Source organism: Novosphingobium ginsenosidimutans (assembly GCF_007954425.1).
Lineage (GTDB): Bacteria > Pseudomonadota > Alphaproteobacteria > Sphingomonadales > Sphingomonadaceae > Novosphingobium > Novosphingobium ginsenosidimutans.
In genome coordinates this window covers 1162048-1270700 of sequence record NZ_CP042345.1, presented here as the reverse complement: position 1 = coordinate 1270700, position 108653 = coordinate 1162048, and the positions used below count along the sequence as shown (strand labels likewise).

Genomic DNA, 108653 nt, shown 5'->3' with positions numbered 1-108653 from the left:
CAACTATTCGGCGAACGCGGGCCACTGCGGCAACTGCCTGACCTGGTGGGCGACCTGCTGCAATCACTGACCGGCAAGAGCTGGGTCAGTCCATTCGACGGTACGCCCTGGGACCTCCTGCAGGTCATTGCGCAACTGGGCGACTGGCGCCGATTGATCGCCAGCAACCGCGATCTGGGAGCGGTCTATGGAGTCGCCCGGTGGAAGCGGGTGACTGTCGATCCACTGCTGTGGGATGGAACCGGGCCGGTCCGCTACGCGCGTCGCTTGCGCTCGGATCTTGACCCAGGCGCGCGCGTCGTAGCCTGGAAATCCCGCACCGCGCCCGCCGTCCTTGCCGAGCTGGAAGCTTCAGGATCGATCGCCGAGCTAGAGGACGGCTTCATTCGCTCAGTCGGACTTGGCGCCAACTGCATTCCGCCGCTGTCCATAATTGTCGATAGATCAGGGGTTTATTTCGATCCAAACGCGCCAAGCGACCTCGAGGCCATGCTTGAATGCGACGAACTGCCCGCTAAGTGGGTTGAGCGGGCGTCGGAACTGCAAACTACACTCGTTCATGCGGGGATAAGCAAGTATGGACAAGGGGAAGTAACGAAGCCGGTTACGGTAAGTAAGCAGCGGCGCATACTTGTGACTGGGCAAGTTGAGGACGATCGATCGGTGATGAGCGGGGGGGCCAATTGCACGAACCTTGAGCTGATTGCCAAGGCGCGGGCGTTGGAGCCGGATGCCTGGATTATCTACAAGCCACACCCCGATGTCGAAGCCGGGCATCGCAAGGGCCATGTCCCGGATGCCGATGCGCTCCGCTATGCCAACGAAATCGAGCGCCGGGCACCGATCGCAGCGCTGCTCAATCAGGTTGATGCGGTCCACGTCATCACCTCGCTCACGGGGTTCGAAGCGCTCCTGCGCGGCAAGGCGGTGACTACTCATGGCCAGCCCTTCTACGCCGGCTGGGGGCTGACGCGCGATCTCGGCCCGCGCAATCCGCGCCGCACACGCCGCCGCAGCCTGGCCGAACTCGTTGCTGCCACTCTGATCGGCTACCCGCGCTGTGTTGACCCCGTTACCCGCCTGCCCTGCCCACCCGAAGTGCTGGTACAGCGGATCGCAAACGGCCAGGCCCGTGTTGCATCGCCCCTCATTCTCTTGCGGGAATGGCAGGGCAAGCTGCGCCTGTTATGGCAGCGATTGAGCGGAGGGCGGCGATGAACGCGCAATGGACTCCGCGCCGCGAATTCCTGTTCCTGCAGGGACCGCCCGGGCCGTTCTTTCGCGAACTGGGTGCTGCCTTGGCAGAGCACGGTTGCGGGGTTCACCGGATCAACCTGTCTGGCGGCGATCGCTATGACTGGCCGAAGGCGGCTACCAATTACCGCGGCCGGATGCGCAACTGGCCGATGTTCCTCGATCGCTACCTGCGCGCGCACCACATCACCGACCTGGTCCTGTTCGGCGACTGTCGCCCGATGCACCAGGCTGCGCTGCGTATGGCCCAGCTGCGCGGAGTGCACATCCACGTTTACGAAGAGGGCTATATCCGCCCGGACTGGATGACGCTGGAGCGCGACGGAGTGAACGGCCATTCGCCAATGGAGCGCGACCCGGCCGCGATTCTGGCCGAAGCGCGCAGCCTGCCGCCGATTCCGCAGTTGCCCTCCATCACCGCCGAGTTCAAGCGGCGCGCACGCGATTCCTACTGGCACTACCACCATGTCGTAACCGGCCGCCTGCTCTTCCCCTTCTACCGCACACATCGGCAGGGCTCGATCATCCTCGACGGCATCGGTTGGCTCTGGCGGTTGTCGCAACGTGAACGACGGCAACGCCAAGCGGTCGAAACGCTGGCGGCGATTGCCGGGCGCGATTTCTTCGTTTTTCCGCTGCAGCTGACCGGGGACTACCAGATCCGGCATCATTCGCCGTTCGGTTCAATGCATGTCGCGGTCGACTATGTGCTGGAGAGCTTTGCTCGGTTTGCCCCGCCGGAAACGGTGCTGCTGGTCAAGGAGCACCCGCTCGACAGCGGCTATACCAACTGGCGTGCTTTACTGATTGCCAAGGCCCGGCGGCTGGGAGTGAACGGCCGGATCTTTCATATCGATGGCGGCGAACTGGATGAGTTGTCGGCAACAGCCAAGGGCATGGTCTGCGTCAACAGCACCTCGGCCACGCTGGCGCTGGAGGCGGGGACACCGGTCGCCGTGCTGGGCGATGCGATCTACGATATCCCTGGGATCACGCACAGCGGCGGGCTGGACAGCTTCTGGGCCCACCCGACCCCGCCCGATGCTGAGCTTTATGCCGCCTTCAAACGCGTACTCCACGCCAAGTGTCTGGTGCGCGGGGGCCTCGCCAGTGCCTCGGCCACGGCGATCCTGGTGCGAAACAGCGTGGCGCGGCTGCTTGCCGATGACCAGCCGCCCAAGCGGCAGCTTGAGCCGGCGCGGATCGTCCGCGCGGTCGGCTAGGATCCGGACTTTCCCGACAATATGGTCCAGCGCGATCTTCTGCTCGATGTGACGCGGCTGGTCTGGCGCGTCTGGTCGGGGCGGTTGCCAACCGGGATTGATCGGGTGTGCCTGGCCTATCTTGAGCACTATGCGCCGCGCGCGCTGGCTGTCGTCCAGCGCCAGGAGCTGCGGCTGGTGCTCTCGGCCAGGCACAGCGCCGAACTGTTTGCCTTGCTCCGCACCGGCGGGCCCGGGTTCCGGCGGCGGCTGACCACTTTGCTGGCAGCCGCAGCGCTTTCAGGCAAGCCGCGCCAATCGACCCGTGGCTGGACCTATCTCAACATCGGCCATACCGGTCTTGACTCGCCCGGTTTAACGGCCTGGTTGCGCAAGCAGCAGTGGAAGCCGGTATATCTGGTCCATGACCTGATCCCGATCAGCCATCCCGAGTTCTGCCGCCCTGGCGAATCCAAGCGCCATCGCCAAAGGATGCGCACCGTGCTCGACTCTGCGGCCGGTGTTATCGCCAATTCGGCGGCGACCCGTGATGCGCTGCTCGAATTCGCACGCCGAGAGCGGCGCCCGGAGCCACCGTGCGAAGTCGCCTGGCTCGCCTCGCCGGACGAGGTGGACGCCGCGCCGGTACCGCCAAGCAACCGGCCGACCTTCGTGATGATCGGGACGATCGAGGGGCGCAAGAATCACCTGTTGCTGCTCCACCTATGGGAGCGCCTGGCCAAGGAGCTGGGGCCCGCCACACCCAAGCTAGTGCTGATCGGCCAGCGCGGCTGGGAAGCGGATGAGGTTTTTGCCCTGCTCGACCGCTCTCCCCGGCTGAAGGGCTATGTTCGCGAGCTGGGTCGGTGCGATGATGCAACCATGCTCGGCTGGCTCGACCAGGCCCGCGCGCTGCTGATGCCCAGCTTCATCGAAGGTTTCGGCATTCCAGTAATCGAGGCCCTGCAGCGCGGCGTTCCGGTGATCGCCACCGACCTGCCGGTGTTCCGCGAGATTGCGGGCGACATTCCGCTTTACCTCGATCCGCTCGATGGTCAGGGTTGGGAAGCGGCAATCCGCGCCTATTGCGGCGATGCGCCGGACCGGCTGCGCCAGCTGGCCGCGATGGCATCGTTCCGCACGCCCACCTGGGAAGACCACTTCGCCAAGGTCGACGGCTGGCTCGCGACGCTCTAGACAAGGCGGATGAGCGAGCCGCTGCCCTTCCAATCGATCCATCGCCACGGGCTTGTCCGCCTGGCCGCGGCAACCCCTGCGGTCTTTGTGGCTGACCCCAGCGCCAATGCCCGGGCCGTGCTGGAACTGGCCCAGCAAGCGGAGCGCGACGGGGTCGATCTGGTGGTCTTCCCCGAGCTGTGCCTTACCGCTTACGCGATCGATGACCTGCTGACCCAGCAGGCGCTGCTGGATTCGGCGCGCTCCGCACTGGCCCGTATTGTCACCGCCACCGAACGGATGCGTGCGGTTCTGGTGGTGGGGCTGCCGCTTGTCCGCAACGGGCGGCTTTACAATTGCGCGGCGGCTGTAACGCAGGGCCGCGTGCTGGGCGTCGTGCCAAAGAGCTTCCTGCCCAACTACCGCGAGTATTACGAGAAGCGCTGGTTCGCGCAGGGCGTAGGCATTACCGACGAGACGATCGAGCTTGGCGGAGTGGAAGTGCCGTTCGGTACCGACTTGCTGTTCCGTGCCGCCAATCTGCCCGACTTCACTTTCCACCTCGAGATTTGCGAGGACATGTGGGTGCCGCAGCCGCCCTCGATCCGGGGGGCGCTGGCCGGTGCGACGGTGCTTTGCAATCTGTCAGCCTCGAACATTACGGTCGGCAAGGCCGATGAGCGGACGACCCTGTGCGCCGCCCAGTCGATGCGCTGTGCCGCTGCCTATGTCTATGCCGCCGCCGGGGCGGGCGAGAGCACGACTGACCTGGCCTGGGATGGCCAGGGTTCGATCTTCGAACTGGGTGAGGAGGTGGCGCGGTCCGAACGGTTCAGCCGCCAGCCGCAACTCGCCATCGCCGATGTCGACGTGCAGCGGTTGCGGCTGGAGCGGATCCGGACCGGGTCGTTCAATGATGCCGCCGTTGCCGCCGGCCACCCGGAGCGCGAGTTCCGCCGGGTCGACTTCACTCTGCCGCTCCACGAAAAGGATGTCGGTCTGCGCCGCGCGCTGCGCCGTTTTCCCTATGTCCCGCACCGCGCCGAGCGGCTGGCGCAGGACTGCTACGAAGCCTTCAATATCCAGGTCGATGGCCTGATCCGGCGCATGGAGGCGACCAGGTCCAAGTGCCTGGTAATCGGAATTTCGGGCGGGCTCGATTCGACCCATGCGCTGATCGTAGCCGCCAAGGCCTGCGACCGACTGGGCCTGCCCCGCACGGCGATCCGCGGCTATACCATGCCCGGCTTTGCCACGAGCGAAGGGACCAAGGCCAATGCCTGGAAGCTGATGCAGGCATTGGGGATCACGGCAGACGAGATCGACATCCGGCCGGCAGCCGAACAACTCTTGAAAGACATGGACCACCCGTACGCGCGCGGGGAGAAGGTCTACGACGTAACCTTTGAGAACGTCCAGGCGGGGCTGCGGACCGATTACCTGTTCCGGCTCGCCAATCACCACCACGGTTTCGTGGTCGGCACGGGCGACCTCTCAGAGCTGGCGCTCGGCTGGTGCACCTATGGCGTGGGCGACCACATGAGTCATTATGCCGTCAATTGCGGCGTGCCCAAGACGCTGATCCAGTACCTGATCCGCTGGTCGGTTGAGAGCGAGCAGTTCGACGCGGCGACCGATGCCGTGCTCACAGCAATCCTCGATCAGGAAATCTCGCCCGAACTCGTCCCGGCCGATGCAAGCGGCGCGATCCAGAGCACCGAATCCGCCGTTGGGCCCTACGCGCTCAACGATTTCTTCCTGTTCTACACGCTGCGCCAGGCGCTGACGCCGACAAAGATCGCCTTCCTGGCCTGGCACGCCTGGCGCAAGGATGGCACCGGGCGCTGGCCATTCGGTTTCCCGGAGGAGCGCAAGGAAGACTATTCGCTGGCGGAGATCCGCCGCTGGCTGGAAAACTTCGTGCGGCGCTTCTTTGCCACCAGCCAGTTCAAGCGCAGCGCCATTCCTAACGGGCCCAAGGTTTCATCCGGCGGCAGCCTCAGCCCGCGGGGCGACTGGCGGGCGCCGAGTGACGGGCTGGCGGATGTCTGGCTGGCCGAAGTGGCGCAGGTACCGCGCAAGTAAGGCCTAGTTGCCGCCTTCCGGCTTCTTGGCGGCTTCGGCCTCTGCCTTCTGGCGCGCTTCCATCTGGTCTTCGAGCTTCTCGACGTCGGTCTGGGTCTTGGCCGCGTCCTTGTCGATCGTCGACAGACGCTTGGCGCGCTCTTCGGCAATCAGCTGGCCGAAGCGGATGCTTTCGTCGCTCTGCTTTTCGGCATAGGCGGCATCGATCAGCCTGCCCGAGCAGCCGGTCCAGCCGCCCGCTCCAACCGGCGAACAACTCATCGTCCCGGTCTTGCTGACGCGTTCGTAAGCCAGGACCTTGTTGTTCCAGGCCTCGTTCTGCGGCGAGCTCGACTGGCGCAGGATTTGCGGGATGCGGAAGCGCTCGGCCTCAGCCTTGCGAGCACAGACCGTGATCGTGTCATCGGCTGAAACCGGACACTCGTCATTGCCATAGACGATCAGCTGGTTGACCTTGGGCTCAGGCGCATCCTGGGCCAGCGCGGGAGCGGCGGCGAACAGCAGCGGGACGGCAATCAGCAGGCGGCGCATGGGTAGTCTCCTTGGCGCGATTGCCCCGATATAGGGGCCCTGTGCGCTGAATGACAGCTTAAGCGGCACAGTTCCTTGCGCGCGGTCAAGCGAACGTCAGATTCGCTCGGACAGGCGGATCGCCATGCGGCATCCCAGCCGGATCGCGCCCGACAGCAGCGGATAGGCCGGCGCCTGCTCCGCCCCGGCCGCAATTGCCACTTCCTTGTGCGCCCGCTCGTCATCGCGGAACGCGCGGATCATCTCGGCGAGTTCGGGGTCCGCGTCGCCCAGTTCCTCTAGCTGTTCGGTATAATGCCGATCGATCTCGGTCTCGATCGCAGCCGTGCAGGCCATGGCCGCCTTGGGGCCGATCAGCGCGGTCGCCGCACCAAGGGCAAAGCCGGCGACGTTCCACACCGGCTGCAAGGCCGTCGGGCGCACCCCGCGCCTTGCCAGCAAGGCATCGAACTTGGCGCGGTGGGCGGCTTCCTGTTCGGCCATATGGGCAATCTCGCCCGCATGTGGTGCGCGGTCGCCCATCACCGCCATCTGGCCCGCATAAATGCGGGTCGCGCCATACTCGCCAGCCTGGTCAACGCGGAGCATTCGTGCGGTATCGGTCACGCATTGGCTCCTTCACGGCGCAGCAGGGCGAAAATCGCCAGCGCGCCGGCAGTTGAAATCAGGAAATTGAAGCCCGCCAGCGAAATGCCGAACAGCGTCCAGGGCGCAACGTCGCAGCGCACGATTGGCGCGTCGAGAATGGCAGCGAGCGGATCGCCGCCGGTCTTGGCCACAGTGGCGCAACCGGTGATCCCTTCCCACCAGTTGTACTCGACCCCGGCATGGAACGCGCCGATCACGCCTGAGGCCAGGATCGCGATCCCGGCAAGCAGCGGCCACAGCTGCTGGCGCGGCTGCGTGAGGCCAATAGCGGCCAGGACCAGTGCGGCGAAATGCGGATAGCGCTGCCACCAGCACATTTCGCACGGGAACAGGCCAAATCCATACTGCGAGACATAGGCCCCGCCGAGCAGCACCGCTGGCACCGCCAGCGCCAGATGCCGCGCCGAAATCGTCATGGGCTTACTTCCCCTTCAGCGCCAGCGAAGCCCGGCCCCCGCGGCGCAGGGTTTCCAGCGCATAGTTGAGCTGGAAGTCGGTGATGCCTTTGGCCTTGAGTTCTTCGGCCGTCGCCTTGAAGCGCGGATCGTCCTGACGGTCGGCCTCAAGCTGCTTGTCGGCCACGCCAAGTTCGTTGACCAGGTGGCGGCGCAGGTCGCTTTCGCGCATGGTCAGCTCGGCCCGGCGGCGCGCGTCGGGATCGGACAGTTGCGGGACGCGGATATCGGGTTCAATTCCGCCTTCCTGCACCGACTTGCCCGCAGGCGTGTAATAGCGCGCAGTGGTCAGCTTGATCGCGCGGCTCTTGTCGAGTTCGAACAGCGACTGGACGCTACCTTTGCCAAAGCTGCGCTCACCCATGATCAGCGCGCGCTTCTGGTCCTGCAGCGCGCCGGCAACAATTTCCGAGGCCGAGGCTGAGCCGGCATCGATCAGCACGATCACCGGCAGGCCCTTGGCAGCATCGCCCGGGATCATCTCTTCGGCTCGGTAAAACTCATTGTCGCGCGGGTTGCGACCGCGTTGCGAGACGATATCGCCCTTGGTCAGGAACAGGTCGGACAGCGCCACGGCCTCGTCCAGCGAGCCGCCTGGATTCTGGCGGAGGTCAAGCACCAGACCGGTCAGCTTGCCGGCGGCTTGCTTCTTCAGGTCGGCAATCGCCTTGCCGACATCGACGCCGACATCGCGCGAAAACTCGTTAACCGAGATCACGCCGACGTCCTTCTCCAGCTTCCAGGTGACCGGCTCAAGATCGATCACGCCGCGAGTTACAGTAACGTCGAATGTGTCGTTGCGGCCTTCGCGGAACAGGGTCAGGCGGATCGAAGTGCCCGCCTCGCCGCGCATACGGGCAACGGCCTCGTCCAGCTCGATCCCGTAGATCAGCTTGCCGTCGAGGTGGGTGATATAGTCGCCGGCCTTGACCCCCGCCTTGTCCGCCGGGCTACCCTTCATGGGCGCGATCACGCGCACCGCGCCATCGTCCATCCCGACACTGAGACCAAGGCCCGAATAATTGCCGTCGATCATGTTGGTCAGGCGTTGGAACGAGGCGCCCTCGACGTAGCTGGAATGCGGATCGAGCCCGGCCAGCATGCCTTCGATCGCGCCGTTGATCAGTTTGTCGTCATCGACCGCCTCAACATACTGGGCCTTGACGATCTGGTAGACCGTGAACAGCCGGTTGAACTGGGCGTTCGAGCGCCCTTCAACCGCAGCAAGGCCCGCTGTCGTCGCCGGGAGCAGGGCAACGGCACTGACCAGCAGCGTCGCGCGGGCAAGGTTTGCAAGCTTCATTCCGATCACGGCCTTTCGCCATTCGTTCGCACCAATCTATCGACTGCCGCGCCTTAACGCCAGATGGCCCGAAGTCTGGCCTCGTACAATTTCGATTAACGACCAAGCTGGTCGAGCGGATTGACCGGCTGGCCATCCTTGCGAAGCTCCAGGGTGACCAAAGGTTGCCCCGGCCCGGTGATGCCCAACGGCGAGCCGCCAACAAGTCGATCACCGACTTCGACATCAAGGGTTGAAAGTCCGGTCACCAGCGAGGTCCAGCCGCCAGGATGTTCGATGATCACGATCTGGCCATAACCGCGATAGGCGCCGGCGAAGACCACGCGGCCGGCCGCCGGTGCCACGATCTGCGCGGCCGGGCGGGCAAGCAGGGTCACCCCGCGCGAGCGGGGCTGCCCCGGCCGCTCGGTCCCGAACCCGGAGACGACCTGTCCTGCGAGCGGCAAGACAAATCCGGGGATACGCGCGGATGCGCTAGCGGTTGCCAGAACTTCCGCGGCGACGACCGCCGCACCGGGCACGGCCGGTCGCAGGATCGGCCCGGGCAAGGCGGCGAGCGCGGCGCGGCGGCGGCTGGCTTCATCGAGCTGGCCAACCAATCCGTTAAGGTCGCGGGCCTGCTCGGCCAGCGCCAAGGCGCGTTCGGCTTCACGGGCAGCAAGGCCGCCAGCGGCGCGGGCTTCGAGCCGCTGGCGGCTTTCCAGTGCGGCCAGCGCCTGACGTCGTGCCGCCAGATCGCGCTGCGCCTGGCGCAGGCCAGCGGCGTTGGCGCGGGCCTGGGCCTGGAGCGCGCGGCTGCGATCGAGCTCGGCACGCAGATCGGCAGTGCGCCGTTCGACCTCGGGCAGCATCGCCTCAAGCGCGGCGCGCAGATAGACCGTATCCTGAACCGATCCGGGCCGCAGCAGGGCGAAGGCAGCAGGGCGACGGGCGAGCCGCTGTAAGGCGGCAGTTAGCTGGACCAACGGTTGCTGGCGCTCGGCAAGACGCGCGCGGAGCAGGACGCGTTCGCGCTCGATCAGGGCGGCGCGCGCTTCGTTAACGGCGATACCCGCTTCGGCCTGCTGGATCCGGGCAGCAAGGCCCGCTGCCTCGCGCGCCGTCTTTTCGACCGCTGCGTTGGCGGTGGTGGCCTGGGCTTCAAGCTCGGCCGCGCGCCGACCAGCCGCCGCTCCGGCGCTTTGCGCATTGGCAATGGCTCGGCGCAGCTGGTTGGGATCGGTCGGAGCGAGCGGCACTTGCGCAGCAGCACTGCCCAGCGCTGCGAGTGCAAGCAGAGGGGTCAGGCGCAGGAACGAAGCAGGCGACATCGCGCGCCTTATCCCGAACGGTGATAGGGATGACCAGCCAGAATACTGGTCGCGCGCCATAACTGTTCGGCCAGCATGGCACGGACCAGCAAATGCGGCCAGGTCATCGGCCCGAAGCCGAGCAGTAGATCGGCTCTGGCGCGCAGCGCGTCGCCGTGGCCATCGGCGGCACCAATCAGAAATCGGGCCTCGCGCACACCCTCGTCACGCCAGCGGCCGAGCAGGGCAGCGAATTCTTCGGAGGAAAGCTGCTCGCCACGCTCGTCGAGCAGGACTTCCCGGGCGGGAGTTAGCGGGACGGGGATCGTCCCGCCGGTGTCAGGCAGTTCGGTTTGGACGACTGGCCAGGTGATCCGCTTCAGATAGCGCGCGACAAGGTCAGCCTCGGGCGAGCGGGCAATCTTGCCGCGGGCAATCACGTGCAGCCGCATCGTAAAGGAATCAGGCCGCGCCCGAATCCCCGAAGGCCCACATCCGCTCGAGGTTGTAGAAGCTGCGTACTTCGGGCCGGAACAGGTGGATTACCACGTCGCCTGCGTCAATCAGCACCCAGTCCGCCGCTGGAAGACCTTCAATCCTGACATGGCCAAAGCCACCCTGCTTGATCCGCTCAGCCAGCTTCTGCGCCATGGCCGCAACCTGGCGGGTCGAGCGACCGCTGGCGATCACCATATGATCGGCGATCGAGCTTTTGCCCTCGAGCGGGATCGAGACGATCTCCTGCGCCTGGTCATCATCCAGCGACTGGAGCACCAGCGCATGGAGCGAGCCCGGTTCGGACTGAGGTAGCGGAGTGGGCGTTCCCGCAGCGGCGGGCGCGTTCATGGCAGGTGTCATGTAGGGGGCAAGTGCTCCTTGGGGCGGGCGGCGCACGACGGCGCGGGGACAAGGCCCAGCCCGTTCATGGCGTGTCGGGATCGACCGGATGGTGCGTGAGCGGATCCCTGACAGCCCGGCCGGCGAAACGCCGGGCCCAGTCTGGATCGGCGCGGCGAATGGCAGTCGCCGAGCGCGGATCGGGATCGAAACGCAATTGTATCAGCGCGGGTGCGCTCCATCCTGCCCGGTGTTTCAAACTGGCCGCGGACCGCCGGTATCGGCCGAGCCAGGCTGCAGCGGGGCTCGCCGCAGCAAGGCTATCATAGCCGGGCCGCGCAATAACCGCAATCGGCATGGTGCGGGCAAGCCGGCGCCAGTCGCGCCAGCGGTGCAGCTGGGCCAAGTTGTCGCTGCCCATCAGCCAGACGAAGTCGATATCCGGGTAACGCCGTCGCAATGCGCGCAGCGTATCGACCGTGTAAACGGTGCCCAGTTCGCGTTCGATCGCGGTTGGCACGATCGGGGCACGACGCGCCATGCGCAAGGCCGATCCGAGCCTCGCCGGAAGCGGGGCCATGCCCGCCCGGGGCTTCAAGGGATTGCCGGGCGAGACCAGCCACCAGACCGCATCGAGCCCAAGCGCGTCGCGCGCAAACAGGCTGATCCGCCGATGCCCGCCATGGGCCGGATTGAAGCTGCCACCCAGCAGCCCGACGCGCGGTTTCCCGCGGTTCAGGGCCGAACCTGCCCGGTGCCGCGCACCAGCCACTTGTAAGTCGTCAGCCCTTCGAGCGCGACCGGGCCGCGGGCGTGAAGCCGGCCGGTGGCGATGCCAATCTCGGCTCCCAGGCCGAACTCGCCGCCATCGGCAAACTGGCTGGAGGCGTTGTGCATGACGATGGCGCTATCGACTTCGGCGAGGAAGCGTTCTGCCACGGCCTGGTCCTCGGTCACGATCGCATCGGTGTGGTGCGAGCCGTGGCGCGCAATATGTGCCAGCGCTGCATCAAGACCATCAACGACGGCGACCGAGAGGATCGCATCGAGGTATTCGGTATCCCAATCCTGGTCCGTGGCAGGCAGGATCCGGCGGTCGAGCGCACAGGCCCGGGCATCGCCGCGCAGCTCGCAGCCCGCATCGAGCAGGGCAGCGACCAGGCCTGCCGATTCGGGGTAGCGCGCGTCGATCAGCAGTGTCTCCATCGCGCCGCAAACGCCGGTGCGCCGCAGCTTGGCATTGCGCGCGATCGCCACCGCTTTGGCCGGATCGGCGGCGGCGTGGACATAGGTGTGATTGATCCCGTCAAGGTGCGCCAGCACCGGCACCCGGGCATCGGCCTGGACCCGCGCGACCAGGCTCTTGCCTCCGCGCGGCACGATCATATCGATCACCCCGGCAGCGGTCAGCATCGACCCAACAAGGGCGCGGTCCTGGCTGGGCACCAGTTGCACGGCGTTTGCCGGCAGGCCCGCCTCGACCAGACCGGCAACCATCGCTGCGTGGATCGCGCGGTTGGAATGGACCGCCTCGCTACCCCCGCGCAGCAGCGCGGCATTGCCCGAACCCAAACACAAGGCAGCGGCATCGGCGGTTACATTGGGGCGGCTTTCGTAAATGATCCCGATCAGCCCGATCGGCACGCGCACCCGCGAAAGTACGAGGCCATTGGGTCGTTCGGTCCGGTCGATCACCTGTCCAACCGGGTCGGGCAAGCCAGCCACGGCCGCAACCGCCTCGGCGATCCCACCCAGTCGCTCCGGATCGAGCCGCAGCCGATCGAGCATGGCCGCACTGAGGCCCCGCGCCTCGCCCGCCGTCATGTCTTTGGCATTGGCCTCGAGAATGGCTGAACCGCCGGCGACCAGTGCTTTTGCCGCCGCCCGCAAGCCGGCCTTGCGACGCTCTGGACCGAGCTGTGCCAGTTGCGCCTGGGCCGCACGGCCGGCCTGCGCCAGGGCGGCAATCAGCGAATCGGGATCGCCTTCGGGAACGGGTGCGGAGAGCGACATTGTGCGGCTGCGCCTATCACTTGGTAAACGGTTCCCGCAACCCAATCGACTCGTCGCGCGAGTCTTTCGATTCGACGACAACCGTTTGCGGGAGATTCGCTTACCTTCGGCTTACCTGCTAGCGGGCCCGCATCGAAGGTCAAAAGGGCTCGGGGTCGTCTTGCAAAATCTGACCGTTGGCGGGGTAAGGGACCGCCTGCGGAGCTGGTTCCCGGATCGCGAATTTTTCATGCGATCGCAGGGGCAGGTCCGTTTCATCAGGGTTTCGGCAAAAGTGCAGATGGTGGGTGCCGCCATCCTCGCTGCTTTGCTGCTCGTCTGGCTGATCTCGATGGCCGGCATGGCCGTGTCCCAGTACCTCTCAACCCGCGACCGCCTTGCGCTGCTCGACCGCGAGGCAAAGGTGGCGACCGCCGAAAGCCGCGTCGCCGAATACCGTGATGATCTGCAGAGCGTCACCCAGGACCTGAACCGCCGCCAGGACGCGCTCGAGAAGATGACCGAGGTCCTGCCTGACGACATCAAGACCGGCGATACCGTCTCAGATTCGACTGGCGAAGCGGCGAAGACCGTCGACAAGGTCAGCGCTGCCCTGCCCGAGGCCGCTGGACTCGCCAGGATCGAAGCCCGCCAACTCGCGCTGGTCGAGCGGCTGACCCGCTTTGCCGACCGCCGTTCGGCCACCGCAGCCCAGCGGATCCGTGCGCTCGGGCTGGATCCCAATGCCATGGTCGCGCGGCTCAACGACAGATCCGCTCAGGGTGGCCCGCTGATCGAGCTATTTGGACCGGGGAAGCGCGGACTCGATCCCCGGTTCGAGCGACTCGGCCTCAGCCTGGCGCGGATGGACGCGCTTGAGCGCGGCCTCGCCGGCATTCCGCAGCACACGCCGGCCAGCCTCGAATACATTTCGTCCGGCTTCGGCTATCGCGCCGATCCATTTACCGGCGGCGCAGCCTTCCACGCCGGGCTTGATTTCAAAGGTCCGATTGGTGCCCCGATCTTTGCGGCCGCCACCGGCCGGGTCAGCTTCGTTGGCGCCCAGCAGGGCTACGGAAATGTGGTTGAAGTCGATCATGGCAATGGCCTGATGACGCGCTATGCTCACTTGTCGGCATTCAGGGCGCGGGTCGGTCAACCGGTCCAGGCAGGGCAGATCATCGGGTTGATCGGCAATACCGGCCGTTCGACTGGTCCGCATCTCCATTTCGAGGTTCGGGTCAACGACCGCGCGGTAAACCCCCGGCCATTCCTTGAGGCAGCGGCACATGTTCAGCAATAAACCAGCGGCAACAGCGCCGCGAGCAACAGGCAGTAACACCATGCGCGGATCGACCTTCTCGGTCCTTGGGGCCGATATGGCAATCAAGGGCAATGTCACGGCTTCGACCGACCTGCACATCGACGGCAAGGTTGAAGGCGATGTCACCTGCAGTTCGCTGGTCCAGGGCGAAACCGGCGAAATCGTCGGCGCGGTCAAGGCTGAGAGCGCCCGTCTGGCCGGCATCGTGCGCGGTTCGATCTCGGTCCGCGAGCTGGTGATCCTGAAGTCCGCGCGGATCCACGGCGACGTCCATTACGATGCCCTGACGATCGAGCAGGGCGCGCAGGTCGATGGCCGCTTTGCGCCGCGCGGCGTGGGTCAGCCCGAAGATAGCCCCGCTGAAGGCGTCGAAAAGCTGCTGACGCTCGCCGGCTGACCGGGCGGCTTAGGCCAGCCCGACCTCCGTCCGCAGCGCCTTGCGATCAAGTTTGCCGATCATTGTCTTCGGCAGGCTGTCGCGAACAACCACGCTATCGACCCGTTCGTGCTTGCCAAGCTGAGCGTTGAGCCAATTGGCCAGTCCCTCTCCCGTCTCGGTCACGCCATCCTGCAAGGTGACATATGCCCGCGGGGCTTCGCCGCGGTAGGGATCGGGCACGCCGATCACCAGCGCTTCCTTCACTGCCGGGTGACGCAACAGGACTGCCTCGACCTCGCTAGGGAAAACCTTGAAGCCGCCAACCGCGATCATGTCCTTGATCCGGTCGACAATCCGCAGGTAGCCGCCCGCTTCCAGCACGGCGACATCACCGGTGCGCAGCCAGCGTCCGTCGGGCCGCTCGGCAAAGGCGGCCAGCGCTGCCTCGGGCCGGCGCCAATAGCCGCGCATCACCTGCGGACCCTGGATCGCCAGCTCGCCAGGCTCTCCAGCGGGCGCATCCTGTGACGGGTCTTCCTTGTCGAGCAGACGAATGCGGGTGCCGGGAATGGGTTGGCCAATCGTCCCTGGGCGCTCCTCGCCCTCATAGGGATTGGCCGTTGCCACCCCGGCGGTCTCGGTCAGGCCATAACCTTCGATCAACCGCGCGCCGGTCATCGCTTCGAACCGCTGCTTGAGTGGCTGCGGCAAGGGCGCCCCGCCCGAGATGCAGACCCTGAGCGAGCTGAAATCGGTCTTCCCGCAATTGGGATGATCCAGCAGCGCCTGGTACATGGTCGGCACGCCGGGGATCGCCGTCGCCTTGACCCGCGCCAGGGTCTTGAGCGCCTGCCCCGCATCGAAACGCGGCAGCATCGCGATGCAGCCGCCGTGCGCCACGGTGCGATTGAGCACGCAGATATTGGCGAAGACATGGAACATCGGCAGCACGCCCACGATCATGTCGCGCTCATCCTGACGCGGGTCGATAGCCTCGACCTGGCGGGTGTTGGCGGTGATGTTCTGGTGCGTCAGCATGGCCCCTTTTGGAGTGCCGGTGGTGCCGCCGGTGTACTGCAGCAGGGCCAGGTCTTCCTCGGGATCGAGGGTAACCGGCGCAGGTGCCGCATCGACCAGCAGATCATCCCAGTGCAGCGCCTGCTCCGGCACCGGGGCAAGCGACTTGCGGGCCAGCAGCCGCATGGCCAGGCCCTTGAACCAGGGCAGCTGGCCCGCGAGCGAACCCACCACCAGCCATTCCAGCGCCGATTGCGCCATAACCGCCTCGGCCGTTGGCAGCAGGGCTGATGAATCGACCGTAACCAACAGCCGCGTGCCCGAATCCGCAACCTGCGCCGTCAACTCGGCCGCCGTATAGAGCGGCGAGAAGTTGACCACCGTCGCCCCGGCCAGCATGGCTCCGTAATAGGCCGCGACGTAGATCGGCACATTGGGCAGGAACAGCCCGACGCGGTCGCCCTTGTCGATACCAAGCTGCTGCAGCCCGGCCGCGAAGGCCCGGGCATCGCGCCACAGCTCTGCATAGGTAAAGCTGCGGCCCATGAAATCGACGAGCGGCCGGTTGGCGAACCGGGCCGCGCTGTCCGCAAACATCTGCGGCACCGACAGCGGCGGGAAGGTCGTATCCCACGGAGTCGGGTGCGCATAATGCCCCTGCCAGGGCTGAGAAGGTGACGCGGCGGCCGTGCTGACACTCATGTCAGCTTAAGTGGAGCCACAAGTCGCCCTGTGCAAGCGGCAGTCAGATCAGGACTGGGGACTCAGCCTTCGTCCGCCGCTTCTGCGGCACGCTTGGCCTCCAGCCAGGCGGCGGCTTCGGCTTCCTGCGCGGCTTCGGTAGCGGCCTTGGCCTGAGCCTCACGCTCTGCGCGCAGTTCCTCGATAAGCGCCTCGCGATCATCGCCCAGGCGCGCATCGTCACCGGCCTCATCGACCAGACCAGCCTTCTTGGCCGCCTTGGCGACAATCGCATCAAGCTCGCGCTGACTGCACAGGCCCAGAGTGACCGGGTCCTTGGGCTGGATGTTGGCAATGTTCCAATGGCTGCGATCACGGATCGCAGCGATGGTGTTGCGGGTCGTGCCGATCAGCTTGCCGATCTGCGCGTCCGAGATCTCCGGGTGCGCGCGCAGGATCCAGGCGATGCCATCGGGCTTGTCCTGGCGCTTCGACACCGGGGTGTAGCGTGGGCCCTTGGTGCGGCTGACCGTGACCGGTGCCTTCTGCATCTTCAGCGCATAATTGGGATCGGCCTGGCCCTTCTCGATCTCGGCCATGTTCAGTTCGCCGGCGCGCACCGGATCGCGCCCGGTGTACTTGGAGCTGGCGAGGTCATCGGCCATGGCCTGGACTTCAAGGATGTGCAGCCCGCAGAATTCGGCGATCTGTTCGAACGACAGCGCGGTGTTGTCGACCAGCCACGAAGCAGTGGCATGCGGCATCAGCGGGGTGGGTTGAGTCACGGGTATTCTCCGTCAGAAATAGATAGGGCCGCCCCTTGCGGAGCGGCCGTGCGCCCGGTCATCTAGGTGATCACGGCGGATTCGGCAAGGATTGAGTCAGTTCGGGTCAGACCCTCAGCACGATCTTCCCGATATGTGCCCCAGCCTCCATCCGCGCATGGGCCGCCGCGGCATCAGCCAGCGGGAAGGCCTGGTCCATGATCGGACGCAACTGCCCGCTAGCGAACAGCGGCCAAGCGTTGGCGGCGATTTCCTGCGCCAGCAGCGCCTTGAACTGGTTGGAGCGCGGGCGCAGGGTTGAGCCGGTCAGGGTGTAGCGGCGGCTCATGATCACCGCCATGTTGAGTTCGGCCTGCATTCCGCCCTGGACCGCGATGGTCACATGGCGGCCGTCTTCCTTCATGCAGCGCAGGTTGCGCGCGACATAGTCGCCGGCAACCATGTCGAGCACCAGTTCAACGCCCTGCCCGTCGGTGATCCGCTTCACTTCCTCAACAAAGTCGCTCGCCTTGTAGTCGATCGCATGATCAGCACCGATTTCCAGCGCGGCGGCGCACTTTTCCGCATCCCCGCACGTGACGATCACGGTAAGCCCGAAGGCCTTGCCCAGCATGATCGCCATGGTGCCGATCCCGCTGGTGCCGCCGTGGACCAGAATTGTCTCGCCCTCCTTGGCCCAGCCGCGTTCGAACACGTTGTGCCAGACAGTGAAGAGCGTTTCCGGCAGGGCTGCCGCCTGATCGAGCGGCATGCCAGCCGGGACCGGCAGACAGTGATCGGCCATGGCAAGGCAATATTCGGCATAGCCCCCGCCCGCGACGAGCGCGCAGACCTGCTGGCCCAGCATGGCGTCACTGACGTCAGCGCCCAGCGCAACAACCTCGCCGGCGATCTCGAGCCCGGGGATTGGCGAAGCGCCCGGCGGCGGCGGATAGAGCCCGCGGCGCTGGATCACGTCAGGCCGGTTGACCCCGGCATAGGCCACCTTGACCAGCACCTGCCCGGCGCCTGGGGTCGGCACCGGCACGGTCTGCGGCTGGAGCACCTCCGGCCCGCCTGGCGCATCAAAGCCGATGACGGTCATCGTTGCAGGCAGTGTTTCGCTAGACGTTCCGCCCATTTGCCCATTTCCTGTTGGCATCCCAGCACCGGCGCACGGCCTAGCCTTTGGCCGTGTTGACAGCAAGCGCAGGAAAGTCGATTTTGCGCCTCGGATGGACGATGACGACCGCCCCCGTGCGCGCAGCGATGCCGCCAGCCAGCTGGCGCTGGAACCGCTCGACCGCCTTTCGCAGGATGAACTGGCTGAACGGATCGCGCTGCTCGAAAGCGAAATAGCGCGGATCAAGGCGCATCGGGACAAGGTTTCAGCCCATCGGGCGGCGGCCGACGCCCTGTTCAAGCGGCCGGACTGATGATTTTCGGGGTGCCCCTTCGCAGCAGCGATGCGGCATCCCATATAGGCTCTGACCCGGTTGACCATATAGGTCCGATCAACCATCCTTGTTCACACTCTTCGGCTATCGAAGGGTCACTCCATCCGTGGGAAGGCTTCTAAATGCCAAGTTTTGCCCAGAGCCTCGAAAAGACGCTGCACAGTGCGCTCGCCAATGCGTCGGAGCGCAGCCACGAGTATGCGACTCTGGAACACCTGCTGCTCGCCCTGATCGACGATCCGGACGCAGCTCAGGTGATGCAGGCCTGCGGCGTGGAACTGGCCGAACTGGGCGAAGTGGTGCGCCAGTACCTCGACCAGGAATACCAAAGCCTCAAGACCGAAGAGAAAGGCGATCCCGCCCCTACGGCTGGCTTCCAGCGCGTCATCCAGCGCGCGATCCTGCACGTCCAGTCATCGGGCAAGGACACGGTCACCGGCGCCAACGTGCTGGTCGCGCTGTTTTCCGAGCGTGACAGCTATGCGGTCTATTTCCTGCAGCAGCAGGACATGAGCAGGCTCGATGCGGTCAGCTTCATCAGCCACGGCATCGGCAAGGGCGGCAAGCGGATCGAAGACAAGACACCCAAGGGCAGCGAGAGCGAAAGCCCGGCGCAAGAGGAAAAGGCCCAGAGCAAGGACGCCAAGAAGGAATCTGCGCTCGACCAGTTCTGCGTCAACCTCAATGACAAGGCCCTGGCGGGCAAGGTCGACCCGCTGATCGGTCGCGGCCCTGAAGTCGATCGCACGATCCAGATCCTGTGCCGCCGCTCGAAGAACAACCCGCTCTATGTCGGCGATCCCGGCGTCGGGAAAACCGCGATTGCCGAGGGCCTGGCCCGCAAGATCGTCGAGGGCGAAGTGCCCGAAGTGCTGGCCGAGGCGGTGATCTACAGCCTCGACATGGGCGCGCTGCTGGCCGGCACACGCTATCGCGGTGATTTCGAGGAACGGCTGAAGCAGGTCGTTTCCGAGCTCGAGAAGATGCCGCACGCAGTCCTTTTTATCGATGAAATTCATACAGTTATTGGTGCTGGCGCGACCAGTGGCGGGGCGATGGACGCCTCGAACCTGCTGAAGCCCGCCCTGTCCGGCGGGACGATCCGCTGCATCGGTTCGACCACCTACAAGGAATTCCGCAACCACTTCGAAAAGGACCGCGCGCTGCTCCGCCGGTTCCAGAAGATCGATGTGAACGAGCCGACGGTTGAGGATACGATCAAGATTCTGAAGGGCCTGCGCACAGCTTTCGAGGAACACCACAAGGTCAAGTACACACCCGACGCGATCAAGACCGCGGTCGAACTTTCGGCGCGCTACATCAATGACCGCAAGCTGCCCGACAAGGCGATCGACGTGATTGACGAAGTGGGCGCGATGCAGATGCTGGTGCCGCCGTCGAAGCGCAAGAAAACCATCACCGCGCGCGAGATCGAAGCGGTGATTGCCACCATGGCGCGCATTCCGCCCAAGTCTGTCTCGTCGGACGACCGTACCGCGCTTGAGCATCTTGAGCGCGACCTTAAGCGCGTGGTCTTCGGCCAGGACAAGGCAATCGAAGTGCTGAGCTCGGCCATGAAGCTCAGCCGTGCAGGCCTGCGCGATCCGGACAAGCCGATCGGCTCGTTCCTGTTCTCTGGCCCGACCGGCGTCGGCAAGACCGAGGTATCCAAGCAGCTGGCTGAAATCCTGGGCATTCCGATCCAGCGCTTTGACATGTCCGAATACATGGAACGCCACTCGGTCAGCCGCCTGATCGGCGCGCCTCCGGGCTATGTCGGCTATGACCAGGGCGGCCTGCTGACCGATGCCGTCGACCAGCAGCCCCATTGTGTCCTGCTGCTCGACGAAATCGAGAAGGCGCACCCGGACCTGTTCAACATCCTGCTCCAGGTGATGGATAATGGACGCCTGACCGACCATCACGGTAAGACGGTCGATTTCCGCAACGTGATCCTGATCATGACCACCAATGCCGGCGCCAGCGACATGGCCAAGCAGGGCATCGGCTTTGGCGATGTCTCCAAGGCGGATGCCGGCGACGAGGCGGTCAAGCGGATGTTCAGCCCGGAATTCCGTAACCGGCTCGATGCGATTGTGCCCTTCGCCTACCTTGGCACCGAAGTCATTGCGCGGGTGGTCGACAAGTTCGTGCTGCAGCTTGAGCTGCAGCTGGCTGACCAGAACGTCCACATCCAGTTCGATGGCGATGCCCGCAAGTGGCTGGGCGAGCGTGGCTATGACAAGCTTTATGGCGCGCGGCCGATGGCCCGCCTGATCCAGGAAAAGGTCAAGCAGCCGCTGGCCGAAGAATTGCTGTTCGGCAAGCTCCGCCACGGCGGCGAGGTCCACGTGACGGTCAAGGAAGATGCGCTGGCCTTTGAATTGACCCCGGCCCCGCCCAAGCTGCCCAAGGGCAAGGCGGAAAAGCCTTCGCCCAAGCGCAAGGGCAAGACCGCGCCCGAGCCGAGCAGCGACGGAACCGACTGACAGGTCTGGAACATTGCGGCGGCCATCGCCATTTCCCGGTGATGGCCGCAGCATTTTCCTGGATAAAGGCGGAACCGCAAGGGATCCGCATCGTCCCGGCGGATTGCTGGATCGATCCCGCCCGGCCCGCTGACCGGGCACTCATCACCCACGGCCATGCCGACCACGCCCGCGGCGGCCATGGCCAGACCCTGGCCACGCCCGCGACACTTGCGATCATGAACCTGCGCTACGGCGTGACCGACGGAGCAGTTCCGGTCGGATACGGCGAAGAAATCAAACTGGCGGGAGACGTGACGGCATCGTTTCACCCTGCCGGCCACGTTCTTGGATCGGCGCAGGTTCTGCTGCAACACGCGGGCGAGCGGGTAATCGTGACTGGCGACTACAAGCGCCGGGCCGATCCGACCTGCCCCCCGTTTGAGGTGGTAAAGTGCGATGTCTTCGTGACCGAGGCGACCTTTGGCCTGCCGGTCTTTCGCCACCCGCCGATTGGCGAAGAGATCGCCAAGCTGCTCAAGGCGCGGGCGGACAATCCGGAGCGCTGTGTGCTCGTCGGCGCCTATGCGCTCGGCAAGGCGCAGCGGCTGATCGCCGAACTGCGCCGCGCGGGGTATCGCGAACCGATCTATCTTCATGGCGCGCTGGAGCGGATGTGCCGGCTCTACGAAGAGCACGGGATAGACCTCGGCGAGCTGCGGCTGGTGGCCGGGATGCCCAAGGGCGCCTTGGCGGGCCAGATCGTGATCTGCCCGCCCAGTGCCTTGACCGACCGCTGGAGCCGCCGTCTGCCCGATCCAATCACGGCAATGGCCAGCGGCTGGATGCGGATACGCGCCCGCGCCCGCCAGCGCATGGCCGAATTGCCGCTGATCATCTCCGATCACGCCGACTGGGACGAGCTGACCGCCACGATCAGCGAAGTCGATCCGGCCGAAACCTGGATAACCCACGGCCGCGAGGATGCACTGCTCCGCTGGTGCACCCTGAACCAGCGCAAGGCCCGCGCGCTCGCCCTGGTCGGCTTTGAGGACGAGGATGACTGAGCGGTGGAAGAGTTTGCCGCCCTCCTCGACGCGCTGGTCTATACCCGCAGCCGCAGCACCAAGCTGGCGCTGATTGCGGCCTATCTGCGCGAGACACCGGACCCCGATCGCGGCTGGGCGCTGGCGGCTTTAACCAGCGCAATCGACTTTCCCGCGGTCAAGGCTGGGGCAGTTCGTGCGCTGATCATGGAACGGATTGATCCCGAGCTCTTCGCGTTATCGCGCGACTATGTGGGCGATACGGCGGAGACCGTCAGTCTGCTTTGGCCGGAACCGACCAGCGCTGGCATGCCGCCGCCGAGTGTCAGCGAAGCCGTCGCCGCGTTGGGTGCGATGACGCGGACGACCGTGGCAAACGAGCTGGCCGGATTGCTCGATCGTCTCGATGCCAATGGCCGCTATGCCCTCCTCAAGCTTGCAACTGGCGCGATGCGGATCGGCGTTTCGGCGCGGCTGGCCAAAGTTGCCTTCGCCGAGGCATTTGGTGTCAGCATCGACGATATTGAGGAGTACTGGCACGGCCAGGCTCCGCCCTATCTGGCGCTGTTCGACTGGGCCGCAAACGGGGCCGAACCGCCGAGCGGTGAGCACCTGCCGCTGTTCCGCCCTTTCATGCTTGCCCATCCGATTGAGGAGACCGTGCTCGACCTGGCGGACTATGCAGCCGAGTGGAAATGGGATGGGATCCGCGTGCAGGTGGTCCACGTGAACGGCGAGAGCCGGCTCTATTCTCGTTCGGGCGACGATATCTCGGCAACCTTCCCAGAGGTCACTGCAGCACTCACAATCCCCGCCGTGCTTGATGGGGAGCTGTTGGTGCGGGGCAGTCACCAAGGCGGTGAACAAGGCGGTGCCGCCAGTTTCAATGCCTTGCAGCAGCGGCTGGGGCGGAAGTCCGTGTCAAAGACGATGCTGGCAGACTACCCGGCCTTCGTGCGGCTCTACGACGTGCTGATCCGCGAGGGGGAAGATCTCCGGTCGCTCGCTTGGACCGACCGGCGTCTTGCACTTGAGGCCTTTGTTCCGCGGCTCGATCCTGATCGTTTCGACCTGAGCGCCGTCATTCCGGCGCAGTCCTTTCAGGAATTGGCCGAACTACGGGCCAAGGCGCGGGATGAGGCGATCGAAGGGGTAATGCTAAAGCGCCGCGATGCACCTTATATCGCCGGTCGGCGCACTGGGCTGTGGTACAAATGGAAGCGGGATCCGCTGCTGATCGATTGCGTGCTCATGTATGCCCAGCGCGGCAGCGGTAAGCGCAGCAGCTTTTATTCAGACTTCACTTTCGGCTGCTGGAACGGCGATCCCGACGCCGGGGCCGAGCTGCTACCTGTCGGCAAAGCCTATTTCGGTTTTACCGACGAAGAGCTGAAGTGGCTCGACCGCTATGTTCGCAACCACACCGTGGCGCGGTTCGGCCCCGTGCGCGAGACAGATAAGAGCCTGGTGTTCGAGGTCGCCTTTGATTCGGTCCATACCAGCAAGCGGCACAAGTCTGGCGTCGCCATGCGCTTTCCCCGAATCAGCCGGATTCGTAGCGACAAGCCAGCCCATGAAGCCGACCGCCTACAAAGCCTGAAGGCGCTGATCCGCGATTGACGGCGATCAAAGTGGCACGCTGGCCGAGGGGCTAGGAGCGACATGTTAGACCTCGCCCGGAGCATCAGCTATGTCCGCAACTACCCCTGCAAGTCCGGATGCCAGTCCTTTTGAACGGGTCGGCGGCCACGCCGTGATGCGGGCGATCACCGATCGGTTCTATGACTTGATGGACCAGGATCCGGCCTATGCCGAACTTCGCGCGGTCCACGCCACCGACCTGTCCGACATGCGCGCGCAACTGCCGCTCTTCCTGGCCGGCTGGGCCGGTGGTCCGCGCGACTGGTTTGAGGCGAACCCCGGCAAATGCATGATGAGCGCTCACGGCGGCATTGCGATCACCCGCGCCACGGCCGAGCAGTGGGCCGAAGCGATGAACCGCGCGATCGCGTCGGTTGAACTCTCTGACCGTGCGATCGGCGATGCCATGGCCGATGTGCTGAGCCGCATGGCCAAAGGCATGGCGCGCGACTGATCCTCGCCTTGCCGTCGCAATGCGGCTAACTTCCCGACCATGAACTCGATTGATCGCTCCCGCCGCCGCCTTGCCATCGCCGCTGCGGGTCTGGCCGGATTTGTCGATGCGGTGGGTTTCCTGTCGGCCAAAGGCTATTTCGTCTCGTTCATGTCCGGCAACACCACGCGGCTCGGGGTCGACCTGGCGGTCCACCCAGCCATGGCGATTGTTCCCGCCGGATTGATCGCCGGGTTCGTGCTGGGCGTGTTCGTGGGCGCGCTGCTGGCGGCGCGGGCTGGGGCATGGCGCAAGGTTGCGGTGCTGGGGCTGGTTGCCGGCCTGCTGGTCGGGGCGGCTTTGGCGCATGCTACTGGCGCCGGGCTGGCCATGCTGGGCTTGCTGGTCTTTGCGATGGGCGCGCTCAACAACACCTTCCAGCGCGACGGCGAAGTATCAGTAGGCCTGACCTATATGACCGGCGCCCTGGTCCGGTTTGCTCAGGGTCTGGCGGCGCGGGTCAGCGGGACCGGTGGTGAAGGCTGGGCAAACTGGCTGCTGCTTTGGCTGGGGCTGGCTGCGGGGGCCGTGGCCGGGGCCTTTGCATTGCTGGCCTGGTCTGGCCTGGCCCTGTGGCTGGCGAGCGGTTGGGCCCTGGCGCTGGTGCTGGTTGCCTGGCATCTGCGCAAAACGCCGCCGGGCCCTTGAACCCGGCACCAATGCCCCCTAAACCAGTTTTAAATCGAAACTGGAGAGTCTGAAATGCACCTTGCCAAAACGGCCCTGACCACCTTCGATCAGCTCCTCGCGACCCTTGATCACCTTCTGAACAAGGCCGCGACGAGCGAGCAGGGCGAGGCGCTGCTGCTGGCGCGGCTGGCGCCGGACATGCTGCCGCTGGCCACCCAGGTGCGCTTCACCACCCAGCAGGTCTACAACACGCTCAACCGGGCCTTTGGAGCCAGTCACGCTGGCGTCGATACCGATCACACCTCCTTCGCCGAAGCGCAGACCCATCTGGCTGAGGTTCGGGCGCTGATCGCAGCGGCGCACGAGACCGAACCGCTGGCGGAGACCGCAATGGTCGAGTTCGACCTGCCTAACGGCATGGCGTTTGCCCTGACGGTATCGGATTATGTCCGCGACTGGTCGCTGCCGCAGTTCCATTTCCACCTGATGACGGCTTACGCGATCCTGCGGCACGCCGGCCTGCCGATCGGCAAGGCGGATTACATGGGCTACATGATGCAGCACCTGAAATCACCGCCGGAGGGCTGATTTCCTAGGGCGAAACGATCTGGACCTGCTTGTCGCGGCCAGTTGCGCCGCGCAACAAGCGAAGTCTTGACGTCGCAATTCCGAGTGCTCTGGCCAGGAGATCGAGGACTGCGGCATTGGCCTTTCCGTCCTCGGGCTTAGCCCGGACTTTCACGAGCAGGCGCCCTGCTTCGATCGCAACCGTCTCGATCCTTGCGCCGGGCGTGACCCGCAAGGTCAGCCGTCCCTCCCCGTCGGCCAGGGCCAGGATCGCGGCGGGCGAAGGCAGGTCAGCCTTCGGTCTGGCCATTCAGCGCCGCGGCGTGGTGCTTGGCGTTCTCGGCATAGTGCTTCACGCCCATTTGCAGGCCGGCCAGCATCCGGTCGTCAAGATCGCGCATGAAAGTGGCGGGACGGCCGCTCCATAGCTGGCGCGAGGGGATCCGCTTGTTGGGCGCGAGCAGCGCACCGGCGGCCAGCATCCCGTCCTGTTCGATCACGCAGCCGTTCATCGTCTGAGCAGCAAAGCCAACAAAACCGCGATCCTCGATCACCGTGCCGTGGATCATCGCCATGTGGCCGATCAGCACGTCATCGCCAATCAGGGTGGGATAGCCTTCAGGCCGGCCCGGCATGGGTCCGTCGCAGTGGATGACGGTGCCGTCCTGGACATTGGTACGCGCGCCGATGACGATGCGGGTAACATCGCCGCGCAGCACGCAATTGTACCACACGCTGGCATCAGGCCCGATCTCGACATCGCCGATAATCCGGCAGCCGGGGGCAACAAAGGCGCTATCGTGAATCCGCGGCCGTTTGCCATGGATCTCGAGGATGGTGATATCGGATCGGGTCATGTCAGTCTTGTCCCAGCATGTTATTCCAGCGCACCTGCGGCAGGATCGAGGCGTGGTCATCGGTCCAGGCCCGCGCCGCCGGCGGCCCGAGCGGACGCCAGGCGCGCGACGGATCGACTTTGCGCAGGTCCGCAATCCGGCTCGGGTCGCGGGCAATCGCCACCCAGGTCGATGGTGTGAAGTAATTGCCGATTTCCTGTGATGGGTCATCATCGCGCAGCACGGCGTGAAGGCCGCGCTTGGCCGCATTGGCCGCCAGCACCGGTTCCAGATCGATATAGCGGTTTGAAATGTGGATCAGCAGGATGCCCTGCGGGCTCAAGGCATCAAGATAGACCCCCATCGCTTCGTCAGTCATGAGGTGCAGCGGAATTGCATCGGATGAGAAGGCATCAACCGCCAGCATGTCCAGTCCGCCCTTTGGCACCCGCGCAAGTTCCAGTCGCGCATCGCCGAGCACGACCTGGGCATCGGGGGCGCAATCGCGAATATAGGTGAAGGTGCCGTTGCGCGAGAGCTGGAGGACGGCCGGGTCAATCTCGAAGAAGCGCCAGGTCTGGCCCGGGCGACGATAGCAGGCGAGCGTGCCGGTGCCGAGACCAACCACGCCCAGCCGCGCACGTGGCCCGAACAGCCGATCGGCATTGGCAAAGGCGATTCCTGCACCCGAGCCGGGGCCATAATAGGTCAGCGGCAGACGGCTGAGCTTGGGATCAAGCGACTGCTTGCCATGCAAGGTGGTGCCGTGCGCCAGGGTCCGCATCCGCTGCGCCGGGAACTCACGCACGGTGTAGACCCCGAAGTAGCTGCGCGTGCGCAGGCCTTCGCGCGAGGCATCGATTGTATCCCAGCCGCCTTGCGCATACATCAGCGCCACCAGCAGCACGGCCAGCATCCAGCGCCACGACGCTATCAGGCAGCCGAGCAGGCCAACGCCCAGCGTCAGCAGGTACTGCCCCTTTTCGAGATCGCCCTCGGTGGTAGTCGCCTGATAGATGAACCAGCACATCGCCAGTCCCACCGACAGAACTGCGGCAGCCGTGACCTGAGCGAGTTGCGGATCGACCTCTTTGAGCTTGCGCCAGTCAAACAGGCTTGAAGTTGGCAGCAGCACCGCGGCGGCGAGGACGAGCAGCGGATGCTCCCAGACCCAGTCGAACAGCAGCGGTGCGAACAGCGCGGTGAACATTCCGCCCAACGCGCCGCCGGCCGACATGACCAGGTAGAACAGCGTCAGCTGCGACGCATCAGGGCGTGCATCATAGAGCCGGGAATGCAAGGCAACGCAGACTATGAACAGCAGGAACACGCTGCCAATCACCGGGACCAGCGTTGCCGCATGGCTCGAGGCCGCGGCAAAGCCGCCGGCGACCAATACGAACAGCGGCGCGACCTGGGTAAAGACCCGCGCCAGCAGCCGGTTGTCGGCAAAGGCCACGCTGAAACTGAGCAGATAGAGCCCGAGCGGGATCACCCAGAGCAGCGGCATGGCGAAAAGGTCGGTGGTCAGGTGTGTCGTGGTCGATAACATCAACCCAGAAGGCACCGCAGCAAGCACCAGCCACAGCCCGATCTTGTTCCAGCCGACTGTCACCGCCGAGCCGTCTTCTGCCTGCGGCATTGCCGCGTCAGCGGTCTTGGCCCGGCTCCAGGCACAGATGCCAACCAGCACTACCAGCAGGGCATAGCCCAGGCTCCAGCCAATGCTTTGCTCGGAAGCTGATAGCAGCGGTTCGGCCAGCAAAGGATAGGCGATCAGACCGCCGAAGCTGCCAAGATTAGACGCAGCGTAGAGCGCCCAGGGCTCAGCGGATGAAGGATGGGCGGCATACCAGCGCTGCATCAGCGGGGCCTGGGCCGAAACCAGGAAGAATACCGGCCCAATCGTCAGCGCCAGCAGGGCTGGCACCCACAGGATCTCCATACCCGAAGTCGGTGGCGGCAGATCAGCCAACGTAATCGGCAGCGTCAGACCGGCTACCGCCAGCAAGGCCAGATGAATCCGCCCCTGCCGCTTGAGCGGCAGCTGCGAGAGCCGATGCGCATAGAAATAGCCGGCCAGCAGCAAGGCCTGATAGACCAGCATGGCGCTGTTCCAGACATTCGGCGCACCGCCCAGCCGCGGCAAGGCAAGGCGGGCAACCAAGGGCTGGACCAGGAACAGCAGGAAACTGCCGGTCAGGATCGTCAGCACAAAGAGGGCGCGCTGGGCCCCAGCCAGGCGCGCGGTCATGCGGGGCTCCAATCGCGGCGCGGCAGTTCATAGGTGACATGGGGCGACAGCGGATCATCTGCCGCCAGCCGCGGATGGTCAAAGTCCAGATCTGGACGGTACTGCATCCCCAGCCGCTCCATCACGGCACGGCTGCGCCGGTTGCCTACTGTGGTTATTGCCCAGACCGACGGATCGTCGTGGTGGACCAAGAACCAGTCTATGGCCGCCCGCGCCGCTTCGGTGACGTAGCCCTGCCCCCAGGCCGCGCGCGCAATTCGCCAGCCGAACTCTGCCTTGCCTTCGACCGGGCCGGCCGAGCCGCGAATCACCCCGCACCACCCAATCAACTGATCTGTTTGGCGCAAGACAAGCGCCCAGAAGCAGTGGCCGTGCTCCGCCTCGATCCCGCGCATCCGCTCGATCAGCGCGGCAACCTCGTCACGCGACATGACCGGACCCAATGTGGCCATCACCTCGGGATCGCTGCAAATGGCGTGAAACGGAGCAAGATCTTCATCGCGCCACGAACGCATCAACAGGCGCGGCGTCTCCAGCCGAAACTCAGCCATTCAGCAGCCGCGCGGCGTGTGCGGCATGGTAGGTCAGCACCCCGGAACACCCGGCCCGCTTGAAGGCGGTCAGCGTTTCCAGCACCAGCGCATCACGCTCGCCCGCGCCAGCCGCGACCGCCGCCTCGATCATCGCATATTCGCCGCTCACCTGGTATGCAAATACCGGGACGCCGAAAGTTTCCTTCACTTTCAGTATGATGTCGAGGTACGGCAGCCCGGGCTTGACCATCACGCTGTCGGCACCCTCCAACAGGTCCAGCTCCACCTCGCGCAGCGCTTCGTCGCTGTTGGCCGGGTCCATCTGATAGGTCTTCTTGTCACCCTTCAGCAGGCCGCGGCTGCCGACCGCGTCGCGGAACGGGCCATAGAAGGCCGAGGCATATTTTGCCGCATAAGACATGATCTGGACGTTGGCGTGCCCCGCGTCTTCCAGGGCATCGCGGATCGCGCCGATCCGGCCGTCCATCATGTCGCTGGGGGCGATCACGTCCGCCCCGGCAGCGGCCTGGTTGAGGCTCTGGCCGATAAGCACCTCGACGGTCGCGTCGTTCAGCACATAGCCCGCTTGATCGACCAGACCGTCCTGGCCGTGGCTGGTATAGGGATCCAGCGCCACATCGGTGAGCACGCCAATGCTCTCCCCGCAGGCATCCTTGATCGCGCGGATTGCGCGGCACATCAGGTTGTCGGGATTGAGCGCCTCGCGCCCGTCCTCGCTGCGCAATTCGGGCTGGGTATTGGGAAACAGCGCCAGGCAGGGAATACCCAGCGCCGCCGCCTCTTTCGCCCGCTGCGCGATCAGGTCAACCGACCAGCGCGACACGCCGGGCAGCGAGCCGATCGGCTCTTCAACCCCGCTGCCGCCCGTTACGAACAGCGGCCAGATCAGGTCGGCCGGGGTCAGCACCGTCTGGCGGTGAAGCGCGCGGCTCCAAGCGCTGGCGCGCGTCCGGCGCAGGCGGGTGGCGGGGTAGGAACCAGTCATTTGCGGGGTTCTAGGTTACTGGCCCGGGGCCAGCAAGCCCCGGCGATCAGAGCTGCGGCAGCGCCGGCGCTGGGGTGGCGGCCGGCCCAAGGGCAGCGCCCGGGACAACGGCCTTGAGCGCGGCCATCCTGGCCTTGAACGCCGCCAGTTCCTTGGCGTCGACCTGGTTCGAGACGGTGAAGCGCACCGACATCGGGTTGACCTTCGCACCGTTGCGGTAGAGCTCGTAATGGAGATGCGGCCCGGTCGAAAGGCCGGTCGAGCCGACATAGCCAATCACCTGCCCCGCGCGGACCCGGCTGCCAGGCGAGACTGCAATCCGGCTCATGTGCGAATAGCCCGTTCCCCAGCCGCCACCATGGTCAAGCTTGACGTGGTTGCCATGGCCGCCGCCCCAGCCCGCAAAAGTGACCGTGGCATCGCCGACCGCATAGATCGGGGCGCCCATCGGTGCGCCGAAATCGACGCCCGCATGCATCCGGGTATAGCCCAGGATCGGATGGCGGCGGGCACCGAAGTCAGAGGTGATCCGGCCAACCACCGGCATGATCAGGCCCGAACGCTGCGCACCCATGCCCGATGCTTCGAAGAACTGGCCGTCCCCGCCCCACCGCAGCAGTTGCGCCTTGGGCCTGCCATTGCGCTCGACCCCGGCAAACAGCAGCTCACCGACGCGAGTTTCACCGGTCGCGGCGCGCTTGAAGCCGACGATGATGTCAAAAGTGTCGCCGGGTTCGATCGCGGTATCGAGGCTGAGGTGCTGGTCCAGCACCTGGAGATACTGCTGGATCGCCTCGATCGGCGCGCCAGCCGCCCGGGCCGAGCGATAGAGGCCCGCGCCGATGGTCCCGCGGATCCGCAGCGGCATCGCGTTGACGGCGATCGCCTGCGGCCGGAGCACAAAGTCGCTCCCGCTGCGCACCACCCCCAGCTTGAGGTCAAACCGCGCGCGGAAAGACACTGCTTCGAGCGGACGTGGCAGGCCGGGGCCAGAGCGCTTGCCGAGCGTAATGTCGATCTGCGTGCCAGGGGTCAGCCCGCCCTGCTCGATCGAGCCTGCTACCAGGTTGCTGACCCGGGTGGCATCGCCGGCACCAACCCCGGCGCGCTCGAGCAGGTGATCGAAGCTGTCGCCTTGCGTGAAAGTGGCAGTGAGCTGGACAATCGGACGTTCGGGTACATTGGCAACGGGACTGACCCGCTCGGTCAGGCCCATCTTACGCCCCGATTCGCCGCCGTAGGCCAGCGGCTGGATCGCCTGGTTGCGAAATTCGTCTTGCGAGGTCGAATCGACATGCATCGCCGGCGGCGCCGCGATCGAAGAAAAGTCCGGCAGGAAGGCCAGCGCCAGAGCGCTCAGACCAAACAGGGTGCCAAGGCCACGAAACCACCGCGCCGACCCGATCTCTTCGGCCAGGTCGGGCGTCCAGTCGAGCCGGGCGAGACGTAGTTCCCAATGCTGGCGAAGCTGGGCCAGCCGTTGTCCGAACGGCGGTATGCCAGAAGGCAGTTCCGTCCGACCCAAGCGTGCCGAACTGGTGGCAATGCGCAGGCCCAGCGGCGCCGTGCCGACCCCGGTTTCAAGCGCTTCACGCGATATGAACACCAATCTGGCCCCCGGGCGGCTGCAATCGGCAACCGCTGTGCACGGGTAAGGTTAATCTTCGCCTAAAGGCGGTAGGTCGATCTGGGAATAAGGACGATGCAAAGCTTGTCGTGGTCCGATGGCGATGCCACATCCAGCAGCACAATGGCGCGCAGCACTTTCGCCCGACAGGATCGATCCGGCCAGGGCCGGATCAAGGCCGTGCTCGGACCGACCAACACCGGCAAGACCCATCTCGCCATCGAGCGCCTGTGCGCCCATTCCTCGGGCGCAATCGGCTTTCCGCTGCGACTGTTGGCGCGCGAGGTCTATGACCGGGTCTGCGCGATCAAGGGTGCCGATCGCGTCGCGCTGATCACCGGTGAAGAGCGGATCGAGCCGAAGCATGCGCGCTGGCTGCTGTGCACCGCCGAAGCCATGCCGACCCAGGCTGACCTTGCCTTTGTTGCGCTCGATGAAGCGCAGCTCGGCGCTGACCGCGAGCGCGGCCATGTGTTTACGGACCGCTTGCTCCATGCCCGCGGCCGCGAAGAGACGATGATCCTGGGATCGGCAACGCTTGAGCCGATGGTCCGCGCCTTGGTACCCGATGCGGAAATTGTCGGGCGGCCGCGTTTTTCCACGCTGAGCCACGCCGGGGCACGCAAACTTTCGCGCATTCCGCCCCGTTCGGCGATCGTCGCCTTTTCGGCCGAGCAGGTCTACGCCATTGCCGAGATGCTCCGCCGCTTCCGGGGTGGGGCGGCGGTGGTAATGGGGGCGCTATCGCCCGAAACACGCAACCGGCAGGTAGCATTATACCAGTCAGGCGAGGTCGACTACCTGGTGGCGACCGATGCCATTGGGATGGGCCTCAATCTCGATGTCCAGCATGTCGCCTTTGCCGGACTGTCGAAATTCGATGGGGTGCGCCAGCGCCGGCTGTTCCCCTCCGAGATGGCGCAGATTGCCGGGCGCGCGGGGCGGCACCAAACCGACGGCACCTTCGGCACACTGGCGGGGACCGCCAGCCACGATGCGGAATTCTTGCCCGAAGAGGTCTACGCGATTGAGGAGCACCGCTTTGCGCCGCTGACGCAGCTGTTCTGGCGCAATGCCGATCCAGACTGCTCGTCCGTCGCGCGGCTGATTGCTGACCTGGAGCAGATACCGGATCGTAGCGAATTGCGCGCCGCGCCCGAAGCAATCGATCTCGCCGTTCTCAAGCGCCTGGCCGATGACCCCGCGATCTTGGCCGACGCACGCGGCGCTGCGCGCGTTGGACGGCTTTGGGATGCCTGCCGCCTGCCCGATTTCCGCCAGCACGGCGCTGATACCCATGCCCGCTTCGTAGCGCGGCTGTGGGCCGATCTCAAGGATGGGCAGATCCCGGGCGATCATGTTGCCCGGGCAATTGCCGAGCTCGACCGGCCCGATGGGGACATCGACACGCTCCAGGGTCGTATCGCAGCGATCCGGTCATGGTCTTACATTGCCCAGCGGCCCGATTGGGTTGTGGCCCGCGAGGAAATGGCCGCCCGCGCCCGCGCGGCCGAAGCGCGATTGTCCGATGCCTTGCATGGACGCCTGACCGAGCGCTTCGTCAATCGTCGCACCTCGGTGCTGATGAAAAAGCTCGGGCCGGATGCAGGATTGCTGCCGGTCACCGTCGCCGAAGACCGGGTCGAGGTCGATGGCGAGCCGATCGGTGTGCTGGTGGGCTTCCGCTTCCGCGTCGATCCGAACGCGCGGCTGGCAGATCGCAAGCTGCTGCTGGCGGCCGCCGAACGTCATCTCCCCGCCTTGCTGGCCGAGCGGGCGAACCAGCTTGCGGCCGCGCTGGCGGAGGGCAACCCGGCCAATCTGGCCCTGTCAGGCGCCTCGCTCGAATGGGACGGCGAGCGTATCGCCAGGCTTGTGCCGGGCAAGTCAGTCCTTACGCCGGTCCTTGTGCTTGAACCCGCGCTTTCCGCGTTGCCACCGGCGGCGCGGCGCGACCTTGAGCTGGCGCTTGAACGTTGGATCGAGCAGGCGCTCGATTCACTTGCACCGCTCCGCAAGCTTGAAGCCGCAAGCCGTGCAGCCGAGGGCGGTCCCGAACTGCGGGCCTTGCTGATTCGCCTGGTCGAGGCCGGCGGTGCCTTGACCAAGATCGAATCGGGGGTCGAGCTGCTGAGCCAGGCCCAGCGCCACCTGTTGCGGCGCCTGGGGGTTCAGGTCGGGGCGCTCCACCTGTTTGTTCCGACCATGCTGAAACCTGCACCGCTGGCGGCCTGGCGAACCTTGCAGGCCGTCAGGGGCCAGGCTGCGCCGCAGCCACACCCGGCCATGCCGCCGGTCCTGGCATGTGCCGGCCGGGAGCTTCCGCCCCCGGGCTATCGCGCGCTTGGCAAACAGGCGCTGCGGCTCGACCTGGCCGAGAAGCTGCTCCACGCCGCGCACGGCGCTCGCAGCGCCGGGTCAGGCAAGCCCGTGGTGCTCGATCCGGCGCTCGCCATCTCGATGGGCCTGCACACCCCGGCCTATGCCCAGTTACTTCGCCTGGCCGGCTTTCAGCCAATCATGCCCCGGCCCCTGCCCAAGGGCGCGTTCGGTCCGATCCAGCCGCCGCGCTGGCGCTGGCGGCCGACGCGGCGCGACCCAGTGTTCGCTCAGTCCACGGTGCCGCCCGCGGGCGGGGCATTTGCTGCGCTGGCGGGGCTGGTCTCTTGAGGATCGACAAGCTGCTCTGGTTTCTCCGCCTCGCGCCAACCCGGACCGTGGCGCATGACTGGGTGGCCGAGGGCCATTTCCGCCGCAATGGCCGGCGAATCGAGAAGCCCAGTGCCGAAGTCGGCGCGGGCGACATCCTGACTGTTCCGGCCCGCTCGGGGGTGCGCGTGATCGAGCTGATCGCTGTTCCTGCACGCCGTGGACCGGCAGCAGAAGCATTTGCCTGTTACCGCACGCTTGACGAGCGCGCTGCAAATCCCATAGCAGCGTCAGATAACAACACGCCTTAGGGGACCTGACTGCCATGACCTATGTCGTCACCGACGCCTGCATCAAGTGCAAGTACATGGACTGTGTCGAGGTCTGCCCGGTCGATTGCTTCTACGAGGGCGAGAACATGCTGGTGATCAACCCCAGCGAATGCATCGATTGCGGCGTGTGCGAACCGGAATGCCCGGCCGAAGCGATCCTGCCCGATACCGAATCGGGTCTGGAACAGTGGCTTGAGCTCAACGCGAAGTACTCGGCCGAATGGCCCAACCTCACCACCAAGAAGGAAACGCCGGCCGACGCCGACGAGCACAAGGGTGAGGATGGCAAGTTTGACAAGTACTTCTCGCCCGAACCCGGCGAGGGTGACTGATCCTTCGCGCCAGCAGGGCGAATCGATTGCAATTTTTGCATTTGCCGTGATGGCTGGTTGACAGCGGAATCGCTTGTCAGAGCGCGGAATTCTGCGGACTGGTAATTTTGTTGCCCATATGCTATATAATGGTCCGACTTTCAGGGCGCCCTGCCCTGGAAACGTGACAATCATTGGCTAGGCGGGACTGCGAACACGGATGGGGGACACACGGTGTCGGCCGAATGGCGGGCGCCGCACTGGAAATCCACGCCGCTGTCCGGTTCGACGGGTAATCTCCCCGCCGCATGAAAGGACGATACATGGCTTCCAAGGCGCACGCCTTCGATGTTGGTGACTACGTCGTTTATCCCAAGCATGGTGTTGGCCGGGTGATCGAACTGCTGGAGCAGGAAATCGCCGGCATGAAGTTGGAACTCTATGTCCTGCGCTTCGAGAAGGAGCGGATGACGCTCCGCGTGCCGACCAACAAGGTTGAGGCGATCGGCATGCGCAAGCTGTCGAGCGACAAGACGCTGCGCGAGGCGCTTGATACGCTGAAGGGCAAGCCGAAGGTCAAGCGCACCATGTGGTCGCGCCGCGCCCAGGAATACGAAGCGAAGATCAATTCGGGCGACCTGGTGTCGATCGCCGAAGTGACCCGCGACCTGTTCCGTGCGGATGACCAGCCGGAACAGTCCTATTCGGAACGGCAGATCTTCGAAGCCGCCTCGTCGCGCCTGGCGCGCGAACTGGCGGCGATGGAAAAGACCGATGAACCGGCTGCGCTCAAGAAGATCCTGGCGATCCTCAACGAGCATGCGCCGAAGTACTATGCCGAGACGGCCAGCGCCTGATCGACAGTAACCGGATCACCGAGAGGGGCCGTTTCCGCAAGGAAGCGGCCCTTTTCGTATGGTCGTGCCACGCCCACTTGTCGAAACTGCTGTGCTGTATTATATCGACAACACACATTGCGCAGGAGACTCGCCATGAAGTTTGACAGGTTCTTCCGGGCCCTCGGTCCGATCATCGCCGTTGCCATGACCGCCGGGCTGGCCGCTTGCGACGGCAACGTCTCGATCAACGGTGAAAAAGGCAAGCCGCTCGCCGAGATCGATCTGACAGGCACCCCGCCCGAGGAACTGGTCCTGCTGGGCCCGGACGAGGTCCGCGTGACCCAGGGTGACAAGCTGGCCATCACCGTCGAAGGTGACAAGGCGGTGACCGACAAGCTGCGTTTCACGCTGAAAGACGGCACCCTGGGCGTGCTGCGCGAAGGCAAGATGATCGACGCCGACGAGGGCAAGGCCGTGGTCAACGTAACCATGCCGGCGCCCAAGACCCTGACCATGGCCGGCTCGGGCAAGATCAATGCCGCTGCTCTGGCCAAGGATGCCAAGGTCACGATCGCCGGGTCGGGCGATATCGAAACGCCCAATGTCGCGGGCGACAAGCTTGATCTGACGATCGCCGGATCAGGCTCCTACCGCGGCGCAGGCAATGTCGCCGCGCTCGATGTCAGCATTGTCGGCAGCGGCTCGGCCAATATGGACGCCTTGAAGACCGACAAGGCCGATCTGACCATTGCCGGATCGGGCAATTCGGCCTTCTCCAGCGATGGCGAGGTCAAGGCCAAGATCATGGGCTCAGGCAGCGTGACGGTGCGCGGCCGCGCACGGTGCACGGTCGAATCGATGGGTTCGGGCAAACTCGTCTGCGAACCGGGCAACGGTTCCGCGCCAGCCAGCGAAGCGGCGAAGTAAGTTCGGTTCATCTCCAGCTAACCCAGGTGCGGTCAGGATCGCCTGATCCTGATCGCGCCGGGGGCTTCGCCATGACTCAGACCAAACTGCTTCTTTTGCCGGCCGTGCTGGCCCTGCCGGGCTGCGGCGTGGCTGGAGCGGCCTTCGACGTCGCTTCGGCTCCGGTGCGGGGTGCCTCGCGCGCGGTGGAAGCCGGCAGCACCGTGGTCGATGTCATGACCACCAGCGATTCGGAACGGGATCAGAAGCGCGGCCGCGAAATCCGGCGGCGCGAGGAACGCCTGGGCGAACTTGATCGCGAATACCGCAAACAGTCGAGCAAGTGCGAGCGCGGCGATGATGGCGCCTGCCGCAAGGCGGAGCAGGCCTACGCCGAAATGCGCGCGCTGATGCCGAGTGTGCCTTACGAACGCGATTGATCAGGCGGCCGCGCGCCGCAGTCGGTCGTTGATGGCAGCGCCGATCCCCACTTCGGGGACTGCTGCCACGGCGATCCGGGGCTTGGGCGAAGCTGCTCCGGCGTGAAACGCGGCATAGAGCGCAGCGGCGGCTTCGGCCAGGTCGCCCTTGGGCGAGAGCGAAAGATCCCCCGCCACCGGCCCGAAGCCAATCAGGAATTCATCCGCTGCGGCCGTCGCGGCATTGAGCCGCACCGGCTTTCCTGGGGCATAGTGGCTGGCGAGCTGACCTGGCGCCTCGATCGCGGCTGACGTCACGGCGTCGACCTCTCGCCCAAGAACTGCCGAAATCTGGGCCTCCGGGAGCGGGCCAGGCCGCAGGACCTGCCAACGGCCATCGTCACGCAGGGCAACGATGGTGGACTCAAGACCGGCAGCGCAGGCCCCGCCGTCGAGAATCAGTGGTACGGCAACTCCAAGCGAAGCAGCGACATGCTCGGCCCGGGTCGGGCTTACCCCGCCACTGCGATTGGCCGATGGCGCAGCCAGCGGCAGCCCGCTGGCTTCAAGCACGGCGCGCATCACCGGATGCGCCGGGCAGCGCAGGGCGATGGTCGGCAGGCCGGCCGTCACCGCTGGCGCAATTGCGGCTTCCGAGCGCACCGGCAGCACCAGTGTCAGCGCGCCCGGCCAAAAGGCCTTTGCCAAGGCCTCGGCGCGGTCATCGAAGCGCGCAAGCTGCCTGGCCACATCGACCGACTCCACATGGACGATCAGCGGATTGAAGTCCGGCCGCCCCTTCGCGCGATAGATTGCGGCCACGGCTTCCGCCCGGTCAGCCCGCGCGGCAAGGCCATAAACTGTCTCGGTCGGCAGCGCGACCAAGCCCCCGTCGCGCAGCAGCGCCGCCGCCGCAGCGATCCCTGCGGAATCGGCGACATGGATCTGCGCGGCTTCATGCTTGTCGGCCATGCGCCTCCCGCTATAGGCGGGAAGCTGCAAAGCCAAGGGAAAGCAAGAGAGCGCCATGGATTTCACTGCCCCCACCGCCGATCAGGTCCTCGCCATCAAGGTCAATGCCGGGATTGATGAGCTCGCCGCTCATCCGCGCTTCGCTGCGGCAAGCCCGGACATGGTTGAGGCGATCGTCGAAGGGATCGGCCAGTTCGCCGCTGGGGAGTTCGCCCCGCTCAACCGCAAGGGTGACCAGGAAGGGGCCAAGCTGGCCAATGGCACGGTCACTCTGCCTGATGGCTTTGCCGAGGCCTATCGCGCCTATGTCGAGCAGGGCTGGAACGCAGTCGCCGGGGACGAAGCCCACGGTGGTCAGGGCCTGCCCTTCACGCTGGCCGCTAACGTGCTCGAAAACCTTGGCGCGGCCAACATGGCCTTCTCGCTGCTGCCGATGCTGACGGTCGGCGCGATCGACGCGCTGGCCCACCATGGCAGCCCGCAGCAACAGGCGCTCTACCTGCCAAAGCTGGTCAGCGGCGAATGGTCGGGCACGATGAACCTGACCGAGCCGCAGGCCGGTTCGGATGTCGGCGCGCTGCGCACCACCGCCACGCCGCGCGGCGATGGCACCTGGTCAATCAAGGGCACCAAGATCTTTATCACCTGGGGCGAGCATGACCTGGCGGGGAACATCGTCCATCTGGTCCTTGCCCGCACCCCCGGTGCGCCAGCCGGCAGCCGCGGTATCTCGCTGTTCGTGGTACCCAAATACCTGGTGAAGCCCGACGGCTCGCTCGGCCCGCGCAATGATCTGCGCTGCGTCTCGATCGAGCACAAGCTCGGCATCATGGCCAGCCCGACCTGCGTGATGAGCTTCGGCGACAATGACGACTGCATCGGCGAACTGATCGGGCACGAGAACGAAGGCCTGAAGGCCATGTTCACGATGATGAATTCGGCCCGGATCAATGTCGGCAACCAGGGCGTCCAGATTGCCGAGCGCGCGCTGCAGCAAGCCCGGTACTATGCCCGCGACCGCGTCCAGTCGGCCCGCGCCGGTGGTGCCAGCCGCGAGCCGGTCGCAATTATCGAGCACCCCGACGTGCGGCGGATGCTGCTGCGGATGCGGGCGCTGACTGAAGGTTCGCGCGCCCTGCTCTATTACACCGCCGGCCAGGTCGATCGCGGCGCGCTCAGCGATGTGGCCGCGCAGCTGCGCGCCGACTGTCTGGTGCCGATGCTCAAGGCCTGGGGCACCGACATCGGTTGCGAAGTCGCCAGCCTCGGTGTCCAGATCCACGGGGGCATGGGCTTTGTCGAGGAAACCGGCGCGGCCCAGCACTATCGCGACGCGCGCATTGCCCCGATCTACGAAGGCACCAACGGGATCCAGGCGGCGGACCTGGTCACGCGCAAGCTTGGCTATGAGCAGGGTGGCGTTCTGACCTCTCTTTTCGCCGAAATCGCAGCGGATTGTGCCGATGCGCCCGAACTGGCGGCGCTTGCGGGCGACTGCGAGGGGATTGTCCGGTGGATGGGTGCAGAGGCGAGCCTCGATGATCGCCTTGCGGGAAGCGTGCCGTTCTGCACGATGAGCGCCGTCGCCGTCGCCGGCTGGCAGCTCCAGCGCCAGGCCCGGGCTCTGGCCGGGGAGGACACGCCGCAGGCCAAGGCCAAGACAGTGGTCGCCCGCTACTTCGCCCAGCACATCGCCAGCGAGGCGCGCGGCCTCAAGGCCCAGGCCACGGCCGGGGCTGACCTGTTCTACGCGCTTGATGCAGAGGCGCTGGCCGGATGAGCGATCAGGGCGATCCCCTGGCGCGCATCGCCGACGCGCTGGAGCGTCTGGCCGGCGCCCTGCCCGCCATGCCGGACTGGACTTCGGCACCGGCCTATGTCTGGGATCGCACTGGGGCTCGCGCCGTGTTGGCCCTGGCAGCGCCCGGGCTGGAGCTGCTGAAAGGTATCAATGCGCAAAAGGCGCTCGTCACCGCCAACGTGTCGCGCCTGGCCGCTGGCCACGCGGCGCACGACATGCTGCTGTGGGGCGCACGGGGCATGGGCAAATCGGCGCTACTACGTGCCAGCGTGATTGCTGCGCAGGAGCAGGATCCCGCGGCGCTGGCACTCGTCCAGGTCGCGCCCGATGCCTTTGCGGCCCTGCCCCGTCTGTTTTCGGCGCTTGGATCGGAGCGGCGGCAGTTCCTGGTCTTCATCGACGACCTGGGCTTTGCCGATAGCGATAGCGAGGGACCGCGCGCCCTGCGTTCGTGGTTGGAAGGCGGGGTCGATGCCCGACCGGCCAACGTCCGCCTTGCGGTCACCGCCAACCGCCGCGCGATCGTTCCGCGGCACGCTGCAGAGCAGGACGATCCGATCAATCCGCGCGATGCGGTGGATGACAAGCTGGCCCTCGCCGATCGCTTTGGCCTGTCGATCGGCTTCCACGCCTGTAGCCAGGAAGATTACCTGGCGATCGTCGCGGGCTATTGCGCCAGCCATGGCCTGTCCTGGGATCAGGGCGAGGCGCTGGAATGGGCCAAGCGCCGCGGCGCCCGCTCTGGCCGCGTTGCCTGGCAGTACGTGACCGAACTGGCCGGGCGCGCCGGCCAGTCGCTCTAAGGCTTACTCCCCGCCCGCCTGCTTGAACCCGGCGCGGTACTGCGCTTCGAGATTGCCATCGAGCTCGCGCTGCGCCGGCATCCGCGCCGTCACCACCGGGCGCACGGCTGGACCCGCTGCCGCGCCTGGCGCCGAAACGCGCCAGACGATCCCGGCAGTGTCGTCAGTCACCAGCAGCGCGCCGGTCTTGTCGAAGGCCACCCAGGTCGGGCGACCGCGAGTTTCCTTCTTGCCGCTGAGAAAGCCGGTGAGAACCGGGATCGGCTTGCCCTGCGGGTTGCCGTTGGCATCAAAGGCCACGAAGACCACGTCATAGCCGGTCAGCGGCTCGCGGTTCCACGAGCCATGGCGGGCGATAAAGGCGCCGTTCGTGAAATTGGCCCCCATCTTCTCACCGCCGCGCAAGAAGGCCAGGCCCAGCGGCGCCATGTGCGCACCCAGGCCATATTCGGGCTTGCGGACATATTCATCGATGAATTCCGGCGGCAGGCCGACCACGCGGTCATCGTCGTACTTCTTCCAGTAAATCCACGGCCAGCCATAGTGCGCGCCGACCGGCACGTTGGTCAGGTAATCCGGCACAAGATCGGGCCCGAGCATGTCGCGCTCGTTGACGACGGTCCAGAGTTCGCCGGTCGAGGGGTTCCAGTCTAGGCCGTTGGCATTACGCAGGCCCTGGGCATATTGGCGCGCCCGCCCCGTCTTCAGGTCCAGTTCCCAGATCGCCGCGCGGCCCTGTTCGATTTCGAAGCCCTTCTCCGCGATGTTGGAGGCAGAGCCCACCGCGACATAGAGCTTCGCGCCGTCGGCGCTCAGCACCAGGTTGCGCATCCAGTGATTGCCGGAGGGCGGCAGGTCCATCAGCTTCTTGGGTGCACCCGTCAGGGCGGTTTCGCCCAGCTGATAGGGGAACGACAGCACTGCATCGTGGTTGGCGACATAGAGTGTACCCTCGCGCCAGCCGAGACCCGAGGGCGAAGCAAGGCCGTTGCCCTGGCGCAGGACGTGACGCTCCTCGGCCTTCCCGTCGCCATCGGCATCGCGCAGCAGCACCAAGCGATCGGGCGAGCCTTGCTGTGCGCCCGCGCCGCCCATCAGGAACTTGGCTACCAGCGCCTCAAGCCCACTACCAAGATTGCCCTTGGGCGCATCGGCTTCCGCCGCAATGACATCGCCGTTGGGCAGGACCAGAATCACGCGCGGATGCTGAAGCCCCTCGGCAAAGCGGTTGACCGTCAGGCCCTTGGCGGCGACCGGTGCTTCATTGGCCGCCCAGCCCACCGGCTCGGCAATGCGGATCGAAGGGAACCGCTCAACATCGGGTTCGACAATCAGCGGATCGCGGCCGGACAGCTCATCCGGCGTATGCTTGGCCGGAGTTGGCCGGGTCAGCACATAGCCGAGACCGAGGATAACGACGAGGACGGCGAGGCTGCCGAGCAGCCATTTGCGGGTTCTGGACATGGCAAACTGATAAGCGGGCTGGCGCGTGTGGACAATGGACCTTTTGACCGGGACGTCTTTCGCCTAAGGCGGGGCCATGTTTGCCTTTGCCCCCGACCCGAACCAGCCCAAGCCCGAACTCTATGCCGATCTGATCGCAGCGGCGCGCGCACTGGTTCACGATGAGCCGGACGGCGTTGCCAACATGGCGAACCTGGCCGCTCTGATCTGGCAGTTCCTGCCGCGGCTCAATTGGGCCGGATTCTATCGCACGGTCGATGGCAACCTTGTGCTGGGTCCGTTCCAGGGCAAGACCGCCTGCATCCGGATCGCCGCGGGTCAGGGGGTGTGCGGGACTGCGCTGGCCACGGGTGAAACCCAGCTGGTGCCCGATGTCAACGCCTTCCCCGGACATATCGCCTGCGATGCGGACAGCCGCTCGGAACTGGTCGTGCCGGTCTGGCGGGATGGCCAGGTGATCGCCGTGATCGATCTCGACAGTCCCGAGCCGGCGCGGTTCGATGCCGAGGATGCCGCCGGGATCGAGGCGCTGGCCGCAGCGATCGCCCCGGCCATCTGAGCGGCAGGGCCTGCTCCGAAACGGGACAGGCCAGTTACAAAGCGCTTGGTCAGCTTGGTTTTCCGCGCCGCGCGATGCTAAACTCCGGATTAAGGCTGGGAATCGTTCCAGCATGACAGGGGTTTGCCGATGTCACCGCGTGGACAGGCGCTGCAACTCGTTCTCGCTGCCGGTCTGACCGGCCTGGCTGCGCCTGCCCTGGCGGCCGATCAGCCCGCCCCGCTGCCACCGATGCCGGCTGGTTCCCAAGTTATGCCGGTGGGGCAAGCCGGTCCGGAGCGGGCCGCCTGGGAGGAAGCCCGCGCAGACTGGCTGGCCGAATGCCGGCAGCGCTTCGACGGGACCGGAAAGTTGACCGGTGGCGTGGTTGGCGGACTGGTCGGCGGGGTCGCCGGCAGTGCGATTGCCGGCCGGGGCAATCGGACCCTGGGCGCCGTTGTCGGCGGGGTGGCTGGCGCCGTCGCCGGCGCGGCGATCGGCGATTCGTCCGACCGCCGCCGTGCGGGCGATTACTGCGAAAGCTACCTTGATCGCTACATGGCGAGCTATAGTTCTGGATACGGCAGCAATGGCTACGGACACCCGTTCGGCCAAATGACCTATGGCTATGCCATGCAGCCGATGATGGTCTTGGTGCCGGTGGCCATGACAAGCGTGGCCGCACCGGTCGCGCCGCAGGAGAACTGCACCGAGACCGAGGTGATCGAAGAGTGGGTGCCCGCCGCTCGCCCGGCCAAGCGCTATATTCCGCGCCGCAGCCTGCCGGACAAGCGCCTGCCGCTCAAGTGAGCGTCATCCGGGGCTGGACCCGGGACGGCCAGCCTCCAAAAGTCGCCTTCCTACACCCGCCGCGGCCTGTCATCCGGGAACGGCTGCGCCATGCGCGCAAGCCGCTCATTGCCAACGGCAGATCCGGCCGGCCCGGACGCGGTTTGGTGTGACCTTTGCGTGACCTTTCGATCCGCCAGAGGCGCTACAGCTTGCGGCCGATCAGCTCCTTCATGATTTCGTTGGTGCCGCCGAAGATCCGGGTGACGCGGGCTCCGCGCCACATCCGGGCAATCGGGTACTCGTTCATGTAGCCGGCGCCGCCGAACAGCTGCAGGCACTTGTCCATCACTTCCCACTGCAGATCGGTATGCCACAGCTTGGCCGCAGCGCCCTCTTCCGGGGTCAGTTCCTTGCGGAGATGACGGGCCAGCGCCCAGTCGAGGTGCGCCCAGCCAACCTGCAGCTTGGCCTTGAGGTCGGCCAGCACGAAGCGCGAGTTCTGGAAGTCGAGGATCGGCTTGCCGAAGGCCTTGCGGTCACGGGTATACTCGACCGTCATGTCGAAGGCGCGCTGCGAACCCGCCATGGCCGAAACGGCGATCGACAGGCGTTCCTGCGGTAGTTCGCTCATCAGGTAGATGAAGCCCATCCCTTCCTGCCCCAGGCAGTTGGTGATCGGCACGCGCACGTCTTCGAAGAACAGCTCCGAGGTATCGGCTTCATCTTGGCCGATCTTGTCGAGATTGCGACCGCGTTTGAAGCCTTCGCGATCAGCTTCGACCAGGACGATCGAAACGCCCTTGTAAGCCGGCTGGATCTCGGTGTCGGTCTTGCAGCAGACCAGGATCAGGTCGGCGTTCTGGCCATTGGTGATGTAGGTCTTCGACCCGTTGATCACGTAATGGTTGCCGTCCTTCTTGGCCGTGGTGCGCATGCCCTGAAGGTCGGAGCCGGTGCCAGGCTCGGTCATGGCGATCGCGGTGATCACTTCGCCCGAAACCAGCTTGGGCAGCCAGTGGCGCTTCTGCTCTTCCGAACCGTAGTTGACGATGTAGCTGACCACGATGTCGGACTGGAGCGAGAAGCCGGTGGTGACTCCACCGTAATAGGCCGCCTCCTCGTCAACGATCGCGTTGTAGCCAAAATCAAGGCCGAGGCCGCCGTACTCCTCGGGCACAGTCGGGCAGAGCAGACCAAGTTCACCCGCCTTGGGCCAGATCGACTTTGGGACAATGCCATCCTCGGCCCATTGGGCGCCGTGGGGTGCGATCTCTTCCTGCATGAAGCGGCGCACTGTCTGGCGGAACGCCTCGTGGTCTTCGGTGTAGGCAGTGCGGGCAAGCGAATCGAGCGACATGGGGTTTCCCTCTGGCTGACTTGAATTGGCCAGAGATTTGACGCTGCCCCGCGCGCCGGTCAACCGCTATTTAATCGAACGATTAATGCGCCACCGCGACCTGGGTGGTTACCAGCGGCTGCAGCCGAATGCGGCCCAGCCGCAGCGATGGATTGGTCCGGTCAATCCGCACAACCACACCAAGGTCTGCCCTCACACCCAATGCCGCTGCGCTCGCTGCGCCGATCCGCAGTCGGTAGTCGCCATAGGGGACCGTATCGAACAGCACGTAGCCATCGAAATCGCTCTGCACCTGGCGCATCACATGGCCCGCGGCATCGGTCAGTTCGAGCACAACGCCCTCACGCGGCTCCCCATCCGGGCCAAGCAGCAGCGCCTCAAGCTCGCCCGTCGGAGCAAGCGGCAGGCTGACCTTGGCTGTCACACCGGGACGCGGCACCACGACCACGCCCTGGCCCTTGGGTTGGAGCAACGGATCCGGCAGCGTCCCGGCATCGATCGAGACCAGCACCGGGACATAGGGCGTAAGGCCATCGATCACGGCGCGGCCAGCCTTGTTGGTCGGCGTGTCGGTATGGCGGAAGCCGGCCTCGGCTGCGACGCCTTCGACCAAACCTTCGCCTGCCTGGCGGAAGCCATCGCCGTTCTCGTCACGGAACACTTCGACCGCAGCCTGCCCAGATTCGGCCAGGCGCTGGCGCGACATCCGCCAGCCGCCGTCGACCGGGTCCGGCCCCAGGCTGAAGCCGAGCGTCAGCCCCAGAGTCAGACGGCCACGGGTATCGAGCCGACCTTCGGTGCGCAGGGCAAAGCGATCGAATTGGCGGACCCATCCCAACATGACCTCGTCGCGGCGCGCGGTGGCATCGTGCTCATAGCCGAGCCGCAGGGTCGAACTCTGCCCAATCCCGGCTTCAGCGACCGCCTGGGCGTTTTCCAGCCCGCGGTGCTGGCCATCAAGCCCAAACCGCGCCGCACCGCGCAGCCGCACCGGCCCGATGGCGGTGTTGGCAATCAGGTTCAGCTTGGTACCCAGGTCCTCACCCGCCAGCACCGGTGCCGGGCCACGTGCCGTGCGGCGCGACAGTTCAGTGGTCAGCGAGGTGCGTTTCAGTTGAAGCGCCGAGCGGATTAACCATTCCGTAACTTTTGCCCCCGTTTTGGTCTGGAAATGACGAATTCCGGTCTCGACCGGCAAGCGCCAGGTCCCCAGTTTGACTGCCGTACTTAAACGCAGGCCATATTCGCGGCGCTGCTGGGCCTCAACAAGCTCGCTTTCGAAGTCACCGTCGACCCATAGGGCCTCGGCGTCATAGCGGATCGCGCCGAGACGCCCGAGCGCCTTGGCCTGGAAGGCTCGGCCCGCACCAAGCTGCTGCGCACCGCTCACTTCGAGCAGCATGCGACCCAGCGCGCGCTGGACGGTCCCTTCGATGTAATGGCGGCGGCGGCCGGCAAACATCACGCTCTGATATTCGACGCCTGCCGTGGTTCGTCGATCGATCCCGCGTTCGACGCCAACGCCCCAGCGCCAGCCGGTGTTGGGATCGTTGAAGGTCTTCGAAAGATCGATCAGGTCGCGGCCTGCATCGACAACGCCGGCCCAGTACCAGGTCTTGCCGGCCGGAAGGCTCTCAATGCCAACTGGCGCGCTGGATCGTTCACGCTTGATCTGGCCTTGCGGGCCATAGAGCACGACTTCGAAGTCGTTCTCGCCCCAGAGCAGCTCGATATCGTCAAACCGATAGCGGCCATCGCCGCGATCGGCTTGGTAGGCCCGCAGCTCCCCATTGCGATAGAGTTCGGCGTCCCAGCCGGCTGGCAGGGTACCGCTCAGCGAGGTCACCCCGAACCGGCCGGGACGGTTGAGCGGGCGGTTGGATACAAAGGCACCACGACCGTACCCGGTCTGGGCCGTAAGCGCACCGCGCAGCGATTCCACGTCGCCAAGGGCAATCTGCGTAGCCTTGAGCGGCCCGAGCAGTTCAGCCGAGGGATCGTTGCGGAACAACTTGAGACGAAGCGAATCCGCCCCATTGTCTGTGCTGCCAGCCAGGCGCGCCGTGTAGCTTAGCCCCAGTGCCTCGCCCGAGGCCAGCGCCTCGAACTGGGCGCGCGCACCCATGTTGCGGGTCCACTGGCCCTGGATCTGGACATCAATCGAGGGCGTGCGCCAGCTCTGATAGGGAGTCTGGGCTTGCGGCAGCTTGGATAGGTCGAATTCGGCAAACCGGGGTGCACGAAGTCGCGCGGCGCGACTTTTGCGTTCGATCGCCTCGAGGATCGGCAGCTTGCGATCAGATTCGAGCACCACCGCGAGATTGGACAGGTCCGCGCGGAACCTTACGCCCATCCAGCCGGACAGCGCCTTGAGGTCGATGCACCAACCCTCGGGCGTATCGTGGATCGCTTCCGCAGCGATCGCACGGTTTCCGTTCATGTTTTGTACCGAGTTTGAATCGCGATCGAGGGTGAAGCGCTGGTCCTCCGCGAACAGCCAGCCGGTTGCGCGGCGCGACTTCTTGTCAAGTCGCACCGGCAAGTCGAGCGCTTGGATCAGGTCGGCAAAGTCGACGCAGACGCCGGCTGGCGTCTGATAGCCGCGCAGCGGCTCACCGAGGCGGTACTGGCCGCTGCGCAATTCCAGCAGCAACGAATCGTCCTCGTTCGCGCTCCACGCCTGGGCGTGGGCCGGACCTCCCGCACCAACAACGCCGAAAGCCGCCCCGATCAAGGCGGCCAAGTGGCGCAGTTGTGGGCGGTTGCCCGTCATGACGTCAGCTTTCGTCTTCCCGGAGTGATGGGCTAGCGAACGGTCGAGGTGACTTCGGCGATCAGTTGTCCGCCGTTTTCCGGAAGTTCGCGGTATTCAATGCGAATCGGCCCGGTCAGCTTGGCGGCCTGCTCGGCGGTCAGCGGCACCTTGATCGTGCGGCCCTGGACCTCGGGGTAGATCGCGACACCCTTGATCTGAAACACCTGTTCGCCGCCGCGCTTGCCCAGGATCTCGCCATAAACGGAACGCTGGCCAGTACGCCGCATATCAAGCTCGAGCCACTTGGAGGTGTCATTACCGCCAAGCCTTGGGTTGGCGATCGTTGCAGCGGCCTCGAGCCGGCCCTTGCGGACGAAGACGGGGATAGTGATGCCGTAGACCGGTGTGAGCCGGATCGCGAGCTGGCCTGCCGCCGCCTGCTCTTGCGCGACTTCAGGCGAAAGTGCCGGCGGCACGGCGCGGAAGCTCATGTGGACGCGGTATTCGCCATCAGGCAGTTCAGGCGCAGGCCGCGCGCTCAGGCGAATCGCCTGGGGCTGGCCAGGCAAAAGCGTGATCCGCTTGGGCGCATAACGCAGCATTTCCAACGCCGCCTTTTCAGTCGCGTTGGCTTCCGCTTCGGTCACATCGGTAAAGTCGCCATCGGGCTCCATTCGGCGCAACTCGACGCCGATGCGATAGGTGGCGGCCTGGTTGCCGATATTGCTCAGCACCACTTCCGCATTGCCGGCGCCATTGATGATCACGCGGGTTGGCGCGACCAGCAAATCCCCCTGCGCGACCGCCGGGGCCGGAGCAAGCAGGATTGGCAAGGCACTGAGGGCAATGGCGAAACGGCGGACAGAAGCAGAAAACGGCATTGGCTGCGGACCCCTGGCAGATGCAAATCCTTGCCGAGGTCCTGCAAAGGGACCTGCGGCATCTGCTTAGGTCTAGGCAAACAGGGTTAATTTCTCGCTAAGCATAACAGGTCTGTTGCAAACCAAAGGACCGCACCCGCCGTGGCGGATGCGGCCCATGGTCTCCCCACGACTGCCAACAGGCAGGCGGGTTGGCTTTCGCTTACTGGTATTCGACCGAGACGCTAAAGGTGCCGTTGTAGACACCAGCCACCTGGCCCGAAGCAACGGTCAGCGTGCCGCCAACAGCGAAATTCGCCGAACCCGTGCCGCCGAGCTGGAAAGCGCCAGCCGGGTTGCTGTTGAAGCCGCCGATCGCCATCGTTTCGGTGCCGCCCGAACGGGTCAGCGTCGCCGAAGCCGGCAGGGTCAGAACGACATTGGCGTTCGGCGTGCCGGTGACGGTGAACCCGGCCGGAGCGCGGGTGCCGGTCGAAACCAGGGTGCCGCTCGAAGCGGTGGTCGAATCAGCGTTGACGGTAACGGTGCCACCGGTGTTGGCAGCGATCTGGCCGAAGTTCAGCGCCGAATTGGCAGTGAGCGTCAGCGTGCTGAGGACTTCGGCCGAAGCATTGGCAGTGGCCGAAGTGGCGGCCGAAGCGGCCGAAGCAAACGAAACAGCGCTGAGAGCGGCGCCGACGAGAGCGATACGGAACGTATTGCGCATGATAACTCTGATCCCTTCCAAGCAGTCTAACCTGCAGCGCGAATGCGCCGCCCGAATGGACGGTTGGCCCCCATTCGCAGCGATGCTTGTAGTTTCACGGAGTTGTGGGATTACTTTTGGTTATGGTTAACCAATCAGGGCCGGGCGTTAACATCTGGCTCCGGGGAAACCCGCAATTTCGTCAGAAGCTTAGATTCCCCCGCCGGTCAGGCGCTGGCAGATCAGGTCGAGCTGGTCGAGCGTCCGGTAGCGGATGGTTACCGCCCCCGAACGCGGATCGGCATCGGCATTGATTCGGACCGATAAACCAAGGAACTCTTCGAGGTGCGCCTGGACGGCGGCAATGTCGGCCGAATTGGCATTGTCGCGTTCACTCCGCGCGCGGCGCTGGGTGGCGGGCGCATCCTTGCGCCGGACCAGCCGCTCGACTTCGCGGACGGACAGTTGTCTGGCAACAGCCTGCGCGGCGAGCTCAGCGGCATTTTCGACCCCGATCAGCGCCCGGGCATGACCCATCGACAGCCTGCCCAGCTCAACCAGCGCGATCACGCTTTCGGGCAGACCCAGCAGGCGCTGGAGGTTGGCAACGTGGCTGCGGCTCTTGTCGACCAGTTTGGCGATCTCCGCCTGGGTCAGCCCCTCGTCCTCGGCCAGACTGTGGTATGCGCGCGCTTCTTCGATCGGGTTGAGATCCTCGCGCTGGAGGTTTTCGATCAGCGCCAGCGCGGTAACCTCGCGCTCATCCAGATCGCGGACAATTGCTGGAATTTCATGGAGTTGCGCACGCTGGGCAGCCCGCCAGCGGCGCTCACCCGCAACCAGGCGCCACTTTCCCGCACCATGCGGGGTCACGATCACCGGTTGGATCACCCCGCGCGCCGCGATCGATGCGGCAAGTTCAGCCAAAGCGGCCTCGTCAAAATGGCGCCGCGGCTGGCCGGGGTGGGGAACGATGGCGGCAACCGGCAGCAGCGCCAGGCCATCCTTTGGTGCGGCTCCGCCAGTAGCGCTCGCGAGCGTGGCCGGGTTGACCAAGGGTTCCTCACGCCGCGTTTCCCCGAGCAAGGCACCCAGCCCGCGGCCAAGAGCCAAAGGCTTCTTCTTGGCGGGCGCCTGCGGCGCGGTGCCAGTGGTGTTATCGTCGCTCATGCGGCTTTCCTCGATTCGGGCAGGCGGCCAATCAGTTCACGGGCAAGCGCGATATAGGCGCGGCTGCCGGCGCAGGAATGATCATAGACGAGGGCCGGCAGTCCGTGGCTGGGCGCCTCCGAAAGCCGCACATTGCGCGGAATCACCGATTCGAACACCAGCGGACCCAGGCATGATCGGACGTCGTCCGCGACCTGATCCGTCAAGCGGTTGCGGCGGTCAAACATGGTGAGCGCCACACCGATGATCCCGAGATCGGGATTGAAGCGCTGTTGCACGCGCTCCACTGTCTGCAGCAGCTGGCTAAGCCCTTCGAGCGCGAAAAACTCGCATTGCAGCGGGACCAGCAGCGTATCGGCGGCGCAAAGCGCGTTGAGCGTCAACAAGCCCAGCGACGGCGGGCAATCGATCAGGCAGATTTCGTGCCCGGTATCGGCCGACAATGCCTTGGCGAGACGTTCCGTGCGATTTTCGACTGAAACCAGCTCAACCTCGGCGCCTGAGAGGTCCACCGTGGCCGGGACGATGTCGAGCCCTGGGATTCTTGTTGAGGAAACACACTCGCTGAGCGGCATCTGATCGACCAGCAGGTCATAGGTCGAGCGTTCGCGATCGTTGGTGCCGATGCCGATTCCGGTTGAGGCATTGCCTTGGGGATCGAGATCAATCAGCAGGACTTTCCACCCCGTCGCCGCCAGCGCGGTCGCCAAGTTGATCGCCGTGGTGGTCTTGCCCACCCCGCCCTTCTGGTTGGCGATCGCCATGCGGATCACGGTTTTTTCCCCTTTTTGCCGAGCAACTGGCCGATAATGACCCCGGCCTCGGGATCGGTCAGCGACTGTTCCACGTGAAACAGGTGATTCCACCCCTCCAGTTCTGACAGTTCCTGCTGCGCCGAACGACCCTTCGGCAACAGGTAGAGCGTGTCCTTTGTGGAAAAGCGTGCGGAAAGGTCGAGCAATCGGACGAGTGGAGCAAAGGCCCGTGCCGAAATGACGCGAAATGCCCGCGTTTCGACTTGTTCAAGCCGGGCGCCCTCTATCCGTGCACGCTCCAGCCCCAATGCGAGTCGCGCGCGTTCAAGCCATTCGATTCGCCGCGCCCGCGATTCGACCATCACCACTTCGCAATCCGGCCGCAGTGCTGCAATCACCAGGCCGGGAAAGCCCGCCCCAGTCCCGAGATCGAGCCAGGGCGAGGATGTTTCACGTGGAACATGCGGCAGCAATTGAGCCGAATCCGCAATATGGCGGTGCCAGACCAGAGGTAGGCTCGCTGCAGCAACCAGATTCTGCCGCGCGTTCTCCTCAATGAGCAAGGCGATCAGCAGCTCGATCCGATCTGCGGCTACAGCATCCCATTCCGGCAAGGCGGCAAGCCAGGCCCGCGCTTCCTGTTCGGTGGCAATCATGCGGCGATATCGGTCCGGCGCCGGGCATGTACCAGCAGGGCCGCCAGCGCTGCGGGGGTAATCCCCGGAAGCCTACCTGCTGCCGCCAGCGTAGCGGGGCGCGCCTTGGTCAGGCGCTCAACCATCTCCCGCGAAAGCCCGGGAATCGCGGCATAAGGGAAATCATCGCCGAGCGGCAGCGCTTCGCCAGCGCGCAGATCGGCCAGTTCGCTGTCCTGCCGCGCCAGATAGGGCGCATAGGCCGCATCCTCGGCTAGCTCCGCCGCCAGTTCCCGATCGTCGTGCACGTTCTGACCCAGCCAGGGTGACAAGCCTTCGAGGTCCACTCCCCCAAATCGCAGCCAGTCGCGCAGCGGCAAGCGGCCAACGTCGGCCCGCACAGGCAGGCCGGCAGTGGCTAGCTCGTGGCCGGTCACCGTCCCATCCAAGGCCGCGCCAATTCGGGCACGGGCTTCTTCGCGCCGCGCGAACCATTCGGCGCGCTGCGGGCCGACACAGCCAGCAGCCAGTGCCAGCGGTGTCAGCCGGGTGGTGGCATTGTTGGCCCGGAGCCGCAGCCGGTATTCAGCCCGCGCAGTCAGCATGCGGTAGGGCTCGCTAACCCCATGCAGTGTGAGATCGTCGATCATAACCGCCATGTAGGAATTGGCGCGATCGAGTGCGATCGGCTGTCGGCCGAGCACGTCTGCCGCAGCCGACATCCCCGCAACCAGGCCTTGCGCGGCCGCCTCTTCGTAGCCCGTCGTCCCGTTGATCTGCCCGGCGCAGTATAGCCCGGGCAAGTCGCGCAGTTCCAGGCTGGGGCGCAAGGCGCGCGGATCGATGTGGTCATATTCCACTGCATAGCCCGGCACGACCATCTCGACCTGCTCAAGACCCTCCATAGTCCGCAGCATGGCCAGTTGGACATCGGCCGGCAGCGAGGTGGAGATGCCATTGGGATAGACCAAGTGAGTGTCCAGGCCTTCCGGCTCAAGGAAGACCTGGTGCCCGTCACGGTCACCGAAGCGGTGGATCTTGTCTTCGATCGACGGGCAGTAGCGCGGGCCCTGCGCGCCGATCGCCCCGGAAAACAGCGGTGAACGGTGCAGGTTCGCGCGGATGACGTCATGGCTGCGGACGTTGGTGCGGGTAATGGCGCAGAACACCTGCGGCAGCGCGCGCCCGGCCCCACCATGGGCAACCGGCAGCGTCGACATGGTCCAGTGATCGGAATCAGACGGCTGCTCTTCCAGCATGGCCCAATCGATTGTCCGGCCATCGAGCCGCGGTGGGGTGCCGGTCTTGAGCCGCGCCAGCGGCAGTGCCGCTTCGCGCAGCTGCACCGCAAGGCGCTGGGCCGAAGCTTCCCCAATCCGCCCGCCGACCAGGCGCTCTTCACCCCGGAACAGCACGCCGCCCAGGAACGTACCGGTGCAGAGCACCACAGCGCGGGCAGCCAGCGGCGTGCCATCGGCCAGGTCGATCCCGGTCACACGCCCACCGGGCAGCCGCAACGCCGCCGCTTCGCCCTGCACCAGCGCCAGATCGCCCTGCTGGCCTAGCAAATGCTGGACTGCTGCCTTGAACCGCTTGCGGTCGGCCTGGACCCGCGGGCCCTGCACCGCGCTGCCCTTGGAGCGATTGAGCATCCGGTAATGGATCGCCCCGGCATCGGCAGCGCGGGCAATGATCCCGTCACAGGCATCAACCTCACGAACCAGGTGACCCTTGCCCAGCCCGCCAATCGCCGGATTACAGCTCATCGCCCCGATCGCGTCGAGATCGAAACTCACCAGCGCCGTGCGCGCACCCATGCGCGCAGCCGCAGCAGCGGCTTCAACCCCGGCGTGCCCGCCGCCTACAACGATGATGTCGAATTGGTCCATGCCTGCTGCGGCCTTTAGCCGAGCGATGTTTCACGTGGAACAGATTTTGCGACCGCTTGCGTTACTTGCCGATGCAGAAGCGCCCAAACAGCGCGTCGAGCATGTCTTCGGTAGTGGTCCGGCCAAGCAAGGCGTCAAAGGACACCCGCGCCAGGCGCAGCGCCTCGGCCACCAGCAGTGGATCAGCCTCATCCTCTGCCGCTTGCAGAGCCTGAGCAGCGTCGCGCAGCAGATCGTGCTGCCGCTGGTTGAGGGCGGCTTCCCCGGGCTTGGGAAGAGCTGCGCGAGCCATTTCAACCAGATCGTCGATCAATGCTTCGATCCCCTCGCCGCTGACCGCTGAAACGCGGTGCCGCGGATGAACCTTTGCTGCACCTTGGGGACGGTCGCACTGTGCCGAAACTTCCCATGCCCCGGCTGGTCCCTCCCCTTCGGGACCAAGCCACAGGACCAGATCGGCGCGATCAAGCGCCTCGAGCGCGCGCTCGATCCCGATCGCTTCAACGACATCGTCAGTCGCGTCGTGCAACCCGGCGGTGTCGGCAAACAGGAAGGGAATCCCCGCATAGCCCACCGGCCGGGTCAGGACATCGCGGGTGGTCCCGGCAATCGGCGTGGCGATCGCTGCCTCAGATTGGACCAAAGTATTGAATAGCGTACTTTTTCCTGCATTCGGCGGACCCGCGATGACCACCCGGAAGCCTTCGCGCAGCGCCTCGGCGCGTGGCCGAGCCAGCCAGGCTGCCAGATCGCTGCGCAAGCCATCGATCCGTTGCAGAAAATCAACCGGAAGCGTGGCGACATCATCTTCGTCGGCAAAGTCCAGCACTGCCTCGACTGCGGCGGACAACCCCAGCAGGCGTTCACGCCATTCTTCAACCTGCCGGGAAAACGCACCCCCCGCCATCACCAGTGCCGATCGGCGCTGCAACTCGGTCTCGGCCGAGAGCAGGTCCGCAAGACCTTCAGCCTCGGCCAAGTCGATCCGGCCATTGGCAAAGGCCCGGCGGGTAAACTCACCTGGTTCGGCACTGCGCAGACCTGGAAGCGCTTCCAGTGCCGAAGAGACCGCTGCCACCACCGCACGGCCGCCATGGAGGTGCAGTTCCGCTGTATCCTCCCCTGTCGCGGTATTGGGTGCCGGCAACCACAGCACGAGCGCCCGATCCAGCACTGCACCCGCCGCATCGCGTAAAGTCGCAGCCACTGCGCGCCGCTCAGGCGGCAGGTGACCCGCCAGCGCCTGCAAAGCCGCGCCTGCCGCAGGGCCGCTGACCCGCACCACCGCAATCGCAGCCGGAGGCGCGCCGCTCGACAGGGCGAAGATCGTGTCAGTCATGGTGCATCAGACAGTCCCAGGCGGGAATCAGTCCTCGCTCTTCTTCTTCGCGCCGGCAGCAAAGGCAGCGCCATTTTCGACAAATTGCTGGAACAGCTTGAGGCCCATCTGCCCCATCGGCGCAATGTTCTTGGCGATGTCCTGGATCTGCTCGACGTTGCCGGCACCCTTCATCGCCTTGGAAATGGCCTCGATGTAGAATTGGTTGGCCTTACCGACATCGGGCAGGCCAAGGAACGAACGCGCCTCTTCCGGGGTACAGTCGATCTCGACGTTGATTTTCATTGTGGTCTCCTTGCCCGCGTTCCTGGTTCCCATCATCAAGCTGGCACAGGCCCTTGGCAAAGTCCATCCAGCCGACATATTGGCACCAACCCCAGCAGCGGAGATTTCCATGGCCACCAACACCCAGTTCCCCTCGCTTGACGGCGCGGCCCAGATCCCAGCCTATGCCGCCCGGCCGGCCGGCACCCCCAAGGCCGCGATCATCGTGATCCCTGAAATCTTCGGAGTGAATCCCGGGATCCAGCAGAAGTGCGAAACCTGGGCCAGCGAAGGCTATCTGGCGATCGCCCCCGATATTTTCTGGCGCTTTGCGCCGGGCGTGGAGCTCGATCCCGATGTGCCGGAGCAGATGCAGGAAGCCTTCGGCTATTTCGGCCAGTACGATCCGGACCTCGGCATTCAGGATATCGAGGCGGCGATCCACCACATTCGCCGCACGGAAGGCGTCGGCAAGGTCGGCCTGGTCGGTTACTGCCTGGGCGGACGGATGGCCTATATGGCGGCAGCGCGGACCGATATTGATGCCTCGGTCGGCTACTACGGCGTGATGATCGATCAGATGCTGGGCGAAAGCCACGCCATCGCCAACCCGCTGATGCTGCACATCCCGACCGCCGACCACTTCGTTGGGCCGGAAGCGCAGGCGGCAATCCATGCCGGGCTGGATAACCATCCCAAGGTAACGCTGCACGACTACGACGGGCTGGACCACGGCTTCGCAGCGGAAATGGGTGATCGCCGCGATGAAGCTGGCGCGCAGCTGGCGGACAGCCGGACCCGCGCCTTCCTGGCCGCCAATCTAGCCTGAGGCGTAACTGCCGATTGCCTGGAAGATCCGCGCGATCGCCGCGCGGTCTTCCTCGGGCACTTCGGGGCGCCAGATCTCGAACAGCAGGAGGACGCGGCGTTGCGGCCCGTCGTTCTTCGCCTCGTGCTCGATCGAATCGTCGAAGACCAGCGGCACGCCTGGTTCCCAGGAGCGGGTGTCGCTGCCAACGCGCAGCCAGCAGTTCGGGGCGGTGCGGATCGGAATGTGGCAGATCAACCGCGTGTTGAGCATGCCGCAATGCGGCTTGATATGGGTTCCCGGCAGCAGGCTCGACCAGTGGGCATTGGGTGAGCGACCGGGGCTGACCGGCATCGGAGCCAGTTCAAGCGCGGCCATGGTGGCGGGGCAACGGCTCGCATTGTCCTCAACCACCGCACCGTCACGCCAGAAGTAGAAGGCTGACCAATCCTTGCGTTCAAGCAGGTGGTTGGCCGGTGCGGGGCGGTCCGGGTTGTGGCGGACATAGGGATCGAAGCCCTGGTCGCCGCCAGCAATCACGTCTGCCAATTCCTGCTGCATCGCCGGGACCTGCGCCAGCATGCCATCCAGCCAGGGGAACTCCGCCGGATCGTAGAAGCGCCGCTGCGGCAAGCCGGGATAGTAGAACATCGTCGGTTGCTGCAGGAAGACCTGCCGCTTGCCGGTGAGCAGGTCGACCGCCTCGCGCATGGCGGGGCTGAGGTTCTCGCCCAGTTCGCCCAGCAGATGGCCGGTGAAGTCATCGCTGGCGCTGGCGAGATAGGCCCGCGCATGAGCCTCCAGCTGCGCCAGCTCGGGCGGGACGCGGCCATCGAAGGCCATCTGCGCCTGGGCTGTGCGGTAGAAGCTCATCGCCGCACGGGCATCGCCGGCCCGCTCGCGCAGCAGTCCTTTGAGCAGCAGTGCCCCAACATCGCGGATCGCCAGGGCCAACTGGCGGTCGATCGCTGCTTCGGCGGCGTCATTTCGGCCCAGTGCCAGTTCGGCATTGGCCAGCGCCGGCCAGGGAAAATCGGAGGGCGGTTCCGCCGCCGCAACTGAGCGCAACAGCTCAGCCGCGCGGGCATGATCGCGCGCGGCCAGGGCCTGCATTCCTTCGGCAATGATGGCGTGGCGCTCGCTGCTCATCCGGCAGGCTTAGGGCAGACTGGAACTTTGGCGCAAGTCGCGGCATTGTCGGGCGGATTGCAGGCTGCAAAGGAGCTGTTGATGTCCACTCACCCCGGTGTCGCCGCCTGGCACGCCTATATGGAAAGCGGCGCTGATCGCGATCTGCTCTCTGCCCTGGTGGCCGACGATGCGGTGTTCCACTCACCCGTGGTTCATAGCCCCCAGGCCGGCAAGGCCAAGGTCATGCTCTATCTGCTGAGTGCGGCCAAGGTGCTCGGCAATGACAGCTTCATCTATGTCCGCGAGATCGTCGAAGGCAATGACGCGCTGCTGGAGTTCACCTGCGAGATCGACGGGATCCACGTCAACGGGATCGACCTGATCCGCTTTGACGATGCCGGAAAGATCATCGATTTCAAGGTGATGGTCCGCCCGGTCAAGGCGGTCAACAAGCTGTGGGAGATGATGGCCGCGCAGCTGCAGGCGGCCGCTGGTTAGGCTTTAGATCGAACCGGAACCATCGATCCTGAGGCCCCCACCCGCTGACCATTCGGCCTCCAGCGGCGGTTCCCACATCGCGTCCATGAAATCGAACATCTGGCGGTCGACCTGCATGGCATAGGTCTCACCGCGTTGCTGGTTGCGGCGGTTGACGCGGAACCAGCGCTCGTCTGCGGGTACGTCGATGAAGTGGACTGCTGCATTGAGGCCTGCTTCGGCGGCAAAGGCGCGGAAGCGATCGCGGTGTTCCTTGGTAGTGAAGCCAAGGTCGAGCAAGGCCGGTACACCCCGTGCCACCAACTGGCGCGCCGTGGCCATGATCTGCTCTTCACAGCGCCGAACCCGTTCGATCGTCCACTGGAATTCGATGGGTTGCGGGCTGTCGGCCCAGAACAGCGTCATCATCCACTCGTCGATCGAAAAGCGAACGCCGCCCAGCTCGTCGGCCAGGCGGCGTGCGTAAGTGGTCTTTCCGGCCCCGGTGGAGCCAACAATCAGGATGATGTCGGCTGCCATGGGGTGGTCTTACTGGTTCATCGTCGCGAAGAAGTCTTCGTTGGTCTTCGAATCCTTCATCTTGTCGAGGAGGAATTCCATCGCGTCGATCGTGCCCATCTGCATCAGGATGCGGCGCAGGACCCACATCTTGCTGAGCTTGTCCTTGCCGACCAGCAGCTCTTCCTTGCGGGTGCCGGACTTGCCGACATCGAGCGCCGGGAAGATGCGCTTGTCCGCGACCTTGCGGTCGAGCACGATTTCCGAGTTACCGGTGCCCTTGAACTCTTCGAAGATCACCTCGTCCATGCGGCTGCCGGTATCGATCAGCGCCGTGGCGATGATCGAGAGCGAGCCGCCTTCCTCGATGTTGCGCGCCGCGCCGAAGAAGCGCTTGGGACGCTGCAGGGCGTTGGCATCGACACCGCCGGTCAGCACCTTGCCCGAGCTGGGCACGACGGTGTTGTAAGCACGGCCAAGGCGCGTGATCGAATCCAACAGGATCACCACGTCGCGCTTGTGTTCGACCAAGCGCTTGGCCTTTTCGATCACCATTTCGGCGACCTGGACGTGGCGCGTTGCCGGCTCGTCAAAGGTTGAAGAGATCACCTCACCCTTCACCGAACGCTGCATGTCGGTCACTTCCTCGGGCCGTTCATCGACCAGCAGGACCAGCAGGAACACTTCCGGATGATTGTCGGTGATCGCCTTGGCAATATTCTGCAGCAACACGGTCTTGCCGGTGCGCGGCGGCGCCACGATCAGGGCGCGCTGGCCCTTGCCCTGCGGGCTGATGATGTCGATCACGCGGGCCGACTTGTCCTTGACCGTCGGGTCAAGCGTATCGAGATTGAGCCGCTCATCCGGGTAGAGCGGGGTCAGGTTGTCGAAATTGACGCGGTGACGGACCACTTCGGGCTCGTCGAAGTTGATGCTGATCAGCTTGGTGATCGCGAAGTAGCGCTCGCCATCCTTGGGGGCGCGGACCTCGCCTTCAACCGTATCGCCGGTGCGCAGGCCCCATTTGCGGACCTGGTTGGGCGAGACATAGATATCGTCGGGACCAGCCAGATAGTTCGCTTCCGGGCTGCGCAGGAAGCCGAAGCCATCGGCCAGTACTTCGATCGTGCCCTGGCCGATGATTTCCTCGCCATCCTCGGCCAATTCCTTGAGGATCGCGAACATCAGGTCCTGGCGGCGCATCGTCGATGCGGCTTCAACCTCAAGCTCTTCGGCCATCTCGACCAGCTCGGCGGGGGTTTTCTTCTTGAGTTCTTTAAGATGCATTATCGTTGTATTTCCGTGTGTTGCGCATAGGCGCAGGCTGTGATGGCCGGTCGATCGATGGGCTTGGAGAAAGCGGATCGTGGCGCGTCGTCAATGGCGCGCGCCCATGCCGGACGGTCGAGAGATAGGCCTTCAGACGCGAAGGGTCAACGCCGCAACTTCAGAAGGGCTTCACGATCACCATGATGGCAATGAGCACGGTGGCAATGCCCGGCACCTCGTTGAGGATCCGCAGGCGCTTGCCCTCCAGCCGCCGTCTGCCCTGAGCGAGATCCGCGGCATAGCCAGCCATCCAGACGTTGTAGGCGCTGAGAATCAGTACCAGGCCCAGCTTGGCATGGAACCACGGCTGGGTGAACGCCCCGATCGAGAAGGCCAGGGCCAGACCAAGTGCCCAGGTAACACCCATCGCCGGCCACAGGATGATCCGCAGCAAGCGGCGTTCGCGATCGATCCAGCGGGCTTCCTCGGCCGAACCGGGCTCCGCCTCCTGATGGTAGACGAAGAAGCGCGGCAGCATGAACAGCCCCGCCATCCAGAAGATCACGAAGGTGACATGGCCCGCCTTGAGCCAGAGATAAGTCATGCTGAGCACCCACGAAAGCATGGCTGGATCATACTAGCGCTTCCAGCTCCGTACCAGCGCCAGCAATTGCTCGACATGTTCGATCGGGGTGGTCTGGCCAATGCCGTGGCCCAGGTTGAAGACATGCGGGCGATCGGCAAAGGCTTCGAGCACGCGCAGCGCCTGGCGATCGAGTTCCTCCCCGCCGGCCAGCAGCAGCAGGGGATCGAGGTTGCCCTGAACCGGCATGCCCGGCGGTAGTTCGCGCGCGGCCCAGACCGGATCGATCGTTTCATCGACCCCGATCGCATCGACCCCCGTCTCGCGGGCATAGGCCCCCAGCTTTTCACCCGCGCCCTTTGGAAAGCCGATGATCGGCACGTTGGGAATCTTGGCCTTGAGCTGCCGGACGATCGCCGCATTGGGCGCAATCACCCAGCGCTCGAACTCGCTTGGGGCCAGACTGCCCGCCCAGCTGTCGAACAGCTGCACCGCCTCGGCCCCGGCCTGGATCTGGCCGATCAGGTATTCCACGGTCACGCCGACAATCGCATCGATGATCGCCTGGAAGCCGGCAGGATCGCGGTAGGCGAGCGCGCGGGTATCGTGCTGGTCGCGGCTGCCCTCACCTGCCACCATGTAGGTCGCAATGGTCCAGGGGCTGCCGGCAAAGCCCAGCATGGTCTTGTCCCCGGGAAGGGCGGCCTTGACCAGCCGGACGGTCTCGTAAATCGGGCTGAGCCGCCCGGGCACCGCGGTCAGACTGGTCAGCGCGGCATCGAGCAGCCTCGGCGACATGTGTGGGCCCTCACCCACCAGGAACTCCAGATCCTGGCCCATCGCATAGGGCACGATCAGGATGTCGGAAAACAGGATCGCGCCATCGAAGCCGAAGCGGCGGATCGGCTGCAGCGTGATTTCGGCCGCAGCCTCGCTGTCATAGACCAGGTTCAGGAACCCGCCCTTGCTGGCCCGGAGCGCGCGATATTCCGGCAGATACCGCCCGGCCTGGCGCATCAGCCAGACAGGCCGCTCCGCCATGTTTTCGCCAGACAGGGTACGGAGCAGCAAACCGGGCATCGCGTGAGTCCAATCAAATTCAAATTAGATTCTTAAAAGGATTATGGAGTTGTTGGCCCTGTGGAAAGCGGGGATTGCGATCCCTTGCCTGAATTGTCCCTAGCTGAATAGGGGCTAGCGCGGGTGCGAATCCGGTTAACGGCGCGTCAAGCAGAGGTTGTCCCCACTGTCCCCAGCCTGTGGGAATCGTTTTCCCCTTGTCCACAAGGTCTGTGTGGCCGGGCCGGTACTGGGCAGCGAAACTGTCCCCGAACTTGTCCCAAGGCTTGTGCCGTGGTTTATGCGGGGCTCTGTCCACAGGGGTAGCCCAGGAACCCGATGCCGCGTCTGCACCTTCATCTGCTGTCTGATTCCACCGGTGAAACGCTGGAGATGATTGCCAAAGCGGCGCTGGCCCAGTTCGAAGGGGCCGAGGTCAGCCGCCATTTCTGGCCGATGGTCCGCTCGCTCCAGCATCTTGACCGGATCATGGGCGATATTGCCACCAATCCGGGACTGGTCTTTTTCACCCTCGCCAATGCCGAGATCCGCGCCAAGCTGGAGGAACGCTGCCGGGCGCTGGGCCTGCCGGTGGTCCCCGTGCTTGATCGTGCCGTAGAGGCGCTCGAGTCTGCGCTGGGCCAGCACCCCCATGCCCGACCGGGCCGGCAGCATGCAATGGACGAGGCCTATTTCGCCCGCGTCGATGCGATCCACTATACCATTGCCCATGACGATGGTGTGGCCTGGGAAGATTGGGAGCAGGCCGATATTGTCCTGGCCGGCGTCTCGCGCAGTTCCAAGACGCCGACCTCGATCTATCTGGCCAACCGGGGCTACAAGGTCGCCAATATCCCGATCGTGGTCGAAAGCCCGCCGCCCCCGGCGCTGTTTGGCCTCAAGCACCCTCTGGTCGTCGGGCTGACCACCGCGCCCGAACGGCTGGTCCAGGTCCGGCGCAACCGGCTGCTATCGCTCAACCAGGCGCCCGAAACCGCCTATGTCGACCAGGACCGGGTGACCAAGGAAGTGCAGTACGCCCGGCGGATGTTTGCCGATAATGGCTGGCCGGTGATCGATGTCACCCGCCGCTCGATCGAGGAAACCGCCGCTGCCGTGATCAACATCTACAACGAACGCCACGCCGGCGAGGAGCAGCGGTGACCACGCTGGTGCTCGCGTCGCAAAGCGCCTCACGTCAGGCAATGCTGACCGATGCCGGCGTGCCCTTTACAGCGTGCCCGGCTCATGTCGATGAGCGCGCGATCGAGGCGGAAATGGCTGGCGCGGCGCCCGGGGATGTTGCGCTGGCGCTTGCCCGGGCCAAGGCTCTGGCGGTGGCGCGCAGCGAACCCGAAGCCTGGGTCCTCGGGAGCGATTCACTGGTAACGGTCGAAGGCCGCCGTTTCGACAAGCCGCGCAGCCGTGATGAGGCGGCGCAGCATCTCGCCTTCTTCTCAGGCAAGGTGATGGAACTGCACAGCGCAGCAGCCCTGGCGCGCGGCGGACATACCTATTGGGACCATGCCGACGTGGCGCGGCTCTGGGTGCGGCATCTCTCCGACGCCTTTATCGAAAGCTACCTTGCGGCCGAATGGCCGGCGGTCAGCGGCTGCGTCGGCGTGTTCCGGATCGAGGCTTTGGGGGTGCAGCTGTTTGAGGCGATCGAGGGCAGCCACTTCACCGTGCTGGGCATGCCGCTGCTGCCGGTACTGGGTGCACTGCGCGCGCGCGGGGTGCTGACCGCATGAGGCTCCCCTACGCTGACGTGATCGGCGATCCGATAGCCCAATCGAAAAGCCCGGTGATTCACGGCTTCTGGCTCGCCAAACTTGGGATCGAGGCCGAGTATCACCGCTGCCTTGTCACCACCGATGGTCTGGCGGCCTACCTGGCCGAGCGGCGCGGCGACGCGCTCTGGCGCGGCTGCAATGTAACCATGCCGCACAAGCAGGCGGTCATGCCGCTGCTTGACCGGATCGATGACGAGGCGGCGCGGATCGGCGCGGTCAACACCGTAGTGCGCGAGGCCGACGGCAGCCTGACCGGCCACAACACGGACGCACCCGGGTTTCTCGAGCCGGTCCTGCCGCTGCTCGGGGACGAGGATTATCGCTTTGCCTATGTCATCGGCACCGGCGGCGCGGCGCGGGCGATCATCGACGCGCTGTTCCATACCGAATTCATGATCTGGTCGATCAGCCGCAATCCCGCCAAGGCCAAGGCCGAATTCGGGCGCTACCTGGGCGAGGATCCGGAGTTCCTGATCGATCTGGCCGAGCTTAAACCAGGGCCGCTGCGCCCAGCAGATCCCGAAGTGCTCAGCCTGATTGTCAATGCCACCCCGCTCGGCATGACCGGGCAACCGCCGCTTGACCTGCCGTGGGGCGGCTTCCTCGCCAATGCCACGGTCTATGATATTGTCACCGCGCCGGCCGACACCGCTCTGCTCCAGCAGGCCCGCGCGCACGGACTGGCGACGATTGACGGTCTTGCCATGCTGATCGGCCAAGCGGCCGCTGCGTTCGAAAAGTTCTTTGGCGTTCCTGCGCCGCGGAGCCAGGATAGCGAATTGCGCAGGCTGATGACCCAATGAGCAAGCCATTCATCCTTGGCCTGACCGGTTCTATCGGCATGGGCAAATCGGCTGTCGCGGCGATGCTGCGCGGGCTCGGCGTACCAGTCTTCGATGCCGATGCGGCGGTACACGAGCTACAGGGTCCGGGCGGGGCCTGCATCGATCCGATCGAACGGGCCTTTCCGGGGACGACCGGGCCGCATGGGGTTGATCGGCAGAAGCTGGGCGCGGCGGTGTTCGGCAATCCGGAGGCGCTCAAGCTGCTGGAATCGATCGTCCACCCCGAAGTGGCCGAGATGCGCCGCGCCTTCCTGGCCGACAATGCCGATGCAAAACTGATCGTCTTCGATATTCCGCTGCTGTTCGAAAAGACCGGCAATCACGGGCTCGATGCGGTCGCGGTCGTCTCAGCCCCGTTTGCGCAGCAGCGCGAGCGGGTCCTGGCCCGGCCCGGGATGACCGAGGAGAAGTTCGCGCAGATCCTCAAGCTCCAGGTCCCTGATGCCGAGAAGCGCGCGCGCGCCGATTACGTGATCGATACCGGCACGTCGCTCGCCGAAACCCGCCATGCCGTTCAGCAGCTCGTCCATTCGATCACCTCGGCGCAGATTTAGTCGAGTCGCCCCCTTGCCAGCGCGCGAAGTGGGGCCGATATCGGTTTGGTAATGCGCGAGATCATCTTCGACACCGAAACCACGGGGCTTGATCCCAGGAACGGTGACCGGCTGGTGGAAATCGGCTGCGTCGAAATGGTCAACCGGGTGACAACCGGCGAAACCTTTCACTGCTATCTCAATCCTGATCGCGATATGCCGGCTGCGGCCGAAGCGGTGCACGGCCTGTCCGCCACCTTCCTTTCGGACAAGCCCCGCTTTCACGAGAAGGCCGCCGAATTCCTTGAGTTCATCGGCGATTCGATGTTGGTCGCGCACAATGCCGGGTTCGATTTCGGCTTCATCAACATGGAGCTCGAAAAATGCGGGCTCGATCCGCTGGGGCGCGAGCGGATGATCGATACGGTCGCGCTCGCCCGGATCCGCCACCCGGGGGCCAAGAACTCGCTTGATGCGCTTTGCACCCGCTATGGCATCGACCGCAGCCATCGCACGCTGCACGGCGCATTGCTTGACGCCGAGCTGCTGGCCCAGGTCTATGTCGAGCTGACCGGTGGGCGCCAGATTGGCCTGCACCTGGCGGTCGATAATGCTGCGGCAGACCTGGCCGAGCCAGTCATGCGGGTTCAGCGCGAGCGGCCGTTTCGCGCCGCGCGGCCCCACGCTGCCAGCGAGGAAGAGCGTGCCGCCCATGCCCAGTTTCTCGACACGCTCAAGGAGCCGCTCTGGCGAACATGAGCAGGTCGGGCGAATACGAAGGAGAAGTCTTATGGATATCCGCGTTTCCGGCCACCAGATTGAAACCGGCGAAGCTCTTCAGGCTCATGCCCAGGAACGACTGTCCGGAATCGTCGGCAAGTACTTCTCGCGCGCGCTGTCATCGACCATCACTTTCAATCGCGCGCCGGCCGGGGCCTTTCGGGCCGATATCGTCACCCATGTGATGCAGGGTCTGGTGCTGAAGGGCGCCGGGATCGCCCACGATGCCCATGTCGCCTTCGACCAGGCCGCGGAGAAGATCGACAAGCAGCTGCGCCGCTACAAGCGCCGGCTGAAGGACCGGCACGAAGCGGCCCAGCACGCGGTGAAGGCTGAAGAGGCGGCCTACACGGTCTTCGCCGAGCCCGATGCCGAGGAAGAGGAAGTCACTGTCGATGCCCCGGTGGTGATCGCCGAAACCCGGGTCGACGTGCCCGAGGCGACCGTATCCGACGCAGTGATGATGCTAGACCTGCGCAACACCAATGCCCTGCTGTTCAAGAATGCCGGAACCGGGCGACACAATATGGTTTATCGCCGCGGGGATGGCTCGATCGGGTGGGTTGAACCTTCCTGAACAAGGGTCTATGGGCCGCGCAACCTTTGGTGAGGGTGAGGGGTTGATGGTGCGGACGCGATTTCCGCCGCCCTTGCCCCTTGGCCATGCCAAACCAACCTGCGTTTCGGACATATCTCACTGCCATGACCGGACTTTTCACGCTTTCGCCTGATGCTGTCGGCACGATTGGTGCAGACAGCAAGCAAGCGATCCTTGAGCAGCTTTCGCAGCGATTCGCTGCCGTCTACGGGCTTGACCCGGCGCTTGTCCTTGAACGCATTGAAGAGCGTGAGCGGCTGGGCAGCACCGGCTTTGGCCGCGGCGTGGCGATTCCGCATGCCCGCCTCCCCGGTCTGGCGCGCCCGGTGGCGGTGTTCCTGCGGCTCGAAGCACCGGTGGCTTTTGATGCCGCTGATGGCATGCCGGTTGGCATGGTGTTCGGCCTCCTATCACCCGAATCCGCTGGAGCGGCTCACCTCCACGCACTGGCGGCGATCAGCCGGATGATGCGCGACGAGGCGATGCATGTGGCGCTGACCGAGGCGCCAGGGGCCGAAGCGCTTTATGCGCTGCTTGCCAATGTCATCGACCGCGACGCTGCCTGAATCCGGGCCTGATTCCGGGCGTGAAGCAGCGGCCAGCGGTGCGGCCCTGCACTGGCGCGCGCTTGAAAGCCTCTATGCTTCGGCCCCGATCAACCGCCTGTTCTCGTCCGAACTGACCGTGACCGGCGAAGGCGCCGCCCGGATTGTCTTCACCATCGATGAAACCTGCTACCACGCCGCCGGCGCGGCCCACGGCACGATCTATTTCAAGATGCTCGACGATGCGGCTTTCTATGCTGCCAACACCCTGATCACAGATCGCTTCCTGCTGACCACGGCCTTCAACCTGCACTTCACCAAACCGGTCCGTTCCGGCCGGGTGATTGCCGAAGGCCGCTGGGTCTCGGGCCGCAAGCGCGTGCTGGTCGCCGAAAGCCGCCTGATCGACGCAGAAGGGGAAGAGATCGGGCGTGGCACCGGTACCTTCATGCGCAGCCGGATCGCTTTGTCGGGCCTCCCAGGTTATGCCACCGGGCTGCGGGCGGCAGCCGTCTGAGCGGGGAACCACGCCTTCCCGCGCACCTTGAAGTGGGGGCGCTGATCCGCCGGGCGGGGGCCGAAGGCGGCTTTGCCAGCGTCCTGCAAAAAGGTGAACGTGACGCCGGGACAATCGTTGTCGTCCTGACCGAACGCGGCACCAACGCGCGGGTGTACGAACGCATGCCGCAGGCAGATGGCAATCGCGCGTGGACACTGTCACGCGCGGAAAACAGCGAAAACAAGGCTGAGCTGAACGAATGGCTTGATCGACGTGGCAACCAGGATCCCGACCTGTGGATTGTCGAACTGGATATCGCGAATGGTGAACGGTTCATCGGAATAACCTGAACGCCAGATTGACTTTGCTGCACTGCGGAAAGAAGGGGCCGGACCTTTGTTTGTGCGCAGGCGGCGCGAGGGGCATTCAGGCCATTCACGCTAGCACGCAGACGGGGGACAACCGGCAGGTTTTCCGGCCGGGGGCAGTCCGATCCAGGTCTTTCCGCTCCCGTCCCAACCTGCGCCAGGTGCGTCCACCGCCCAATAAGACGGACGAATGCGCCGCATTCTTAACAGTACCAAGCTTAACCGCGCCAGCGCTCTGGCTGTCGCGGCAAGTGCGATGATGATCATTGCCAGCGCCGACGGTTCGGGCGCAGCAGCCCAGGCGCTTGAGCCGGTTGCCACTCAGGAACCGACCCTCCCCACAGTTTCCGAACCGGTGATCCAGCAACTGCCCGGTGCTGACGGTGCTGACGTGGCCCCTGCGGCCAGTCTGGCTGACTTGGTGGCAGAGCAGCCGCAGCCCGCGGAACTCTCGCGCGAACTCAACTGCCTCGCCGCCGCCATCTATCACGAGGCGAAAGGCGAGACCCTCAACGGCCAGTTGGCCGTCGGCCGCGTAATCGTTGCTCGCTCGAAGTCGGGACGCTTCCCGGATTCGTACTGTGGCGTGGTGTTCCAGCCCTCGCAGTTCTCGTTTGTGCGCGGCAACAGCCTGCCGGGCGGCGCACGCAACGCTCGCCAGTGGAAGAATGCCGTGGCCGTGGCCCAGATCGCTCACGAAGGCACCTGGCGCAGCCCGGTTGAAGGTGCGCTGTTCTTCCATGCCGCCTATGTCAGCCCAGGCTGGCGCCTGACCCGGATGGCCCGGGTCGACAACCACGTCTTCTATCGCTGAACGGGTTGGGGGGCTGCGGCCCCCCTTCTTGAATCAGTCCGCCGGCTTGATCTCGATCCAGACGGGCGCATGGTCGCTGGCCTTTTCGCGACCACGATATTCCTTGTCGACACCGCAGGCCTTGAGCCTGTCCGCCAGTTCTGGCGATAGCAGCGCGTGGTCGATGCGGAAGCCATGGTCGCGCTGCCAGGCACCAGCCTGGTAATCCCAGAACGTCCAGACGCCGCCGCCCGGCTGGTGCGTGGCGATCGCATCGATCCAGCCATCGGCGAGCAGGCGCATATAGGCATCGCGCGATTCGGGTTGCATCAGGGCGTCATCGGCCATGGCGGCCGGGGCCCAGACATCGCGGTCGGTCGGGATGACGTTGTAATCGCCCAGCACTACGGCCGGCACTTCCTCGGCCATGATCTCCTGCATCCGGGCGCGCAGCCGCTCCATCCAGGCCAGCTTGTAATCAAACTTCGGCCCCGGCTGGGGATTGCCGTTGGGGAGGTATATGTTGACGATCCGGGTGTCGAACACATCAACCTCGAGATAGCGCGCGTGATCGTCGGTCGGATCGCCGGGGAGACCCTGCTGGACCACCTGTGGTGTCGTGCCATCGGCGAGGATGGCCACGCCGTTGAAGCCCTTCTGCCCGTGCCAGACAGCATGATAGCCGATCTTCTCGAACTCTGCGGCCGGGAAGCCCTCGTCCTGGGTCTTGATCTCTTGCAGGCAGGCGACGGCCGGGCGGGTTTCCTCCAGCCATTCCAGCAGGCGCGGTAAACGGGCCTTGATCCCGTTGATGTTGAAGCTGGCGATGCGCATCGGGAATTCAGACGGCGAAGCTGGAACCGCAGCCGCAGCCGGCAGCAGCCAGAGGATTCTCTACCTTGAAGGCTGAACCGCCAAGCGAATCGACGAAATCAACAACGCTTCCGGCCACGAGGTCGAGACTGATCGGATCGACCACCAGCTTCACGCCGTCGGTCTCGACCACCAGGTCATCCTCCTCAATACTTTCGGCCAGTCCGAAGCGGTATTGGAAGCCGGAACAGCCGCCGCCCTCGACCGCAAGGCGCAGTGCGGCGGGTTTGCCCTGCTTTTCGGCAATCAGCGCAATCCGCGCAGCAGCCGAGGGGCTGAGGGTCATCGTGGGAGCGTCCATGCGCCCGATGTAAGCCGCGCGAGGCCGAGCCGCAAGGCTGTGCGCGGATCAGGCGCTCTGGATATAGCTGCGCATCGCCTGGGCCTCGGACTCGATCCGCTCGATCCGGTACTTCACAAGGTCCCCGATCGAAATAAAGCCGACCATTGCTCCACCTTGCACCACAGGCAGGTGGCGGATGCGGCGCCGGGTCATCAGGCTTAGCGCATCGAGCACGTCGGACTGCAAATCGACCGAAATCACCGGCGCGGTCATCACCGCACCCACTGGGCCATCCAGCATGGCCGGGCCGTTCTGTGCCAGGCCATAGACCACGTCGCGTTCGGAAAAGATCCCGGCAATCGTGCCGCCCTCCATTACCGGCAAGGCACCGATCCGTTTCTCGGCCAGCAGGGCCACTGCACTGCGCACGCTGGCGCTGGCGTCGATGGAGATAATGGGGCTGCTGCGCCCCTCGATCAGGCGGGCAATAGTCATGGCATACTCCCCTCTAGGCCTGAGAAGATGACACGAAGCGGGGCTGATGGCGAGTCCGGGACTAACGTCCACTTGCAACACACCTTCGACAGGCGCAGAGGCGGCGGTGATGACCCGTTCCCCGCTCGACAACCCGGAAATCGCTGCGATCGCCTGGTCGCGCTATAAACGTCTGCTGAAGCGCTGGAGCCTTGTTACGCTGGCGGTCTGCCTCGTGCTGATTGCCTATCTTGCGTGGGAATTCGGTCTGCCTTCGATCCACCTCTATATCGCAAGCGTGCTGGGGATCGCGGGTGTGATCATGCTGACCGTGGCGCTGATGGCGCTGCTGTTCCTGTCGAGCGGCACCGGCCACGACGAATCGATCGACGAACGGGAATAGCCGCTATGCCGGCGGCTTGAGCTGGTATTCTGCCACTGGCACGCCGCCGATCAGGTGTTCCTGGATAATCCGCTCCAGCACTTCTGGCGTGCAGGAGTGGTACCAGGTCGGCCCCGGCCAGACCACGGCGACCGGCCCCAGCGCACAGACCCTGAGGCAGCCCACCTTGTTGCGCAGCACGCCAGTGTGGCCGCCCAACCCCAGTTCGCCGAGCCGCTTTTTCAGGAACAGCCAAGCCGCGTGTCCGGTGGCCCGGTCGCAGCACTTGGGCTCTTCGGGATCGGCGCAGAGAAAGATCTGCCAGCGGGTGTCGAAGCCGCCCAGCCGGGCGAGCGTGCGCTCGGCCAGTTCGAGTTCGACGGAGTCTGGCGAATTGGACAGGGCTCAGCCCTTCTTGCCGACGATCCGGGCAATTTCGGCCGCGACCATCCGCTCAACCAGCGGCGGCAGGTTCTTGTCGAGCCATTCGGCCAGGGCCGGGCGCAACAGCTCGCGGGTCAACCCTTCGAGCGAGGTCTCGCCCGAGCGGACAATCTGCGGCGCCGCGCCAGGTTCGGCCAGCATGGCCAGCGCGGCAAGCGATTCGCGCATCGAGCTGGCGGTATTCTCGGGCAGCAGCGGGGCCTCTTCGGCCTCGTCGTCGACGAGTTCGGCTGCGGCATCTAGCTCGAAGACATCTTCTACGGCCTCAGCAGTCTTGATTCCGCGCTGTTCCCGCTCCTTGCGCTCGATCGCGGCATCGGCGCGATTATCGCGAGCGATCACCTTTTTGATCGAATCCAGGATCTCTTCGACCGACGGTTCACTTGCCTGACGCATGGCCCTACCCCCGTTTGTCCCGCAGGGGGACAGAATCACTTGGGGGTTACTGTCCCGTCCTGGGCCTTGGTGTCAACGGTGCGCGTAGACTGGGGCTTGGGCGCGGGGTCGCTGGCCCAGTCCCAGATGTTGCCGGAGATGCGGTCATAATTGGCGACCGGATCGTAGAGCGCGCCGCCGTCAAGCGCCAGATCGCGCGCCTCGGCCTTGCCCATTGCGGCGAGGAGGTTGAACCCGGCGACGTAGGAATTGCGCTGCGCGGTGACGAGCTGGACCTGCGCGTTGAGCAGTTCCTGCTCGGCATTCAGGATATCGAGGATCGTGCGGTTGCCGACCGTGTTCTCGGCCTTCACACCTTCAAGGCTGAGCTTGGCAGCATCGACGGCGGACTGCGAAGATTCGATGATCTCCCGGCTGGCCTGCCAGCTGGCATAGGCAGCACGGACGCCGGAGATGACCTGGCGTTCGATCGCAATTTCCTGTTCCAGCGTCGCCCCTTCGCGGGCCTGGGCCTGCCGGCGCTGGGCGGCAGGAAGGCCGCCCTGGAACAACGGGATTGAGGCCCGTATGCCGGCCTGGCCGGTTGTCGCTGACTGGTTGACCAGCGGCGAACCGCCGCCCAGCGTGCCGTGGTAATCGGTATAGTCCGCCCCGGCGAAGACGCTGACGCGCGGCAGCCGTCCGGCACCTGAAGCAGCGGTATCGAAGCCTGCAGCCTTGCTGCGCTGACGCGCGGCGATCAGGTCCGGGTTCGAATCGAGCGCAACCTGGACGGCGGTTTCGACATCGGCAGGTAACCCCGATAGCGGCGGCGGTGACTGGAGGTTGACCGGCTCTTTGCCGACCACGGCGATATAGCGCTCGCGCGCTGCCACCAGCTGGGCCTCGGCCGAGCGGGCCTGGCCACGGGCGAGGCTGAGACGGGCCTGCGACTGCGCGACGTCGGTGCGGGTAAGATCGCCGATCTCAAACCGGTCGCGTGTGGCTTGCAGGTTGACTTCGAGCACGCCGACCTGGCCCTTGTTGAGGCCAACCACGGCCTGGCCCAGGATTACGTCCATGTAGGCTGCAACGGTCTGAGCGAAGACTTCGGTCTCAGTTGCTCGGAGATCGGCGCGGCCGGCTTCGACGCGGGTCTTGGCGGCGCTGATCGAATTCTTGATAGCGCCGCCGGCATAGAGCGGCATGCCTGCGGTCAGGTCTGCGGTGGTCGCGCGTTCGGGCCCGCCGAGCGGTCCGCCGGGCGTGGAGGCCGAGCGCTTGACGAATTCGGTGTGTGCGGCGGCGCCGCTGAGTGTCGGCAGGGCGGCTGAGCGAGCGATCGGCACCCCGGCATCAACGGCGCGCTGCTGGGCACGCGCCGCCTGCAGGTTCGGGTTGGTATTGTAAGCCATGACCAGCGCCTCGCGCAGATCATCGGCGAGCGCCGGGGCTGCTGCCAGCCCGATTCCCGCCAGCAGGATTGCCCGCCCAAGCCGTATGGCCATGCTTAGAAGCTCCACCGTTTCGGTGCGGCAAATTCAGCCAGCACCGGGATTCCCATCTCGGCCAGTGGCAGCAACGCCACGGCCCCGGCGGCCTTGCGGCCGGTTGCGAGGCGCGTCACCCCGCGTTCGACCAGACCCGTTACCAGTCGACCAGCGTCTTCCAGGCGCGCGGCGAGGTTGTCGGGCAGGACTTCGATTGCGCCGTCGATCAGGACCAAGCTGTAGCTGCCCTTGGCCTTGCCAGCGGCGGCATCGGCAGCGCTGACCGTGGTGACCTTGGCGACCAGCCCCTGCAGTAATGCCGCAAGATAGCCGCTACCGCAGGAGACGAGCAGGACGTTGTCATCGGCCTGAAGGCCGGCCTCTACCAGCATACGCCCATGAAACAGCGGGGCGGCCAGCGCATGGCCGTCACCCAGCGGGATTGCGCGATCAATATAAGCATGGGCGCGGGCGGCGGCGGGAACGTGATCTTCGCGCGCGACCCGGGTGAAGGCTTCAAGCACGGCAGGATCGTTGACCCCGCTGGTGCGCAGCTGGCTGTCGATCATCGCGCGGCGGGCGGCGGCAAGGTCGGTGCCCGGACGCTCGGCAGTGAGATTCATGATTCAACCCTTCTCGACGGGCTGTATTGCACAAATAACACAGCACCGCAATCGCCTTGCTTCTAGGCGAAGCACCGCGCTGCGCCAAGCGCTTTGACGGGAGGGCGGTTCAGGGACTAAGGCGCCCCCAAACAACCCGTTCGAGGAACCTACGCCCATGACCGAGATGGTGACGATCCGCGAGGAAGACCTGATCGAAAGCGTCGCCGATGCGCTCCAGTTTATCAGCTATTTTCACCCGATGGACTATATCCGCGCCCTGGGCGATGCCTACCAGGCCGAGCAGGGCCCTGCGGCCAAGGATGCGATCGCCCAGATCCTGACCAACAGCCGGATGTGCGCCGAAGGCCATCGGCCGATCTGCCAGGACACCGGCATCGTCAATGTCTTCGTTGAATGGGGCCAGAATTGCCGCCTGGAATCGGGCCGCTCGCTACAGGAAGTGGTCGATGAAGGGGTGCGCCGCGCCTACAACCACCCGGAAAACAAACTGCGCGCCTCGGTCCTTGCCGATCCCGCCTTCACCCGCCGCAACACCCGCGACAATACGCCATCAGTGCTCCACGTCACGATGGTGCCGGGCAGCAAGGTCAGCATCGACGTTGCGGCCAAGGGGGGCGGCAGCGAGAACAAGTCAAAGTTCAAGATGATGAACCCCAGCGACAATATCGTCGATTGGGTGATCGAGATGCTGCCGCAGATGGGTGCCGGCTGGTGCCCGCCGGGGATGCTGGGCATTGGCATCGGCGGGACGGCCGAGCACTGCATGCTGCTGGCCAAGCAGGCGCTGATGGAGCCGATCGACATGGCTCAACTCAAGCAGCGCGGGCCACAGAACGATATCGAGGCAATGCGGATTGAGATCTTCGACAAGGTCAACGCGCTGGGGATCGGTGCCCAGGGCCTGGGTGGACTCTCGACCATCCTCGATGTGAAGATCATGGACGCGCCCTGCCACGCGGCGGGCAAGCCGGTCGCCATGATCCCCAACTGCGCCGCCACCCGCCATGCGCACTTCACGCTCGATGGCTCGGGTCCGACCTTCCTCGAGAAACCCAACCTCAACGAATGGCCCGAAGTCCACTGGACGCCGGACAAGGCGGCCAAGCGGGTCAATCTTGATAGGCTGACGGCCGAAGAAGTGCGCAGCTGGAAGCAGGGTGACCGGCTGCTGCTCAACGGCAAGATGCTGACCGGCCGCGATGCCGCGCACAAGCGGATCCAGGACATGCTGGCCAAGGGCGAGGCTCTGCCGGTCGAGTTCAAGGGGCGTTCGATCTACTATGTTGGCCCGGTCGATCCGGTCATGGGTGAAGTGGTCGGCCCGGCCGGCCCGACCACGGCGACGCGGATGGACAAGTTCACCGACATGATGTGCGAGCTCGGCCTGCTGACCATGATCGGCAAGGCCGAGCGCGGCCAAGGCGCGACCGAGGTGATTGCCAAGCACAAGGTGGCCTACCTGATGGCGGTCGGCGGCGCGGCCTATCTGGTGGCGCGTGCCATCCGTGAAGCCAAGGTCGTCGCCTTCGAGGACCTTGGTATGGAAGCGATCTATGAGTTCACGGTCGAGGACATGCCCGTTACAGTCGCGGTCGACAGCGAGGGCAACAATGTCCACCAGCTCGCGCCGCTGGCCTGGAAGGAAAAGATCGCTCGCGAAGGCCTGTTGCCGGTCAAATAGGCCGCGCCGGGACGTTCGACCAATGACGCCTGCGGTTCGACCAAGCCGCTGGCCTGTTCCTATTGCTTCGGGCTAGTCAGGTTGGCCATGGACCTGACTGCGCCATCCACGCCGCGCGTGCCAATCAAGCTGGTTTTGGCCTCGATTGCCGGGGTCTGGCTGGCCTATTTCGCGCTGGCGACGTTGCGCGGCTGGCTGGTCGGGCTCGAGCTTTTCGATGCGCTGCTGCTGCGCCGGATTCTGGTCACGCTCGGTTCGATGGCCGTCACACTGGCGCTTTGGCCGATCGTCCGGCTGCTCGATCCGCGGCCATTCTGGATCAAAGCCGGGGCTGTGCTGCTGATGGCCCTGCCAGCCTCGGTCCTGCTTGCAGCGATCAATCAGTGGGCCTTTGCCGATATCGAGAACAAGGTCGTCGCCACGATCGGCGAGCGCGAAGGCCTGCGGATCCGCAGCGACGAAAGCGGCAACCTGCTGGTCGATCCGCTTGACCGTGAGGCCGAGGTTGCAGCAACCCCCGATCCGCTGCCGACCGCACAGCCGGCCCCGACCGGCGAGGCGCGCCCGGCGATTACCATCGATGCCGAGACCCGCGCCGACAACCGCCTGCGCCAGCTCGTCGACGTGGCCTTGGGGCGCTATTACCTGCTCTTGGCCTGGGCGGCGCTCTACTTCTCGCTGGCCAATGCCGAACAGGCCCGCGCGGCGGAGCGGCGCGAGGGCGAGTATCGCCGCGCCGCCAAGGCTTCCGAACTGCGGTCCCTGCGCTACCAGGTCAATCCGCACTTCCTGTTCAACACGCTCAACTCGCTCTCGGCCCTGGTCATGACCGGGAAGACGCAGGCGGCCGAGCAGATGATCCAGACGCTCTCCACCTTCTACCGCCGCAGCCTCGCCGGCGATCCGACGGGCGATGTGGCACTCGACCAGGAGATCGCGCTCCAGCGGCTTTACCTTGAGATCGAGGCGGTGCGCTTTCCCGAGCGGCTGCGCACCAGGTTCGATATTCCCGCGGCGCTGGCCGATGCGCGAATGCCAGGCATGATCCTGCAACCGCTGATCGAGAACTCGGTCAAATATGCCGTATCCGCAACGACCCATCCGGTTACGCTGACGGTCGCCGCGCGCGAGGAGTATGGCTGCCTGGTGATCGAGGTGGCCGATGACGGCCCGGTCGCCAAGGATCCCAAACCTGGCTTCGGCATCGGCCTTGCCAATGTCCGCGATCGCCTTGCCGCGCGCTACGGCGATGCTGCCCAGATCACGTCCGGCCCCGTCGCTGGCGGCGGCTGGCGCAGCCTGATCCGTCTGCCCCTGGAGCGCCATGACTGAAACCGCCACCACCTTGCGCACCCTGATTGTCGATGACGAACCGCTGGCGATCGAGCGAATGCAGCTGATCTGCCGCGATCTGGCCGGGCTGGACGTCGCCGGCACGGCCCAGGACGGCGCAGCAGCGCTGCGAATGATCGATGCCCTGTCGCCCGACCTGGTCCTGCTTGACATGACCATGCCCGAGCTGGACGGCCTGGCCGTTGCGCGTGCCCTGACGGGACGCAAGCCGCGACCTGCAGTAATCTTTGTCACCGCTCATGAGAATTTCGCGGTCGAGGCCTTTGACCTCGATGCAGTCGACTATGTGCTGAAACCGGTCACCCCGGATCGGCTTGAGCGCGCGGTTGCCCGCGCGCTGGCCCGGCGCGGCGAACGTGCCGAGCAGGGCGGGGACTGGCTGACCGAGTTCTGGGTACCCTACCGCTCCGAACTGCTGCGGATTGCTGCCGCCGATGTCGATCGGATCGACGCGGAGCGCGACTATGTCCGGCTGCATGTCGGCGACCGCAGTTACTTGCTACTTCAGACGGTGACGGGCCTGGAAGCGCGGCTTGATCCGCAGCGCTTTATCCGCCTGCATCGTTCGACGATCCTGCGCCGCGACCGGATTACCGGCCTGCGCCATGATGGCCTGGGCGTCTGGTCGGCCGAGCTGGCCGATGGTTCGGCGGTGCGGATCGGGCGGACTTACCTGGCCAAAGCCAAGGCGATGGCCGGCCGTTAAGCGCGGCTTCCTGCATAAGTTTAGGGCCGGACAGGCGGGGGTCGCACATCCCGCACTGCCCGGCCCTGACCCCCGGGGCTATTGGGGGTATCGGGTTTTGGCTCAGCCGTTGTCGTGCTGGCCGGCAAACTGCGCCTCGAACTGGCGGCGGACCTCGGCGCGGCAGGCCTTCTGCTCCTGAGCGGCGCGGCTGCGCGAGCCGGTCGCCGTGGCATTGCGGCAGATCTGCGACTGGGCGCCATCGACGCGGCGCTCCAGCGTGGCGCGGCCGGCAGCGCTGTTGAGGTTGAGATCGTCGGTCTTGATGACCAGGCCGCCCTGGTTCTGAGCGAGGGCGGGGACGGCGCCGGCCGCGAGCAGCGCGGCAGCAAGCAAAGGACGGATAAACATGGCGGTTTCTCCTCGGGACTGCACCTGGGGGATGGTGCAGAACCGGGATAGGCTGTGTTGGTGTAGCGATACAGCAATGCTCGACGAGGTACGTCCGCGAACCGACCAAGCGCCGAATTCGGCGACCAAGCGCTGAATCGGTCCGGCGAACGACAGGGCGGATTGGGCTGTAAGCCCGCCGAATCGCGTGATAGGGCAGCCAGGATGCTTGTCGCGTTCGTCTTCCTGCTGGGGGTCACCAACTTCGCGGTCCACCGCGCCGTGCTGAACAGCGAGCACCCGCTGCTTGGCCAGGTCCCGTGGTTCTTTCACCTGCTGGGCGGGCGGTTCAGTCTACTGGTCGAGTTCGTGATGCTGCTTGGGGCCATGCTGATGGTCGCAGGCGGCTCAAGCGGCTGGATGTGGTTCTATGCCGGGTACAGCGCGGTCAATGCCGGGTCGGCCTGGCTGATCCTGAGCGGGCGTGTCTGATCGTATCATGTCGGGGAAGACAGTCCTCTACCACGTCAGCGACTTGCACTTCGGCTATGAGGATCGTCAGGCGCTCGACTGGTTCGCCGCCGAAGTGGAGCGCGAGCGGCCGGCCGCGGTGATCTGTACCGGTGATCTGACCATGCGTGGCACCGCAAAGGAATTTGCGTTGGCGGCGGAGTGGCTGATGCACCTGCCGGTGCCGGTTTCGATCGAGCCGGGCAATCACGACGTACCCTATTATCATATGATGCTGCGGCGGCTGGCGCGGCCCTATGCCCACTTCCATGCGCTCAAGCATCGGCTGGGGAGCGAGATTGCCCTGCCGGAAGTGGCAGTCGTTTCGCTCAAGACCATCGCCCGCGCGCAGCTCCGGCTGAACTGGTCAAAGGGCCGGGTCAGCCAGGGTGATCTGGATGCAACGTTGCATGGCTTGGCCCATCATCGCGATGTGCCGCTGAAGCTGGTCGCCTGTCACCACCCGTTGGTCGAGGCCAATACCCACGCCACGGCATCAACCCGCGGCGGCAAGCGCGCGCTGGCGGCGCTGGCGCGGGCCGGGGCCGGGGCGGTGCTTTCGGGCCATGTCCATGATCCGTTCGACAAGGTTGTCGAAGTGGACGGTCAGACCATCCGGATTGTCGGGGCGGGTACGCTGTCGCAGCGGCTGCGCAGCTCGCGCCCCTCGTTCAATCGGCTGGTGCTTGATGGGGCCGGGGACTTCTCTGTCGAGGTGAAGACGCTGTAGCGCCGCGCCGCGCGCGGACCTTGCCTTCGACGGCGTGGACCAGGGCAAGCAGATCCTCGCGGCTGACGTCGAGCACTTCATCCCATTCGGCTAGCACGGCATCGAGATCGCTATCCTCGATATGACCGATCCAGTCCGGCTGCAGCGGTTGGGGTGAGGGGCGGTGGGGGTAGGAGTGGCCGGTCAGCCGGTTCCAGACCACGCCGCCCGCCAGCAGCACCAGCACGTTGAGCGCCAGCGGCATGACCAGGAAGGTCAGTCCCGCGGCGGCAACCGCCGGGCTCGACAGCGCGGTCAACAGCACGGTGCCACCTGCGGGGGGATGAAGGCATCGCAGCAGGCTCATCGCCGCAATGGCAAGGCTCACCGACAGGCCGGCCGAGAGCCAGGTCGCGCCGAGCATTGCGTGGACCACCACGCCGATCGCACCGCCCACCAGATGGCTGCCGAAGACCGGCCAGGGTTGGGCCAGCGGGCTGGCCGGCAGGACGAAGACCAGCACCGAAGACGCGCCCATCGAGGCGACGAGCCAGGGCAAGGCGGGATCGCTGCCCAGCACCAGCCGCCCGATCAGCGCCGTGAGGGCAATCGCGATCCCGGCCCCGATCGCCCCGCGCAGCCAGCCGATCCGGCCGGCAAACATCATCCGCGTAGGCGTGGCGGCGAGCGGGGTGTGTTGCTGCATGGTCAGGTACTCCCGTGGAGTGCCGAAACGAAAAAGGGGCCGACCTTGCGGCCGACCCCGTTTCTCGTAGTCCGTCGATCCAGGATCAGCGCTTGCTGAACTGGAAGCTGCGGCGGGCCTTGGCGCGGCCGTACTTCTTGCGCTCGACCACGCGGCTGTCGCGGGTGAGGAAACCGGCGGCCTTGACGACCCCGCGCAGGACGGGCTCGAACTTGGTCAGCGCCTGGGCGATGCCGTGCTTGACGGCACCGGCTTGGCCCGAGAGACCGCCGCCCTTGACGGTGGCGATCACGTCGTACTGGCCAGCGCGATCGGCAATCTGGAACGGCTGGTCGATCACGAGGCGCAGCGTCGGACGGGCGAAGTAGACCGACTGGTCACGGCCGTTGATCACGACCTTGCCCGAACCGGGCTTGATCCAGACGCGGGCCACGGCATCCTTGCGGCGGCCGGTGGCATAGGCACGGCCCTGGGCGTCGACTTCCTTTTCGCGGAGCGGCGCAGCCGGAGCGGCGGGGGTGGCAACATCGGCAGCAGCGCCGAGGTCGGCCAGATCGTTGAGCGTGGTGTCAGACATCAGGCACCCACCTTGTTCTTGCGGTTCATGGCAGCGACGTCGAGCGGCTGGGGCTGGGTGCCCGCATGCGGATGCTCGGCACCGGCGTAGAGGTGAAGGGCGCGCATCTGGTTGCGGCCGAGCGGACCACGGGGGATCATGCGCTCAACCGCCTTTTCGAGCACGCGCTCGGGGAAGCGGCCGTCCAGCACCTTGGCGGCGGTCACTTCCTTGATGCCACCGGCATAACCGGTGTGCTTGTAATAGGTCTTCTGCTTCAGCTTGTTGCCGGTCAGCTTGACCTTGCCGGCGTTGATCACGACGACATGATCGCCGCAATCGACGTGCGGGGTGAAGCTCGGCTTGTGCTTGCCGCGCAGATGATTGGCGATGATCACGGCGAGACGCCCGACCACCAGTCCTTCGGCATCGATCAGATGCCACTTCTTTTCCACCTCGGCCGGCTTGATCGACCGGGTGACCTTGGAAAGCGCCTTCATGGCCACTCCCTTTCTGAAATGCAGGTCAAATCCCATGTTCACAACGCTGACCGGAATCGCTTCCGGCAGCGCGGGAAGGCGGCCCATTCGTCGATGACGAGGCAAAAGTCAAGCAATTCAGCGGTTCTGCTGAGAGGTAAAATAATACCGTTCAGGGCTGGGTGCGCTCAAAGGTCCAGATCTCGCGCGTCGTGCGCGTGCTGCCGCCAAGGTCAGTCAGAACGGTCCGCGCGACCCGTTGCGGCAGCCCGCCCGGGATCAGTCCTTCGGCGCGGATAGTGACGCTGATCAGGCCGCGGGTGCCATCGGGCATGGTGATACCCCGTGTTTCAACCGAATCGGCGCGGGCCGGGCTGAACAGGTCCACCGGCCAAGCGGTCCCGCCGGTTCCGGCCATGACCACCTGCGTCAGCATGGTGCTGGCCTGACCGCGCGCGCTGGGAGACATGCGCGCGCCGGCAATCATCATCTCGCCCAGCGCCACGGCCTTGGCGCGCGAGCCGTCGCCAACCAGCGGGTCGCTGCGTGGCACCAGGCGGCCTGCGGCATCAAGCCGGATCGGGAAGAAGCCGGGTTCCATCCGGTTGCGCTCAAGCTCGGCGAAGCGCTCGAGCGAGGGGGGCACGTCCACCTTCACGTCGCGTAGTTCCCCTTCAAGTCGCCAGCCACTGCCTTCGGGGCGGAACCATACGAGATAGCAGCGCGTGGCGCGCACTTCCTTGCCATCAATCAGACTGCGCACCACTGTGCGGCTGATCATCACCGGGCCCGCGGGCGGCTTGAACGCGACAGTAGCTTGCGAGGCTGGTGCCGCCTGGGCTGCCGGAGCTGGTGCCACGGCCGCAATCCCGGCCAGCAGGATTGTCCGGGCCCTCACCTTGGCTCTTCCGCGAATCTGCAGCTCACCTGCCTTCACCCTTGCCTTGTCATTGTTTTTCCGGGCTATTCGCGCAGGCTCGGCGGCATTCGTCAAGCCTTGGCAGCACGCAGGCCCAGGGCATGGGCACCCCAGACCGTGCTGGCGACCAGCAGGGCGCCAACCAGCTGGTGTGCCACCGCCAGCCACAGCGCCACGCCGCTCATCACCGTGGCAATGCCCAACAGAACCTGAAGGCCGAAAGCCGAATGAATCGCGATCGAGGCGCGGCGATCAAGCGCGCGGAGCTTGCGCCCCATCAGCACCAGAATTGCCACGACCACCCAGGCCCACCAACGGTGGACGAAATGCGTCAAGAATGGATCATTCAGCAGGGCGTGCAGCTTCCCGGCCGCCCAGTCGATCCCCTCGGGCACCAGATGGCCCTGCATCAGTGGCCAGGCATCCCAGTTAAACCAGCCCGAACCGGCGACATAGCCGGCGCGCATTCCCGCCACGAGCGCACCGAAGAACAGCTGCAGGGCAAGCGCGCCGAGCGCGAACACCGTAAAGGGCGTGAGCCGCGCGCGCGCCTCGCCCCGTGCCAGGGCGCGCAGGTCGAGCGCGGTCCAGACCAGCCCACCAAGCGTGAACAGCGCCACCAGCAAGTGCGTAGCCAGGCGGAAGTGACTGACCCGGACATCGGCGCTGAGGCCTGACGAGACCATCCACCAACCGATCGTCCCCTGCAGCCCGCCCAAGGCCAGCAACGCGACCAGCCGGCCATGGTAGCCTTTCGGAATCGCGCCCTTGATCCAGAACCAGGCCAGCGGCAGCGCAAAGGCCAGCCCGATGATCCGGGCGATCAAGCGGTGGACCCACTCCCAGAAGAAGATGAACTTGAAATCGGCCAGGGTCATTCCCGCAGGCCCTGTGACCTCGATATACTGCGGGATCTGCTTGTAATCGTCGAAGGCCTTCTGCCACTGCGCTTCACTCAGCGGCGGCAGCACACCCGACACCGGCTTCCATTCGGTGATCGAAAGGCCGGATTCGGTCAGACGCGTGATCCCGCCAACGGCGACGATGAAGACCACAAGAGCGGCAACGGCGAAGAGCCACCGGGCAAGTGCCAGGGGCCGGGGAGAAGCGGCTGTCATGAGCGCGCGCCCTGCTCCCGCGCGCGAAAAAGCGCAAGCGGGCTTTTGGGGCCGTCTTGTGTAATGAGACACTATAACATATATCCCGCGCTCCATGCGTGATGCCCTGCTCTCGATTCGCGGCCGGCTCGATCGGTTCGGCGTGCTCCTGTCGGGGCTGTGCATGCTGCATTGCCTCGCTGGCCTGCTGCTGGTCGCCGGGCTGGGGCTGGGCGGGCAATTCCTGTTCGCGCCGGTGATTCACCGGGTCGGACTGGCCCTGGCCATTGCAGTTGGCGCAGTTACTCTGGTGATCGGGGTGGTCCGCCACCGTGATCCCAAGCCTTTGCAGATCGGCGGTGCGGGCCTGGCGCTGATGGCCGTCGCCCTGTTCGTCGGCCACGGGGTGGAAGAGGCGCTGCTCACCATCGCCGGCGTCTCGCTGCTCGCCTGGGCGCACTGGCGCAACCTCAAGCTGTCCTGATTGGCCGCTCGGACAGGCTCACCTGTCCTTTTCGCTCCATTGCCAAATTGCCGCCGGTCGCTATCTGCGCATCGAGATGACTGACCAGCTTTCCCTTACCGTCAACGGCGAACCGCGCCGCGCCGCGCCCGGCACAGTTGCTGACCTCGTACGCAGCCTGGAACTTGACCCGGCAAAGGTCGCGGTCGAACGCAATGGCGAGATCGTCGCGCGCTCGACCTTGGGCAGCGTCGCGCTGGTTGAGGGCGATGTGCTGGAGATCGTCCACTTTGTTGGCGGCGGGGATCACCGCCCTGACGACAGCTGGACTGTCGCGGGTCGTAGCTTCCGTTCGCGGCTGATCGTCGGCACCGGCAAGTATAAGGACTTTGCCGAAAACGCCGCCGCGGTCGAAGCATCGGGCGCCGAGATTGTTACGGTCGCGGTGCGGCGGGTCAACGTGTCGGACCCCAAGGCACCAATGCTGACCGATCTCATAGATCCGAAGAAGATCACTTACCTCCCCAACACCGCCGGCTGCTTCACCGCCGAGGACGCGATCCGCACCTTGCGGCTGGCGCGCGAGGCCGGCGGCTGGGATCTGGTCAAGCTGGAAGTGCTGGGCGAAGCGCGCACGCTTTACCCGAACATGGTTGAAACCATCCGCGCCTGCGAAGTGCTGGCCAAGGAAGGCTTCCTACCGATGGTCTATTGCACCGACGATCCGATCGCGGCGAAGCAACTGGAAGATGCCGGTGCCGTCGCGGTCATGCCGCTGGGTGCGCCGATCGGTTCGGGTCTCGGCATCCAGAACCGGGTGACGATCCGCCTGATCGTCGAAGGCGCAAAGGTCCCCGTGCTGGTGGACGCCGGGGTTGGCACCGCCTCTGATGCGGCAGTCGCGATGGAACTGGGCTGCGACGGTGTGCTGATGAACACCGCTATTGCCGAGGCGAAGGATCCGATCCGTATGGCCCGGGCGATGAAACTTGCGGTCGAGGCCGGGCGCCACGCCTATCTTTCTGGACGAATGGCGACCCGCAAGTACGCAGATCCCTCCAGCCCGCTCGCAGGGCTGATTTGAGGATTACGGTAAACCGCTTCTTAACCAAGTTCTGGTGATCTGCCCGCAATCAAAGGGGCACATCATGGCCAATGCCGGAACTGCATCGCTGACCATTGCCGAACTGCGCGAGTTCGCCAGCTTCAGTCCGTGCGAGCAGCGCTATATCAAGCGCAGCCTAGATGTCGGCCTCGGCCGACACGATGCCTTCAAGCTGTGGGCCCGCGATGCCGAGGAAACCGCATCGATCCGCAGCCAGTACGTGGTTTACCAGGAACTGAAGGCGCTGCGCGGGCAGATCCCGTCGAACAGTGACTTTGCCAGCCTTGAAAGCTTCATGGGCAAGTTGCTGCGGATCACCGCCTTCGACATCGCCCAGGACCGACTCGAGGGCTTTTCGGCCTATCGTTTCCTCTATGAGCGGTTGCTAGGGGCCGATGTCCGGCCGTTCCTGCCAAGCGCTTTCTGCGCCGCCGCCGCACTGCCGCATATCCGCCCGGACCGGCGCAAGCACCTGCTCCAGTCGATCAGCGAAGCGGCCGCGACTGCGCCAGGTTGGTCGAGCCGCGAGCCGAGCTTCTATCCCGAATGGGTGGAAAAAGAGGCTGCGTGAGGGGAATCTCCGTTCCTCGTAACTCCAAATAAACCATTCCGCGCAATTCTGCCCTGCATCCGCCCAGGGGGTAGCACGCGTGACCAGTTTTGCCGACGGCTTGAGCGAAGAGGAATTTCGCCGCTCGATCGAAGCCCGCCTGCGGGAGAACCGGCCCGAAGAGGCCGTCAAGCGCCTGCGCCGGTTGCTGGCGGCAGACGCCGGTCCGGGCGGCATCCTTCCGACGCGCTTCCTCTCGATCGAAAGTTCGGATCTGGTCCTTGCCGGCTGGGACGAGCTGGGGACGCGAATCCGCGCCCATGACGAGCCGGGCCGCCCGATAACCGCCATCTCGATCGCCTTTGGCTGGCCGGGCGAGAATCCGCCCCAGCCCGATGAGCGCGGCCACCTGCGCCCGCTGGTTGAGGTCGAGTACTTCAACGATTCGTCCTATCCCTTCTCGCAAAGCGACCGCGACAATCTGCTTGAGGGCTATTCCTATTATGGCTGCACCTGGGCCGGCGAGGGCAAGGTGACCGAGCGGACCCTGAACCTGCAAGGCATTGACGATCTGTATGGTGCCCTGGCTGAACTGGAAGCTCGCCTGCTGGCCATGGAGGTGCCCGATGAGGACCAGATCCGCGCCGGCTCGTTGGGTGCCTGCCTGCTATCGGTGCTGCTGTTTGAAGCCGTGCGTGATGCAGTGGCGCGTGATGGCCTGCCCCGGCCGGTCTGTGTCATGGCCGGTAGCAACGGGGTCTATCCCTATTTCGACGCGCCAGTTTCGGGCATGCCCGAGCATGCGTTGAAGGATGAGGCAGCCGAAGCAAACAGCGCGGCGGCCTATATTCCCGGGCCCCGATACAGCAGCCTGCTGGTCACTGGCATTCCGCGCGCGCGCAAACGCGCCGTGCTGGTGGTCGAGGAATCGGAGACCGAAACCGCAACCCGGATCGCCAACCTGCGCGGGCTGCACCATCGCGACGCGGAAGTGCATGAGCCCGCAATCGAGCCCGTCTTTGAGCCGATCCCCGAACTGGCCGAAGTGGCCCCGCCGGACGATGGCACAATCATTCCCAACCCGAACGGGCCGTTGATGGTCAAGAAGAAGTCAGCCCAGTCGTGGGACTTCCGCGACCTGCTGACACCGGAACCGCCAAGCCTCGATCCTGCCGCTGGGCCAGAGGACGATCTGGAACTTCCCGAGCCGCCGCGCGACTGGATGCCGCCGGCGGATCAAGCCGAAACGCTCGCTCCGGACCCGGCGGCAGACTTTGCCAATCCGGTGCCCGAGCTCGACGCGCCGCTCGGCGATCCCGAATGGGACTATGTGCCCGAGCCGCCCGCCCAGGACCCGCATCCACCGCAGTGGCAGCCGGAATCCGGCCCGGTCGAGCCAGAGGCTGAGGAGGAGGTCGAAGCCGATTGGGATCTGCCGTCCGAACCGCCGCTACCGCCGGTGTTCCAGCCCGCGCCGGTCGAACCTGCACCGGACACCGAAGCGCCGGTTGCGTCGCGCCGGGTTGAGCCAGGCTTCACCTCATTCGAGATCGATCTCGATATCGAGAGCCGCCTAAAGGCGCTGATTGCCGCACAAACCTTCGCGCCCGAGCCCGAGCCGCTGCCAGAGCTGGATCTGGACTTCGACGAGGAGCCAGAACCGGTCGTCGACGCCAAAGCTGTGCAGCCGGACTTTGGCCCGGCCTGGCCACTCGGCATCGGCTGGCTGGAAGACCTTGCCGAACCAGAGGTGGTCGCCGCGCCCGCGCCGCGCACTTCTCTGCTGACGCGGTTGCTGACCCTGCTGCCCTGGCGGCGCTAGACCCTAGCCCTTGTAAAGGCTGTCGAGCCGCTCGCTGTAGCGCTCCTTGAGCTTGTGCCGGCGGATCTTGAGACTCGGCGTCATTTCCTCGTTCTCAATCGAAAATGCCTCGTCCGCGAAGGTGAACTGGCGGACCTTCTCGATCACACTGAGGTCCTGGTTTACCCGGTCGATCGCGGCGCGGATCGCCGAGCGGAAGGCGGGCAGGTCCTGCAGCGCCTTGAAATCGAACTTTTCGCCCTGCGCGCGCGCCCATTCAAGCGCCCATTCGGCATCGGGCACGATCAGGCCGACAACATAGGGACGCTTGTCACCCACCACCATCGCCTGGGCGATCTCTGGCTGGAGCGTCAGCATGCCTTCAACCTTTTGAGGCGAGATGTTGTCGCCCTTATCGTTGACGATCATGTCCTTCTTGCGGTCAGTGATGACGATCCGGCGCTTGTCATCCAGATGGCCGATGTCACCGGTGTGAAGCCAGATGCCGGCACCTGGTTCGCCTTCCGGCTCCTTCAGGACGCGCGCGGTCTCAGCCTCATTGCGCCAGTAGCCGTGCATGACCAGCTCGCCGCGCACCAGGATCTCACCGTCCTGCGCGATCTTGATCTCGACCCCCTCCATCGCCGGGCCAACCGTGTCCATCTTCAGGCCCACGCGCGGCCGGTTGCAGCTGATCACGGGGGCAGCCTCGGTCTGGCCATAGCCCTGCAACATGGTCAGCCCCATTGCCTCGAAGAAGGTGCCGACTTCGGGGTTGAGCGGCGCCCCGCCCGAAACCATCGCCTTGATCCGGCCACCAAAGCGGGCGCGGATCTTCGGGCGCAGGGTCCGCTCAAGCAGCAGGTCCATCGGCTTGTCGCGCAGCCGGCCCTTGCCTTCGCGTTGGCCCTTGATCCCGCCGATCGCCAGCGCCCGGCCCATCAGGAAATTGGCGACTTTGCCCTGCTTTTCGACCTGCTTCATGATCCGGGTGCGCAGCACCTCGAACAGGCGGGGGACGACGACCATGATCGTCGGGCGCACTTCCTCGATATTGCTGGCCAGCTTCTCGAGACCTTCGGAATAGTAGATCTGCCCGCCCATCCCGATCGGCAGCATCTGCCCGCCGGTGTGCTCATAGGCATGGCTCAGCGGCAGGAAACTGAGGAACACCTCGTCGCCCCATCCGAAGTCTTCGGACAGGATCCGCGCCGCGCCATCGACGTTGCAGAGGATCGCCCCGTGGTGCTGCAGCACGCCGCGCGGGCTTCCGCCCGTGCCGCTGGTGTAGATGATGCAGGCGGTATCCTCGCGCTTGATCTGCGCAACACGCTTGGCGACCGCAGCGTGCGCAGCGGCGGCATCACCGGTCACCAGACTGGCCCAGTCGCGGTATTCGAACTGGCCGGTCTGGGCGATCCGCAGCGGCTCGATCCCGATTACGAAGCCGGCCTGGCCCGAAGTCAGGATGGCCGGCAGCAGCGGTTTGGCCAATTTGTCGTCGGACACTATCACGGCACGTGCGCCCGAGTTTTCCAGCACGTGCAAGTGGTCGCGCTCGGTATTGGTGATGTAGGCCGGCACAGTCACACAGCCTGCTGCCATGATCGCGAAATCGGCGATGCACCATTCCGGTCGGTTTTCGGAAACCAGCATTACCCGGTCGCCGTCCTTGAGGCCCATCGTTCGCAGCGCCTCGGCCATCAGGCAGACCTGTTGCGCCGCTTCGGCCCACGAAATGGACTGCCATGATCCGCCCCGCTTGGCCGAAAGGAACGGTACTTCGCCCTTCTCGTCCGCGCGTTTCAGAAACAGTTCGACCAGGTTCCGGGCGGCCCGGAAATCACCAATATCCATAAATGCACTGCCCCTCTCTGCAGCACCCTTCCCCGTACGGACGAATCCCCTAGGCAAGCTTTTCCCTAGCGGCAAGTCTGCGGGGCCATCCGGCCTATGGCTTGGCCGCCGCTTGATTGCCATGCCGCTGTCCTGCTCCTAAGAAGCCGGTCATGGCCTCGTTCCGACTTTCCATCGCCTGCATCGCGCTGTTCGTTGCGTCCTGCACCAATCCGCAATCGCTGCAGTCCGTTCCGCCAGCGGCCGAGACGGCCCAGCCATTCGTGATCGCGGCTAACCCGCTGGCCGCCCGGGCCGGGATGGACGTGCTGGAGCGCGGCGGCAATGCGATCGATGCAGCGATTGCGGTCCAGGCCATGCTCTCGCTGGTTGAACCGCAATCATCCGGAATGGGCGGCGGCACGATCATGCAGCACCTTGATGGCCAGACCGGGCAACTGGTGGTCTATGATGGGCGCGAAGTCGCCCCGGCCCAGGCCAGTCGCGAGATGTTCATGGGCAACGACGGCAAGCCGCTGGGCTTCCGCGAGGCGGTTGTTTCTGGTCGCGCTACGGGCGTGCCTGGCGCTGTTGCCGCGCTGGCCCTGGCCCACCGCGAGCATGGCAAGCTGCCGTGGAGCAGCCTGTTCGATGCCCCGATTCGCACTGCCGAAGAGGGCTTCATCATCAGCCCGCGCCTTGGCCGCTTCCTGCCGCTGCCGTTCCCGCAGCTCGATCAGCCCGATGCCAAGCGCTATTTCTCGCGTCCCGATGGCACCCGGATGGCTACCGGCGACCGGTTGCGCAACCCCGACTATGCCGCCTTTCTGCGCCGGCTCGCCAAGAACGGCCCCGACGCGCTCTATCGTGGCAGCACGGCGGCCAAGATTGTTGCCCGCACCCGCGAGGGACCGCTCGCTGGGACCATGACCATGGCGGACCTGGCGGGCTACAAGCCGGTGAAGCGCATGCCGATCTGCGCCCCCTACCGCGCCTACAAGGTTTGCGCCCCGCCGCCGCCGTCAAGCGGCGTCGGGATGCTGGCGCTGCTTGGCCTGCTGGAGCGGACCGACATTGCCGCCCGCGGTCCCAATGATCCGCAGGCCTGGTTCCTCTTCGCCGAGGCGAGCCGGCTGATGTATGCTGATCGCGATACCTATGTTGGCGATGCTGATTTCGTGAAGGTGCCGGTCGCCGGGATGATCGAGCCGGCCTACCTTGACCAGCGCGCCGCCCTGATCGGCAAGACCGCCGCCACGCGCGTCGAACCGGGCAAGCCGAAAGGGGCCGGGGTCGCGATTGCCGACCGGACGCTGGAACCAGCCGGTACCTCGCACTTCATTGTCCGCGATGCGCGCGGCAATGTCGTTTCAATGACCACCACGGTTGAATCGATCTTCGGCTCGGGCCGGATGGTCGATGGATTCTTCCTCAACAACCAGATGACCGACTTCTCGTTCAACCCGCTGCAGGAGAACGGGGAGCTTTCACCCAACGCGGTTGCGCCGGGCAAGCGGCCGCGCTCGTCGATGGTGCCGCTGGTGCTGTTCGACAAGGATGGGCACTTTGCCGGAGCGATCGGCTCTGCCGGTGGCAATGCGATCCTGGCCTATGTCAGCAAGTCGCTGGTTGCAGCGATCGACTGGGGCTTGCCGATGCAGCAGGCGCTGGCGCAGCCCAATCTGGTCGCGCGCGGCAACAGCTTTAACGGCGAAGTCACCAAGTTCAGCCCTGAGCTACGCGCGGGTCTTGCCGAGCGCGGGATCAACCTGGCGCCTGGGCAGGGTGAGGACTCAGGTGTCCACGGCGTGCTGATCCGCAATGGCAAGATTGACGGCGGGTTCGATCCGCGGCGCGAAGGCGTAGTGCTGGTCGGGAACTAGGCCGCGGGGCTACTCGCTGCCCACGGCTTCGGCAATGCTGCCGAAGCCGTCGTGCTTCATCAGCCGCTCCAGCCCGCGCGTGATCCGGCGGGCGAGGCCCGGACCTTCATAGACCATCGCGCTATAGACCTGGATCAGGCTCGCCCCGGCGCGGATCCGCGCCCAGGCGTCTTCAGCGCTGGCAATGCCGCCCACGCCGACCAACGGGATCGTGCCTTTCGCCACGGCATGGAAATCGCGCATGCGCTGTTGGGCCAGATCGCGCAGCGGCGCGCCCGACAGGCCGCCGGCTTCACCCGCATGGCGGGACTTCAGCGGAGGACGGGTGATCGTGGTGTTGGAGACGATGATCGCGGCGATGCCGTGTTTCACCGCCGCCTCGACGATCCGGGCTGGCGCTGCCTCATCCAGATCGGGGGCAACCTTCAGGAAGACCGGTGGATCACCGGCCTGGCGTTCGGCGGCAATGGCTGAGAGCAGGTCGTTCAGCTCTTTGTCGCCTTGCAGGTCGCGCAGCCCCGGGGTGTTAGGCGAGGAGATGTTGACCGTGATGTAGCTTGCCAGATCGCGGAAGGCGGCGATCCCGGCCAGGTAATCGGCGATCCGGTCAGTCGAATCCTTGTTGGCACCGACATTGGCGGCAACCACACCCTGCCGCTTGCGCCTGGCGAGGCGGGCATGAACGACCTCGAGCCCGCCATTGTTGAAACCCATCCGGTTGATCACCGCGCGGTCCTCGGCCAACCGGAACAGGCGCGGCTGCGGATTACCCGCCTGCGGGCGCGGGGTGACCGTGCCGATCTCGGTGAAACCAAACCCTAGCCCCAACACGGCATCGGGCACCTCGGCATCCTTGTCAAAGCCGGGGGCCATGCCGAGCGGGTTGGGGAACTTGATCTCGGCGACTTCGGTTGCCAGCGGACCAGGACGACACGGCGCGCCGTGCGGCATGAGTTTCAGCGAGTCGATCGTAAGCCGATGCGCCCGCTCGGCGTCGAGCAGGAACAGGGCCGGGCGGATCAACGAATAGATCTGGGTCACGACGGGTAGCCTATGGCAGCACTGCGCCGCGAAGTCGATTCGCAGGTATTTCTTCGTGAATTCACTTAGGTGAAAAGTCGCAATCGATTTCCTGACGCGTTTGTGGGCAGTACCCCCGGTCAGAATGTCGAATCCCTACAATTGCTCGGTAAAAGCCTCAACTATTGCAACTTTGCGACCCAAAGGGCTCGAAGCACTGTGCTGGTAGCCCTAAACTTACAAGGCGGCCTCGGACCTTTGGTTGGGGCCGTTTTTTTTGCACCACTTGCCAAGCGGCGGCGCGACCCGCAGAACGTCTCGCGATGCTGCGATCACCTGCAACCGACGAGAGTGGTGGACCTGCCGCGCCGGATACAGCCGATCTGACTGCCAGCGACCGGATCAAACTGGATTTCCTACCTCCGCCCGATCCGCTGCGCCGCTTTGTCACAACCTTTTATTCTTTGCGCTGCGACGATCGCGAGATCCACGACTGCCTGCCAGCGGCAGTCGGTTATCTTGCCGTGAATCTGTCCGGCACGGGCCTGCTGCACTTTGCCAACGGCCGCATCGAGCCCTCGCATGAAGCCATGTTTCTGACCCCGACCACGGCTGCTGTTCGGATTGCACTGCAGGGGCCCTGGCACATGGTTGGCGCGGCCCTTTCGCCGCTTGGCTGGGCGGCGCTGACCGGATTGCACGCCGGGTCTGTAGCGGACCGCGTCCTGCCTGCTAGTCAGGTGCTGGGCGCGCTGGCCGACGAGCTTGTGCCAATGTTGCGGATGGCTGAGGGCGGCGATCCCGCTCGTGCCGCAATTCTGGCCGAAGTGATCGGCGCTCGGCTGCAGCCAGTGAAGCCACGCCATGTCCAGGTCATCGGGGCGATTGCTGAGTGGCTTTCGTCCGATTTCGACCCGCCGGTTTCGGCCTTGCCCGAGCGCGCCAACTATTCGATCCGCCAGGTCGAGCGGCTTTGCGAACGCTATTTCGGCGTTCCGCCCAAGCAATTGGCGCGCAAGTACCGGGCGCTGCGGGTTGCGGCGATGCTGCAGGCTCCGGACACCAGCCCGGAACAGGTCGCCGCGCTCAAAGAGCTCTATTTCGATCAGTCGCATCTCATCCGCGACATGCGGCACTATCTCGGCCGGACCCCGAACCGGATCTTCGATGGCTCGGCGCCGTTGCTGAATGCCACCAGCTCGGTCCGCGGCTACCGCGAAGTCCGGCCCAATTTCGCGCGCATTCCCGGCGATTGAATTCCTCCGGGGATAGGCCTAGGGGAAACCGGAAAGAATCAGTCCGATTTGCCGGAGTACCCTTCATGCGGCTTTCTAGCATGGCCGATTATGCCGTCGTCACGATGAGCGCCGCCGCGCGCCATTGTGGCGGCTCGCGTGTCTCGGCCGCTGAATTGGCGGCTGAAACCGGCCTGCCGGTGCCAACCGTGCAGAAGCTGGTGAGCCGCCTGACCGCCGCTGGCCTACTGCGCTCGACCCGCGGCGTGGGCGGCGGCCTCAAGCTGGCGCGCCCGGCTGCAGCGATTACTCTGGCGGACATTATCGAAGCGGTCGAAGGCCCGATCGCGCTGACCCAGTGCGTCGACGATGCCCGGGCCGATTGCGGGCTTGATGCCTGCTGCTCGGTCAAGCCGCACTGGCCGATCGTCAACGAGGCACTGCGCGGCGCCCTGTCGCAAGTCTCGCTGATCCGCTTGGCTGAGGTGACGGCATGAGCGAGGACGCAACTGTCAGGGATCAGGCCGCGCGTGATGCCGCTGCCAAGGTCGCCGATTACGAGCACGGCTGGTCGGCCGAGATCGAGACCGAGTTCGCGCCCAAGGGCCTGAACGAGGATACGGTCCGCTTCATCAGCGCGAAGAAGAGCGAGCCTGAATGGATGCTCGACTGGCGGCTCAAGGCCTTTCGCCATTGGCAGACCATGCCGACGCCGGATTGGGCCAAGCTCAACATCCCGCCGATCGATTACCAGGACGCCTATTACTACGCCGCGCCCAAACCGAAGAAGAAGCTCTCCAGCCTCGACGAGGTCGATCCCGAGATTCTCGAGGTCTACAAGAAGCTCGGCATTCCGCTTGAAGAGCAGAAGGTGCTCGCCGGGGTCGAAGGCGCGCGCAAGGTTGCGGTCGATGCGGTGTTCGATTCGGTATCTGTCGCCACCACCTTCCGCGAAGAGCTGAAGAAGGCGGGCGTCATCTTCCTCTCGATCAGCGAGGCGATCCGCGAGTACCCGGACCTGGTCAAGCAGTGGCTGGGCAAGGTTGTGCCGGTGCGCGACAACTTCTTTGCGGCGCTCAACTGCGCGGTCTTTTCGGATGGCACCTTCGTTTACATTCCCGAAGGCGTACGCTGCCCGATGGAGCTCAGCACCTATTTCCGCATCAACGCCGAAAACACCGGGCAGTTCGAGCGGACGCTGATCGTGGCCGACAAGGGCAGCTATGTAAGCTACCTCGAAGGCTGCACCGCGCCGATGCGCGATGAAAACCAGCTCCACGCTGCCGTGGTTGAACTGGTCGCGCTCGACGATGCCGAGATCAAGTATTCGACCGTGCAGAACTGGTACCCCGGCGACGCCGAGGGGAAGGGCGGGATCTACAACTTCGTCACCAAGCGCGCGCTGTGCCAGGGCAAGCGCAGCAAGGTCAGCTGGACCCAGGTCGAGACTGGTTCGGCGGTGACCTGGAAGTATCCGAGCTGCGTGCTCAATGGCGAGGATTCGGTCGGCGAATTCTACTCGGTCGCCGTCACCAACAATTACCAGCAGGCCGATACCGGCACCAAGATGATCCACAATGGCAAGGGTAGCCGCTCGACTATCGTGTCCAAGGGCATCTCGGCCGGCAAGAGCCAGAACACCTATCGCGGCCTCGTCCGCGTTGCCCCCCAGGCCGAAGGCGTGCGCAACTTTACCCAGTGCGACAGCCTGCTGCTCGGCAAGGACTGCGGCGCGCATACCGTGCCCTACATCGAGGTGCGCAACCCCTCGGCCCAGATCGAGCACGAGGCGACCACCAGCAAGATTTCGGACGACCAGCTGTTCTACGCGATGCAGCGCGGGCTGGATCAGGAGGCTGCCGTCGCCCTGATCGTCAACGGCTTCGCCAAGGAAGTGCTGCAGCAATTGCCGATGGAATTCGCGGTCGAGGCGCAGAAGCTGCTCGGCATTTCGCTCGAAGGAAGCGTCGGATGAAGAAGACCCTCACCCTGCGCGAACCCGGCGCTGATGAAGCTCCCGCGATCAAGAAGAAGGGTCGCGGCTGGGAGATTTCGGAGAAGCGGCTCGACGCCCTCCACCAGCGCGCGCGCGAGATGCGGCGCAACCCTTCGCCCGCCAGCGAGGCCCTGGCGGCGGCGCTGACCGAGGTCGAAACCGGGGGCTATTCCTTCAAGCGGCAGGACGTGATCGGCTCGGCCATCGTCGACTTTGCCTGCAAGCCGCTGATGCTGGTGATCGAGCTGGATGGTGACGAAGACGCCAGCTTCACCGCCGATCGCACCCGCAGCCTGGCCGAGGTCGGCTACCGGGTCGAGCGCCTCTCTGCCGCCGCCGTGCTGGCTGATCCGGCCGCCGCTGCTGCCCAGGTTTCCGCCGTTATGCGCGAGCGCTGGCACGAACGTCGTGCCGCCCGCGCTACCCGCCCCGCTCAAAACCGTGCGCCCAGTAACCGCAATTTGGGCCGGCGCCCGCAGGACTGATCATGCTGACCATTTCCAACCTTCACGCCACCGTCGCCGACAAGCCGATCCTGAAAGGCCTGTCGCTCACCATCAACGCCGGTGAAGTCCACGCGATCATGGGCCCCAATGGTGCGGGCAAGTCGACGCTGGGCTACACGCTCGGCGGGCGGCCCGGTTATGAGGTGACCGGCGGCGCGGTCGAATTCCTGGGCCAGGATCTGCTCGAACTGGAACCGCATGAGCGCGCCGCCGCCGGGCTGTTCCTGGGTTTCCAGTACCCGGTCGAGATTCCAGGCGTGTCCTTCGTCCAGTTCCTGCGCGAAAGCCTCAACGCCCAGCGTGCGAGCCGCGATGAGGCACCGCTTTCGGGCGGTGAATTCCTCAAGCTGGCGCGCGAGCAGGCGGCGCTGCTGAAGATGGACATGGAAATGCTCAAGCGGCCGGTCAACGTCGGCTTCTCGGGCGGCGAGAAGAAGCGCGCCGAGATGGTCCAGATGGGCATCCTTGCGCCCAGGCTGGCGATCCTCGACGAAACCGATTCCGGGCTCGACATCGATGCGCTGCGGATCGTGGGTGACGGGATCAATGCGGTGATGCGCCAGCCTGACAAGGCCGTGCTGCTGATCACCCATTACCAGCGCCTGCTCGACTACGTGAAGCCGGACTTCGTCCACGTCCTGGCTGGCGGCCGGATCGTCAAGACCGGCGGGCCGGAACTCGCGCTTGAGCTGGAAGAGCGCGGCTACGAGGTGGTCGCGGCGTGAACCAGGCAATCGCCCTTCCCACGCGCCGCGAAGAGGACTTCCGCTATGCGGACCTCGGCGCACTGGCGCAGGTCTGGCCGGTTGCGGCCGAGATCATTTCCGTGCCTGCCAGCGAAAGCGGGAACCTCGCCCTGGTGCTCGATGGCACCGCGCCGGTGGCGCGCGAGATCGCGATCACGCTGGGCGATGGCGCTTCGTTCGATCTGCGCGTGCTCAACGCCGGGTCGGGCTATGGCCGGGTCGCGGTGCGGATCGAGCTGGGGCGGGGCGCCAGCTTCACGCTGGGCGCGGCGCAGCTTGCCGGCGGGACTCAGACCGTCGAAATCGTCACCAACGTGCTGCATGCCCATCCCGATGCGGTCAGCCGCCAGATCGTCCGCTCGGTCGCTGGCGGGCAGGCTACGGCCAATTACCTCGGCAAGGTTCGCGTCGCCAAGGGTGCCGACGGGACCGATGGCTCGCAATCGGTCCGCGCGATGCTGCTTGACCGGACCGCCACGGCCAATGCCAAGCCTGAGCTTGAAATCTTCGCCGACGATGTGAAGTGCGCCCACGGCTGCGCGGTGGGCGAACTGGATGCCAACGGCCTGTTCTACATGGCCCAACGCGGGCTGCCGCCGGCCGAGGCGAAGAAGCTGATGCTTCAGGCTTTCGTCGCCGAAGCCTTTGCCGGTGCGGCAGACGAGGAGCGGCTGCTCGAAGCCGCGCTGGCGGCGCTGGGCCGGCTGGTATGAACGCGATTTCCACTCTCTCCACGGCCGATCTCAAGGCCCAGTTTCCCGGCCTCGCCGGCGGCTGGCATTACCTAGATACGGCAGCCACGGCGCAGAAGCCGCGGGCGGTGATCGATGCGACCGTGCGGGCGATGGGGGCGGACTATGCGACCGTCCACCGCGGGGTCTATGCCCGTTCGGCCGACATGACCCTGGCCTTCGAAGCCGCGCGCGAAAAGGTGGCCGCCCTGATCGGCGCGCCGGCGCCGGAACTGGTCTTCACCCGCGGCGCGACCGAGGCAATCAACCTGGTTGCCTACACCTTTCCCAACAAGGGCCGGGTCCTGCTCTCGCTGTTGGAGCATCATTCCAACATCGTGCCGTGGCAGCTTGCCGGGTGGCAGGTCGATGTCTGCCCTTTGACTGCCGACGGCCGGATCGATCTTGATGCTGCCGAGGCGATGCTGACGCCCGAGCACACCATGGTGGCCTTCGCCCATGTTTCGAACGTGCTTGGTTCGGTGCTCGATGCCCCGCGCGCGGCGCAACTGGCGCATCGAGTGGGCGCCAAGCTCCTGCTCGACGGTTGCCAGGCCGTGCCCCGGCTCGAAGTCGATGTCGCAAAGCTCGGCTGCGATTTTTACGCTTTCTCCAGCCACAAGCTCTATGGCCCGACCGGGATCGGGGCGCTATGGGGCCGCGGCGATCTGCTCGATGCCATGCCCCCTTGGCAGGGCGGCGGGGCGATGATCGACCGGGCCAGCTTTGCCGGCACGACCTATGCCCCGCCACCGCAGCGGTTCGAAGCGGGGACCCCGGCGATTGTCGAGGCGATTGGTTTCGGGGCGGCGGCGGATTTTGTCCGGGCGATCGGTCTGCCAGCGATCCACGCCCATGAAGCGGCGCTGGTGCGCGAACTGCGCGCAGCGCTGCGCGCCCGCAACGATGTGACGCTGTTCGGACCGGAGGAAAGCGCCGGGATCGTGTCTTTTGCGCTCGACGGGGTGCATCCGCATGACCTCGGCACCATATTGGATGAGGAAGGTGTGGCCATCAGGGCCGGCCATCACTGCGCCCAGCCGCTGATGGAACATCTGGGCGTGCCGGCGACGGCGCGGGCCAGCTTTGGATTGTATTCGGATCAAGGCGATATCGCCGCGCTGCTGCGCGGGATTGAGCGGACACGGAGGATCTTCGGATGAACGAAGAACGCAAGATCGTGGTGGAAGAAGTCGAGGCCGTGAACGCCCCGCCGCGCGCCCGCGTGGACGATGCCGAAGCGCCGGCCGCCAAGCTCGAGCGCAAGCGCGACTATCTCGACGGCTTCCTGCAGCAAAAGCCGGCTGAGGTTAGCCCTACTGAACCGGGCGGCTCGATCTATGACGGCGTCGTTGCCGCGCTGAAGGATATCTTCGATCCGGAAATCCCGGTGAACATCTATGATCTTGGGCTGATTTACGGGGTCGATGTCGATGCCGACGGCGGGGTGGTCGTAACCATGACGCTGACCACGCCGCACTGCCCGGTCGCCGAATCGATGCCGGGCGAGGTCGAACTGCGGGTCGGCGCGGTGCCGGGCGTGCGCGACGCCGAGGTCAACCTGGTCTGGGACCCGGCCTGGGACCCGGCCAAGATGAGCGACGAGGCCCGCCTGGAGCTTGGGATGCTATGACTACGACCACGACCGTTCGCCAACGCCCCGCCGCCGTCATCCTTACGCCCGCTGCCGAGGCCCGGATCGCCGCGCTGATGGCCAAGGCACCCGAAGGCGCGATCGGGGTAAAGCTTTCGACCCCGCGTCGGGGCTGCTCGGGCCTAGCCTATTCGGTCGACTACGTGAGCGAGGCCAATGCTTTCGACGAGCGGATCGAAACGCCTGGCGGCACTTTCTTCATCGATGGCGGCTCGGTGCTTTACCTGGTCGGCAGCACGATGGACTGGGTCGAGGACGACTTCACCGCCGGCTTCGTGTTCAACAACCCCAATGCCAAGGGATCATGCGGCTGCGGTGAGAGCTTTACGGTTTAGTGCCTGGTTCGGTCACGGCGTGGCGTGACCTGGCGCAACACCAGCCCGCTCCCCCGGCCCAACCACCCGGTCATTGTACCCTATGGGTGGTTGGGCCGGGGGAGCGGGCTGGTGTTGCCTCCGCCGTCAGGCGGACAAATCAAGGCCGAGGCACAAACGTCTCGCCCGTTTCGGCGTCGATGAACGCGATCAGCGCCTTCTCGTAATCGTCGAGCTCTTCATCGGCATCGAGCCGATCGCGCAGCCAGCCGGTTTCAGCCGTGGTCAGTTCAGCACCAGCCTCGGCTTCTGCTTCCCAGTCGAAGTGCTCCGCATCTGCGCCGCCGAGCAGGCTGCCGAAAGCATCCTCGACATCGCTTGCCATCATCCGCGTGAGGAACCCGCCGATTCCGGCGCCTTCGGCATTCATGAAGGCTTCCAGTTCCGCGGCGCGGACGCTGTCGAGCGGCTCCGGCCCGGCAAAGCCAAGCAGGTAATTGGCCACGCCCTGGACGAACAGCTGTTGCCATTCGGCGGCATTGGCTTCGTAGAGTGCCGCGTCCTTGAGGCGGAACAGCAGTTCGGCTTCAGCCTGACAGACCGAGGCGGCGCCTTCGCTGCCGGGGGCAAATAGCATGCGCCGCAGCAGGGCCACTTCGGTGGCGTTGATGCCGCTGCCGGCAAGTTCGCCGTGGCGGGTTGGGCCACCACCTTGTTCGATCGCAGCCTCGATCTGCCGCAGGGCATAGGCGCGCAGCGAGGCCGGCACGGAACCTGATTTTTCCAGCACGCGGACCAGCAGTTCCAGCTCAGCGAGGCTGCCAACGCGGCCATCCCGGTCAATCCGGAAGGTCAGCTCGTCGGCCATTTCCTGGTCGACATGGCCCTGGGGCTCAACCGTATGGACGATGAAGTTCGACAGCGCTTCGACGAAGAAATCGCACCAGTCCCGGCTCGGTTCGACCAGCGCATCATTGGCGACGAACAGTGCTTCTGCCTCGTCCGGGTCCATCCGTCCGTCGGCCCAGCCCAGCTCGCGCAGGACCTGGATTTCTTCGGGCGCGATCTTGCCGTCGGCCGCAGCCCTTGCGGCAATATCGCTGAACTGCATCGTCATTGATCGGTAGCCCCGCTATCTGTTCGCGGGCGGACTATCGCAGATCAGGGTTAAGGTGCCGTTACCCCTGTTTTCAGCGGCTCCGCAGCGCCGCAACGCAAGCGGCGCGATCTACCTCTTGACCGTCGCTGGCGCGGCGCGCCTCGACATAGGTGGTTTGCGGTTCGCGGCCGGGCTGGGCGGGATAGAGGAAGATGTCGAGCACGCAGGCGGTTCCGACATATTGCAGCTTGCGGGCATCGCCCTCGGCCACGTCGAGGCGCGGCTGGCCGAACTGGCGAACCAACTCGGCCGCGCTAGAGCCGATCACCCCTTCAAGCCCCGGAAGGCTTTGGATCCTGGCCGTGGGTGGCGGGGTGCGCACCGGCGGGCGCACCGGCGTCATCGCCGGACGGGTGGCCGGACGCGTCGTCGTCGGTTTGACCGGCACGCTTGCTGAGCGCGGCGCCGAAGAGCTGGCGCAAGCGGCCAGCGCCGGGATCAGGGCGAGCAGGAGCAGGGATTTAGGCAACATGGGGCGCTCTCGCACGGTGCACCAGGTGAGTGGCGGCGGCCGCCCCCAGCAGCGGGGCGAGCAGGTTAAGGAAAGGCATGGTCAGAAGGCCAGCTATGGTTCCTCCGAGCACCGCGCGGGCTAAGCCGGTCAGCGGTGGGGGCGCTTGCGGATCATGGCGGTGACGCAGCCACACCATGTCCTGCAGCTCGCGCCCCAACAGCGTGGCATTGACCGCGAACAACACCAACGGAGCACCAACCCCCGTAACCAGCAGCAACAGCGCGACGGGTAAAGCGGCGAGGTTCCAGCCCAGCGTGCGGACTGCGCTGCGCAGACCCTGGCCCAGCTCCTCGCTGAAACCAAGCGTGCGCGCCGAAGCCAGTGCCGCAGGGTAATACCTCGCCTCGACCGCCTCGACCACTTCGTCGGCGAAGAACTGCAACACGGCCAGCGCAACGATCCGCCACAGCAGCCAACCCGCGACGAGCATTCCTGCTAGTGCGACGACGCCGCTGCCCTGCTCCAGCCCGGCCAGGGCCAGCCCGCGCTCGGCCAGCCACCACAGACCGGTTCCGGCCACAGCCACGATCAGCAGCGTCAGGACCAGACTCTTGCCCAGCACGCGCAGCACCGCAGGATCGCCCAATTGTCTGAAGGCAAGGGTGAAGGCGCTCAACATGGCGGCGGCATTGCCGCAGTCTGGCCCAGTGTCAACGCACGCCACCTTGCCCTGCGGCAGGATGATGGCTAGGCGCGCCGGTTGTAAGCTGCCCGTAACTGGCCCCGCGCAAAAGGATTCCCTGTGTCTGCACCCACCATCGATGTCATCGCTATCGGCAACGCCATCGTCGATGTCATGGCACCCTGTGCCGATGAACTGATCGAACGGCTTGGTCTGACGCGCGGCGGGATGACCCTGATCGACACGGCCCGCGCCCGCGAACTTTACGACGCGATGGGTCCGGCGCGCGAGATTTCGGGTGGTTCTGCAGCCAACACCCTTGCCGGCCTCGCCGCGCTCGGCGCGAAGTGCGCCTTTATCGGCCAGGTGGCCGACGACCAGCTGGGCGAGGTATTCGCGCACGATATCCGGGCCGGCGGAATTGACTATGCCACACCGGTCCGGGCCGGCGATCCACCGACAGCGCGCTGCCTGATTTTCGTGACGCCCGATGGCCAGCGGACGATGAACACCTTCCTCGGCGCTTCGCAGTTCCTCCCGCCCGCAGCGCTGGACGAGGACGCAATTGCCGCTGCGAAGGTGCTCTATCTCGAGGGCTACCTGTGGGATCCGGAAGAGCCGCGCGCTGCCATGCGCCGCGCGATCGCTGCCGCCCGCGATGCCGGCCGTCAGGTCGCCTTCACCCTGTCCGACGCCTTCGTGATCGACCGCCACGGCGACGATTTCCGCGCGCTGATCGCCGAAGGGCAGATCGACATCCTTTTCGCCAACCACGTCGAACTTGCCGCACTGACCGGCGAGGATGATTTCGAAGCCGGTCTTGCCGCCTTGCAGGACAAGGTTCCCGTGCTGGTGGTGACCTGCAGCGAAAAGGGTGCGGTGGCGGTCAAGAACGGCGTGCGCAGTGCTGTGCCGGCTGAACCGGTCGTGCGGGTGGTCGACACCACTGGTGCGGGTGACCTGTTTGCCGCCGGTTTTCTCTATGGCCACGTCAACGATCGCCCGGTCAACGAATGCCTGACGCTTGGCGCGATCTGCGCGGGCGAAATCATTTCGCACTTCGGCGCCCGGCCCGAGGCCGACCTGACCGCGCTGGTCAAGGCGCGGCTGGGCTAGGCTTCCGCTTCGCGCGCCACCTCGCGCCAGCCGATATCGCGGCGGCAGAACAGGTCCGGCGCCTTGATCAGGTCGATGGCAGCATAGGCACGCTGCTGCGCGGCGGTTACCGTTGCCCCCCGCGCGGTGACATTGAGGACGCGGCCACCAGCGGCTACGAGCTGGCCTTCGGCCATCGCTGTGCCGGCGTGGAACACCTTCGCTCCGCTTGCTTCGGCGGCATCGACGCCGGCAATTGCGCCGCCCTTCTTCGGCGTGCCCGGATAGCCTTCCGCCGCCATCACGACGGTCAGCGCGGTTTCGGGCGAGAGCCGCGGCGGAGCGATCGTCGCCAGGCGGCCCTGCGCGCAAGCGAGCAAAAGTTCGACCAGATCGTCCTCTAGCCGCAGCATCAGCACCTGACATTCAGGATCGCCGAAGCGGGCATTGTATTCAATCAGCTGCACGCCGCTCTTGGTCAGCATCAGCCCGGCATAGAGCACCCCGGAATAAGGCATGCCCTCGCTTGCCATGGCCCGAACAGTTGGCACCACAATTCGCTCGAGCGCCTCGCCCGTCAACAGCGGGGTCAGCACCGGAGCGGGGCTGTACGCGCCCATGCCGCCGGTGTTCGGACCCACATCGCCATCACCCACGCGCTTGTGGTCCTGGGCCGAACCCAGCGGCACCACGGTCTGCCCGTCAGTCAGGGCAAAGAAGCTGGCCTCTTCGCCTTCGAGAAATTCCTCGATCACGGCTTCGGCCCCGGCATCGCCGAACTTGCCCGAGAAGATCTCGCGCACGGCTTCTTCGGCCTCGGCCATGGTCAGGGCGACAGTCACGCCCTTGCCGGCGGCGAGGCCATCGGCCTTGACCACCACCGGCGCGCCGAACTTGCCAAGGGCGGCAAGACCTTCGCTTTCGTTGCGGACGCGCTCGAACCCGGCGGTCGGGATATTGTGGCGCGCGCAAAGCTCCTTGGTGAAAGCCTTGGAGCCTTCCAACTGGGCGGCGGCCTTGCTTGGCCCGAACACGGCAATCCCCTCGGCGCGCAGGCTGTCGGTCAGGCCGTCGACCAGCGGAGCTTCAGGGCCCACCACCACGAGCCCGATCGACTGCGCGTTGCAGAAGGCGATGACGGCGGCGTGGTCTGTCGCATCAAGGGCAACCAATTCGGCGTTTTGCGCAATCCCGGGATTGCCGGGCGCGGCGAACAGCTTTGTGAGCGACGGGGATTGTGCCAGCTTCCACGCCAGCGCATGTTCGCGTCCGCCCGATCCCAACAGCAGGATGTTCATGCCCGGTCCTTTTGAAGAATACGATGAAGACGCCGGGCTGGTAGCGAAGGACGCTGCCGGCGACAACGCCGCTGCCCTCTCGGTCAGCGAAATATCTGCTGCGCTGAAACGCGTGGTCGAGGACCGCTTCGGCTTTGTCCGCATCCGAGGCGAGCTTTCGGGGGTCAAGCGCGCTGCCTCGGGCCACCTCTACCTGTCCTTGAAGGACGAGAATGCCCGGATCGACGGGGTGATGTGGCGCGGGAACGCCCAGCGGCTGGGTTTTCAGCCCGAGGACGGGGTCGAGGTAATCGTCACCGGCAAGCTGACCACCTATCCGGGCCGTTCGAACTATCAGGTGGTGATCGACCGGATGGAAATTGCCGGTGAAGGCGCCCTGCTGGCGCTGCTGGCGAAGACCAAGGCGCGGCTTGAGGCCGAGGGGCTGTTCGATCCCGCCCGCAAGCGTCGCCTGCCCTTCCTGCCGCGCGTAATCGGCGTGGTCACCTCGCCAACCGGGGCAGTGATCCGCGACATCCTCCACCGCCTGGCTGATCGATTCCCGGTCCACGTGCTGGTCTGGCCGGTACTCGTCCAGGGCCAGGGCGCAGCCGAGCAGGTGGCGGCGGCGGTGCGCGGTTTCGGAGCCTTGCCATCAGACGGTCCCACTCCCCGGCCGGACCTGGTCATCGTTGCGCGCGGCGGCGGCTCGATCGAGGATCTGTGGTGCTTCAACGAGGAAGTGGTGGTCCGGGCCGTGGCGGATTGCCCGATCCCGATCATTTCCGCTGTGGGGCACGAGACGGATACGACTCTGATCGATTTCGCCTCGGACCTGCGGGCACCTACCCCGACCGCGGCTGCGGAGATTGCCGTACCGGTACGCGAGGACCTGGCCCAGCAACTGGCGGAGCTGGCCTTGCGCAAGCGCCGTGCGGTCAACCGTCCGTTGCAACTAGGGCGGGAGCGGCTGCAGGCCCGGGCCGAGCGCCTGCCCAGGCCGCAGGCGCTGTTCAGCCCGCACGCCCAGCGGCTTGACCAGGCGGCCGAACGGCTGCGCCGCGGGCTGGTCGATCGCACGCACCTGGCGCGCGGCAATTACGAGCGGGTTGGCGGCCGCCTGTCGCTGCCGTTGCTATCGGCCCGGCTCGACCGCGCGCAGGAGCGGCTTGCCGGCCTCGCCCGGCTCCATGCCTCGCTGAATCCCGATGCCGTGCTGCAACGCGGCTATGTCCGGGTAACTGGCGCGGGTGGCGCAACGCTGACGAGTCTCGCCGCCGCCGCAAACGAGGCCAGCCTGTTGCTGCACTTCCGAGATGGGGAGCTGAAAGTGGTGCCCGGCGATACCCCGCCCGCGCCCAGCCGTGCCAGGTCCGCGCCCAAGGCAACACCGCCCGAACAGGGCAAATTGCTCTAGCCGCCTCAACCGGCTAGGATTGCGCTCATGCTGATGTCTTCTTCCGATCGCCCCGCCACCTTGTTCTATCAGGCCAACGGTTTCCGCGTGCTGACGCCCGGCAAACACGTGGTCTGCGCCGCGAGTGGTGAAGCCATTGCCCTTGAAGCCTTGCGATACTGGAGCGTGGAGCGCCAAGAGGCCTATGCTTCGCCCGAAATCGCAACCCGCCACCTGCTGGGCCGGGGCTGAGTCAGCCCCGACGTGGACCGCCGCGGGCTGATCCTGGGCGGGGCCGGTCTAGCCGGACTGGGCATGGCAGGGGGTTGGCGCGCGCTAGCCGATCAGCCGGCGGAACCCTTTGCCTTGACCGGGCAGCTTGTGCAGGGCGGCTGGGCCCGCGGGACGGTGCCGCGCGGCACGGCGCATCTAGCGCTTAATGGCAAGGCGGTGCGGATAGCCCCCGATGGCCGCTTCCTGATCGCCTTTGATCGCGATGCCGGTCCGATCGCGCGGTTGATGGCAGAAAGCGCAGACGGCACGCTGGACGACTATGCCATTCCGATTGCCAGCCGAGCCTGGAAGATCGAGCACATTCCGCTTGGCCCGCGCCCCGGCTCGCCGCCGAGCGAGGAATTCGCCCGCCGCCGTGCTGCCGAGCTGGCCCAGATCAATGCCGCGCGCAGCGTCGAGCGGCTAAGCGAAGGCTGGCGGCAAAAGATGATCTGGCCGGTGATCGGTCGCCTGTCCGGCCTCTTCGGTTCGCAGCGGATCTACAACGGCACTCCTGGTAGCTATCACTCAGGCACCGATATCGCGACCGGTACCAGCGGGACCCCGTTTGTTGCTCCGGCCGACGGCGTGGTGATGCTGGCGGCGGACAGTCCGTTCACGCTTGAGGGCCGGTTGCTGATGATCGATCACGGCATGGGGCTCAACAGTGCCTTCCTGCACTGTTCGGCCCATGCGGTGGCGACTGGCGATGTGGTGCGGCAGGGGCAGTTCATTGGCCGGATCGGCATGACCGGACGGGCGACCGGGCCGCACCTACACTGGAGCCTGAAATGGCGTGAGTCCCGGCTTGATGCGGAACTCTTCGTGCCGCCGATGCCAGCAATGCCGAAGCCATGACAACCGTTCCGCGTTTCAGAATTACGCTGATTTTGCTGCTGTTGTAATTATATTACGCTTTCGGTGTTGGCCTGTGGCAGCCTTGCAACATAGCTGCAATGATTGCGGTTATCCGGCCGAAATGCTTTGCCCGCCCCGCCCCTTTTCGCCATGAGCCGTTCATCTATCCGCAATCTTGGCGGGGGCTGTGCCCTGCCCGGGGATCGGATGATCAGGAATCCTCGTGGGGAAATCCACGGGATCTACAGAGGGACTGACCTGTGAAAACCACCAAGAAATCGCTTTCGGGCGCGACCTGCCTGCAGTCGCTGGCTCTGGCCGGCTCTGCCGTCGCCATGCTTTCCTCGACTGCCGTCTTTGCGCAGGACGCGGAAGATGATGCCGCCGATCAGACGATCGTCGTTACCGGCTCGCTGATCCGCAACCCTAACCTCGAACAGGCCAACCCGGTCAACGTCACCACTTCGGACGCGATCGAACTCAAGCAGTCGAACACCGCGGAAGAAGTCCTGCGTGAAGTGCCCGGCATCGTCCCGAACATCGGTACGGCCGTGAACAACGGTAACGGCGGTTCTTCGTATGTCGACCTTCGTGGTCTCGGCTCGAACCGCAACATCGTGCTGCTCGACGGCAACCGCATTGTCCCGGCCGACCTTCAGGGCCGCGTCGACCTCAACAACATCCCGCTCGCCCTCGTCAGCCGTGTTGACGCGCTGACCGGTGCGGCCGTGACCACCTATGGTGCGGACGCCATCACCGGCGTCGTCAACTTCGTCACCAAGAAGGACTTCGCCGGCATCGACCTGTCGCTCGGCGAACAGATCACCCAGCAGGGTGACGGAAACTACCTGCGCGCTGACCTCACCATCGGTGCGAACTTCGATGACGGCCGCGGCAACGCCGTGCTCAGCGTCGGCTACCAGGAATCGGACCCGGTCTATCAGGGCGGCCGTGACTTCTCGGTCTTCGGGATCGATTCGTACACCGGCACGCTGGGCGGTTCGGGCACCACGGTTCCCTCGCGCATCACCGGCACCCGCGGCCTGATCGCTGGCACCACCACGCCGAACACCGACGGCACCGTTGCCAACGGCGGCACCCGCCAGGTCGATCCGGCCACCGGCCTTGCTCGCTCGAGCTACGCATTCTTCAACTTCAACCCGTACAACATCTTCCAGACGCCGTTTAAGCGCTACAACATCTTCGCTCAGGCGAACTATGAAGTCAGCGACGCGGTGGAAGTCTACACCCGCGGGCTGTTCTCTAAGAACACCATCGACACCATCATCGCGCCTTCGGGTTCGTTCGGCGGTTCGGTGACGATGAACCTCAATAACCCCTACATGCCGGCGACCCTGCGCAGCCAGTTCTGCGCATTCAACACGGCAACGGGCGGCGCCTACGTGCCGCTGTACAGTCCGGCCGTCTGCGCCGCCGCTGCTACCGCGACCGGCCCGAGCGACCCGAACTACCGCACCGTCACCTTCAACCTGTCGCGTCGCGCGGTTGAAGTCGGTCCGCGCATCAGCAACTACACCTCGACCGTGTTCGACTATCGCGTCGGCGCCCGCGGTGCGATCACCTCGTCGATCGACTGGGACCTTTCGGCTTCGTACGGCGAATCGGACAAGGTCCAGGCGATCAAGAACTACACCCTGCAGTCGCGCTGGCGGCAGGCTCTGTTGGCCAACAACACCACGACCTGCATCACCAACACCGGTGGCTGCGTCCCGGTGAACCCGTTCGGTCCGGCTGGTTCGATCTCGGCCGCGGCGGCTGACTTCCTGTCGGATGACAGCACCACCCAGGTGAAGACCTCGCTGGCCCAGGTCCGCGCGGTTGTTTCGGGTGACCTCGGCTTCTCGTCGCCGGGTGCCAGCGAGCCGATCGGTTTCGCGCTTGGTGCCGAATACCGCAACTACACTGCTCGTCAGGCTTCGGACATCCTGTCGAAGACCCCGGGTGAACTGGGCGGCGCCGGCGGCGCGGCTCCGGACATCTTCGGTGCCTACAAGGTCTACGAAGGCTACGGCGAAATCGTCGCTCCGCTGCTCGAAGACAAGCCCTTCTTCAAGAGCCTGACTCTTGAAGCCGGCGCTCGCTTCTCGAGCCAGAAGATCGACGGTGGCGGCACCAACAACGACTGGACCTACAAGGTCGGTCTGAGCTGGGAACCGGTTGACGACCTGAAGATCCGCGGCAACTACGCCCGCGCCGTTCGCGCCCCGAACATTGCCGAACTGTTCTCGCCGGTCAGCACCGGTCTGACCAGCCTCGCCGCAGACCCCTGCGCCGGCGCTGCTCCGACCACCAACGCCAACCTGCGTGCGGTCTGTATTGCCCAGGGCGCTCCGGTCGGCACGATCGGCTCGATCCTCAACCCGACCGCGGCCCAGGCCAACTCGACCGGCGGTGGCAACCTGGCCCTCGCTCCGGAAAAGGCCACGACCTGGACCGTTGGTGCGGTGTTCCAGCCGCAGTTCCTGCCGGGCTTCTCGCTCTCGGTTGACTACTGCAACATCAAGGTCACCGACGAAATCGGCGCTCCGACCTCGGGCGACGTGATCGCGGCCTGCTTCGGCAGCCCGGCTCCGTCCGGCGTCACTGCCGCTTCGGCCACTGACCCGCTCTGCACCGCCATTCGCCGTAACCCGGTGACCGGTGGTCTGGACGGTGACCCGGCCACCACGCTGGGTCTCCCGCAGACGCTCAGCAACAGCGGCCGCCTGAAGACCAGCGGTATCGACCTCATCGCGAACTATGCGAACGACCTTGGCTTTGCCAAGTGGAGCTCGGGCTTCGTGCTGAACTATGCGATCTCGCAGACCTTCAACGCCAACGTGAACAGCCCGCTGAACTTCGACCGCGAATGCGTCGGCTACTACAGCGCGAACTGCGGCTTCACCGGCTCGATGCAGCCGAAGTGGCAGTGGTCGTGGCGCAACACCTTCACGTTCGGCAAGCTGGACGCGTCGATCCTGTGGCGTCACATCTCGGGCATGCAGCAGGAACCGGATGACATCATCCAGGTTGCTCCGGCGTACACGGGCCCGCTGCCGGTTGGCTTCGGCTACCGTGAAGGTGAAACCGTCAACTTCGGCAAGATCGGTGCCTACGACTGGTTCGACCTGACCCTGCGCTTCAACGTCAATGACAACCTGACGTTCACCGCAGCCGTCCAGAACCTGTTCGACAAGGATCCGCCGGTCGTCGGTAGCTCGATCGGTTCGACCTCGTACAACAGCGGCAACACCTACCCGTCGACCTACGACGCGCTGGGTCGCCGTTTCGCGGTCTCGGCCCGCATCAAGTTCTGACCTGTCAGAACCTGAAACAAGATCGGGGGCGGACAGCAATGTCCGCCCCCTTTCTTTTGCTTGCCACCCTGCGGCTTGACTTGATGCCCGCCTGCCCCTTGAAGCAGGCGCGATGACTGACAGCCGTCTCTCCCAGGCCTGGACCGCGCTCGCCGCCGGCGATCATGCCCGGGCCGCTGCGCTGTTCGATGCTCTGCTGCGCGAGCCGCTGGTCGATCCACTGGCGCTGGTCGGCATGGCCAGCTTGCTGCGCCAGCAGGGCCGGCTGCGCGATGCCGTGCTGCATTGCGATGCCGCGCTGCGCGGCGATCCACGCTGTGCCGAAGCCTGGCTCGAGCGCGCCTTCGTTCTCAATGCCGGCGGATCGATGGCTGCGGCCAGGGCCTCCTACGAACAGGTCCTGGCGCTCGAACCGGCCAATGCGGCCGCCCATGCCGGACTCGCAGCCCTTGCTGCGCGCGATGGCCTGGCAGACCGCGCCCGCCATCATGCCCAGGCCGCACTCGCCGAGGAGCCGGACAATGCGATTGCTGCGGCAGCGCTCGCCACGGTCGAGATCGAACAGGGCAATGCGGCCGCTGCCCGCGACCTCCTGGCCCCACGGGCCGCTCTACCCGCC

At 65.3% G+C, this 108653-nt stretch carries 115 protein-coding genes (2 of these 115 only partly in view); 61 read left to right on the top strand and 54 right to left on the bottom strand.

The genetic code is table 11. From position 1 onward, the window contains the following. The 4 genes in view from FRF71_RS06420 to FRF71_RS06405 are tightly spaced (at most 21 nt apart) and all read left to right on the top strand, a layout consistent with a single transcriptional unit that may run on beyond the window. Window positions 1-1218: the 3' portion of a capsular polysaccharide export protein, LipB/KpsS family gene (locus FRF71_RS06420; protein WP_161597896.1), read on the top strand. 135 nt of this gene lie to the left of the window's left edge; 1218 of the gene's 1353 nt are visible here — the last part of the coding sequence; its start codon lies off the left edge, out of view; its stop codon occupies window positions 1216-1218. Further along, window positions 1215-2477 carry a capsule biosynthesis protein gene (locus FRF71_RS06415; protein WP_147089780.1) on the top strand — a complete coding sequence of 421 codons (1263 nt, stop codon included), beginning with the start codon at window positions 1215-1217 and terminating at the stop codon, window positions 2475-2477. Before FRF71_RS06420 ends, FRF71_RS06415 begins: the two co-directional genes overlap by 4 nt. A gap of 21 nt (window positions 2478-2498) precedes the next feature. Continuing rightward, entirely contained in the window at window positions 2499-3653 is a 1155-nt protein-coding gene (locus FRF71_RS06410; protein WP_147089779.1) for a glycosyltransferase family 4 protein, read from the top strand. A 9-nt stretch (window positions 3654-3662) separates the two neighbouring features. Then, the gene (locus FRF71_RS06405) at window positions 3663-5717 is read left to right on the top strand and encodes an NAD(+) synthase (protein ID WP_147089778.1); all 2055 of its coding nucleotides are present in this window, start codon (window positions 3663-3665) and stop codon (window positions 5715-5717) included. 3 nt (window positions 5718-5720) lie between these two features. Here FRF71_RS06405 and FRF71_RS06400 read toward each other — a convergent pair whose 3' ends face one another. From FRF71_RS06400 to FRF71_RS06360, 9 genes are all read right to left on the bottom strand, one after another. Beyond that, a complete protein-coding gene (locus FRF71_RS06400; RefSeq protein WP_147089777.1) occupies window positions 5721-6248 on the bottom strand; it encodes a hypothetical protein in 528 nt (175 codons plus the stop codon). Window positions 6249-6344: 96 nt separating this feature from the next. Beyond that, the gene (locus FRF71_RS06395; RefSeq protein WP_147091552.1) at window positions 6345-6836 is read right to left on the bottom strand and encodes a demethoxyubiquinone hydroxylase family protein; all 492 of its coding nucleotides are present in this window, start codon (window positions 6834-6836) and stop codon (window positions 6345-6347) included. A 14-nt stretch (window positions 6837-6850) separates the two neighbouring features. Continuing rightward, a complete protein-coding gene (locus tag FRF71_RS06390; protein WP_147089776.1) occupies window positions 6851-7312 on the bottom strand; it encodes a disulfide bond formation protein B in 462 nt (153 codons plus the stop codon). Between the two features lie 4 nt (window positions 7313-7316). Further along, the gene (locus FRF71_RS06385; protein ID WP_147089775.1) at window positions 7317-8654 is read right to left on the bottom strand and encodes a S41 family peptidase; all 1338 of its coding nucleotides are present in this window, start codon (window positions 8652-8654) and stop codon (window positions 7317-7319) included. Window positions 8655-8749: 95 nt separating this feature from the next. Then, complete coding sequence (locus FRF71_RS06380; protein ID WP_147089774.1) at window positions 8750-9964, bottom strand: murein hydrolase activator EnvC family protein; 1215 nt, start codon at window positions 9962-9964, stop codon at window positions 8750-8752. 8 nt (window positions 9965-9972) lie between these two features. Beyond that, on the bottom strand, window positions 9973-10395 hold the full coding sequence (locus FRF71_RS06375) for a 23S rRNA (pseudouridine(1915)-N(3))-methyltransferase RlmH (RefSeq protein ID WP_147089773.1): 423 nt from the start codon (window positions 10393-10395) through the stop codon (window positions 9973-9975). 10 nt (window positions 10396-10405) lie between these two features. Then, a complete protein-coding gene (rsfS, locus tag FRF71_RS06370) occupies window positions 10406-10801 on the bottom strand; it encodes a ribosome silencing factor (protein WP_147089772.1) in 396 nt (131 codons plus the stop codon). 64 nt (window positions 10802-10865) lie between these two features. Further along, on the bottom strand, window positions 10866-11552 hold the full coding sequence (locus FRF71_RS06365) for a nicotinate-nucleotide adenylyltransferase (protein ID WP_147089771.1): 687 nt from the start codon (window positions 11550-11552) through the stop codon (window positions 10866-10868). Beyond that, window positions 11516-12793: a glutamate-5-semialdehyde dehydrogenase gene (locus tag FRF71_RS06360; protein ID WP_147089770.1), complete on the bottom strand. Its 1278-nt coding sequence runs from the start codon at window positions 12791-12793 to the stop codon at window positions 11516-11518. The genes FRF71_RS06365 and FRF71_RS06360 overlap by 37 nt, the downstream gene beginning before the upstream one ends. 280 nt (window positions 12794-13073) lie before the next feature. Here FRF71_RS06360 and FRF71_RS06355 point away from each other — a divergent pair, with 280 nt between their 5' ends. Together FRF71_RS06355 and FRF71_RS06350 are read left to right on the top strand one after the other, a co-directional pair. Beyond that, window positions 13074-14075 (top strand): M23 family metallopeptidase, encoded by a 1002-nt coding sequence (locus FRF71_RS06355; protein WP_337678500.1) that lies wholly within the window; start codon window positions 13074-13076, stop codon window positions 14073-14075. A gap of 40 nt (window positions 14076-14115) precedes the next feature. Continuing rightward, on the top strand, window positions 14116-14493 hold the full coding sequence (locus FRF71_RS06350; RefSeq protein WP_147089768.1) for a bactofilin family protein: 378 nt from the start codon (window positions 14116-14118) through the stop codon (window positions 14491-14493). 9 nt (window positions 14494-14502) lie between these two features. Here the strand turns inward: FRF71_RS06350 and FRF71_RS06345 are convergent, their stop codons facing one another. The 3 genes from FRF71_RS06345 to FRF71_RS06335 all read right to left on the bottom strand — a co-directional run bounded on the left by FRF71_RS06345 (window position 14503) and on the right by FRF71_RS06335 (window position 18078). Next, window positions 14503-16194, bottom strand: a complete 1692-nt coding sequence (locus FRF71_RS06345; protein WP_147089767.1) for a long-chain-fatty-acid--CoA ligase — start codon at window positions 16192-16194, stop codon at window positions 14503-14505. A 62-nt stretch (window positions 16195-16256) separates the two neighbouring features. Beyond that, the gene (locus FRF71_RS06340) at window positions 16257-16958 is read right to left on the bottom strand and encodes a DUF1013 domain-containing protein (RefSeq protein ID WP_147089766.1); all 702 of its coding nucleotides are present in this window, start codon (window positions 16956-16958) and stop codon (window positions 16257-16259) included. Between the two features lie 106 nt (window positions 16959-17064). Continuing rightward, window positions 17065-18078 carry an NAD(P)H-quinone oxidoreductase gene (locus FRF71_RS06335; protein WP_238339472.1) on the bottom strand — a complete coding sequence of 338 codons (1014 nt, stop codon included), beginning with the start codon at window positions 18076-18078 and terminating at the stop codon, window positions 17065-17067. A 94-nt stretch (window positions 18079-18172) separates the two neighbouring features. Between FRF71_RS06335 and FRF71_RS06330 the strand changes: the two genes are divergently transcribed. The 7 genes from FRF71_RS06330 (at window position 18173) to FRF71_RS06300 (ending at window position 25260) form a co-directional block, all read left to right on the top strand. After that, window positions 18173-18373, top strand: a complete 201-nt coding sequence (locus FRF71_RS06330; RefSeq protein ID WP_147089765.1) for a DUF1192 domain-containing protein — start codon at window positions 18173-18175, stop codon at window positions 18371-18373. A 143-nt stretch (window positions 18374-18516) separates the two neighbouring features. After that, on the top strand, window positions 18517-20883 hold the full coding sequence (gene clpA, locus FRF71_RS06325) for an ATP-dependent Clp protease ATP-binding subunit ClpA (RefSeq protein WP_147089764.1): 2367 nt from the start codon (window positions 18517-18519) through the stop codon (window positions 20881-20883). A 41-nt stretch (window positions 20884-20924) separates the two neighbouring features. Next, entirely contained in the window at window positions 20925-21929 is a 1005-nt protein-coding gene (locus tag FRF71_RS06320; RefSeq protein WP_192900039.1) for a ligase-associated DNA damage response exonuclease, read from the top strand. 3 nt (window positions 21930-21932) lie between these two features. Continuing rightward, window positions 21933-23528 (top strand): cisplatin damage response ATP-dependent DNA ligase, encoded by a 1596-nt coding sequence (locus tag FRF71_RS06315; RefSeq protein ID WP_147089762.1) that lies wholly within the window; start codon window positions 21933-21935, stop codon window positions 23526-23528. 70 nt (window positions 23529-23598) lie between these two features. Next, window positions 23599-24003: a globin domain-containing protein gene (locus FRF71_RS06310; RefSeq protein WP_147089761.1), complete on the top strand. Its 405-nt coding sequence runs from the start codon at window positions 23599-23601 to the stop codon at window positions 24001-24003. A 39-nt stretch (window positions 24004-24042) separates the two neighbouring features. Further along, window positions 24043-24690 carry a YoaK family protein gene (locus tag FRF71_RS06305; protein WP_147089760.1) on the top strand — a complete coding sequence of 216 codons (648 nt, stop codon included), beginning with the start codon at window positions 24043-24045 and terminating at the stop codon, window positions 24688-24690. A 54-nt stretch (window positions 24691-24744) separates the two neighbouring features. Beyond that, entirely contained in the window at window positions 24745-25260 is a 516-nt protein-coding gene (locus FRF71_RS06300) for a DUF1993 family protein (protein ID WP_147089759.1), read from the top strand. 4 nt (window positions 25261-25264) lie between these two features. Here the strand turns inward: FRF71_RS06300 and FRF71_RS06295 are convergent, their stop codons facing one another. The 6 genes from FRF71_RS06295 to FRF71_RS06270 are packed head-to-tail and all read right to left on the bottom strand — an operon-like array spanning window position 25265 to window position 31474. Then, the gene (locus FRF71_RS06295; protein ID WP_147089758.1) at window positions 25265-25549 is read right to left on the bottom strand and encodes a DUF167 domain-containing protein; all 285 of its coding nucleotides are present in this window, start codon (window positions 25547-25549) and stop codon (window positions 25265-25267) included. After that, on the bottom strand, window positions 25530-26096 hold the full coding sequence (locus FRF71_RS06290) for a gamma carbonic anhydrase family protein (protein ID WP_147089757.1): 567 nt from the start codon (window positions 26094-26096) through the stop codon (window positions 25530-25532). Before FRF71_RS06290 ends, FRF71_RS06295 begins: the two co-directional genes overlap by 20 nt. 1 nt (window position 26097) lies before the next feature. Next, complete coding sequence (locus tag FRF71_RS06285; RefSeq protein WP_192900038.1) at window positions 26098-28329, bottom strand: class I SAM-dependent methyltransferase; 2232 nt, start codon at window positions 28327-28329, stop codon at window positions 26098-26100. Further along, complete coding sequence (locus tag FRF71_RS06280; RefSeq protein WP_147089756.1) at window positions 28326-28880, bottom strand: GNAT family N-acetyltransferase; 555 nt, start codon at window positions 28878-28880, stop codon at window positions 28326-28328. Before FRF71_RS06280 ends, FRF71_RS06285 begins: the two co-directional genes overlap by 4 nt. Beyond that, window positions 28873-29868 carry a porphobilinogen synthase gene (gene hemB, locus FRF71_RS06275; RefSeq protein ID WP_147089755.1) on the bottom strand — a complete coding sequence of 332 codons (996 nt, stop codon included), beginning with the start codon at window positions 29866-29868 and terminating at the stop codon, window positions 28873-28875. Before hemB ends, FRF71_RS06280 begins: the two co-directional genes overlap by 8 nt. A gap of 46 nt (window positions 29869-29914) precedes the next feature. After that, entirely contained in the window at window positions 29915-31474 is a 1560-nt protein-coding gene (locus tag FRF71_RS06270; RefSeq protein WP_147089754.1) for a M23 family metallopeptidase, read from the bottom strand. Between the two features lie 144 nt (window positions 31475-31618). Here FRF71_RS06270 and FRF71_RS06265 point away from each other — a divergent pair, with 144 nt between their 5' ends. The 6 genes from FRF71_RS06265 (at window position 31619) to FRF71_RS06240 (ending at window position 36972) form a co-directional block, all read left to right on the top strand. Further along, window positions 31619-34165 carry a helicase-related protein gene (locus tag FRF71_RS06265; protein ID WP_147089753.1) on the top strand — a complete coding sequence of 849 codons (2547 nt, stop codon included), beginning with the start codon at window positions 31619-31621 and terminating at the stop codon, window positions 34163-34165. After that, complete coding sequence (locus tag FRF71_RS06260; protein WP_147089752.1) at window positions 34162-34455, top strand: RNA-binding S4 domain-containing protein; 294 nt, start codon at window positions 34162-34164, stop codon at window positions 34453-34455. The genes FRF71_RS06265 and FRF71_RS06260 overlap by 4 nt, the downstream gene beginning before the upstream one ends. A 14-nt stretch (window positions 34456-34469) precedes the next feature. After that, complete coding sequence (gene fdxA, locus FRF71_RS06255) at window positions 34470-34808, top strand: ferredoxin FdxA (RefSeq protein ID WP_147089751.1); 339 nt, start codon at window positions 34470-34472, stop codon at window positions 34806-34808. A 302-nt stretch (window positions 34809-35110) separates the two neighbouring features. Continuing rightward, complete coding sequence (locus FRF71_RS06250; RefSeq protein WP_147089750.1) at window positions 35111-35644, top strand: CarD family transcriptional regulator; 534 nt, start codon at window positions 35111-35113, stop codon at window positions 35642-35644. 135 nt (window positions 35645-35779) lie between these two features. After that, on the top strand, window positions 35780-36553 hold the full coding sequence (locus FRF71_RS06245; RefSeq protein ID WP_147089749.1) for a head GIN domain-containing protein: 774 nt from the start codon (window positions 35780-35782) through the stop codon (window positions 36551-36553). A gap of 71 nt (window positions 36554-36624) precedes the next feature. Continuing rightward, complete coding sequence (locus tag FRF71_RS06240) at window positions 36625-36972, top strand: hypothetical protein (RefSeq protein ID WP_147089748.1); 348 nt, start codon at window positions 36625-36627, stop codon at window positions 36970-36972. Here FRF71_RS06240 and FRF71_RS06235 read toward each other — a convergent pair whose 3' ends face one another. Next, a complete protein-coding gene (locus FRF71_RS06235) occupies window positions 36973-37923 on the bottom strand; it encodes an L-threonylcarbamoyladenylate synthase (protein ID WP_147089747.1) in 951 nt (316 codons plus the stop codon). A gap of 55 nt (window positions 37924-37978) precedes the next feature. Between FRF71_RS06235 and FRF71_RS06230 the strand changes: the two genes are divergently transcribed. Together FRF71_RS06230 and FRF71_RS06225 are read left to right on the top strand one after the other, a co-directional pair. Continuing rightward, on the top strand, window positions 37979-39703 hold the full coding sequence (locus FRF71_RS06230; RefSeq protein WP_147089746.1) for an acyl-CoA dehydrogenase family protein: 1725 nt from the start codon (window positions 37979-37981) through the stop codon (window positions 39701-39703). Further along, entirely contained in the window at window positions 39700-40527 is an 828-nt protein-coding gene (locus FRF71_RS06225; RefSeq protein WP_147089745.1) for an ATP-binding protein, read from the top strand. The genes FRF71_RS06230 and FRF71_RS06225 overlap by 4 nt, the downstream gene beginning before the upstream one ends. A gap of 3 nt (window positions 40528-40530) precedes the next feature. On the opposite strand, the gene FRF71_RS06220 is transcribed toward FRF71_RS06225, so the two are convergent. After that, entirely contained in the window at window positions 40531-41991 is a 1461-nt protein-coding gene (locus FRF71_RS06220; RefSeq protein WP_147089744.1) for a PQQ-dependent sugar dehydrogenase, read from the bottom strand. 76 nt (window positions 41992-42067) lie between these two features. On the opposite strand from FRF71_RS06220, the gene FRF71_RS06215 reads away from it, so the two are divergent. Together FRF71_RS06215 and FRF71_RS06210 are read left to right on the top strand one after the other, a co-directional pair. Further along, window positions 42068-42550: a GAF domain-containing protein gene (locus FRF71_RS06215; protein ID WP_147089743.1), complete on the top strand. Its 483-nt coding sequence runs from the start codon at window positions 42068-42070 to the stop codon at window positions 42548-42550. A gap of 129 nt (window positions 42551-42679) precedes the next feature. After that, entirely contained in the window at window positions 42680-43339 is a 660-nt protein-coding gene (locus FRF71_RS06210) for a glycine zipper 2TM domain-containing protein (protein WP_147089742.1), read from the top strand. 184 nt (window positions 43340-43523) lie between these two features. On the opposite strand, the gene FRF71_RS06205 is transcribed toward FRF71_RS06210, so the two are convergent. From FRF71_RS06205 to FRF71_RS06160, 10 genes are all read right to left on the bottom strand, one after another. After that, complete coding sequence (locus tag FRF71_RS06205) at window positions 43524-44678, bottom strand: acyl-CoA dehydrogenase family protein (RefSeq protein ID WP_147089741.1); 1155 nt, start codon at window positions 44676-44678, stop codon at window positions 43524-43526. Between the two features lie 82 nt (window positions 44679-44760). After that, on the bottom strand, window positions 44761-47451 hold the full coding sequence (locus FRF71_RS06200; RefSeq protein WP_147089740.1) for a carboxypeptidase-like regulatory domain-containing protein: 2691 nt from the start codon (window positions 47449-47451) through the stop codon (window positions 44761-44763). Window positions 47452-47483: 32 nt separating this feature from the next. After that, complete coding sequence (locus FRF71_RS06195) at window positions 47484-48314, bottom strand: fimbrial biogenesis chaperone (protein WP_238339470.1); 831 nt, start codon at window positions 48312-48314, stop codon at window positions 47484-47486. A 202-nt stretch (window positions 48315-48516) separates the two neighbouring features. After that, the gene (locus FRF71_RS06190; protein WP_147089739.1) at window positions 48517-49020 is read right to left on the bottom strand and encodes a DUF4402 domain-containing protein; all 504 of its coding nucleotides are present in this window, start codon (window positions 49018-49020) and stop codon (window positions 48517-48519) included. A gap of 189 nt (window positions 49021-49209) precedes the next feature. After that, on the bottom strand, window positions 49210-50169 hold the full coding sequence (locus FRF71_RS06185; protein ID WP_147089738.1) for a ParB/RepB/Spo0J family partition protein: 960 nt from the start codon (window positions 50167-50169) through the stop codon (window positions 49210-49212). Then, window positions 50166-50942 (bottom strand): ParA family protein, encoded by a 777-nt coding sequence (locus FRF71_RS06180; protein ID WP_147089737.1) that lies wholly within the window; start codon window positions 50940-50942, stop codon window positions 50166-50168. The genes FRF71_RS06185 and FRF71_RS06180 overlap by 4 nt, the downstream gene beginning before the upstream one ends. Continuing rightward, window positions 50939-51580: a 16S rRNA (guanine(527)-N(7))-methyltransferase RsmG gene (gene rsmG, locus FRF71_RS06175; RefSeq protein WP_147089736.1), complete on the bottom strand. Its 642-nt coding sequence runs from the start codon at window positions 51578-51580 to the stop codon at window positions 50939-50941. The genes FRF71_RS06180 and rsmG overlap by 4 nt, the downstream gene beginning before the upstream one ends. Beyond that, a complete protein-coding gene (mnmG, locus tag FRF71_RS06170) occupies window positions 51577-53448 on the bottom strand; it encodes a tRNA uridine-5-carboxymethylaminomethyl(34) synthesis enzyme MnmG (protein ID WP_147089735.1) in 1872 nt (623 codons plus the stop codon). The genes rsmG and mnmG overlap by 4 nt, the downstream gene beginning before the upstream one ends. 61 nt (window positions 53449-53509) lie before the next feature. Further along, a complete protein-coding gene (mnmE, locus tag FRF71_RS06165; RefSeq protein WP_147089734.1) occupies window positions 53510-54787 on the bottom strand; it encodes a tRNA uridine-5-carboxymethylaminomethyl(34) synthesis GTPase MnmE in 1278 nt (425 codons plus the stop codon). Between the two features lie 27 nt (window positions 54788-54814). Then, a complete protein-coding gene (locus FRF71_RS06160) occupies window positions 54815-55072 on the bottom strand; it encodes a DUF6489 family protein (RefSeq protein ID WP_147089733.1) in 258 nt (85 codons plus the stop codon). 109 nt (window positions 55073-55181) lie between these two features. Between FRF71_RS06160 and FRF71_RS06155 the strand changes: the two genes are divergently transcribed. Beyond that, the gene (locus FRF71_RS06155) at window positions 55182-55880 is read left to right on the top strand and encodes a dienelactone hydrolase family protein (protein WP_147089732.1); all 699 of its coding nucleotides are present in this window, start codon (window positions 55182-55184) and stop codon (window positions 55878-55880) included. On the opposite strand, the gene FRF71_RS06150 is transcribed toward FRF71_RS06155, so the two are convergent. Next, window positions 55872-57008, bottom strand: a complete 1137-nt coding sequence (locus tag FRF71_RS06150; protein WP_147089731.1) for an aspartyl/asparaginyl beta-hydroxylase domain-containing protein — start codon at window positions 57006-57008, stop codon at window positions 55872-55874. The genes FRF71_RS06155 and FRF71_RS06150 overlap by 9 nt on opposite strands. An 81-nt stretch (window positions 57009-57089) precedes the next feature. On the opposite strand from FRF71_RS06150, the gene FRF71_RS06145 reads away from it, so the two are divergent. After that, window positions 57090-57488, top strand: coding sequence for a nuclear transport factor 2 family protein (locus FRF71_RS06145; RefSeq protein ID WP_147089730.1), 399 nt, complete (start codon window positions 57090-57092; stop codon window positions 57486-57488). Window positions 57489-57491: 3 nt separating this feature from the next. On the opposite strand, the gene FRF71_RS06140 is transcribed toward FRF71_RS06145, so the two are convergent. The 4 genes from FRF71_RS06140 to hemE form a co-directional block, all read right to left on the bottom strand. Next, on the bottom strand, window positions 57492-58007 hold the full coding sequence (locus FRF71_RS06140; protein WP_147089729.1) for a P-loop nucleotide/nucleoside kinase family protein: 516 nt from the start codon (window positions 58005-58007) through the stop codon (window positions 57492-57494). Window positions 58008-58016: 9 nt separating this feature from the next. Then, window positions 58017-59273, bottom strand: coding sequence for a transcription termination factor Rho (gene rho, locus FRF71_RS06135; protein ID WP_147089728.1), 1257 nt, complete (start codon window positions 59271-59273; stop codon window positions 58017-58019). Window positions 59274-59433: 160 nt separating this feature from the next. Beyond that, window positions 59434-59859 (bottom strand): CopD family protein, encoded by a 426-nt coding sequence (locus tag FRF71_RS06130; RefSeq protein ID WP_147089727.1) that lies wholly within the window; start codon window positions 59857-59859, stop codon window positions 59434-59436. A gap of 33 nt (window positions 59860-59892) precedes the next feature. Continuing rightward, window positions 59893-60918, bottom strand: coding sequence for a uroporphyrinogen decarboxylase (gene hemE, locus FRF71_RS06125; protein WP_147089726.1), 1026 nt, complete (start codon window positions 60916-60918; stop codon window positions 59893-59895). Between the two features lie 318 nt (window positions 60919-61236). Here hemE and FRF71_RS06120 point away from each other — a divergent pair, with 318 nt between their 5' ends. The 10 genes from FRF71_RS06120 (at window position 61237) to FRF71_RS06075 (ending at window position 67672) form a co-directional block, all read left to right on the top strand. Continuing rightward, window positions 61237-62061, top strand: a complete 825-nt coding sequence (locus FRF71_RS06120) for a pyruvate, water dikinase regulatory protein (RefSeq protein WP_147089725.1) — start codon at window positions 61237-61239, stop codon at window positions 62059-62061. Beyond that, window positions 62058-62648 carry a Maf family protein gene (locus FRF71_RS06115; protein ID WP_147089724.1) on the top strand — a complete coding sequence of 197 codons (591 nt, stop codon included), beginning with the start codon at window positions 62058-62060 and terminating at the stop codon, window positions 62646-62648. Before FRF71_RS06120 ends, FRF71_RS06115 begins: the two co-directional genes overlap by 4 nt. Beyond that, complete coding sequence (locus FRF71_RS06110; protein ID WP_147089723.1) at window positions 62645-63493, top strand: shikimate dehydrogenase family protein; 849 nt, start codon at window positions 62645-62647, stop codon at window positions 63491-63493. Before FRF71_RS06115 ends, FRF71_RS06110 begins: the two co-directional genes overlap by 4 nt. Then, on the top strand, window positions 63490-64089 hold the full coding sequence (gene coaE, locus FRF71_RS06105; RefSeq protein ID WP_147089722.1) for a dephospho-CoA kinase: 600 nt from the start codon (window positions 63490-63492) through the stop codon (window positions 64087-64089). Before FRF71_RS06110 ends, coaE begins: the two co-directional genes overlap by 4 nt. Window positions 64090-64140: 51 nt before the next feature. Then, window positions 64141-64827 carry a DNA polymerase III subunit epsilon gene (dnaQ, locus tag FRF71_RS06100; RefSeq protein WP_147089721.1) on the top strand — a complete coding sequence of 229 codons (687 nt, stop codon included), beginning with the start codon at window positions 64141-64143 and terminating at the stop codon, window positions 64825-64827. 31 nt (window positions 64828-64858) lie between these two features. Beyond that, window positions 64859-65425 carry a ribosome hibernation-promoting factor, HPF/YfiA family gene (gene hpf / locus FRF71_RS06095; protein WP_147089720.1) on the top strand — a complete coding sequence of 189 codons (567 nt, stop codon included), beginning with the start codon at window positions 64859-64861 and terminating at the stop codon, window positions 65423-65425. 125 nt (window positions 65426-65550) lie between these two features. Next, window positions 65551-66012, top strand: coding sequence for a PTS sugar transporter subunit IIA (locus tag FRF71_RS06090; protein WP_147089719.1), 462 nt, complete (start codon window positions 65551-65553; stop codon window positions 66010-66012). Continuing rightward, on the top strand, window positions 65987-66508 hold the full coding sequence (locus FRF71_RS06085) for a PaaI family thioesterase (RefSeq protein ID WP_147089718.1): 522 nt from the start codon (window positions 65987-65989) through the stop codon (window positions 66506-66508). Before FRF71_RS06090 ends, FRF71_RS06085 begins: the two co-directional genes overlap by 26 nt. Beyond that, window positions 66505-66840 (top strand): DUF1491 family protein, encoded by a 336-nt coding sequence (locus FRF71_RS06080; protein WP_147089717.1) that lies wholly within the window; start codon window positions 66505-66507, stop codon window positions 66838-66840. The genes FRF71_RS06085 and FRF71_RS06080 overlap by 4 nt, the downstream gene beginning before the upstream one ends. 208 nt (window positions 66841-67048) lie before the next feature. Further along, the gene (locus FRF71_RS06075; protein ID WP_147089716.1) at window positions 67049-67672 is read left to right on the top strand and encodes a cell wall hydrolase; all 624 of its coding nucleotides are present in this window, start codon (window positions 67049-67051) and stop codon (window positions 67670-67672) included. Window positions 67673-67705: 33 nt separating this feature from the next. Here FRF71_RS06075 and xth read toward each other — a convergent pair whose 3' ends face one another. The 3 genes from xth to FRF71_RS06060 are packed head-to-tail and all read right to left on the bottom strand — an operon-like array spanning window position 67706 to window position 69302. Beyond that, window positions 67706-68485, bottom strand: a complete 780-nt coding sequence (gene xth, locus FRF71_RS06070; RefSeq protein ID WP_147089715.1) for an exodeoxyribonuclease III — start codon at window positions 68483-68485, stop codon at window positions 67706-67708. Between the two features lie 7 nt (window positions 68486-68492). Next, window positions 68493-68825, bottom strand: coding sequence for an iron-sulfur cluster insertion protein ErpA (erpA, locus tag FRF71_RS06065; protein WP_147089714.1), 333 nt, complete (start codon window positions 68823-68825; stop codon window positions 68493-68495). Between the two features lie 48 nt (window positions 68826-68873). After that, window positions 68874-69302 carry a CBS domain-containing protein gene (locus FRF71_RS06060; RefSeq protein WP_147089713.1) on the bottom strand — a complete coding sequence of 143 codons (429 nt, stop codon included), beginning with the start codon at window positions 69300-69302 and terminating at the stop codon, window positions 68874-68876. A gap of 109 nt (window positions 69303-69411) precedes the next feature. Between FRF71_RS06060 and FRF71_RS06055 the strand changes: the two genes are divergently transcribed. Then, a complete protein-coding gene (locus FRF71_RS06055; protein ID WP_238339466.1) occupies window positions 69412-69684 on the top strand; it encodes a hypothetical protein in 273 nt (90 codons plus the stop codon). Window positions 69685-69687: 3 nt separating this feature from the next. Here the strand turns inward: FRF71_RS06055 and FRF71_RS15730 are convergent, their stop codons facing one another. The 4 genes from FRF71_RS15730 to FRF71_RS06035 all read right to left on the bottom strand — a co-directional run bounded on the left by FRF71_RS15730 (window position 69688) and on the right by FRF71_RS06035 (window position 72595). Further along, on the bottom strand, window positions 69688-69882 hold the full coding sequence (locus tag FRF71_RS15730) for a (2Fe-2S) ferredoxin domain-containing protein (protein WP_337678499.1): 195 nt from the start codon (window positions 69880-69882) through the stop codon (window positions 69688-69690). A 186-nt stretch (window positions 69883-70068) separates the two neighbouring features. Then, window positions 70069-70503: a DUF2497 domain-containing protein gene (locus FRF71_RS06045; protein WP_147089710.1), complete on the bottom strand. Its 435-nt coding sequence runs from the start codon at window positions 70501-70503 to the stop codon at window positions 70069-70071. 35 nt (window positions 70504-70538) lie between these two features. After that, the gene (locus FRF71_RS06040; RefSeq protein WP_147089709.1) at window positions 70539-71990 is read right to left on the bottom strand and encodes a TolC family outer membrane protein; all 1452 of its coding nucleotides are present in this window, start codon (window positions 71988-71990) and stop codon (window positions 70539-70541) included. Between the two features lie 2 nt (window positions 71991-71992). After that, on the bottom strand, window positions 71993-72595 hold the full coding sequence (locus tag FRF71_RS06035) for a protein-L-isoaspartate O-methyltransferase family protein (protein ID WP_147089708.1): 603 nt from the start codon (window positions 72593-72595) through the stop codon (window positions 71993-71995). A gap of 157 nt (window positions 72596-72752) precedes the next feature. On the opposite strand from FRF71_RS06035, the gene FRF71_RS06030 reads away from it, so the two are divergent. From FRF71_RS06030 to FRF71_RS06020, 3 genes are all read left to right on the top strand, one after another. Then, window positions 72753-74279 (top strand): fumarate hydratase, encoded by a 1527-nt coding sequence (locus FRF71_RS06030; RefSeq protein WP_147089707.1) that lies wholly within the window; start codon window positions 72753-72755, stop codon window positions 74277-74279. A gap of 87 nt (window positions 74280-74366) precedes the next feature. After that, entirely contained in the window at window positions 74367-75611 is a 1245-nt protein-coding gene (locus FRF71_RS06025) for a sensor histidine kinase (protein ID WP_147089706.1), read from the top strand. Beyond that, window positions 75604-76338: a LytR/AlgR family response regulator transcription factor gene (locus tag FRF71_RS06020; RefSeq protein WP_147089705.1), complete on the top strand. Its 735-nt coding sequence runs from the start codon at window positions 75604-75606 to the stop codon at window positions 76336-76338. Before FRF71_RS06025 ends, FRF71_RS06020 begins: the two co-directional genes overlap by 8 nt. 102 nt (window positions 76339-76440) lie before the next feature. On the opposite strand, the gene FRF71_RS06015 is transcribed toward FRF71_RS06020, so the two are convergent. Continuing rightward, window positions 76441-76728, bottom strand: a complete 288-nt coding sequence (locus tag FRF71_RS06015; protein WP_147089704.1) for a UrcA family protein — start codon at window positions 76726-76728, stop codon at window positions 76441-76443. 204 nt (window positions 76729-76932) lie between these two features. On the opposite strand from FRF71_RS06015, the gene FRF71_RS06010 reads away from it, so the two are divergent. Both FRF71_RS06010 and FRF71_RS06005 read left to right on the top strand, forming a co-directional pair. Further along, entirely contained in the window at window positions 76933-77199 is a 267-nt protein-coding gene (locus FRF71_RS06010) for a hypothetical protein (RefSeq protein ID WP_147089703.1), read from the top strand. 7 nt (window positions 77200-77206) lie between these two features. After that, window positions 77207-77947, top strand: a complete 741-nt coding sequence (locus tag FRF71_RS06005) for a metallophosphoesterase family protein (protein WP_147089702.1) — start codon at window positions 77207-77209, stop codon at window positions 77945-77947. Here the strand turns inward: FRF71_RS06005 and FRF71_RS06000 are convergent. The 5 genes from FRF71_RS06000 to FRF71_RS05980 all read right to left on the bottom strand — a co-directional run bounded on the left by FRF71_RS06000 (window position 77889) and on the right by FRF71_RS05980 (window position 81704). After that, complete coding sequence (locus FRF71_RS06000; RefSeq protein WP_147089701.1) at window positions 77889-78632, bottom strand: HPP family protein; 744 nt, start codon at window positions 78630-78632, stop codon at window positions 77889-77891. The genes FRF71_RS06005 and FRF71_RS06000 overlap by 59 nt on opposite strands. Before the next feature lie 85 nt (window positions 78633-78717). Continuing rightward, window positions 78718-79209, bottom strand: coding sequence for a 30S ribosomal protein S9 (rpsI, locus tag FRF71_RS05995; RefSeq protein WP_147089700.1), 492 nt, complete (start codon window positions 79207-79209; stop codon window positions 78718-78720). Continuing rightward, window positions 79209-79688: a 50S ribosomal protein L13 gene (gene rplM / locus FRF71_RS05990; RefSeq protein WP_147089699.1), complete on the bottom strand. Its 480-nt coding sequence runs from the start codon at window positions 79686-79688 to the stop codon at window positions 79209-79211. The genes rpsI and rplM overlap by 1 nt, the downstream gene beginning before the upstream one ends. Before the next feature lie 151 nt (window positions 79689-79839). Next, window positions 79840-80565, bottom strand: coding sequence for a hypothetical protein (locus FRF71_RS05985; RefSeq protein WP_147089698.1), 726 nt, complete (start codon window positions 80563-80565; stop codon window positions 79840-79842). Window positions 80566-80657: 92 nt separating this feature from the next. Beyond that, window positions 80658-81704: a COX15/CtaA family protein gene (locus FRF71_RS05980; RefSeq protein WP_147089697.1), complete on the bottom strand. Its 1047-nt coding sequence runs from the start codon at window positions 81702-81704 to the stop codon at window positions 80658-80660. 94 nt (window positions 81705-81798) lie between these two features. Here FRF71_RS05980 and FRF71_RS05975 point away from each other — a divergent pair, with 94 nt between their 5' ends. From FRF71_RS05975 to FRF71_RS05960, 4 genes are all read left to right on the top strand, one after another. Next, entirely contained in the window at window positions 81799-82167 is a 369-nt protein-coding gene (locus tag FRF71_RS05975) for a MerC domain-containing protein (RefSeq protein ID WP_147089696.1), read from the top strand. Window positions 82168-82243: 76 nt separating this feature from the next. After that, entirely contained in the window at window positions 82244-83230 is a 987-nt protein-coding gene (thiS, locus tag FRF71_RS05970) for a sulfur carrier protein ThiS (RefSeq protein WP_147089695.1), read from the top strand. 64 nt (window positions 83231-83294) lie between these two features. Further along, window positions 83295-83822, top strand: a complete 528-nt coding sequence (locus FRF71_RS05965; RefSeq protein ID WP_147089694.1) for a hypothetical protein — start codon at window positions 83295-83297, stop codon at window positions 83820-83822. Window positions 83823-83901: 79 nt separating this feature from the next. Next, window positions 83902-85623 carry a hypothetical protein gene (locus tag FRF71_RS05960; RefSeq protein ID WP_147089693.1) on the top strand — a complete coding sequence of 574 codons (1722 nt, stop codon included), beginning with the start codon at window positions 83902-83904 and terminating at the stop codon, window positions 85621-85623. 3 nt (window positions 85624-85626) lie between these two features. Here the strand turns inward: FRF71_RS05960 and FRF71_RS05955 are convergent, their stop codons facing one another. Further along, window positions 85627-87459 (bottom strand): AMP-dependent synthetase/ligase, encoded by a 1833-nt coding sequence (locus FRF71_RS05955; protein WP_147089692.1) that lies wholly within the window; start codon window positions 87457-87459, stop codon window positions 85627-85629. A gap of 152 nt (window positions 87460-87611) precedes the next feature. On the opposite strand from FRF71_RS05955, the gene FRF71_RS05950 reads away from it, so the two are divergent. Beyond that, window positions 87612-89321 (top strand): gamma-glutamyltransferase family protein, encoded by a 1710-nt coding sequence (locus tag FRF71_RS05950; RefSeq protein ID WP_147089691.1) that lies wholly within the window; start codon window positions 87612-87614, stop codon window positions 89319-89321. Between the two features lie 9 nt (window positions 89322-89330). On the opposite strand, the gene FRF71_RS05945 is transcribed toward FRF71_RS05950, so the two are convergent. Continuing rightward, window positions 89331-90362, bottom strand: coding sequence for a quinone-dependent dihydroorotate dehydrogenase (locus FRF71_RS05945; RefSeq protein WP_147089690.1), 1032 nt, complete (start codon window positions 90360-90362; stop codon window positions 89331-89333). 302 nt (window positions 90363-90664) lie between these two features. On the opposite strand from FRF71_RS05945, the gene FRF71_RS05940 reads away from it, so the two are divergent. The 9 genes from FRF71_RS05940 to FRF71_RS05900 all read left to right on the top strand — a co-directional run bounded on the left by FRF71_RS05940 (window position 90665) and on the right by FRF71_RS05900 (window position 97544). Continuing rightward, window positions 90665-91597, top strand: coding sequence for an AraC family transcriptional regulator (locus tag FRF71_RS05940; RefSeq protein WP_147089689.1), 933 nt, complete (start codon window positions 90665-90667; stop codon window positions 91595-91597). A gap of 65 nt (window positions 91598-91662) precedes the next feature. Then, on the top strand, window positions 91663-92073 hold the full coding sequence (locus FRF71_RS05935) for an SUF system Fe-S cluster assembly regulator (RefSeq protein WP_147089688.1): 411 nt from the start codon (window positions 91663-91665) through the stop codon (window positions 92071-92073). Then, a complete protein-coding gene (gene sufB / locus FRF71_RS05930; protein WP_147089687.1) occupies window positions 92070-93551 on the top strand; it encodes a Fe-S cluster assembly protein SufB in 1482 nt (493 codons plus the stop codon). Before FRF71_RS05935 ends, sufB begins: the two co-directional genes overlap by 4 nt. After that, complete coding sequence (locus FRF71_RS05925; RefSeq protein ID WP_147089686.1) at window positions 93548-94057, top strand: endonuclease domain-containing protein; 510 nt, start codon at window positions 93548-93550, stop codon at window positions 94055-94057. Before sufB ends, FRF71_RS05925 begins: the two co-directional genes overlap by 4 nt. Window positions 94058-94059: 2 nt before the next feature. Next, window positions 94060-94803 carry a Fe-S cluster assembly ATPase SufC gene (sufC, locus tag FRF71_RS05920; protein WP_147089685.1) on the top strand — a complete coding sequence of 248 codons (744 nt, stop codon included), beginning with the start codon at window positions 94060-94062 and terminating at the stop codon, window positions 94801-94803. Further along, window positions 94800-95537, top strand: coding sequence for a SufD family Fe-S cluster assembly protein (locus FRF71_RS05915; RefSeq protein ID WP_147089684.1), 738 nt, complete (start codon window positions 94800-94802; stop codon window positions 95535-95537). The genes sufC and FRF71_RS05915 overlap by 4 nt, the downstream gene beginning before the upstream one ends. Continuing rightward, entirely contained in the window at window positions 95534-96718 is a 1185-nt protein-coding gene (locus tag FRF71_RS05910; RefSeq protein ID WP_147089683.1) for an aminotransferase class V-fold PLP-dependent enzyme, read from the top strand. The genes FRF71_RS05915 and FRF71_RS05910 overlap by 4 nt, the downstream gene beginning before the upstream one ends. Continuing rightward, window positions 96715-97188 carry an SUF system Fe-S cluster assembly protein gene (locus FRF71_RS05905; protein WP_147089682.1) on the top strand — a complete coding sequence of 158 codons (474 nt, stop codon included), beginning with the start codon at window positions 96715-96717 and terminating at the stop codon, window positions 97186-97188. The genes FRF71_RS05910 and FRF71_RS05905 overlap by 4 nt, the downstream gene beginning before the upstream one ends. Then, a complete protein-coding gene (locus FRF71_RS05900; RefSeq protein WP_147089681.1) occupies window positions 97185-97544 on the top strand; it encodes a HesB/IscA family protein in 360 nt (119 codons plus the stop codon). Before FRF71_RS05905 ends, FRF71_RS05900 begins: the two co-directional genes overlap by 4 nt. Before the next feature lie 139 nt (window positions 97545-97683). On the opposite strand, the gene FRF71_RS05895 is transcribed toward FRF71_RS05900, so the two are convergent. From FRF71_RS05895 to FRF71_RS05885, 3 genes are all read right to left on the bottom strand, one after another. Beyond that, complete coding sequence (locus tag FRF71_RS05895) at window positions 97684-98640, bottom strand: hypothetical protein (protein WP_147089680.1); 957 nt, start codon at window positions 98638-98640, stop codon at window positions 97684-97686. 73 nt (window positions 98641-98713) lie between these two features. Continuing rightward, window positions 98714-99154 (bottom strand): hypothetical protein, encoded by a 441-nt coding sequence (locus tag FRF71_RS05890; protein WP_147089679.1) that lies wholly within the window; start codon window positions 99152-99154, stop codon window positions 98714-98716. Continuing rightward, complete coding sequence (locus FRF71_RS05885; protein WP_147089678.1) at window positions 99144-99815, bottom strand: EI24 domain-containing protein; 672 nt, start codon at window positions 99813-99815, stop codon at window positions 99144-99146. The genes FRF71_RS05890 and FRF71_RS05885 overlap by 11 nt, the downstream gene beginning before the upstream one ends. A gap of 123 nt (window positions 99816-99938) precedes the next feature. On the opposite strand from FRF71_RS05885, the gene FRF71_RS05880 reads away from it, so the two are divergent. After that, on the top strand, window positions 99939-100934 hold the full coding sequence (locus FRF71_RS05880) for an adenosine kinase (RefSeq protein ID WP_238339464.1): 996 nt from the start codon (window positions 99939-99941) through the stop codon (window positions 100932-100934). Here FRF71_RS05880 and purD read toward each other — a convergent pair. Then, window positions 100931-102211: a phosphoribosylamine--glycine ligase gene (gene purD / locus FRF71_RS05875; RefSeq protein ID WP_147089677.1), complete on the bottom strand. Its 1281-nt coding sequence runs from the start codon at window positions 102209-102211 to the stop codon at window positions 100931-100933. The two genes, FRF71_RS05880 and purD, sit on opposite strands and share 4 nt — an antisense overlap. Here purD and xseA point away from each other — a divergent pair. The 5 genes from xseA to FRF71_RS05850 form a co-directional block, all read left to right on the top strand. Next, on the top strand, window positions 102210-103607 hold the full coding sequence (xseA, locus tag FRF71_RS05870; RefSeq protein ID WP_147089676.1) for an exodeoxyribonuclease VII large subunit: 1398 nt from the start codon (window positions 102210-102212) through the stop codon (window positions 103605-103607). The genes purD and xseA overlap by 2 nt on opposite strands. Window positions 103608-103634: 27 nt before the next feature. Beyond that, window positions 103635-103838 (top strand): DUF2093 domain-containing protein, encoded by a 204-nt coding sequence (locus tag FRF71_RS05865; protein ID WP_147089675.1) that lies wholly within the window; start codon window positions 103635-103637, stop codon window positions 103836-103838. A 63-nt stretch (window positions 103839-103901) separates the two neighbouring features. After that, window positions 103902-104717 (top strand): M23 family metallopeptidase, encoded by an 816-nt coding sequence (locus FRF71_RS05860; RefSeq protein ID WP_147091547.1) that lies wholly within the window; start codon window positions 103902-103904, stop codon window positions 104715-104717. A gap of 335 nt (window positions 104718-105052) precedes the next feature. Further along, window positions 105053-108034, top strand: coding sequence for a TonB-dependent receptor domain-containing protein (locus FRF71_RS05855; RefSeq protein ID WP_147091546.1), 2982 nt, complete (start codon window positions 105053-105055; stop codon window positions 108032-108034). Window positions 108035-108146: 112 nt separating this feature from the next. Then, a protein-coding gene (locus tag FRF71_RS05850) for a tetratricopeptide repeat-containing sulfotransferase family protein (RefSeq protein WP_147089674.1) crosses the window boundary here: on the top strand, window positions 108147-108653 show its 5' portion. Its footprint extends 996 nt past the window's final position; only the first 507 of its 1503 coding nucleotides appear in the window; its start codon is at window positions 108147-108149; its stop codon lies beyond the right edge, outside the window.

What these genes read in the sequence shown, in the direction of transcription:
- FRF71_RS06020 (WP_147089705.1), top strand. Translation starts at nt 75,604, where the DNA reads ATGACTGAAACCGCCACCACCTTGCGCACCCTGATTGTCGATGACGAA.
- FRF71_RS06075 (WP_147089716.1), top strand. Translation starts at nt 67,049, where the DNA reads ATGCGCCGCATTCTTAACAGTACCAAGCTTAACCGCGCCAGCGCTCTG.
- FRF71_RS05955 (WP_147089692.1), bottom strand. Translation starts at nt 87,459, where the DNA reads ATGGATATTGGTGATTTCCGGGCCGCCCGGAACCTGGTCGAACTGTTT.
- FRF71_RS05965 (WP_147089694.1), top strand. Translation starts at nt 83,295, where the DNA reads ATGGCCAATGCCGGAACTGCATCGCTGACCATTGCCGAACTGCGCGAG.
- FRF71_RS06045 (WP_147089710.1), bottom strand. Translation starts at nt 70,503, where the DNA reads ATGCGTCAGGCAAGTGAACCGTCGGTCGAAGAGATCCTGGATTCGATC.
- FRF71_RS06375 (WP_147089773.1), bottom strand. Translation starts at nt 10,395, where the DNA reads ATGCGGCTGCACGTGATTGCCCGCGGCAAGATTGCCCGCTCGCCCGAG.
- sufB (WP_147089687.1), top strand. Translation starts at nt 92,070, where the DNA reads ATGAGCGAGGACGCAACTGTCAGGGATCAGGCCGCGCGTGATGCCGCT.
- FRF71_RS06300 (WP_147089759.1), top strand. Translation starts at nt 24,745, where the DNA reads ATGCACCTTGCCAAAACGGCCCTGACCACCTTCGATCAGCTCCTCGCG.
- FRF71_RS06040 (WP_147089709.1), bottom strand. Translation starts at nt 71,990, where the DNA reads ATGGCCATACGGCTTGGGCGGGCAATCCTGCTGGCGGGAATCGGGCTG.
- FRF71_RS06185 (WP_147089738.1), bottom strand. Translation starts at nt 50,169, where the DNA reads ATGAGCGACGATAACACCACTGGCACCGCGCCGCAGGCGCCCGCCAAG.
- FRF71_RS06160 (WP_147089733.1), bottom strand. Translation starts at nt 55,072, where the DNA reads ATGAAAATCAACGTCGAGATCGACTGTACCCCGGAAGAGGCGCGTTCG.
- FRF71_RS06200 (WP_147089740.1), bottom strand. Translation starts at nt 47,451, where the DNA reads ATGACGGGCAACCGCCCACAACTGCGCCACTTGGCCGCCTTGATCGGG.
- FRF71_RS06335 (WP_238339472.1), bottom strand. Translation starts at nt 18,078, where the DNA reads ATGGGCGGAACGTCTAGCGAAACACTGCCTGCAACGATGACCGTCATC.
- FRF71_RS06225 (WP_147089745.1), top strand. Translation starts at nt 39,700, where the DNA reads ATGAGCGATCAGGGCGATCCCCTGGCGCGCATCGCCGACGCGCTGGAG.
- FRF71_RS06305 (WP_147089760.1), top strand. Translation starts at nt 24,043, where the DNA reads ATGAACTCGATTGATCGCTCCCGCCGCCGCCTTGCCATCGCCGCTGCG.
- fdxA (WP_147089751.1), top strand. Translation starts at nt 34,470, where the DNA reads ATGACCTATGTCGTCACCGACGCCTGCATCAAGTGCAAGTACATGGAC.
- sufC (WP_147089685.1), top strand. Translation starts at nt 94,060, where the DNA reads ATGCTGACCATTTCCAACCTTCACGCCACCGTCGCCGACAAGCCGATC.
- FRF71_RS05900 (WP_147089681.1), top strand. Translation starts at nt 97,185, where the DNA reads ATGACTACGACCACGACCGTTCGCCAACGCCCCGCCGCCGTCATCCTT.
- FRF71_RS06205 (WP_147089741.1), bottom strand. Translation starts at nt 44,678, where the DNA reads ATGTCGCTCGATTCGCTTGCCCGCACTGCCTACACCGAAGACCACGAG.
- rsmG (WP_147089736.1), bottom strand. Translation starts at nt 51,580, where the DNA reads ATGATTGCCACCGAACAGGAAGCGCGGGCCTGGCTTGCCGCCTTGCCG.
- FRF71_RS06055 (WP_238339466.1), top strand. Translation starts at nt 69,412, where the DNA reads ATGACCCGTTCCCCGCTCGACAACCCGGAAATCGCTGCGATCGCCTGG.
- dnaQ (WP_147089721.1), top strand. Translation starts at nt 64,141, where the DNA reads ATGCGCGAGATCATCTTCGACACCGAAACCACGGGGCTTGATCCCAGG.
- FRF71_RS06320 (WP_192900039.1), top strand. Translation starts at nt 20,925, where the DNA reads ATGGCCGCAGCATTTTCCTGGATAAAGGCGGAACCGCAAGGGATCCGC.
- FRF71_RS06355 (WP_337678500.1), top strand. Translation starts at nt 13,074, where the DNA reads ATGGTGGGTGCCGCCATCCTCGCTGCTTTGCTGCTCGTCTGGCTGATC.
- FRF71_RS06345 (WP_147089767.1), bottom strand. Translation starts at nt 16,194, where the DNA reads ATGAGTGTCAGCACGGCCGCCGCGTCACCTTCTCAGCCCTGGCAGGGG.
- FRF71_RS06330 (WP_147089765.1), top strand. Translation starts at nt 18,173, where the DNA reads ATGGACGATGACGACCGCCCCCGTGCGCGCAGCGATGCCGCCAGCCAG.
- mnmG (WP_147089735.1), bottom strand. Translation starts at nt 53,448, where the DNA reads ATGGACCAATTCGACATCATCGTTGTAGGCGGCGGGCACGCCGGGGTT.
- FRF71_RS06410 (WP_147089779.1), top strand. Translation starts at nt 2,499, where the DNA reads ATGGTCCAGCGCGATCTTCTGCTCGATGTGACGCGGCTGGTCTGGCGC.
- FRF71_RS06010 (WP_147089703.1), top strand. Translation starts at nt 76,933, where the DNA reads ATGCTTGTCGCGTTCGTCTTCCTGCTGGGGGTCACCAACTTCGCGGTC.
- hpf (WP_147089720.1), top strand. Translation starts at nt 64,859, where the DNA reads ATGGATATCCGCGTTTCCGGCCACCAGATTGAAACCGGCGAAGCTCTT.
- FRF71_RS06215 (WP_147089743.1), top strand. Translation starts at nt 42,068, where the DNA reads ATGTTTGCCTTTGCCCCCGACCCGAACCAGCCCAAGCCCGAACTCTAT.
- hemB (WP_147089755.1), bottom strand. Translation starts at nt 29,868, where the DNA reads ATGACTGGTTCCTACCCCGCCACCCGCCTGCGCCGGACGCGCGCCAGC.
- xth (WP_147089715.1), bottom strand. Translation starts at nt 68,485, where the DNA reads ATGCGCATCGCCAGCTTCAACATCAACGGGATCAAGGCCCGTTTACCG.
- rplM (WP_147089699.1), bottom strand. Translation starts at nt 79,688, where the DNA reads ATGAAGGCGCTTTCCAAGGTCACCCGGTCGATCAAGCCGGCCGAGGTG.
- FRF71_RS06110 (WP_147089723.1), top strand. Translation starts at nt 62,645, where the DNA reads ATGAGGCTCCCCTACGCTGACGTGATCGGCGATCCGATAGCCCAATCG.
- purD (WP_147089677.1), bottom strand. Translation starts at nt 102,211, where the DNA reads ATGAACATCCTGCTGTTGGGATCGGGCGGACGCGAACATGCGCTGGCG.
- hemE (WP_147089726.1), bottom strand. Translation starts at nt 60,918, where the DNA reads ATGCCCGGTTTGCTGCTCCGTACCCTGTCTGGCGAAAACATGGCGGAG.
- FRF71_RS06060 (WP_147089713.1), bottom strand. Translation starts at nt 69,302, where the DNA reads ATGACTATTGCCCGCCTGATCGAGGGGCGCAGCAGCCCCATTATCTCC.
- FRF71_RS06250 (WP_147089750.1), top strand. Translation starts at nt 35,111, where the DNA reads ATGGCTTCCAAGGCGCACGCCTTCGATGTTGGTGACTACGTCGTTTAT.
- FRF71_RS06405 (WP_147089778.1), top strand. Translation starts at nt 3,663, where the DNA reads ATGAGCGAGCCGCTGCCCTTCCAATCGATCCATCGCCACGGGCTTGTC.
- mnmE (WP_147089734.1), bottom strand. Translation starts at nt 54,787, where the DNA reads ATGACTGACACGATCTTCGCCCTGTCGAGCGGCGCGCCTCCGGCTGCG.
- FRF71_RS06015 (WP_147089704.1), bottom strand. Translation starts at nt 76,728, where the DNA reads ATGTTTATCCGTCCTTTGCTTGCTGCCGCGCTGCTCGCGGCCGGCGCC.
- FRF71_RS06280 (WP_147089756.1), bottom strand. Translation starts at nt 28,880, where the DNA reads ATGGCTGAGTTTCGGCTGGAGACGCCGCGCCTGTTGATGCGTTCGTGG.
- FRF71_RS05950 (WP_147089691.1), top strand. Translation starts at nt 87,612, where the DNA reads ATGGCCTCGTTCCGACTTTCCATCGCCTGCATCGCGCTGTTCGTTGCG.
- FRF71_RS06090 (WP_147089719.1), top strand. Translation starts at nt 65,551, where the DNA reads ATGACCGGACTTTTCACGCTTTCGCCTGATGCTGTCGGCACGATTGGT.
- coaE (WP_147089722.1), top strand. Translation starts at nt 63,490, where the DNA reads ATGAGCAAGCCATTCATCCTTGGCCTGACCGGTTCTATCGGCATGGGC.
- FRF71_RS05865 (WP_147089675.1), top strand. Translation starts at nt 103,635, where the DNA reads ATGCTGATGTCTTCTTCCGATCGCCCCGCCACCTTGTTCTATCAGGCC.
- FRF71_RS06085 (WP_147089718.1), top strand. Translation starts at nt 65,987, where the DNA reads ATGTCATCGACCGCGACGCTGCCTGAATCCGGGCCTGATTCCGGGCGT.
- FRF71_RS06360 (WP_147089770.1), bottom strand. Translation starts at nt 12,793, where the DNA reads ATGTCGCTCTCCGCACCCGTTCCCGAAGGCGATCCCGATTCGCTGATT.
- erpA (WP_147089714.1), bottom strand. Translation starts at nt 68,825, where the DNA reads ATGGACGCTCCCACGATGACCCTCAGCCCCTCGGCTGCTGCGCGGATT.
- FRF71_RS06295 (WP_147089758.1), bottom strand. Translation starts at nt 25,549, where the DNA reads ATGGCCAGACCGAAGGCTGACCTGCCTTCGCCCGCCGCGATCCTGGCC.
- rsfS (WP_147089772.1), bottom strand. Translation starts at nt 10,801, where the DNA reads ATGACACCTGCCATGAACGCGCCCGCCGCTGCGGGAACGCCCACTCCG.
- FRF71_RS06285 (WP_192900038.1), bottom strand. Translation starts at nt 28,329, where the DNA reads ATGACCGCGCGCCTGGCTGGGGCCCAGCGCGCCCTCTTTGTGCTGACG.
- FRF71_RS05980 (WP_147089697.1), bottom strand. Translation starts at nt 81,704, where the DNA reads ATGACAGCCGCTTCTCCCCGGCCCCTGGCACTTGCCCGGTGGCTCTTC.
- clpA (WP_147089764.1), top strand. Translation starts at nt 18,517, where the DNA reads ATGCCAAGTTTTGCCCAGAGCCTCGAAAAGACGCTGCACAGTGCGCTC.
- FRF71_RS06000 (WP_147089701.1), bottom strand. Translation starts at nt 78,632, where the DNA reads ATGCAGCAACACACCCCGCTCGCCGCCACGCCTACGCGGATGATGTTT.
- FRF71_RS06190 (WP_147089739.1), bottom strand. Translation starts at nt 49,020, where the DNA reads ATGCGCAATACGTTCCGTATCGCTCTCGTCGGCGCCGCTCTCAGCGCT.
- FRF71_RS05925 (WP_147089686.1), top strand. Translation starts at nt 93,548, where the DNA reads ATGAAGAAGACCCTCACCCTGCGCGAACCCGGCGCTGATGAAGCTCCC.
- xseA (WP_147089676.1), top strand. Translation starts at nt 102,210, where the DNA reads ATGCCCGGTCCTTTTGAAGAATACGATGAAGACGCCGGGCTGGTAGCG.
- FRF71_RS05885 (WP_147089678.1), bottom strand. Translation starts at nt 99,815, where the DNA reads ATGTTGAGCGCCTTCACCCTTGCCTTCAGACAATTGGGCGATCCTGCG.
- FRF71_RS06120 (WP_147089725.1), top strand. Translation starts at nt 61,237, where the DNA reads ATGCCGCGTCTGCACCTTCATCTGCTGTCTGATTCCACCGGTGAAACG.
- FRF71_RS06415 (WP_147089780.1), top strand. Translation starts at nt 1,215, where the DNA reads ATGAACGCGCAATGGACTCCGCGCCGCGAATTCCTGTTCCTGCAGGGA.
- FRF71_RS05905 (WP_147089682.1), top strand. Translation starts at nt 96,715, where the DNA reads ATGAACGAAGAACGCAAGATCGTGGTGGAAGAAGTCGAGGCCGTGAAC.
- FRF71_RS06290 (WP_147089757.1), bottom strand. Translation starts at nt 26,096, where the DNA reads ATGACCCGATCCGATATCACCATCCTCGAGATCCATGGCAAACGGCCG.
- FRF71_RS06380 (WP_147089774.1), bottom strand. Translation starts at nt 9,964, where the DNA reads ATGTCGCCTGCTTCGTTCCTGCGCCTGACCCCTCTGCTTGCACTCGCA.
- FRF71_RS06210 (WP_147089742.1), top strand. Translation starts at nt 42,680, where the DNA reads ATGTCACCGCGTGGACAGGCGCTGCAACTCGTTCTCGCTGCCGGTCTG.
- FRF71_RS06150 (WP_147089731.1), bottom strand. Translation starts at nt 57,008, where the DNA reads ATGAGCAGCGAGCGCCACGCCATCATTGCCGAAGGAATGCAGGCCCTG.
- FRF71_RS06005 (WP_147089702.1), top strand. Translation starts at nt 77,207, where the DNA reads ATGTCGGGGAAGACAGTCCTCTACCACGTCAGCGACTTGCACTTCGGC.
- FRF71_RS06395 (WP_147091552.1), bottom strand. Translation starts at nt 6,836, where the DNA reads ATGCTCCGCGTTGACCAGGCTGGCGAGTATGGCGCGACCCGCATTTAT.
- FRF71_RS06130 (WP_147089727.1), bottom strand. Translation starts at nt 59,859, where the DNA reads ATGACTTATCTCTGGCTCAAGGCGGGCCATGTCACCTTCGTGATCTTC.
- FRF71_RS05895 (WP_147089680.1), bottom strand. Translation starts at nt 98,640, where the DNA reads ATGACGATGCAGTTCAGCGATATTGCCGCAAGGGCTGCGGCCGACGGC.
- FRF71_RS05860 (WP_147091547.1), top strand. Translation starts at nt 103,902, where the DNA reads ATGGCAGGGGGTTGGCGCGCGCTAGCCGATCAGCCGGCGGAACCCTTT.
- FRF71_RS06390 (WP_147089776.1), bottom strand. Translation starts at nt 7,312, where the DNA reads ATGACGATTTCGGCGCGGCATCTGGCGCTGGCGGTGCCAGCGGTGCTG.
- FRF71_RS06195 (WP_238339470.1), bottom strand. Translation starts at nt 48,314, where the DNA reads ATGCCGTTTTCTGCTTCTGTCCGCCGTTTCGCCATTGCCCTCAGTGCC.
- FRF71_RS06385 (WP_147089775.1), bottom strand. Translation starts at nt 8,654, where the DNA reads ATGAAGCTTGCAAACCTTGCCCGCGCGACGCTGCTGGTCAGTGCCGTT.
- rho (WP_147089728.1), bottom strand. Translation starts at nt 59,273, where the DNA reads ATGCATCTTAAAGAACTCAAGAAGAAAACCCCCGCCGAGCTGGTCGAG.
- FRF71_RS05910 (WP_147089683.1), top strand. Translation starts at nt 95,534, where the DNA reads ATGAACGCGATTTCCACTCTCTCCACGGCCGATCTCAAGGCCCAGTTT.
- FRF71_RS05975 (WP_147089696.1), top strand. Translation starts at nt 81,799, where the DNA reads ATGCGTGATGCCCTGCTCTCGATTCGCGGCCGGCTCGATCGGTTCGGC.
- FRF71_RS06350 (WP_147089768.1), top strand. Translation starts at nt 14,116, where the DNA reads ATGCGCGGATCGACCTTCTCGGTCCTTGGGGCCGATATGGCAATCAAG.
- FRF71_RS05855 (WP_147091546.1), top strand. Translation starts at nt 105,053, where the DNA reads ATGCTTTCCTCGACTGCCGTCTTTGCGCAGGACGCGGAAGATGATGCC.
- FRF71_RS05935 (WP_147089688.1), top strand. Translation starts at nt 91,663, where the DNA reads ATGCGGCTTTCTAGCATGGCCGATTATGCCGTCGTCACGATGAGCGCC.
- FRF71_RS06400 (WP_147089777.1), bottom strand. Translation starts at nt 6,248, where the DNA reads ATGCGCCGCCTGCTGATTGCCGTCCCGCTGCTGTTCGCCGCCGCTCCC.
- FRF71_RS06140 (WP_147089729.1), bottom strand. Translation starts at nt 58,007, where the DNA reads ATGGCAGCCGACATCATCCTGATTGTTGGCTCCACCGGGGCCGGAAAG.
- FRF71_RS06310 (WP_147089761.1), top strand. Translation starts at nt 23,599, where the DNA reads ATGTCCGCAACTACCCCTGCAAGTCCGGATGCCAGTCCTTTTGAACGG.
- FRF71_RS06035 (WP_147089708.1), bottom strand. Translation starts at nt 72,595, where the DNA reads ATGAATCTCACTGCCGAGCGTCCGGGCACCGACCTTGCCGCCGCCCGC.
- FRF71_RS06230 (WP_147089746.1), top strand. Translation starts at nt 37,979, where the DNA reads ATGGATTTCACTGCCCCCACCGCCGATCAGGTCCTCGCCATCAAGGTC.
- FRF71_RS06220 (WP_147089744.1), bottom strand. Translation starts at nt 41,991, where the DNA reads ATGTCCAGAACCCGCAAATGGCTGCTCGGCAGCCTCGCCGTCCTCGTC.
- FRF71_RS05890 (WP_147089679.1), bottom strand. Translation starts at nt 99,154, where the DNA reads ATGTTGCCTAAATCCCTGCTCCTGCTCGCCCTGATCCCGGCGCTGGCC.
- FRF71_RS05940 (WP_147089689.1), top strand. Translation starts at nt 90,665, where the DNA reads ATGCTGCGATCACCTGCAACCGACGAGAGTGGTGGACCTGCCGCGCCG.
- FRF71_RS06245 (WP_147089749.1), top strand. Translation starts at nt 35,780, where the DNA reads ATGAAGTTTGACAGGTTCTTCCGGGCCCTCGGTCCGATCATCGCCGTT.
- thiS (WP_147089695.1), top strand. Translation starts at nt 82,244, where the DNA reads ATGACTGACCAGCTTTCCCTTACCGTCAACGGCGAACCGCGCCGCGCC.
- FRF71_RS06025 (WP_147089706.1), top strand. Translation starts at nt 74,367, where the DNA reads ATGGACCTGACTGCGCCATCCACGCCGCGCGTGCCAATCAAGCTGGTT.
- FRF71_RS06155 (WP_147089732.1), top strand. Translation starts at nt 55,182, where the DNA reads ATGGCCACCAACACCCAGTTCCCCTCGCTTGACGGCGCGGCCCAGATC.
- FRF71_RS06145 (WP_147089730.1), top strand. Translation starts at nt 57,090, where the DNA reads ATGTCCACTCACCCCGGTGTCGCCGCCTGGCACGCCTATATGGAAAGC.
- FRF71_RS06030 (WP_147089707.1), top strand. Translation starts at nt 72,753, where the DNA reads ATGACCGAGATGGTGACGATCCGCGAGGAAGACCTGATCGAAAGCGTC.
- FRF71_RS06265 (WP_147089753.1), top strand. Translation starts at nt 31,619, where the DNA reads ATGGCGCGCAGCACTTTCGCCCGACAGGATCGATCCGGCCAGGGCCGG.
- FRF71_RS06235 (WP_147089747.1), bottom strand. Translation starts at nt 37,923, where the DNA reads ATGGCCGACAAGCATGAAGCCGCGCAGATCCATGTCGCCGATTCCGCA.
- rpsI (WP_147089700.1), bottom strand. Translation starts at nt 79,209, where the DNA reads ATGTCTGACACCACGCTCAACGATCTGGCCGACCTCGGCGCTGCTGCC.
- FRF71_RS06240 (WP_147089748.1), top strand. Translation starts at nt 36,625, where the DNA reads ATGACTCAGACCAAACTGCTTCTTTTGCCGGCCGTGCTGGCCCTGCCG.